Raw genomic sequence first — 103,185 nt, 5'->3', positions numbered from 1 at the left:
TCTAACATAAACTGCTATTGAAGGATAAGATATATCAAAACCCTTATCAACAATCATCTTATGAATCTGAACAACGCTTAAAGCTTGTTTATGATTACCCAAGAAGAATACTTTCTTTTCTCACTTTCTAAAATCTGATCAAGATACTCATCTACTTCTTTTGTATATTTGATCTTCTTTCTATTAGAAGAATCGTAGGAAGGCGCCTTGGCAATTTCTTCTTGAACTAATGATCTATCTAAATCAGGATTATCTAAATTCTTAACATCCTCCTGGTACTTATTCCAATATTTAGCTACAGTATTCCTATTAATCTTAAGTATTTTAGATACTTCTCTATTTGAATATCCTTGATTTTTAAGCCTTATTATTGCATGCTTGTCCATTAATTTAATCACCTCACATACCTCCATATGTTTACTTTACATATGGAGGATAAACTAAAACAAGTGGACCATTTTTCGATCAGAATTAATCGATTTTTGGACCACTTTTAGTTTATCATTTACAATTTATTACCTCTTTGATATTTGTGAATGAGATTAGTTGATAAAATTCGTCTTTGGTTAATTCTTTGCTTTCGGTAAAAATACTTTCAAATACTCCTCCTTTTTTATAAAGCCGTCTATCTCTCTTTTTTCGTGCTTCCTCTTTCTGCTGACTGATGAGCTTCTTTCTTTTATTTTGTAACTGCTTGATTTCTTCTTTTGCCATTAAAATTTTTCTTCTATGTCTTTCATTTTCTTTGTCCTTTCTTCTTGATTTTGAGCAATAAAAAAACAGTAAACCGACTTGATTTACTGCTTCGTGAATTGCTATCTTGTATCTTTTATTTGGTTATTTGAGTTTGGTAAGGATACAGTAAATAGTACAATTTAAAATCGAATATCTGGTACAATAAATAATAAGAAATCATAGGGGGATTTTAAATTGGCTAAACACTACGAAGAAGACTTCAAGAAACAGATGGTAGAAATCGTTAACCAAGGTAACTACACATATAAAAAATTGGGAGAAGAATACGACATAGCACCATCAACAATAAGAGATTGGGTTAATAGATACAACAGCTCAAATTCCTTCAACATTGATGATAATAGAACAGAAGAAGAAAAGGAATTAATCAAACTAAGAAAAAAAGTAAAACAGCTTGAAATGGAAAATGATATTTTAAAGCAAGCTGCACTACTACTAGGCAAAAAGTAAAGCTCATAATCTCAAACAGGGATAAATACAGTATTAGTGCAATGTGTAAGTTTTTAGGTATACCAAGAAGTTTAATATACTATCATCTAAACAAAAAAGAATCAAAAGACAACCTAAAAACCGAAGAGCTTTTAGAAGAAAAAATCATAGAAATATTCAGAAAAAGTAAAAATTCATACGGATCAAGAAAAATCAAAGTAGAGTTAGAAAAACAAAATATCACAGTATCAAGAAGAAAAATATGTAGAATAATGAAAAAACATGCCTTAGTATCAAGCTATACAGTAAAACAATACAAGGTAGAAAAAACCACATGTAACAACAAAAAGATTAATAACAAGATAGATAGACAATTTTACAATAGGCCATCTTTACAAGCATGTGTAAGTGACTTAACTTACGTAAGAGTAGGAAATAGTTGGAACTACATCTGTGCAATAATCGATTTACACAATCGAGAAATAATAGGATATGCAGCAGGAAAAAATAAGAGCGCAGATTTAGTAAAAGAAGCAATATATTCAATCAAGTACCCATTAAATAAAATAAAAATATTTCACACAGATAGAGGACGAGAATTTGACAACAAAAGCATAGATGAAATTCTAGACATATTTGGCATAGAAAGATCCTTAAGTGGAAAGGGAAGTCCATATGATAATGCAGTAGCTGAAGCATTTAATAAGGTGATGAAAACAGAATTTGTTTATCAGAAAGAATTTAAAAACTTAAAACAACTAAAATTAGAACTATCAGAATATGTTTATCGGTACAACAACCTAAGAATCCATGGATCCTTAGGTTACTTGTCACCAGTTAAATATAGAAACCAAATCTTAGCTAGTAACTAGTTAAAATTATAATGGTGCGTTCGATTTTAGATTGTACAAATAGGTGTTGACAATCCAGTTTAATAAACTGGGATTCATAAATTACTATCTAACCATGTTTTTAATTCATCAAAACTGTAATCTCCTTTTAACGCTATTCCATCTTTAATAATTGAATTCTTACATTCCTTTTTGTAATCTTCAATCATTCTCCCAAAACCACCTCCGCCATGCGTGCAAAACGGAATAATTGTCTTTCCACTTAAATCAACCGTTCTTAAAAACGATAGCACGGGTGGGGCAAAAGTTTTAAGCCAATTAGGAGAACCAATAAAAACCACCTCTGCATTTTCAATAGTTTCCGCCCCTTGAATAAGAGGTGGGCAATATCCTTTTTCAATTTCTTCTCTCACTTCTTTTACAGCTGTATTATATGAGAATGAATAAGGCTTTTGTGGCTTCAGCTCTCTCAAATCTCCATCAGTAATCAACGCAATATCTTCTGCTAATCTTCTTGTTATTCCTGAATATGAATAATATACAACCAAAGGACTCATTATAATTACCTCCTTAATTCAACCTAATTACTATTATATCATTTTTATTATATGATAAGTAGCCTGATATTATCTATCCTGTTCACTCCCCCTAAAATATACATAGTGTCTACACACCCTGCAATAATCTACACTTGAAATGTTCCCACAAGGTATTTTTCAAATAGAAAAATGGCTTTTAAGATTTCTTCTAAAATCCTAAAAGCCACCTGTTTCAACAGTTTTATAGCCTATTATCTTAATTTCTTGACATCAATGCCACACTCTCCACATGGCTTGAGTGGTCTGTATGGATAAAATTTGAGATTTTTCAAAAGCCTCGTATGTGGGAATATATCTATGATATAAATTCCTTCTCTCATTGCATAATATACTATTAATAAGCAAAGAAAAATAGCCCTATATCACCTTTACTTTATAATGGAAAATCTGCCCTTATCTACAAGTCGATTATCTTAAAAAATCTTCTAATAACAACTTCAGTTTTTTCAATATATTATTCTTACGCCATTGTATAGCTTGATAACTCACTTTCTTTATTCTTGTAATACTCGAAAGAATTTCATCCTGAAAGTACAAACGCTCAATGATGCCCCTTTCTTCTGCATTGAGTCTTGAAATTGTATTTCTGACTGCTTCAATCATCATCTGTGTTTCAACAATCTTTTCTACATCAACACTTTCATCAACAATATTATCTACAAAATGTCCGTCATGATCCAATGATGAAAAAAGAGCAAGTGGTTTTTTCTTTCCACCTGCTCCAAATACTTTTCGTGTTCTCTTTCTCGCCAGTAGACTTTATAAATATCTTCACTGACTTTGACCTTTTGTCCGTTGATATAAAGGTAATATTTTTTTGGCATATATGCTTCCTCCATTTCTTTTTGTCTGCGTTTTAAAACAAAAAAAGGAGGACTCCTGCACCTTGACATAAGAAGTCCTATAAAACGAAAGAAACTTGTTCTTCCTTTAATTATATTTAATTGTTTAGACGAGCATATGGAAAGACAAACAGCTATAAAGCTTATAGGAAAAAGGACTATTTTTATTGTGGTTTATTCTTTCAAATAAATATATAGACTTTTCCATTTCTATCCCTCCATTTTATAGCTAACTATTTTCCATAAATTAAGTCCTTCTAATGTTTCAAATTCTAAACACCTAATAAGAAATTTTACGCTTGAACTTTTTCTTTCCCCATTTTATTCAGTTCCGCAATCATCATGAAAACGCCAACAACAATCATAATGAAATCAACAAGTGGCTGTGTAAACCAAACAGCTTTTACTCCAAATATCATTGGCAATAAAATCATGGCAGGAACAAACAAAAACAGTTGTCTAAGCATTACGATTATCCCAGCTTTCTTTCCGTTTCCGATTGATTGGAAGAAAGTAACAGTCATAACCATTACTCCATACAAAATAAATACGGAATAGAACAATCTAAAGTTTCCAACACCCTGTGCAATGATGTTTGCTTCTACACCGAATAAAGATAGTATTTGACTTGAAAGCAATAAAGACGGAATCCAAAAGATTGCTGCAAGAACTAAACCGCCAATAGAAAAGACCTTCATAGCCTGTCTTACTCTGTCATACTGCTTTGCTCCAAAGTTTGTTCCAACAACAGGTTGTAAGCCTTGACTCATTCCCCAAAGAGGAATAAATGAAAAGGCATATACACGAAGTGATGCCGCCATCAAAATTCCATTGGTATCTCCGCCATACTTAAATGCCATTTTATAGAGCATAGTCTGTTGAATCATAAACAAAAGCTGCATCATCATAGCGGATGAACCGACAGAAAACATTTCTTTTTTAATTTCCGCATCAGACTTTATCTTATGGATTTTAACAACTTTACTCTTTTTCAAGAAATAATGTAGTGTTGCCACTGCCTGAACAAATTGTGCTGTGATGGTTGCAAGGGCAGCACCTTCAATCGCATATTCACCCATAACTGTCATTAAAATCGGATCAAGAATGATATTCAGTAATGCTCCAAGTCCCATAATCGTCATAGCTTTTTTCATCAGTCCTTCGCCACGCATAACCATGTTTGCGGACTGTGTGAAGTTTACAAATAGAGAACCTATAAAAATTACTCTAAGGTATCTAATACCATAGGCTTTGATTTCACCCGTTGCACCGACCATATCTAAAAAATGCGGAGCAAGAAGTATTCCTCCAACTGTAATAATTACAGAGAAGAAAATCACCCAATAGATTAGGTTACCCATAATTTTATCTACAGTTTTTTGATCCCCTTTACCGATTGCTCTTGAAAGTACAGATGCAGAACCTACACCAAGTAAAGTTGAAACACCGCTGTTGAAAAAGGTAAGTGGCATTGCGACACCACAGGCAGTCATTGCTGTCTGTCCTATAATTTTCCCAGCAAATATTCCGTCCATTAACGGATACAGACCGATAACAATCATTCCGATAACTGCCGGAATAGATAACTGAAAGAGTAAATCTATCGGTCTTTTTGTTAATAATTGTTCTTTCATATCTTGTTTCATTGCCTTCTCCTCTCTTAGACCAATTTTTATATAATTTTTAGTCCTTTATTTTTTTCTTGGAGCTCTACCATATTTTTATAAATCCCATTTAAAGCAATTAGCTCATTATGGGTTCCTTGTTCTGCAATATTCCCTTCCTTGATTACAATAATACTATCGGCATCTCTAATAGTATTTAATCTATGGGCGATAACTAATAATGTTTTATTCTTTACCAATTCACTGATTGCTTCCTGTATATAGCTTTCATTGTCCACATCAACACTTGCTGTTGCCTCGTCAAGAATTACAATAGGAGCATCTTTTAATATGCAGCGAGCAATAGAAATTCTTTGTTTTTCACCACCGGATAGAGTTGCTCCGCCTTCTCCAATCATTGTGTCAAATCCATCAGGAAGTGCCATAATAAAATCATAGCATCTTGCTTTTTTTGCAGCTTCTATAACTTCTTCTTTCGTCGCATTTTCTTTCCCCATGGCAATATTGTTAAAAATCGTATCTTGAAACAAATACACTCTCTGGAAAACCATACTAATTTCCGACATCAATTCAGATAGCGAAACATCCTTTATATTCACCCCTCTAATCAAAATTTCACCGGAGTCTACATCCCAAAATCTTGCCAAAAGATTTGCTACTGTAGATTTTCCTCCTCCGGACTGTCCAACTAAAGCTGTCATTGTATTCTTTTTCATTTCAAAATTCATATCATGCAAAACCTCTTTTTCTCCATAAGAAAATTTCACATGATTAAAACTAATTTCCGGCTCACCAAACTTAGCCTTTAAGAGATGTTTTTTACCTGTATCCTGTAGTTCTGTTTCATTTAATACTTCTTCAATACGATCTAAAGCAGCATTCATAACTGTTAGCCTGCTTGCTTCTCCATAAAGAGTTTTTAATGGACTGAATAAGTCAAATACAAATAGTATCAGTCCTAACACATAAGGAAGTTTCAACATTCCTTGTAAATGAAGATACAAAGCAAGTGCCAAAATAAAAGTAATTCCGATACCATAAATAATGTTCAATCCGCTTGTCCAAGGTGTCATCTTCTTTTCAAACTTTATAGAAGTGTCTCTTGATGAAGCAAAGCTATCTGTAAGAGCCTTTGAATTGTCTCCTAAAAGGTTATAGCTTTTGATTACACTAATTCCTTCTGCAAATGACAAAACTGCATCTGTTAGCTTCTCTCCTTGCTCTTGCCTGATAACAGCTTCAGATAAAGACATTTTATTCATTCTGCTTGCAAGTAATGTTGCTATTAGAGTTACACACACAGACACAAGACCTATTCTATAATCTAAAACAAACATGAATATAGTAAGCACAACGGTTGAAAGCACATAACTCATCATATTAGCTATGGTACTCATGGATACTTCCTCAATGAATGACATATCTGAACTTAAAACAGAATTGATTTTTCCTAAATTTCCTGATGTGAAATATCCCATAGGAAGTTTTCTAAGGTGATTTCCAAGCTCCATCCTTTTATCTGCAAAAATCAGAAAGCCAGCAGCACTTTGCAATTTATCGCTTAAAAAATGAACCAATGCCTGTACCAACACTACCAAACCAAGTCCTATTCCTACATACAAGAATGTTTTAGGTGATATTGTCTTTTCATAAAATCCTATCAATACAGTAAATGCAATAAAAATAGGCATTTTACTTAAAACAGATTCAATAAAGGCAAAAACAAATGCCCCTTTAATTCTATTTTTATACTTTCCTGACAAGTTTAAAATTCTTGATATTAGTTTAAACATTCATTTCACCTTCCTTTCTGCTGATTTTCCAATCTTTACTAAATAGTGTCGCATCCCATAATTTACGGTAGTCTGCTGATGATTCTAACAAGTCATTATGTTTTCCATTTGCAACTAAACGACCATGATTCATTACCAATATTTGGTCTGCATCTACAATTGCCGGAAGTTTATGAGCAATTACAATCAATGTTTTTCCTTTTACAAGTTCACGAATAGCTGCTTCCATTTTTTCTTCATTTTCCGGATCTGCGTAGGCTGTTGCCTCATCAAGTACAACAATCGGAGCATTTTTCAAAATAGCTCTCGCTAATGATATTCTTTGCCTTTCTCCACCTGATAACATCTTTCCTGCCTCGCCAGCCAAAGAGTAAATACCATTTGGGAGCTTATCTAAAAATTCCATACACTGAGCTTTCTTTGCAGCTTCTATCACTTCTTCATCGGTAGCTGACAAATTTCCGATACGAATATTTTCTAAGAGTGAAGTATTAAATAAATATTGGTCTTGAGACACATAAGAAATCTCTTTATTCAGTGCCTTAAGACTCATATCCTGTAAATTTTGTCCTCCAATGCTAATACTTCCCTCTAAAACATCATAGTAATGAATTAAGAGTTTCGCTAAGGTGCTTTTACCTGAGCCTGATTCTCCAACAATGGCTGTCTTTTCTCCAACTTTTGCTGTAAAGCTCACATTATGAATCACATTTTTAATGTATGTTTCAGGTTGTCCATTCTCTCCCATCTTGCTTAGTTGATAACCAAATGTAACATTGTCATAGGAAATAGTATGATCTATACCTTTAAACTTGTTTTCACCTTGTTTTAATGGTTCTATATTTAAAGCATCTTCCAATGCAGATATTTTATAATTAAGCTGTGGCATCGTTGGTAAAAATCCCAAAGCCTTTAAGAGTGGTAAGCCAATACTCAAAGATAGGCATAATACCAATATCAAATCAGAAAGACTAACATAGCCCATGTAAGCAAAGTAACCTCCAAGCGGCAATGTTAATATAATCGTGCATGGAAGTAAGGCACTGTATAATGCCATCCATGGCCATGCAGTCTTATACCAAGCGAGTGCATAATCTCTATAATCTCCAACATCTTTAGAAAATCTTTTATATGATTCCGTTTGCTTGTTAAACACTTTTACTACTTCCATACCATTCACATATTCAATAATGGTATTATTCATTTTTCCACTCGCCATATAATATGGTCCCATTTTTTTCATTCCTGCGGAATACATAATCATCATAGCGACAATGCTTAGTGGAATGGATGCCAAAGACATAAGTGCCAGTCTCCAATCAACGAAAAACATTGCAATATATACCATTACAGGCACAATTAAATTGGCAATTCCTTCAGGCAATGAGTGTGCCAAAAGAACTTCCAAACTACCAATATCATCTACAAACATCTTTTTAATAGCACCTGTTCCCTTTTCTTCAATAGCTCCTAAGGGAAGATTCTCCATCTTTTTTTGTAGAGATGTTCTAAGTCCAAATAATGTGTTATATGCTGCCTTATGGGACATATTAAGACCCAAACCACCTAATAATGCTTGCAAAACCAAACATATCAAAATACCGGCAAGCAAAATAACTAACCTTGTGAATTCCAAATTTTGTCCTAAAATCAAGGGATTTATAATCTGATAAGCAAATAGAAATGGCACAACTCCCATAATGACACTTAATAGCATAATAAAACTCGCTAAATGTATTGTTTTTTTATGCGAACCAGCATACTCAAAAACCTTATTTAACATCATTCTCCTCCTTCAATAAATTTCCTTTTTTATCCATAAAATCCATGATTAACGCTTCATTTCCCTTTACAGATATTTTTTTATAACCATTATCACCGAGCATTAAGACGGAATGACAGGTTTTAAATAACAGTTCTAAATCATGAGTAATTATTATAATTGGAATCTCCTTTGCTTTTTCTGTAATTAAATCGGACATAATTTTCATACTTTTATAATCAAGTCCCGATGTTGGTTCATCCAAAATTATCAGCTTACGACCGGATAAAAATGAAGTAATAATTGCCAGTCGTTGTTTTTGTCCACCGGATAGTTTCTGCGGATGATTGGTTTTTTTATGCCACAGGTTTGTATCTTTCAGATATTCTCGTATCTTTTCTAAATCATTTTCCGAGTTTTTATCTTTACAAAATATCAACTCATTTTCTACTGTGTCTAAAAAAATCTGAGCATCTACATCTTGTAACACGCAATATGAATTTCTAAGTCTTTCTCTTTGTTTCTGTCCATAGCTGACATCCAAATATTTTTCAGATAAACCACATAATGCTTTTGCCAAAGTACTTTTCCCAATACCATTAGAACCAATCACTCCCATTATTTCGCTTTCTCCAAGCTCAAAAGTTAATTCTTCTATCAAAGTTCTTTTGCCTTGATGAATGCAGGCTTTATTTACTTTGATACAGCTTTTAGCCACAATAGGTTCTTTTTCTGATATCAATTCTCTTTCATTAAGTGTCCTTAACTCAAGTTCCTTACATTTATCATTACTAAGACTACCATTCGGAAAAACATCACATATTGTACCGTCTTTTATATAAATCAATCTGCTAAAAATCTCTTTTAAATAATAGAGCCTATGTTCCGCTATAATTATTGTCTTTCCCATCGTCTTCAATCTGATAAGTATTTCACTGAAATGTTTTATACTATCGTAATCAAGGCTACTTGAAGGTTCATCGAAAAAGATAATGTCTGTATCATAAATAAGTGTTCCTGCTATCGCCACCTTTTGCCTTTCTCCCCCTGATAATTCAAAAATGGATTTTTTGCTAATATGATTTATTCCTAACAAGTCCATTGCTTTTTCAACTTTTTCTTTTAGGGTGTCCCTGTCTAATCCCAAATTTTCACCTACTAAAGCAATTTCATCTTCAACTACATCACAAAAAAATTGATCCTTAGGATTTTGAAATACATTGCCAATATATTTAGCTAACTCTCCCTTTTTATAAGTAGTTATATCCTTCCCTAAAATCTTAATTTCGCCGTCCAAATCACCGTCATAAAATGACGGAATAAGCCCGTTTAGCAGTCTTAAAAGTGTCGTTTTTCCGCATCCTGAAAGACCTGTTAAGACTATAATTTCGCCTTTCTTTACAGACATTTTTAAATCTTTCAAAATCAAATCTTCTCCATAATGAAAGGATTTGATTTCTGCCTCTAAAATATTTTCCATAAACTCGCCCCCAACAAAATCATTCCTCCGATCATCATTGCTATATCAATAAATGTAAATCTCACCTCATGAAAACTTGTTTTTTGTCCATCATATTCAATACCTTTTGATATGATTGAACAAGTTAAGGTATCGCTTATATCTATGCACTTATACATAAGAGGAACAAAATATAATTCAAATGTTTTAATTGGTTTGAAAATACTTGCTTTAAATCCTCTAATTTTCATGCCATTGTTTATTTCCTTCATCCTAATAGAGATTTCCGGAATAAAACGAAAGAATACTGTAATTCCTATCCCTATTCCACCATCAATTCCAATTTTTCTAAATGCAGCCATTAGATGCGAAGAACTATATGAGGACAGAACTTTTCCCAAAATGAAAAGTGGAGCAAATTTCAACACTATAAGTAGCATTGTATATATAGAACCAACCAAAACATTTCCTAAGTGTGGTTTCAGCAAATAAATAAGCCCCCATACTATAAGCAATGAACATATCGTTCTAAATGCCTTTCTTATAGAAAATAAGAATAATAGTCCTAAGACAAAAATAAGGGAAAATAAATATTGTGATTGCTCTCCAACAGTTAGAATAACTGAAAATAGTAAAATCAACCCAACTATAGTAAGCGGGTTGATTTTATCTGATAGTTGGTATTCGTTTATATTATTTTTTTCACCTTTACAAAACACTTTTTTTCTTCCTGTTGCTAAAGAATTTGTTGTAAATATATGTTCCAAAATTAGCACCAATAATTGATGCAACGATTGCGATCACTACGCAAATTGCAATGTTTTTAGGGGTGTAAAAATTATAAAGAAATGTTGCATAGTCTGTTGTAAACATCTTAGGGAATTGTTTTGTAAGACCTTCTACACCAAATACGAATGTGAAATACATCGCATGAAGCGAATATATAAACATACCAGCACCAAAACCAAGACCTACTTTCATAGTTTTGTCTGAGTAATTTTCCTTTTTACCAATCACAAGCTCTGCTAATATTCCTGCAATTGCACAAACTACTATTACAGGCCACATTCCCATAAGAGCATAGAACACGCCGAGTAATAAGAAATATAAGAATGCTGTTCCTCTTTGTGCGACTTGTTTACACATTATTACAAAAACTGGCGCGGCAATTATTGTTGGAAGTGCCGATGATAAATACAAACTCGGAATCATTCCAAACGATCCTGTCAAAAGTCCCAATCCCATTGTTAATACAAAACCAATAACAGAAAATACTGCTATTTTTACAATACTTTTTAAATTCATTTTTCTCCTCCTTGAATACATATAATATTTTTTATCTGCTTATAAAACAGCATGTTGCCAATTTATATAAAATTAAATCTTTAATATAACTAAGTTATATTTGATGCAAAAATTTTTCCATTTTACAAACCTCGTATTTTGCCCCATCCTTCATTAAAGAATTTTGAAATTAGTTTGGCATTTAATTCTACTTCTTCTCTGCTTTTAGAATGAACAGCAACTTCAGATAAAGCATAATAATATGCATGGTTAATTAAGTGAATTCCCATATCGGTTATTACACTACCGACACCATCTTCACCATAAATCATGCTTAATATTTTGATGTGATTTTTATCTTCTATTTCCACGAGTTCATCTAAAAAATTACTGTATTTTGTTCCATAAGAACCAAACACTAATAACTCAAATGCATCTTTATTTTCAAAAAAATACAAGACCATCTTAACAGCACCATGTGCTTTAGAGTCTAAAATTTTATAAATGGTTTCTTTCCCAAGTGGAACTTCCTTTTTATATGTCTCAAAACTCTCATCCTCATACATAGCATAGTATTTTCGTATTTGGCTTACAATCGGCTCAACTAACTCAGAAAAAAGTGCTTCCTTATCCTCAAAATGACCATAAAACGCCCCAGTAGTAACACCTGCTTCTTTGCAAATAGCTCTTAAATTTGCCTTTTCAAATCCTTGTTCTTTGAAAATTTTCTTACCGCTATTAAGAATCCTATTATGAGTTACTTCATAATCTCCGTTTGCCACGATTTGCCCTCCTTTCTTCAAATATAACTTAGTTATATTGTAGCACATGTTATATTTGAAAGTCAAGATATTTATACACATACATTGACTTCAACTCCTGACTTGAGCACTATCTTTAGTTCCTCATCATATACAACTACCTTATCTACAAGTTTCCTTACCAAGTCTTCATCGTAGCTTTCTATTTCCAATTCCTGATTATCTAAAAACTCTTCTAATTCCTTTAGCCTGCTTTGTTCATTCTTCTCTTCCGCTAAATCTAGAAGTATCTTTTCTTTTTCATTCCTTAATTCTTCCACTCTGCCTGCAAGGTCTGTGTAGTCTTTCTTGGCATTGGCAACTTTTAAAAGTTCTTCTTGCACTTTCAACATTTCTTTGTCTATTTCTTCTATTCCACTACTTCCATCACCTGTGATGGCTTTTTCTATATTCTCTTTTATTATTTCTTTTAATTCATTGCTTTCAGATATAAGTTTATTGATGGCTTCTACGACTGCTTCTTGTAGGTCTTCTTCCTTAATAGTTCTAGCATGGCAGGCATCTGGCCCATGGGTTACTCTTGTACAACATCTCCAAACTGTATATTTTTTCCCTCTGTTGTTCCATGCTATTCTCCTGTAAATATCTCCGCATTTAGAGCAATAGACAATACTTGAAAGGGCGTATTTGCTGGAATAAATTCTTCTTTTCCCTTTGCCACTTACCATATTAGCTCGTCTGTACATTTCTTCTCCAACTCGCATGAAGATTTCTTTAGGTATAATGGCTTCGTGGTTATTTTCTACATAATATTGAGGTGCTATTCCATCATTTTTTACTCTTTTCTTATTTAGAAAATCCACTGTATAAGTCTTTTGTAAGAGAGCATCCCCCATATATTTCTCATTAGTTAATATTTGATTGAGGTTTGACACATGCCATTTCTTATTTCCTGCTCCATTTACTATCTTATCTTTTTCAAGCCCTTCTTTTATATCTCTTAGGCTTGCTCCTTCTAAATATTCTCTGTAGATCCTTTTTATAATTTTTGCCTCTTCAGGAACGATGACAAGTTTTCCGTCTTCGTCTTTTGTATAGCCTAAGAACCTATTATGGTTTACTTGGACTTGCCCTTGTTGAAATCTATATTGAAAGCCTAACTTTACATTTTGTGATAAAGACTGACTTTCCTGTTGAGCAAGAGATGCCATAATGGTAAGGAGAACTTCTCCCTTGGCATCCATGGTGTTGATGTTTTCTTTTTCAAAATAGACTGGGATGTTGTTTTCTTTTAGTTTACGAATATACTTTAAGCAGTCTAGTGTATTTCTGGCAAACCTCGATATGGACTTTGTAATGATATAGTCGATATTTCCTTCCATGGCTTCTTCAATCATTTTGTTAAAGCCAGCTCTTTTCTTTGTGTAAGTTCCACTGATTCCTTCATCAGAAAAAACTCCCGCAAATTCCCAATCTGGATTTCTCTTTATATAATTTGTGTAATGGTCTACTTGCGTGTCATAAGAAGTTGCTTGCTCATCACTATCTGTTGATACCCTCGCATAGGCTGCCACTCTCAGTTTCTTCTTTTCTGATTCCTTGATGGAATTTCCTTTTTTCTTTTTCGCTGGTATGACTATGACCTTGCTATTCATCATCTATCACCTCGATTAAATTGTACTGGTGGCTTGCTCGTTCAAAGGGTTCTAGTGGTAAAACTCCTTCTTCTTTATATCTAAACTTACAAGGAACTTTAATAATCTCTTCTTCCTTTTCCCAAACTCGTCCCATTGCCTCTGCCCTTTCTTTTAGCATTCGACCTGCCTTTTCAAAGCTTTCTCTATCCATTATCTTGGGATAGATGTCATTGCCGAAATATTTTTCATTGGTTAATATTCTTTTGACACTGGAGCTGTTTTTCTTCAAGCCTGCAAGGTCTGCCGACTTTATAAGTGCATTGCCAGCAAGATAGTTTTTAAAGATTTTTCTTATATTCTCTGCTTCTTTTTCTTCAACTTCTAAACTTCCGTCTCTTATAGTGTAGCCATAACATAGTCTAGACATCTTCTTTCACTTCCTCTCTTAGTACAAGTCCACACTTTAAATTAAAATCAAGGGTCTCTCTATTGACAACTTGAATGTGGTCAATGATTTCTTCAAACAAGTCACCTTCAAAGTGATCTAACATTTTGCTTTTATCTAAGATTCCTATTAGCTTTTCAAGTTCTCTTATTTCTTCATCATTTCCAAGGATGGCTTTTTTACTTCTTTCCTTTTCTTTGAGTAGATAACTTTCTTCACTTGAAATTGCACTGCTTTCTTTTGTATAAATACTTGCATCTAAAACGCCTGAAGTTATTAGTTTGTTTAGAACTTCTTTTCTTTCCTTTATTTTTTGTAAGCTTTCTTCTATTTTATTTATCTTCTCGACTTCTTCCTTGCTATCCACTCTATTTAAGGATTCTAAGAGTGGTGTAAGGATACTATCTTTTCCAAAGATAAGCTTGTTTATTAAAGTTACAAAGGCTAGTTTTATGTCCTTGTCTTTAATAAACTTCATGGAACACTTATGAATATCTCTTAGGTGCTCACTACAAGTCCAGGCTATATATTTATCTTTGCCATTATAGTGATGCCTTCTTTTAAAACTTGAACCACACTCGCCACACTTTATTTTTCCCGATAGGCTATATCTATTTTGGTATTTTTTTGTGTTTTCTCCATTTCCCTTTGCTATAGCTCTAAGCCTTATTAATTCTTGTACTTTCTCAAAGTCCTCTCTACTTATTATGGCTTCATGGTTATCTATTATCTTATACTGGTCTTCTTCTCCCTTATTCTTGTGTCTATTATAATTTTCATCTGTATAAGTCTTTTGGTAGATGACATCGCCTATATATTTTTCATTTTTTAAGATTCCGTTTATAGTCGAACCATGCCAGCTTGCTCCTTTTTGTCCTTTAATCTTTCTTTTATTTAAGTCATCTGCTATTTTGTGAGTTCCCTTACCTGAGAGATACTGTTCAAATATTTCTTTTATTATTTTTCCTTCTTCTTCATTCACTACCATCTTTCCGTCTATGTTCTCATAGCCATAGGGTGGGCTTGATATAATAAACGTTCCGCTTTGAAATCTTTTCTTTATGGACCATTTGTTATTTTCTGAAATAGACCTGGATTCACTTTCTGCAAGGGATGAAAGTATGGATAACATCAACTCGCTTTCCATTGTCCTGGTATCGATGTTTTCTTTTTCAAAATAGATTCCAATGTTTATGTCAAGGAGTCTTCTTACGATTTCCAAACAATCTGTCGTGTTTCTTGCAAGCCTTGAGATTGATTTGGTTAGGATAAAATCTATCTTCCCATTCTCACAATCTTTTAGCATTTTTAAAAGACCGTCTCTACATTCTTTCTTTGTTCCAGTAATTCCTTCATCAAAGTATAGACCTGCAAAAGTATATGACTTGTTCTCTGCTATCATCTTTTCATAGTGTGCTTTTTGCGTTTTAAGACTTACTAGCTGAGCATCCTCATCTGTCGATACTCTTGCATAGGCAGCGACTCTTAATATTGATTCCTCTTTTTGATTTGCTTCTATTTTGGTTATCTTTTTCATCGTCTCACCTCTCTTTCTCTTAGTGCTATATTCCCGTACAAGTGAGTATTTATCAAGTCTTATAGCAATAATTCTGAAAGAATAGGTCTAAATCTTTTAATGTTTTCTCTCCTAATTTTTCTATATTCTTCAAGGCTAATTTCATCTAAAAGAAAGAGGTCTTGGATGAATTTATCCGATAGATAAAAGTTAAGCTCTGCTTTTAAATCTCTTTCTGTGTATTCAGTTTTTAAAATTTCTTTTCTACCTTTAAACTTTTCTACTCTCATACTCCACCTCCTATATCACAGGCAAAGAAATTAAGGCTATTTTTAACCTTAGTTTTCTTTCCTCTATATTTCTTAGGACAAATTAATTGTTTATGAGTAATATTACAGCTCTTAATATATGCCATATGAAATACTAAAATCGGACGGCAAAATAAAAAAAGGCTTAATGGATTTCTAATTTAAAAATCCATTAAGCCATAATCATTTTATTAAATTAGCTGATTTACTCTTCTCTGAACTGCTTTATAATCATACCCAGCGTTAGTTAACCTTCTTTTTCTTTCTTCTCCATTTCCCCACTTTCCACTTATAACTTCTTTTGCTAACTCTTCGATTGTCTTTCCAACTGGATAAATTATCTTGCCATTTGCATCGAATACTTTTAACCCAAATCTATCGGCACATTTTTTAGCATTTTCTATATTTCTAAATGCACCTTTTTGGCTTTTAGCATCACTCCATGATTTTCTAACTCTATATAGTTCGCCTGCTTTTTTACTAACAGTCTTATCGCTTCTTAGTCTTTTATTGACCTCACTTGCTATATATGAAAACTTGCTGCCAAGGTATGGTCCTGGACAGTTAGTACTTTTATACCATTCGTGTTTTTGAAGGACACCATCTTTGCCTCCAGTATAGGTACAAGGATAGATTCCATTTCTCCTACAGATGTCTGTTACTAAATCAATTAGTCTATTTAAAACATAATCAGAAACTAACCACTGAGGACCTCTCGTAGAGTTCCCTACTTCAATTGTGACTGCTCTATTGTCACACCAGGAAGATGAGGTTGTCCAGGCTCTGTTAGATTCATCTACTCCTAAAACAATGACTCCATCGGATCCTAAGTTGTAGTTAGCCGAGGCTTTTCTTGACCTTGGCACAAATACTCCAGCAAGATTTCTACCATTTATAACTCCAGCAGCGTGGTGGATTGCTATTTTAGTTATCTTTTGATTTCTTCTTCCACTATGGTTTGGGGAGAGAATTGTTGCTTGTACTAATGGGCTATTACTCATTTATTTTTCCTCCTTGAATTGTTCTAATACTCTTTTTAATTTTTCTGGTACTGGCAAGCCTAGTGCTACAGAATTTTCTAGTATAGAAAGCCCCTCATTTGCTATATAAAAAAAGATGATGGCTGTTCTTATCATGGTTCCATCACCTTTAATTAAATTTACATCGCATAGGTTTGCGATACCTACAACTATAAAAATCATAATCTTTTTAGCTATCCCTTTAAATCCTATGGATGAGGATAGCTTTCTTTCGACCCCTGCTCTTAAAACTCCCGTCAAATAGTCGGCAATTACAAAAGCAAGAAGTGTGTAAATAAAAGCATCTACACTTCCAAGATAAAATCCCAACCATCCTCCGATAGCTGTAAAACATACTTTTAGTATTTCAAAGAATTTATTCATTTTACTCCTCCTCTGTTAAAGTATATGTTATTTTCATTGTCTTATCTGCCGTTTTTAATATTGGACTAGATAAGTTATTAATTGTTCCAAGATAGGGAGTGTGAAGAAATAATAGTTTATAGAATCTTTCCTCATAACCTCCAAAACCTATTGCAAATGGACCAATTGTCTGTGTCTCCATCATTAAGTTACCTATTCCACTACCATTATATGAATCAACATTATTTACAATTACTTGGTCTTTCTTATCAATTACAAATTCATAACCTAATATATAGTCTCCCCACTTGTAAAGATAATTATATTCTCCTCCATATTTCGAAGAGCTAACCTCTTTACCTAAAGAAATAACTGTTATATCTACTGGATTATTTATATTAACCTTATAAACTTTATTTGTTCTATAAGGACTTATCGAATACAGATATCCATCTTTAACACAACTATATTTATACCTATGGCAATAACTTCTATCTTTTTCATTATAACTTCCTAAACTTCCAAGCCTTATTCCATTAAGTGACCAAGTATCTGTACTAGTAGAATAGTCATTCTTATTTATTTTTACTCTTATTAAATTGTCTCTATTGGTCCCAAATCCATACCAATATCCATCCTCTCCATCATAAAAACAACATTCATACCAGGTGCCTATCTTGCTGAAAAATTCTGATACATCAATAGTAATCCTTTCTTCAGCTTTGTAGCCTTTAGTATAAATAGGATCATTTAAGCCTATGCTTGTTAATGGCTCTTTTAGTTTTACCAATTCAATTGATTTGTCATTTAATGGCCATATTGATACTATTGTGTTTGACTTGAAGTCTATCTCAATACAGCCATTATAACAATCTGAAACCTCACGCTTTTTATATAAGGATGTGCTATTTAATAATAAAAATGGGTCTTTTCCATGTGTATCTCCATAAAAGTATTTACCACCTCTGTAGTGAGTAAGTGCTATTGATGATATTCTTCCATTAGCTTGAGAAGTTGAAAAGTCCCATACAAATTTATATCCGTTTTCAAGTGGAATTGTTTCTGTTAAATTAGCAGAACCTCTTCTAGGAGCATCTGTCTGATTCACGTCATTTGATGCATAGCCAATTATCTGATTATCAGATGGTGCAAATATCTTTTCTGGATTTTCTTCGAGTTTGTCTTCAAAAAGAAGAACTCCCCCATAGCATTTATTAGCTATAGGAAATATCTCCTTCCAAAATTCAACTTTCTTACTATCATCTATCGGGTACATAAGTCCCATAGGATTCAGTCTTAATAAATCTGGAACTGCATTAGTTATTAAGTTTTCATCTTCATATATCTCCTTCCTATTTGTCCTCACATTAGTTAGTTCAATGACTGATTTACCCTTAAGCATTTCCTTCCTCCTTATCTTTAAATTCTGTAGTAATTTCTTCCTTGTATTTTCCAAGTATCAATCCTTGATATTTAAATCTTCCTACCTTTTCATTAATTACTAGTGGTCTTGGGACTTGTCTTTCTACTTTGTATTCAGCTTTAAGTTTCCTAAGCAAGAATGAATGACTAAGTTCTATCTTATTCCAAGATTCATCAATCTTAATCTTTCCATCCCATGATGCTGTAGAACCAAGCGACTGACCAGAGATGGCTGCTAGAGCATTGTCTTTACCTATAATAGCCTTACCTGATTCAAGCCTAATTAATACCGAGAAATTGTTCATAGTCTTTTCCTGTAGTTTAGTTAGTGGATAGAAAAGATTTAGAATGTGGTCACCACTTAGGTAGGTTTCTTTTGGAATGTGATGTTCTATTTTCGTATCATTAAAAACATACGTAATAACTAACCTTGTTGGTATTTCTATATTTTCAATGAAGTCTAATTCTTCTACTTCCTCTTTTTCTTCATACTTTGGAGGATCATAGGATTTTCCATCATTATTTAAAATCTCTACTTGTTTCTTGAACTTTCTTGATATCTTTCTAGTTTTTTGTTCGGTATCACAAATTATATTTAACAAGATAGATGCATTAAAAATTGCCTCCGTTTCTTTATTGGAGGCAAATTCTATACGAATTATTGGTGTATCTGTGGTAGAAAGATTAAAGGCAGAATAATTTGAGTAGGAATGAACAACTAATTTTTCAGATTCAATCTGATTTAACAGTCCTGCTATATTCTTATCATTCTTGCTTTTAGCCCTAGATAAGTATGGGTTCTTCCCTACACCAAGAATTCTATGTTTTCCATTTATCTTGTATTCAATGTCAGTGATAAGCCCTTCAATCTTTTCTTCTGCGTAGGAGATAGCTATCCTATCTCCAACATCAAGACTTGGGTCTCCTATGGTTACCATATCAAAAGGTGTGTGGTGAATCTTACAAATTTCAGTAAGAAGTACCTCACACATTCTTTTTCTTTTTTCTGGAAGTCCTAATTGCATAAGTGGATTTATTCCAAGATTCATAGTTAGGCCATCGTCATTTTCTAAAGAATAGTATTCAGCTATTTTAGTCTTTGCATTTGTTGAGTTGATAGCTGTATATCTTGTCTTGAAATCTGATATTGATGAAGAAAATCTTTCTCTTGTTTTAATTTCAGTGGATATACTTTCTGCATACTTTTTTAAAACCAATTTACCATCACGAGAGACCTGTGCAAAAGCACCAAGAGTTGATGATATATAGTGAATAAAATCTCTGTAGGTTTCTATATCATGGTCTTGATAAATTGCCAAAACTTCTTCACCATTAACAAAAGCTTTCACCTCATCTTCTGTCATACCTAGTTCTACCTTGCACTTCTCACATGATAATGTAAGTAATTCAAAAGCTGTACCAAAGGTATCTGTTACTGGGAAATTCTTATCAAATCTAAGCATATAGTCATAGCCTTTTAGTTCTAAAATTTTCTTAGACCTATTTGCTTCAGTGACATCAAAAATTCCCATTGGTATGGTTTCTATCTTTTTATTCTCTAATTCTTGATGATAAAAAAGTTCTAGCTTTGAATCTTCTAGAGAATACCTATCTATATCTGAAAAAAGACTGATTCCAAACTCTCCAGCATAAACTGTACCTATTTCAAGTTCAGAAGATCCAGAGCATGAACGATGAATGTATCCAGACCCTTTAAGAATATCTTTATTGGTAAATGAAATGATTGTTTCATCTTTTAAGATGATATTTCCCGTCCAGTAAAATTTACGAGAATTCTTTTTTATGACTGTTTTATATTCATTGCTTGTTGGATACATTAGTACTCCTCCAATGAAAAAGATACTTCCCACAATCCTTTATAAGAAGTATCTTTTATTAGTTTGACTTGAAACTTATCTATATACATTTGTGTCTCTTTTAGTTCCAATGTTTCTGTATCTAAGAATTTAACTTTAAGATTAGACTTGTTAGCAAAATTGCTTAAGGTCTTCACAAGTTTAGGACTACAAGAAAAACTTACAGAAATACTTGTTACTTTGTTTCTAACAATATCCCTTTGAATAGTACCCGCCTCTGTTTCTCCTCCAGTATCTGCTTCTATATCTCTAAACTCCAAATCATAAGAATTTGGTAGTGGTAGGTCTACTCCTTCAATAATTAAATATGTTTGATATTTCATCACCTACCTCCACTCCTTAAATTCTTACGCATAGATGCATTGACAATAACTTCATCTAGGAGTGTTCCTCCAAGATAGACTGGTATGACTATATCTCCTGCATTTTCTGATTTTAAATTAATATTTGCAAGTGCATCAGATATTTGCCTTCCTATATCAATTCCATTTACAGCGGATTCTTTATCATATCCACCCATACTAACAGTTGATATATTTGGATTCAAAACCATATCGCTTGCTACATTCTTCATAGAAGATTGAACTAATCTCCTACTCTTTTCAATTCCTTTTGATAAGCCTTCCATAAAGTCTGGCATCCATGATTCGTAGTCGGTAAGTGGACCAACATCTGGTACTGAAAAGTGTAAGTAAGACCTAATGGTTGATGCAACATTAGATACAGCAGATATTACATTACCTATTGAATTTGAAATTCCCCTTGCAATTCCATTAATCATATCGGCTCCCCATGTGTAGGCTTGTGATGCTAGATTTCTAATAAAGTTCACTGCGTTACTAAATCCATTTCTTATACTAGATAAAATATTGGACATACTAGAAGAAATAGCTGACCTCATAGAATTAAAGGCAGACGTTACTGCTGATTTTGCAGAATTCACTGTTGATGAAATAGTAGATTTGATACTATTCCAAATATTAGAAACTAATGACCTGATTCCATTTAGAACTCCAGATATGAACGACTTGATGGAGTTCCAAACATTCATCACTATAGATTTAATAGTATTTAAAACTGTTTGAATAACTGTTTTTATATTATTCCAAGATGTGGATATAAATGTTCCTATGGCAGTGATTACTGTAGTCAAGAACGTTTTTATCCCATTCCAAATAGTCTTAGCCTTTACTTTAATAGAATCAAGAACAGTTGAAATTAAAGTCTTTATACCTTCCCAAGTAGTCCTGATAAACTCTGCAACTTCTGTAAATACTTCTGTGGTCTTAGTTGATATATCTGTCCATATATTAGTAAAAGTAGTTTGAATCCCATTCCATAAGCTTGTAAAGAAATCTCCTAAACTTTGCCATAGACTCTTGGCTCCCTCAATAAAGGTATTCCAAGATTCAGTTAGAAAAGTTGTTATAGATGTCCAGATAGTATTCCATCCTTCAGCAAGTCCATTCCATAGATTGGCAAAAAAGTCCTTGATACCTTTCCATGTAGTTTTAACTCCTTCAATAAATCCAGTCCAGAATTCTGATAAGAATGTAGTAATCTCTGTCCAAGATTTTGTCCAGGATTCTGATATTCCTTGCCAAAGATTTACGAAGAATTCTTTTATACCATTCCAAATAGCAACTGTTGATTCCTTAATAGTTTCCCATATGGAGATGACCCCTTCTCTAAACCAATCACATTTCTTCCATAAAAGAACAAGACCAGCTACTACTGCTCCAATAGCTATAGGAACTATACCAATGGCTGATACTACTGCAGTGATTGCTGGTATAAGTGTACCTGTAAAGATTCCAACTATCTTAGTTATTCCTCCTACTATTAGAGGTCCTTTGGTCATAATAGTTCCTATTGACCAGACAAGCTTTCCTATAATCATAAGAACTGGACCAAGAGCAGCTATAAAAACACCTATTCCTGCAATGACACCTTTTACTGGACCTGGAAGTGCATTAAGTCCATTTACCAGTTTTGTTATTATATCAACTACTTTCCTAACAGTTGGCATTAGGAGTTCTCCAAAGGATATGGCTAATTCTTCTAAGGCAGATTGTAGGATCTTTAATTGACCACCTAAGTTATCCTGCATAGTAGTTGCCATTTTTTCTGCTGTTCCATCTGCGTTATAGATGGCATCACTTAGACTGTTATAATCTTTCTCACTGGCATTTATTATTGCCAACATTCCAGACATAGCATTTTTACCAAATATCATTGATGCTGCCTGTGCCTGTTGAGTTCCATCTAAATTAGCAAAGGATTCTCTAAATATTCTTAGAGTTTCATCAAGAGAAAGCCCCTGTACGTCCTCAATAGATAGGCCTAACATGGACATTCCATTAATAACTTCTTTAGTTGGTGATGCAAGTCTAGTTAGTCCAGCCCTTAAAGCTGTACCTGCTTGTGAACCCTTTATTCCTGAGTTTGCCATTAGACCTATAGCAACTGCAGTATCTTCAACTGAATATCCAAGGGCACCAGCAATAGGTGCAGCATATTTAAAGGTCTCACCCATTAACGAAACATTGGTGTTTGCATTAGATGATGCAGCAGCAAGAACATCAGCGAAGTGAGAAGAATCTTCTGCTTTTAGACCAAAGGCTGTAAGTGCATCTGTGACAATATCTGAAGTAGTAGCTAAGTCCTCACCACTGGCTGCAGCAAGGTTCATAATTCCTTCAATACCACCAATCATGTCCTTGCTTTTCCAACCAGCCATTGCCATGTAGTTCATAGCATCAGCTGCTTCAGATGCTGAGAACTTTGTCTTTGCTCCCATTTCACGTGCTTTCTCTCTTAGTGCATCAAAGTCAGATCCAGTTGCACCAGATACTGCTTTTACCTTTGCCATACCAGAATCAAAATCTGATGCAGTCTTTACAGCTGCTGCTCCAAGCCCTGCAACTGCAAGAGATACTGGCATAATATCTTTCCCTACATTCTCAATGTTCTGACCAGTATTTTGCCATTTTTCTCCAGTAGCAGCTATATTTTGTAGAGTCTGATTAGTTGTTGCTCCCTGCTTTTCTAGATTCTTTAGGGCTTGTTCTGTTTCAATAATTTCTCGTTTAAGTGCATCATATTGTTCTTGGGAGATTTTACCTTCTGCAAGAGCCTGTTCAGCTTGTTTCTGTGCTTCTTTCAAAGAAGTTAATTTATTTTTTGTTTCTTCTAAGGTCTGACCTAATAGCTTATGCTTTTGTGAGATAAGTTCAGTATTTCCTGGGTCAAGTTTAAGAAGTTTATTAACATCACGTAATTCTGACTGAGTGTGTTTTATTTCTGTATTTACTGATTTAAGTGCGTCTTGAAGTTTGGTAGTATCTCCACCAATCTCAACAGTTATTCCTTTTATTCTATTTGCCAATATCTCACCTCCTTAATTTAAAGCATAAGAAAAGCACCTATCATTTTGATAGATGCTTTAAATACCTTTTTAGAATTTCTATTGTTTCTTTAAATCTTCTATATTTTTATTTAATCTGCTAAGTTGTCTTATTATCATCCAGTTTTGTTCTACTAATGCGGAAAGATATGTTACTTTAGCTTGTTCTTCTGCTTTTGCAAAACTCAAAGCCATACCAGCTTTAAAGAATGAATTTCCTGCTAAATCACTTGCAATTCTTTGTAAAACTACTAAATCTTTCTCATCTAGATCTTCTAGTTGATATCTTCGCATAAATGCTTGTAATTTTTCATTTTGCTTTTCTTCTGCTGTTTTCTTTTCTCCGAATAATCCCATGATTCCTCCTAATAAATATAATTGTTGAAAACATTATACTTTTAGAATCTATCGAAGTCCTCTTGGGTAGCTACTTCTTTGTATTTATAGTCGTCATTATTCTTTTCTGTAAACATATCATTAACAAGCCCTATCGTTAGTAGGGATAAATCAGAAACAGAAAGACCAAGCTCTACTGCCCTTAATAGAAACAAGGGTGTAGTCATTGGTCTTTCTGTTGGTCTTACTTTTTTTTAGGAACTTCTTCCGACTTTATGTTAAGCCCCCATAATTCAATTAGCTGTGGCAGAATTTGATAAATTGAAAAAGTCGAGAAATTATCTAACCATTCTTCTGGACTATCTGGCACAGATTTATCTCCATGTTTAGCCATTACATATGCTATATTTTCAAATAACTCAAGTGAACCTATATCAAGATTGGATTTATCTTCATCGTTTTTCTTCATGGACTTTTCTAATTCCATCAAGTCTTTGAAGATATCTCTTCCAAATTTAAGTCTATAGATTCTTGGGATAGCTGCTGATGCACGGAAAACAACATCTTTCCCATCAATTTGAATTTTCTTTGTTAATGCCATATTTATTTACCTCCAACACTTGCTCTTGAAGGTGTTACTGTAGTTTCTGTTGGCATATAAACTGATTTGTACCAACCATCATAAGTTTCCTTAGTTGTCTCATCACTTGTTCTAGCCTTTACATTTCCATTTGGAAGTGGTCTTGCTTGAATAGATAAGGTTTCTGGTTGAACTTCTCTTGATTCTTCATTGGTTTCTCCTTCAAGAGTAGGTCTTGCTGCTGAGCAGTTATACATGACATGACGGATTTTCTTTTGGTCACCATCAAACTCGAAAAGAAGTGCAAAGTTTGCAGTTTCAGAATTTGAAGACTCAATAAGAACTTTGTTTGAATCTGATTTTTCCATCAAAACATCAGTCCTAAAGGATTCTGGAATAAGAGCAATTTCTAAATCTCCATCATATCCCATATTGTTTGAAATAGTGTAGTATTCAATTCCATCTGCATAAAAGCTTTCTGGCTCTCCATTAGGATCTAATGAAATTGAAACAGCACCAGGCATTGGCACTGGTGTCTTATATTTAATAACGCCCTCTTCGGTTTTATTAAAGAGAGCGTAGTGTACGTTACAAATATTAAATTTAACTTTATTGGCCATTATTATTTACCTCCGTAATTTTTAAATTAAGTGTGAATTCATACAAAACTTCATAGAGTCTTTCTGATTCAATCCAAACTTCAGATTTCTCATAATAGATTTTTTCTCTATCAAGTATCTCTTCTATTTTTTCTTCTAATTTTAGATCTTTCTTATCGGTATAAAGTTCTAAGTCTATCTGAGTATTTTTATAGAAAACTACTCCATCTGCACCAAAGTGTTTATTCTTTGGAAATAGATAGACCATAAATGGTGGAGCTGGACTTTCTCCCTCAGCAAAGTGCGAGTATGCAAAAGGAAGTCCAATCTCGTTAATTATTTTCATTAACTTCTTCATTCTCTTAATTTCCTCATTATATTTTCTTCCAATTCTCTGATTCCTTTCTCCTCAGCTGGTCCAATGTGTGGCTTAGCAGACACTCTTCCACCCTGTCTAAGAACATGACCTTTTTCAAGTAAATGAGCCAATTGATATCTATTTTTTGAGTGAACTACAAGTTCTATTGAGTTAGAAGTTTCTTTCATAGTTTTTACTGACCAAGATTTAGAATATTTCTTTGTTTCTCCTACAGGAGCATTTTCTTGTATATCTTTTCTTATATTCCTACCAGCTTTTTTGACTTCATTTTTGACTTCGTCTGTTGCCATATCAGAATATTCTTCTAAGCCCTTCATAATTTCACTGGCGAGGTTTTCAATTTTTACATTCATCTACTCACCTTCCTACATCTAAACTTTATAAATCTATTTTTATAGTTCATAAAGTCAATTGAGATGATATTGTAATTTTCAGCTTCAAATAGAATTCTGAAATCTGAAGTATTAATATTCTTTAACCTATTTTGAAATCTTACTGTAAAAGAAATATCTGACCTGTCTACTTCCATACCAAGAAAAACTTCTTCACCTTTGCCTTGAAAAGATATATATGAATTAGTTGTTAGATAATCAGACCATATTGATTTATGATTACCTATCTCATCAACTTCAACATCTTTATTTTGGAAGGTAATCCTTCTATTAAAATCAACTATTTTCATAGTTGTCTCCATTATCTTCAGGGAGTTCTGGTAGAATATAATAAACTAGATAACGACTTTTATTCCATCCACAAAAATTTCCATTAAGGATAAAAAATAACATATAATCGTCGTAACCCTCGTTGCTTTCATACCTTGTTTTTAATAACTTTTTATAGTTAGGTGATTTAGTAATCCTTTTTTCCTTTGTAAATAAGTTTATTTCATCGGTTGTTTTCATATCACCATTTACATAGGATATATATAAAGTATCTTCATCAGTTCTAACTTCTGTAGCTTCATCATATTCCCATTCGTAAGCTATGCTCACATTCTTATTAGATTCAACTAATAACGATATTCCCTCATATGTGTACCTTTCACCCGAATAATTTCTACTATAAGATAAAAATTTTCCTTTTGCCCATTTTGATAAGTCAACATTTAGCCTTGGACTTTGAGGAACACCATTCTTTAATTCAAAATAATATATTTTATTATCTAAAGTATGGATTCTTAAACCACTAAGATTAGCATGTATTATTCTGTCAAATTTATAGTTACTTAAATCAAGTGAAAAAATATTACCATTTGCACTCAATCCCGATACGGTGTTATTAATTTGGACATAGGTTGTATCAAAGTAGCTAAAAAAATCATCATATTTATTAACCCTAAGATATTTTTTATTCTTCAAATTATGAAACTCTGCTTCAGACTTATCATATGCTGATACAATTAAGGTATCATTAACAGTTTCTAGATTTATTTTTTTATTTGATGGGATTTTTGTATCGATAACCCACAGTTCCTCTAATATCATGGATATCCCATAAATCGAAATAAACCCATTATTATCTGCACTTACTATTCCAAAACAATCTTCATTACTATAACTACATAAATTTAAATATCTACGCTTATTAGAACTTAAAGCTTCGTTAAGGTGGATAAGTAAGGATAATTTTCCTTCTTTTATAATAAAATATGCATCACCAGCATCTTCGATACCTAAAGCGTCATCTATATTTTCCATGATTTGAAAAGGATCCGTATCGTATTGGTAGTTATATTCTATTTTTAATTCTCCTTCTATAAATTTATGCCCAGGCTCCCATCCAGTTTTTATTTCTCCAATTTTATTTGCTAAGTCTGTAAAGCTATCATCTTTATTAGCTTTTCCTTTCTTGTCGACAATAGCCTTAGCAATTAAATCTTTACCATTATCGACATCGTAAAAAAGCTCATCATATTTTTTATTTAGAATTTTACCTTGTCTAGCAGACAGGGCTTTTTCTCCGTTTTCACTTTCAAGGTTATCTATAACTTCACAGTCTTTTCCATCTTCTCCTTTTGGACCAGGTGGGCCTTCTTTGCCTTGAGTGCCGTCATCACCCTTGTCTCCCTTTGGTCCTTTTATATCCTCTAGATTCTTTTCAATAGCTTTTTTTATTGCCTCATCAGCTATATTTTTAGCATTTTCAATGGCAACTATCGCACTTTCTGAATCTGTATATGACTCATAACCTTTTGTTATTCTTATATAAGTTCCTTGGTCTGATGGGAAAATATGACCTTCTATTTTGATTTCTATTTTATATGTTCCAATTGCAAGTGGCTCATCAATCCTAAAAGAAATCTTATCTTCATTTACCTTTGTCTTACATTTCCATTCTAGTTTCTTTTCTTTGCTATAAAGATGAATACTAGCATCTTTATCATTTAAAAAACTAATAGGGTCACCTTTTGAGTCACATAGCTGAAAACTCAGTTCTGAAGATATATCTCCTTGCTTTATATTAATTCCACCCTTTGTTTGAATTAAATTTAAAGTATTTAAACTATTGGCCATAAGTCCTCCTTAAAAACCTGGTTTTCTATCACCAAATAATAAAGCCCTTAGAGTTAAGTTTAGTTCAGAATAATCTGCCTCTTCTCTGTGTTCATAAAGATAAGCAGTCACATATAAGACAGCTATCTTTCCATTTGGATTTTTAGAAAGGTCTTCTTCACTATTAACTCTAGCTACATCCATAGAATGTTTGATTGATGATTGGATGAGAGATTCAATCATCTCATCCTCATCATCAAAATCCACCCTTAAATAGGACTTTGCCTCCTCAAGAGTAATCATAATTTACTCCTTAGGCAGTAGCACCGATTTTTAATAGTTTAACTGCTTCTCTTAAAACTAAGATGCCATCTACTCTTTCTTTTCCTAAGAACCCAACCATGCCATTACCAGCAAATAGTTCCTTTAAGTCTTGGAAAGACCTATTTCCTCTATCTCCAATCTTGTAATATGAAAAATCGCCAAAGGCTACTGCAAGTTTTCCTTTTTCAGCTTTTGGAGCAAAGGCAGATGTATAAGCAGGATATCCTAAAAGTCTATCTGGTTCTCCATCTTTAAGTGATGGTTGCCAAATATATGCACCATTAACATCCTTAAGTTTTCTAATTTGAGCAACTGTTGCGTCATTTAAAATGAAGGCTGCTTTCTTTCTATATGGTCTATCTAGCGAGTAAACTAAATCAATTAATTCATCAGCAGTAATTGTTTGAGCCTTTGTTGTTCCTCCAAGTTCTCCACCCTTTTTAGAGTCAAAAATTCCTGTAGGCTTATTTACTCCATCACCATTTAAGAAGGCATCTTCTTCAGCATTTGCTAACGCTCTAGTAAATTCTTCAGTAATGTATTTTTCTAAATTAAAGGCTGCATCATAGAGAAGTTCTTCAGTAACTTTAATTCCAACATGAAGTTTGTGTGCATCAAGAGATACTTGATCGAATGTGCCATCTCCAAAGGTTAGTTGACCACCTTCTTCTACCCATAGAGCAGCAGGCTTTGTAGCTGCAATATTAATTTTATGAAGTCCAGAAGTTTGAACTTTTGTAGCTAATTTTCTTACAATGTTTTCTTCTTCAAGACCATTTACAATATCTGTTTCCATTTCTTCAGGAACTAAATATCCACCACTTTCATCTGTACCTACTTTTAATTCATTGGAAATATCTCTAAAGTTAGTTCTTAATGCCTTCATCATAGATTTCTTATAGACATTTCTAGCTCTCATTGGTTTTTCTTCTTCATTAAAAGTAGCAGGTTCATTTGTTAATGCTTGAGTAGTAGGTTTTTCTAAAGTTTTATCCATTTCTTCTTCCCTCTTCTTTCTTTCAATTTCACGAGTATAATTCTCGATAGTTCTTTCCATCTCTTCATATGTCTTAAAGTCTTCATCAGACATTAGACCCTTTTCATCTTTCTTAGATTCAGCAAATGCCTTTGCCTCATCCCAAGCTTTAGTTCTCTTTTCCATTAGTTCTTTTAAGTTCATATAATTACCTCCAAGTATTTTTAATTTTGTTTAATCTTTCTTCTACCTCATTCATTGAGTGAGTCTTTACTTCTTTATTTATCTTTGTTAAAAGTGAGTTTGTAACTGCTCGTCTTGAAAAGATCATGTTTGTAGCTTTTTCATCTTTTCTTTTGTCAGTGAGAGTTCCATCACAAAAACCCATCTCGATGGCCTTATTCTTATCAAACCAAGTCTCTCCATCCATTAGATTAGAAATCTCTTCTCGGGATAAACCAGTTTTAATCTCATAGGCATTGATGATTGATTCCTTGACTTCCTTAAGCATATCGATAGCTTTTTGCATTTCTTTTGAGTCGCCAATTGCTACAGTTAAAGGATTATGAATCATCATTAGTGATGTAGGACTCATCAAAACTTCAGTTCCTGCCATAGCAATAACTGATGCTGCTGATGCTGCAAGTCCATCAATCTTAATTGTCACATTTCCCTTGTGTTCTAAAAGCATGGTGTAAATTCTTGATGCTGCGATACAATCTCCACCAGGGGAGTTGATCCACACAGTTATATCTCCACTTTTGTTTTTTAATTCTTCAAAAAAGAGCCTTGGAGTTATTTCATCATCAAACCAAGACTCTTCTGCAATAACTCCATCTATATAGAGTTCATTTGAATCCTTTTTCCAATTCCAAAATATTCTATTGTTCTTCATTAGGACTTATCACTTCTCCTTTCTGCTGATAAAAACTACCTGCCTTATCAAGTGGTAGCATATTTCCATTTACAAGGTATAAGTCACCACCTTCTTCAGCCGATATCCTATCTAGATTTTCTAATTCTCTTATGTCATTTGCACTCATCCAGCCATTTTGTCTTCCTACAGCATATCCATTCATCCTTGATTCATAGTCTCCCCTCAGAAGTCCATCAAGATTGAATTTAATAAAGTATGATTCTTTTTCTTTATTTGTTAGTAGTGCTCTTTCCAAAGATTGTTCCCAACGAACGATCCAAGGATCAAGGGTGTATTTAACAAATTCAAGTGACTGCTGTTCTATATTTGAAAATGACGACTTCTCCAAGTCACCAATCATATGAGGTGGTATTCTGAATATTCTTGCTATCTCATTTAACTGAAACTTTCTAGTTTCCAAAAACTGGGCCTCACTTGGCGCTATGGCTATGGGTTGGTATTTCATCCCTTCTTCAAGTACAGCCACTTTGTTGGCGTTTTTAGGGCCTTGAAAGGCAGCATTCCATGACGCTCTAACTCTTTCTGGATCTTTAATAATACCTGGATGCTCTAAAACCCCACCTGGCTGTGCGCCATTTTGGAAAAAGCTAGCACCATAATCTTCACAAGCCATAGCCATACCAATTGCATTCTTTGCCATTGTAATTGGCGAGTATCCAATAAGGCCATCAAAACCAAGTCCAGGTATGTGAAGGACATCTTCTTTTAAAAGATAAACTTCTTCTGATTTATGATTGTATTTATAGAAGATTTCTCCTTCTTCACTTCGCATAACAGTCATCTTGTTTGGCATTAAGGGATAAAGTCCAATGATCTCATTTCTTCCATTTCGAATTATCTGAGCATAGGCATTTCCCCATAAAAGAAGATGAGTCATCAGTGTTTCTCTAAATACAAAGGAAGTCATTTCAGTATTTGGTTCATCGTGCAAAAGAAAATATATGGCGTGGTCTTTTGCTTTTTCCTTTGAGTTCGAATCTCCTCTTTTATATAGATGAAGAGGAAGTCCTGCTAAGGTTTCAGCAAGAACTCTCACACATGAATAAACTGCCGTCATTTGCATGGCAGTAAATTCGTTGACATTCCTTCCTGCTGTTGTTCTCCCAAATAAAAAAGACGATGAAGATATCCTCTCCCCGTCTTTAGGTTTGTCTCTCGACTTGAATATTAAGTTTAAAATGTTTATATTACCACCTCCTAAAATTTTAATCATTTGTGATATAATGTTAATATATTTACTGGAAGGACAAACTATGAACATATATATCGACGAATCAGGAACAATTAATAATCAACTTAAAAATGAATACTTCATTATCACGTTAATTATTCCAGATAATTCTAATGCTTTAAAAAGATCCTATAAACGTTTTGTAGCATCTAATCTTGAAGAGCTTAAAAGAATAGACAATAGGCAAAAAATGTTTTTAAATGGAACATTTCATGAGTTAAAAGGTTCTGCTTTTGATAGACCCATGAAACAAAAATTTATAAACTTCTTTGCCAGAAAAAGCAACTTCAGTCTTTTCTATTTAAAAGTTGACAATTCAAGACTCAAAGATACTTTTTGTTCAAATACATCTAGAGTTTTCAATTACCTATTAAAAATATCACTGGACTACTTCATAAGAAATAATTACATACCAAGTGAGAATCATCTTTTACAACTTGATGAAAGAAATGAAAGAACCGAATCGAGATTCTTTCTTGAGGACTATTTAAACACTGAACTTTGCATAACTGGGATTAATCAAGGAAATTTTGCGGTTTCATATTTTGACTCTGCCAATAACTCAAATATTCAAATCGCTGATGTTTTCTCAAATATCTTGTATTCTCATCTTAAAACAGGTAATTACGCAGATGAGTTTAAAACTTTAAGAGACAATGGTATCTTAAAATATATTTTTGAATTTCCCCTATAAAACTTGACTTTTTTCTATTTTTAAAGTATCATGATTATACCAACAGTAAGTCTTATTCAAGTGCCATTATCTAGGTAAGCGATATGTGTTATCGTCACTCATAAGCAATTGGTATACATATTCTAGCCACCTATATGGTGGCTTTTTTCGTGCATTTTTACTTAACTCTAAATCTCGCCACTTTTCTAAATTTGGCTATGATAAATCAAAAATAGAGAGATTAAAAAATAATCAATCCCCTATCATCATAAACCGACTCACTAGTATCATTGCCACACCTTATAGCCCTATCAAGAGCCATGATTGTAGCAATAACCCCATCTATCTTTTCTGTAGATTTTTCTTTATCTGCCTTAATGTTTCCAGCGGGATCTGTTCGAATAAAGATATTATCCATCATCCACCTTAGAACTGGATGACCTCCATGGGCTATTTTTCTTTCGAGAGTTAGTTTCATTAATTCTTTTGTTGGTGGAGACATGTCTTTAAATCCTTGACCAAAAGGAACAACTGTGAAACCCATTCCTTCTAAGTTTTGTACCATCTGAACTGCTCCCCATCTGTCAAAGGCAATTTCTCGGATGTTATATATATCACCTAAATCTTCTATAAATTTTTCAATAAAACCATAATGAACTACATTGCCTTCTGTTGTCTGAATATAGCCTTGTTTTTTCCATAGGTCATAGTTCACATGGTCTCTTTTTACTCTTAGGTCGAGGTTATCTTCTGGCAACCAAAAGTAGGGTAATATTTGATATTTATCATCCTCATCTAATGGAGGAAAGACTAAAACAAAGGCCGTAATATCTGTTGTTGATGATAGGTCAAGTCCACCATAACAAACTCTACCTTTTAGTTCTTCTTCATTAACAGCAAAGTTACATAAGTCCCATTTTTCCATAGGCATCCACCTAATTGCTTGTTTGACCCACTGATTTAATCTTAACTGTCTGAAGGCATTTTCTTCAGTTGGGTTTTGCTTAGCCGATTCACAGGCTTGTCTTACTTTTTCTATTGGAACTGTAATTCCTAAGGATGGGTTAGCCTTATGCCATACTTTTTCATCTGTCCAATCATCTTCTCTATCTGCTCCATAAATCACGGGATAAAAAGTTGGATCAGTTTTTCTTCCTTCAAGTATGTCGACTGCCTTTTGGTGAGTTTCGTAGCAGATTGATTTCGTATCTGTTCCTGCAGTTGTAATAAGAAAATATAGGGGTTGAGTTCTTGCATCTCCTGAACCTTTTGTCATAACATCAAAAAGTTTTCTGTTAGGTTGGGTATGAAGTTCGTCAAAGACCACACCATGAATATTAAATCCGTGTTTAGAATAAGCCTCTGCAGATAAAACTTGATAGAAAGAATTGGTCGGCTTATATATCATTCTCTTTTGAGATGCTAGTATCTTTACTCTTTTAGATAAGGCTGGGCTCATCCTTACCATATCAGCTGCAACATCGAAGACGATAGTTGCTTGTTGCCTATCTGCAGCACATCCATAAACTTCTGCTCTTTCCTCTCCATCACCGCAAGTAAGAAGGAGTGCTACAGCAGCTGCAAGTTCTGACTTTCCCATTTTCTTTGGTATTTCAATATAGGCTGTATTAAATTGTCGATACCCTGTATCTTTCACAATTCCAAACAAGTCTCTAATGATTTCTTCTTGCCAGTCAATAAGCTTGAAATCTTTACCTGCCCATCTACCTTTTGTGTGTTTTAGGCATTCTATAAAGGTGACAGCATAGTCTGCTTTGTTTTTATCATAGTGAGATGTAGGTAGCATAAATTTTGTTGGTTTATATTTCATTTGACCTCCTTCATCTAAAAATAGGCATAAAAAATAGCCACTTGCTAGTGACTTCTACTACGACAAATAGAGCCTAAACTCTATTTGGAATTTTATTTTATCTTTGTCTTGCTATGTTTAATTCTTTGTATGCTTTCTTAAGTTCTCTTTCTAGTGTTTCTGATTCTGCAAAAAGTTGAAATTCTTCATCTGTTAAATTTCCTTTTGATACCTCCCAAAGTTCTTCATGAACTTGGTCTGCACATTTCTTTGCTGTTCCCGCTATGTCTAAAAGATTAATGGCTGCTCCAGTCTTGCCTTCTTTTGATTTTTTTATTGAGCTTTCTGCGTATCTTTTGCAAGCTGTAACTTCTGTTTCTAATCTTTCTAAAAGGTCTTTTTTCATGGTAATGTTCTCCTTCTCTTTTGTTGTACACATATTCCCGTACAAGAAGAGATAAGTCAAGCAATTATCTTGCTTAACTCTCTATTTTTTCTCTTAGTTTCTCTTGAAAAGGAGGGCTGGTTCATACTCTTTTTCCTCTTTTCTTTCTTTGAAATTCCAATTAGTCCTTCCTGTATCTATTTCAATTAAGTCTATAGGAAAGTAACCTTTTCTTTTAAAGCTTTTTAGTCCTTTCATGAGTCCTGTTGACTGATCGGAAATGGTAAATTCTTGTATCCCGAATCTTTCAAGATTCTCTATCATATCTTCGTGATTATCTTCAAATCCAATGTCTTCAAAGTTTAGGATGTCTCGACCTATCCTTTGGGATTCTCTATATGCCCAATAAAATCTGTAACTTATTTTATTTTCTTCGAATTCTTCTTTTTCTTTTATATTTTCTAGCAGTTCAATTTTTTTCATTTTTCGTTCCTCCTCTTTTGTTGTACACATATTCCCGTACAATAGAGGAATAGTCAAGCAATGTATGGTTATTTAATTAGATTTTTCAATTATATCCTCCCTAAAAATTACATTTAACATCGAACCATTATCCCATTTTACTAGGATTGATCCAATGGCATCCACCCCATAAACTGTGCCTAAAGTTCCAACTGGTGGAGCCTGTCCATCTTCCATTTGGATTAGTTTTACTCTTGTACCTACTGGATACGTCTCTTTTAATTTTTGTATAATTTCCCTTGAAATCATCTAATCACCTCACATACATATATCACTCAAATACTGATTTATATCAAGTCAGATTAATAGCATCTTCATACTTATATTTTTTTTCATCTCTTAAAAGGCTTATATCTTTATCACTACCAACTAAATTTAAATATCTTTTTACTGCTACATCAACAAATTTAGGCTCTATTTCTATTCCATAGCAGATTCGATTAAGCTCCTCACAGGCAATTAATGCAGATGCACTTCCTAAAAATCCATCAAGGACTAAGCCATTTGTTTGAGTTGATTGCTTTATTAAATAAGCAATAAGTGGTACTGGTTTTGATGATGGATGACCACATCCTTCTTTTTCAGAATCTTTAATTCCATCAAATTCAAAGACTGCTGTTTGCTTTTGATCTCCATACCAGTTATGTTTTCCATCTTTTCTCCAACCAAATATAATAGGCTCCATATTAAATTTCCAATCTGTTCTCATGAAAGGAGCTCTTGGTTTTTTCCAAATAAGCCCTGCACCAACTTTAAAGCCTGCATCTTCAAAAGCATCATAGAAAACTCTAGCTTTCATCGTTGCATAGAATTCATAAATTGATGCATCCTTAGCCATTGCGTCTTTAAAGTTTGTAAAGACCTTCATTAAAAATTCATAGGCCTCTTTATCATTTAAGTTGTCATTTTTAATCGTTCCCGATTTATTTTTTAATTCAACAAAATATGGTGCATCGGTACATACTAAATTGACCTTTGTATCATTTAGCAGCTTTTCAAAAGTATCCCACTGAGTAGAATCACCACAAATAACTTTATGTCTACCTAGAGTCCAAATATCTCCTTCCTTGGAAAAAATAGGCTTTTTAAGTTCTTCTTCAACATCAAAGTCATCTTCTTCAGCCTCTACACCAAGGTCAAAGAGCGAAGATAATTCTTCAGTTGAAAATCCTGTAAGCTCTACATTAAATCCATAATCTTCTAGGGATTCAATTTCAACTCTCAATAGTTCTTCATCCCAGCCAGCATCTAAACTTAACTTATTATCAGCAAGAACATAAGCTTTTCTTTGTGCCTCTGTGAGATGATTTTCTAAAATACATGGAACTTTCTTTAGTCCTAGTTTCTTAGCCGCTAGAAGTCTGCAATGTCCTGCTGTAATAACATTCTCTTCTGAAATTAAGATAGGATTTAAAAATCCAAATTCTTTTATAGATGCAGCTACCTTATTAATTTGTTCGTCAGTATGCGTTCTAGCATTATTAATATATGGGATGAGTTCATCTATATTTTTTAATTCATATTGTAATAGTCCTTCTTTCATTAGATGAACCCCCATTTAGCAAATTCCTCAAAACCACCGATAGAGTTAATGTAGTTTCTAGCAATTTCTACAATTTCTGAATATGGTCTACCATCAACAGTTTCATCTCCGATTGCACAGGATAATTCAATCTCTCTATTTTCCTCTTGTTCCTTTAGGTGGGCATAAATATTAACTGATACATCAGCCTTGGATAGGTCTTTACCATGAAGACCTCCGCCAGTTACTGCTCGCCCCATATCAGAACCGAGTTTTCTATTAGCCGCTCCAGTATCAACATTAAACCCTCCAGTCCAATCCCCTAATGGGTTTACGATTGCTCTTGGATAAATTGATTTTAAAATTTCTCTAGATACATTTGACTGACAGATGATGAGTTTATCTCCATCAAGAATGTATTTCCCATCGTAGGGATAATTAGAATAGATTTCACGAGCAATTAAAGATAGTTTCTTTTCTTCGTCTGAAGTAGGTACTCCCTTAAAGATTCCATTATCCCCACATCTAATCTTTTCTTTTTGATTGTTCGATAAGTGAATGTCTTGCTCTACAATTTTTACATCGGCTTTTACTTCTCCTGCTATTCTATTAATAGCTGATTTGATTTCTTCAACATCTAACTTGCAGTCCGTTTCAATAATCACATGACAATCACCATGACCAAGCAAAACTTCGACTGCTATTTTAGGATTTTCCTTTTCTTTATATGCTAAATCTACAATTGCACCTGCAATACAATCTGCTTGTTTGTCAGGATGCTTTGGATTTACTTTTTCAAACAAATTTATTACCTCCTTTGCCTTAGTAGTTTTTCCATCATATCTTCCCCATAGTCTTCATAAACTTCAGTACAGTTTTCTTTCACTATGTCATAAATTTCATACCATAAAAGATTTGCTGTCTTTTGAAATTGTGAAGACATCTGTACAAAGGGAGATGCAATAACTCCTCCCGTAGTAGGATGCTTTCCTAAAAGTCCAAATTGACTTATTGCCTCTTCACATTGAATGTATCTTGCAAAAGCCTGGGAGTAGGATTCTAATAATCTTGGATTTACTAAGTTTTCACAGTTTCTCTGTTTTAACCAACTCCAAGTCTCTTTATATATTTCATCTGCACCTAGTGGTATTCCATTCTTTTGTTTTGCAGATAGATAGTCACTTGGTGTAGGCATATCGGTTCCATCAAGAACTGCCCCATCTGGTAAGTCAACAGCATCTATTTCTTCTGGCGTGAATGTTGGAATATCATTCATTAAAATTTCTACTTTTTTACCTTTTTCTATTTTTTCAGCAGCAGGCTGTGGTTTGCCTCCTGCTTTTACTCTTCTTCCACCTCTATATGTTCCGTCTTTAGCGATAGTATCACCTCCTAATTCATCATCTTCTTTAATAGGGTCTTTGAACCCGTTTTTTTGTGCGTGAGAGGGCGGCACCGTTGGTAGAAAATTCAGTAGTAGAGATTAAGACTCCCCCTCTCTCAAAACTATTCTCGTCCGAATCTATCTCCGCGCTCAGCATGAATCTTTGAGTGACAAGATTTACAAAGACTCATAAGATTGTCTTCGTCATTAGTTCCACCACGAGAAAGAGGAAGTATGTGATGTACTTCCTCTACCTTTGTCATTCTATTTTCTTTTAAACACATCTCACAAAGTGGATGCTCTGCTACATATCTTTTTCTTATAAGTCTCCATGCTTTTCCATAACGCTTATGAGTTCTAGGATCTCTTTTATATTTTTCATAGTTTCTGTTGTATTCTTTCTCATGTTTCTTGCAGAATCGTCCGTCAACTAATTCAGGACAACCTGGATGTGAACATGGTCTCTTTGGTTTACTTGGCACTTTATCACTCCATAAAGAAAGCCCTGAAGATTTAATCTCCAAGGCTCGTTTTATTATTCTTTTGCTATTCTAACTATACTACAACTACTTACTCTCATTCTATCAACTTTACTCTCCACTTGACTTTTTTCTCAGAAGAAAATATAATTTAGTTAGAAAGTATGAATTTCTAACTAAGGAGGTTTTGTTATGTTGGTTGAACTAAAAGCTAAATCACAAGTTACTATACCAAAAGACATAGTAAACTCTATGGAATTAAATCAAGGCGATCAATTTGAAGTCATAGAAGATAACGGAAAAATTGTACTCGTTCCAGTTGCAATCTATCCAGAACACGTCATAAAAAATTTAAAAGCTGAAGTAAAAGAAATTAAAGAATCTATAAAAAATGGGACTCAACCTGTTTTTGATTCTATCGACTCTCTATTCGAAGAGTTAGACAAGTAATGTCCTATAAAATTGCTTATTCGAAAGCCTTTAAAAAACATTACAAAAAACTATCTGATACTGAAAAGAAACAAACGAAAAAGAAACTTAAATTTTTCGTAGAAAATCCTACCCATCCATCTTTAAGAACTAAGAAAATACAAGGTACAGATGGAATATGGGAGTCTTCTGTTAACATGGATATTCGCATTATTTGGTTCTATGAAAATAATGAATTGATATTTCTTTTAGATATTGGACACCACGATATCCTGGACAAGTTTTAAATTTAATACTATAATAAAAACACGAATTGAAAACGAAGTTTTGCGGGTGATGCATTTATGCGTCACCCGATTTTTTATACTTCTATATTTTTTAAAGCCTTACTATGCAATCTAAAAATATGCTGAATTGAGTAATTCATTTCAACTGCTATCTTCTCCCAAGATTCAAAACAAAGATATCTTTTTTCTAAAACGACTTGAAGTTCTTTATCTTCAATCTTTTTTATTGTTCTTACGATTTCTTTCTTTAAATCCACCAACTTATCTATATCCTTATTGATTTCTTCTTGGAGATCTACAATCTTTACGATAGTATCTTCAAGTTTTGATGATCCTCGATTAGGACTCTTAGGCATATCTGATAAGGTGGATGTAGCTTTTGTTGCTAGAGCGTTGAGTGATTCAACTTGCTCCAGCTTTGAGTTTATTCTCTTGTCTAAATAAAAAGCTTGTTTTAAATATTCTTTTGCATTCATTTCTTACCTCCATACGTTTTTGAGGTAAGTTATCCATATAACTTCTTCTCTTGCATTAATCTTAGCAAATTTTGATAGTGACAATCTATGACATCAACTCTCTAGATTTGCTTTCACTGCATCAATAAGTGCAGCTTGTGTTTTATTCTTATTTTCTAATGCTTTCATTACATCTTCATCTATAGTTCCTTTAGCTAAGATATGATGAATTACAACTGTTTCTTTCTGACCCTGCCTATATAGTCTGGCATTGGTTTGTTCATAAAGTTCTAAGGACCATGTAAGGGAAAACCAAATAAGTGTCGAACCTCCAGCTTGTAGGTTAAGTCCATGACCAGCAGATGCTGGATGGATAATGGCAACTGGAATCTTACCTTGATTCCATTCTTTAAAGTCCTCACTTGTCTTAAGTTCTCTTACATCAAACCTATCTTTTATTCTTTTCAAATCTGACTTATACCAATAAGCTATTAATACTGGTTTACCATTTGCGCCTTCTATTAAATCTTCCAAGGCATCAAGCTTTCTATCATGAATATGAATCATATTTTTATCTTCATCATAAACAGAACCCGATGCCATTTGAAGTAACTTATTAGAAAGAGCTGCAGCATTGACTGCATCTATATCTTTATCCTTAATACTAACGACCAAGTCTTTTTTTAAGGTCTCGTAGATATCTCTTTCTTTATCTGATAGATTTACAAAGACTTCATTGTTTATCTTCTCTGGCATTTTTAGGTAATCTTCAGCTTTCATAGAAACTGTGATATCTGATATCTTTTCATAGATTGCATCTTCAGCAAAAGGAAGTGGCTTATAGGAATAAATGATTGGTCCGTTTCTCTTATCTGGTTTGAAGTATATTTCCCTATACTGACCAATAAATCTACCAAGTCTCTCTCCCATATCAAGGAGCCTAAACTCAGCCCACAAATCCATTAGTCCATTAGATGATGGAGTTCCAGTAAGACCAACTATTCTTTTTACCTTTGGTCTAACTTTCATCAAGGCTTTAAACCTCTTTGACCTATGAGACTTAAAAGATGATAATTCGTCAATTACGATCATGTCGTAGTTAAATGGTATTTCGCTCTTATTTATTAGCCAGTCTACATTTTCCCTATTGATTAAATAGATATCTGCTTGTTTATTTAATGCTTTTATTCTTTCTTTTTCACTTCCTACGACCACTGAATATTTTAAGAAATCAAGGTGAGACCACTTTTCTATCTCTTCTTTCCAAGTATCCCTAGCAACTCTTAATGGTGCTACAATTAAAACTTTAGAAATTTCAAAAGAATCAAAGAGTAAGTCTTTTATAGCTGTTAGACTTATAACCGTCTTACCGAGTCCCATGTCCAGTAGAAGTGCTGATTCTTCATTTTCTTTTATAAATTCAGTAGCATAGTTTTGGTATTTATGTGGAGTGTATTCCAATTAGTTACCTCCGATTCTATTTATTATTCCATCAATGTTTTCTTTTGAGTCAAGAACATAAACCTTAAAACCTAAGTTTTTAAATTGTCTTATTCTCTTTTTCTGAATTGGTCTTGGTTCTCCTCCAGGTCTTTTTGTTTCCACAAATCCAATCTTTCCTTTAGGTAGAAGTATTATCCTGTCTGGTATTCCCGTCATTGATGGAGATGTAAACTTAAGACATAGACCCTTATTCTCTTTTACTCTTTTAACAAGGGCAGATTCAATATCTTTCTCTCGCAATTTTCATACTCCTTCCATGCTTTTTCAAAAGCCATCATACAATCATAACAAGCACCCTGGCTTTTTAAATAATTTTTAATCAGTCTTTTCCAGCCCTTAAATTTCCCTGTTTTATTTTTAGGAAAGTCTCTATCTTCCTTCATATCTCTTGCTAAATCTCCTCTTGGAGACTTTTCATTTAAGTGATTTTTCATCATGTAGTTATAGAAATTCATAAATCCTCCATTTTTCTAAAGTGTTGTATAGTGTAGCTATATATAAACCTTTTACACGAGAGAATAAAAATAATATATAAAAGAAAGTAGGCTATGACTATTCACACCATACAAAATGCGTATATTAAGCCATTTCAGTGTTAAGTCAAGTGTAAATAGTCATGTCTTTTTGTAGTTTAGTGTATGCACTTTTCATTAATTAAGAAAAACTTTTTTCTATGCAATCATCTTTATTTAGCCTATAAATGCTACACTAAGATGCATTTATAAAAAGTCGTCTTCCGACTCCATTAAATCATTGATGGTTATACCACCCCATTCAATTCCCCTATTTGTCCTTTTCTTTTCATAACCTTCTGCTATAAGGGCTCGTGAAAAATCTCTATTGTTTCTAATATATTCTCCATTTGAACCAGCCCACTCACGATAAACTTGATATAACCTTGCACTCATTTCTTTATAATTTGTTCCTTTTATGCATTTATCTGAAATAAAATGGTTTATCCAGTCATTTTCTTCTTTATATGAACTTTTAGCATCATCTACGACATTACATTTTGGATATTTAAAGCCTGCATCTATATATTCTTTTGCTCCTTCAATCATCCACTGTAGAATTGCTCCTCCTGCTTTTTCTATAAGCTTATCTATATAGTCTGTCTTAGGATTTTTAATGGCAATAGAAAATGGAGCCACCACAATTCTTCTCCAGGTTCCTCGATCATTAGAGCCCACCTTTGGTAGATGGTTTGTATAGAGAATAGTAGAATGTGTTGGCGTAAATGAAAAGGGTGCATAGTATTTTCTTTCTGCTGAAATATCATCAACACTTGCTATCTGCTTTAACATAGAACTTGACAGTCTTTGACCCTCTTCTGTTTCAGAGGCTAGAATAAATCTCTTACCACATAACTCTGCAAGATCAACCTTCACATTCTTTGCTCTTGTTGTTAAAGACTCAGCTGGGATTTTACCTGCATAGTCTCCAAGAACGTGAGCCTCTGAATTAAAAACAGTAGACTTTCCATTTCCTCCATCTCCGTAAGCTATAAGGAGTGCTTCTTCATAAACATGACCTATTAATGTAGACCCTGCATGGAACTTTAAGAAATTAATAAACTCATCATCTCCACCAGTTACATCCCTTAAAGTATCTATCCACATATCCATATTATCCTTACTTGGAGCTAGGGCAGTAATCTTCGTGCAATAGTAAGACGGGTCATGCTCTTTTATTTCACTTGTTTTTAAATCAATAACTCCAACAGGTGTATTTAAAATAAAAGCATCTGCATCAAGTTTTTCATTTTTAACTTCTAACAAAGACTTGGCTAGTTTTAATATTCCAGATACTTTTCCGTGGTCGTTCATCTTTTTAGCAAAATTAAGATAGGCTTTTGCAGTATTTACTTTTAACTTTGCTTGTACTTTTTCTTCCTTATTTCCCATCATTTCTGCATCTGCTAATTCTTGATAGGTCTCTTTAAATTCAATGCTTGCGTTTTCTAAAACTTTTTTGGCAGTCTCCATATAAAGACTCATTACTTTTAGCTCAGAATCTTCCCACTTCTTGCCCGTCCAATAAAGCCAGCCTTGAGATATGGTGTAGATAGCTTTACCTTTGTTGTGCTTAGTAAAGATTTCAGCCATTGCTATATCTGTAAGTTTCTCAGGCTTATATTCCTCATACCTTTCATTGTATTCTTCAGGTGGTACATAATCTTCACTCGCCGCCACCTTTTTATAAAACTTACAAGCTGACTTCCATATTTGTTCTAACTCCTCATCTTCTAGTGGTGGAGAACAAAGGCTGGCTTTTTTATCGAATAGTTCTCTTGCCTCATCTGTATTTCCATATCGAATTAAAATCCTACCAGCAAAATGGTTCATAGTTGAATTTCTAGAGCCTTGCTGAATCAAGTCTTGAGAATTATCAAAATCCTCAAAGTCATCTTTTAGAATATCAGTTATATATTTCCTTCCCCTAACTATTTCAACGGCAGGATTCTTAACTCCAAAGAAAAATCTCGCTCCATCTAAGGCATTTCCATCAAAGAAAGTATAAGCCTCCGCCAAGCTTTCTTTTATTCCTACATATTCAGCTAAATTTGTGATCTTAGGAATTGGAAAATATATGTGCATTCTTGGTCTTGCAGCTTTTCCATTTTTTTCTTTTCTATGGTTTCTGCTGTAAACTATGGCAAATTTAACTCCATCAAATATTCTCTTTAAATCATTAGCTGAAATCCAATCATCTGGATTTTCTGAATGGTCGTTGTCTATATCCATGGGAACACATTCTGACTCTATAAAATTATCGTTGGACCTGTAGGAATTTTTATACTTAGCCATTACATGGTCAAAACTTGCTGCTTCCTCAAATGACCTAACATCTACTGCATCCATCTCATTTAGATAAACACAATTTGACTCCACTCCTATTAAATTCGAGGTGTATATTTTCAATTAGGATACCTCCTTTATATAGCGAATCTTCATTTTTCTCTTCTCAGCAATCTTTATTTCTTCAGCCATTCCAGGACTTATCTTGTCACCAAAGACCCATACTTCTTCACATTTTCCAAGAAGGACATAATTAAAATGCATGGCAAGTCTTCTCTCACTTTCATCACTCATAAACTGAGGAAATAAAAGATGTGGTGCGATGGGAATATTTCCTTCATCTAAAGCATAGCGAGAATACTTCTGTGCCTTGATTACATTATTTTCTACATCTCCAGAAAATGGACTGCAGATATATACCAGGGGATAGTATCTCTTCTCTGCATTTTTAATTGCTTGATAAGGAGTGGGGTCCTTGCACCCACTCCCGTTGTATAGTTCCTTATTCATAAATACCACTCATTGTTTCACTACAAGTATTACAGCAAACTTGGGTAGAAACTAAATCTCCCTCTTCCAATACTTCAACTAAATCGACTCGAACTTCTTTTCCACACTTTGGACAGGTGCAAAATACATTCTCATCATTTATTTCAATGCTTACTTCCATGGCATCATTTATTTTTTCTTTAACATAAAACATGAATAACCCTCCATTAGTCTTTTTTATAAAATTCACTTTCAAATCCATCTGCATCTAAGATAAGTCCAGGTGCCCAGCTAGGAACTATGGACATGATTTCATTTATTTCTTCTATGCTAGATGAATCACTTTCTATAACAACTTCGTCATGAATATGCATGACGATATTAAATCCTTTTTCCTCAAGTCTCATCAAAGCCTCAGCTAAAATATCTCTTGCGATGGCTTGAACTATATTCTCTACAAATTTTCCACCATAGGATTCAATCTTGTCCCATTTATTTCCTACTACGATTCCCTCATAGACTACTGATTCTCCACCAAATCGATTCGTTCCTATTTTTGCCTTTGGATAAACTAATCTTCTTTTTGAAGGAAGTTCTATGAAAAGGATGCCTTTCTCATAGCTAATAACTAAATTCTTATATTTTTCTTTAATTCTAGTCTTTACAACTCTTTTTACGACTGCATCTATGTCCCACCAAAGACTCACTATATTTGGATTAGCCTCTCGCCAGGAATCAACTATTGATTGAAGTTCATCTTCAGATAGCCCCATTTCTATAGCACCCATAGCCTTAAGCGCTCCCACAGAGCCACCATAACCACAAGCAAGCGTTGCTACCTTACCTTTTTGTCTTAAGTCTCCATTTACTCCATGTTTTACAACAGGCACACCAAACATCTGACTTGCTGTAGAGCAGTAGATATCTTCTCCATTTTTAAAGGCATTAAGCACCCAGTCTTCTCCCGCAAGCCAAGCTAGAACTCTTGCTTCAATTGCTGAAAAATCGGAAACTATAAATCGGCATCCCTCTTTTGGAATAAAGGCTGTTCTTATCAGTTGGGATAACACATCGGATGGTGAGTCATAAAGCATTTCTAAGCTTTCGTATTCTTTATTTCTTACAAGACTTCTTGCAAGGTCTAAATCTTGTAGGTTATTTCTCCTCAAATTTTGTACCTGGATAAGACGTCCTGAATTTCCTGTAACCCATACTCTTCCATTTCTCCTCACTAAAAAGAAACCTGTTGGAGTCATAGCACAGTAGACCATTCCCGTATAGTCTATTTTCTTTGCTTTTCTTTGTATTTGATGTGCGTTTTTAGGTCTTAACCAAATGTCTAATATATATGCATCTTGCCAATTGTTATGAACTTGCGATCTTTTCTTTATACTCATTTGACATGCTCTACCACTTAGATGAGCAAAGGCCTGTATTATATCTGCATTTTTCCTATTTACTGTAGAATACTGAATGCTGTTTTTAGCACTTTGATATCCGTCCCAATGAACAAGTTCATCAAAGAACACGTCTGCACTTTCATCAAATAGCCATGTGTCAAATGTTTTGTTTTCAAACATTCTAAGCCACAAAGGTAGGTGTCTAGAGTAGATAGTAAAAACATATCTTTTCTTTGACTTATCCATGTATTCTTTCAAATTAAAGCAAATTTCTGCTTTTCTCAAAAGACTTTTACATCTTTCAACTTTTCTAAGTTTTGAAAAAGAAAGTTTTATATTTCCTTCTGCAGTATAATGTCCATCCGCTTGAATCATAATAAGAACTCTAAGCTGAATATGATCTAAATTTGACTGAACTTGTCTATATCCAGTAAATGGAATAGCTGGATGTGCATAATTTAGCATCTCGGATATTTCTCCAACTCTCCACTCACTCTTATAATGATTTTTAAAATACATCTTGTGTTCAGTTGTGCTTATTTGAGATATTCTTTTATCTTCATAGAAAACCATTTGTCCACTGAATGGAAACTTAACCATTTCAGACTTTTGAAAAGATATTTTTTCTCCTATGGTATTCCAACAAGCAATGTTCCCTCCATTCCATTTATCAAGTCTAACCCAGCCTTTATCAGTTAAAACTTCGTGATCTCCAGTTAAACAATATCTTCCTGTACGATTTGCCCCATAAAATTGAAGGAGCCCTCTCACACGTTTGTCTTTTCCCTTTACATTTTTCATAGCATCATATTTCCTAACTGAAGACTTAGATAATTCTTGTCTAAGTTCCAATACTTCTTTTATATCTCCCTCAGTATTTTTAAGAGCAGACTCTACATCTTTTTTAGCTAAGGAATCTATCTCTAAGCCTTTTTTATTTAGCCATTCTTTAAGCTGTAAGGGAGAATTTGGATTCTCAAGACCAGTTAGTTCTATGGCTCTGTCCATATTTTCTTCTCGTAATATCTCATCAAATTTAATAGCTGAATCAACTAAAACTTCATCAATTAAGATTCCTCTATCGTTGATGTTTTGGTCTATCCAGTAGTTTTCCCATTCTGAATGAGGCATTGGAAAGGCTGATAGCTTTTTCTTAATTGCCATTTCGGTTTCCACATCTCTTTGGTTATATTCCTTAAAGGTAGACCACTTTTCTAAATCGTGATGGGGTAGATTTCTTGTCCTCATACCATTGGTTTTAGTTGGTTTACATGGAATAGAAAAATATCTTATAAGAGCCTTGCCTTCATTCATCTTTTGCTTATCTAGTTTTAAAACTTCTCCTACTTTTTCAAGGGATAGAGGTAACCCTATATAGGCTGACCAAATCATGGTGCAATACCAACCTTGAGGTTTTAGTCTCTTACCTAAAAACCTAGATAGACACACCCTTTCAAAGTTCGCATTAAAGGCCCACTTCTCTATACTCTTATCACTAAGTGCTGATAATATTTCTTCAGGAATAACCTCTCCACTTGCCAAATCTACTACCTTAACTTCTCCATCATCAATAGAATAGGCAAAGAGGAGGATTTCAAAATCCTCACTCTCGGCATATTTGTATACACCACTTTTGCCTAAGTCAACTGAAGAATAGGTCTCAAGATCTATGGACAATCTCTTCATAGCTATCACTAAGCTTTGTTAATTCTGCTAAATTATTTTTTCTATCTTCTTTTATTTGTTTTTCTATTTTTCTGATATCTCTATCTAGTTCTTTTAACTGAGCTTGTAAAAATCCAAGCTTATACCATAAAAAGGACCAAATAGCTAAAACTATTGCTGTAATTAAATAGTCCATTTCTACCTCCTATGCTAAGAAATCTTCATCATCATCGTCCATAGCATCGAAGTCATCTGCTGCATTAGACCTATTTCCTAGAGGTTGTCCATCTCTTAGTTTTTGAATATTCCCTAGCCCAACCGCTACGCCCTTATTGCCATTTACATTGTAGGCATAGAAGTTAAGAGATACCCTTGCATAAACTCCTGAGTAGACTTCACTTCTATCAAGAATAGGTTCTACGTTTCTATCCACAATTTGAGGTGCTGTCATAGAGTTGGCATTTAAGAAGTATGCATCGGCATAAGCCTCATCATCTTTTTCTGTGTCACCATCTCTTAATGGAAGTTTGATGGCTTTCTTATTTGGCTTCTTTCCATTAAATTTAGAAAGTCCTTCATCAATAGCAGCATCTACTGCCTTTTCAATCTTCTCAATTGTCTTTTGGTCGCTCTTTGGGATAATGACAGATACTGAATACCTTTCTTTACCACCATTGATTGACTTTGGTTCCCAACCATTAAAATATGATAATCTAACTTCTCCAGTAATTACTTTTGTTTTATTTTGCATAATTTTCCTCCTGAATTATATTTAATTTTGCAAATCTACCATGATACTTTTTTGCCGCTTCGTTGTACGCCATTGCAGCGTCTACTTCTTTATCAAAACTGCCTAAATAAATATGCTTTTCATTTATTCTGATGCACGCTTGCCAACATCTATCTCTAATATGAAAAGTAACTCCCTTATATCTAGAGTGAGATTTCATGTTAAACTTTTTTCTATTAAAAGAATTTTCTTGTCTAGTTGCTAGCCTCAAATTAGATCGTCTATTATCTAATCTATTCAGATTTATATGATCTACTTCCATATTCTCTGGAGCATTTAGAATTTGCCTATGCATTCTAATATGGCGAGATTTATTCTCTGGATTGTGTCTACAGGCATATAACTGACCTGGATGACCGCTGGCAAACCACTTATATTTTGATAGTTCTTTGTAATCTTCATCGTCAACTAATGCATAAAATCCTTTTGTAAGTGGTATTTTTTTCATTCCTTAACCACTCCAAATTCTTCTTTCACATTTTCAATTACTACTTCATCTCTTTTATCATTAATGTTCACTAAGATAAGTTTGCCTTTTGGTTTTTCTAATAAGTCGTTGATATTTTCATCAAAGACTTTCTTACCTAGTAACTTAGTCATAGCTGTGATGCCAAGTAACTTTTCTTCAAAGGGATTGAATCCCAGTTCTTTTACTTTTTTTACAACTTCATCTTCATCTCGGTATTTTCTATTAGACCTACCTTCAACAAGTTTTAGGTCCTTCCACCTATGACCCTTCATTGCTCTTTCTAAAGCGTAAGCCTTGATGTCTTTGACCCATTGTTCCATTTCATCTAGTTTTGGTAGAATCTCTTCAATTTCATCATCAGATAGTTCTGGTGGTAGAATAAATTCTTCTTGTGCTAGTTTTAGATTTTCTTCTGCTCTTTTCCTGCATTTATTCTTTGCTTTGCAGAAGATGCACCATTCTCCACAAGAAAATTCTCCCTCGCCTTTATAGGCTTTCTCAGCAATTTCTCGTATGGTTTCTCCCCACTCATAAAGTTCTATCTTCTTGATTTCACAAGTTGATATATTGCATCTTCTTGGTTGATAGATATGAAGAATTACTTCCTCAATATCATAAATTCCATCAAAGAGACTTAATGCGCCAAGTCCGTATAACATGAGTTGTGAATTATCTTTAGCATCTACTAAAACTCCCTGACCATACTTTAGATCTATTACATGAAGTTCTTTTCCGCCAACAACTACACAGTCAGCTGTACCAAAGGACTCTTTAACATAGTCTGATAGGTTAAGTCTTTCTTCCACAAAGACGGCTGGGCTTTCATAACTACTTATTACTTCTATTACATATGAGGCATATCCTTCAGTTAACTCATCCATTTCTTCATCATAAAAATCTAAATCCTCTGTTGGATCTTTTACATCTAAGCCTAATAACTTTTTTAGTTTATATTCTGCTAAGGCATGAGCTGAGGTACCTTCAAGTGCATAAGGACTAACTTCATCTTCATATTTTTGAGATAGCTTTACGCTTGGTGGACAGTGAATCCATCTATTAGAAGATGATGCTGATAAAATAGCATGAGCGCCCATTACAACTTCTCCACATCTGCTACCAAGTCCTTATAGTTACTTGGATCAATCTCAGATAACTTTTTAGCTCCATACTTTTCTAAGAGTTCTCTTATCTTAGCTGTATGGCCTAATCTTGATTTGTCGGCTAGTATCTTTCTAACATCTTCAATCTCATAGGTCTTTTCTTCTTGTTTTGCCTTCTCTTCTTTAGGCAGTTCCTCATCACTTTCTAGTGCTGTTAGAAGGACACCTATACTAGATGCAAGATTCTCTGCATCTTCTTTGATTTCCATTAGTAGCTTTATTCTTGACATCTTTTTCTCCTTTCTCTGGTTGCATTAATTCCTTAGCTATCTTCTTGGCAACAATTGAGATGGCTATTAAACTTTCTGCCATCTGTTCGTTTTTTACTAAGTCCACTTTGTTCCTCCTTTCATACTCCTTGGGACATTCTTTAAATTTTTGAGTAAGATTTCTCCTCTCATACTCCTTAGGACATTTGCCTTCATTTTGAGTAAGTTGTATCTCCTCATACTTCTTAGGACATCCTGTTTGTATTTGAGTAAGACTTCTTCCCTCATATTCCTTAGGACATCTAGTAAGTTTTTGAGTAATTATTTTTTCCAAGGTCTCAATTTCTCTTGAATCTTTGGTAAATGCTTATTTTTGATGTTATTAACTGTTTTTTGGGATATTCCTACTACTTCTGCGACTTCTCTTTCTTTCATTTCGTAGAGAAAAAGTAGTTTTAGAACTTTTTTATCTCTTTCAGAAAATTCACTAATGACTTCTAAGAATGCTTCTTCTAGAAGTTTGTACGTTACTATATCCTCAGTATTTTTAACGCTAGTTACTTCAAAGTCGTATTCCTCTTCAGCAACATCAAGGGATAAGGGAAGACCATATTCTTTTGTTTCGACAAAGCCTGTTTCTAAACTTCCTGCTTGGACATAGTTTCCATTTTTCTCAGCCACTGTTTTAATTCTGTCTTTATCTTGTAGTTCTTCTAAATTCTTGTAGGCTCTTTGGATTCTCTTTTTTTCTCTCCAGATTGGTTTCATATATTCTTTGTAGACTTCTTCACTAACTTCGATTTCTTTGCCATTTATTTCTAAATATCTTTTCTTTGCCATCTTTTGCCTCCTTGCAAAATATCTAGATCCGCAAGAAGGCCATCCGTAAAAACAAAAAAGACGGCAATAGAAAACCATGGTTTGGTTTTCCGACTGCCGTCTAGCGTTCTTGCGGATATCTCTTTTACTTATTTAAAATTTTAATTTCGCCTTTAACTACATAGGCTATGGTTGTACTTTTACCTCGCCTGATAGTTAGCTTTTTCTTGTCTTCGCTAATATCACAGACTCTTTTTCCTTCTTTGTTTCTTATTTCTATAGGATCACCTCCTTAATATAAAAATAGCCAGATGAGTTTCCTTTTGAATACTCATCCGGCTATTTGATAGTTACATTTACTTCTTTGCTCGGTATGGTTTTTTCTTATTTTTGTTTGATATTTCCAGTGTTGAGATTTTCCCACAGTGTGGACATTTTGCTGCTATCTCTATTTTCTCTAAGGGAATTCTTGATACATCAAAAAATCTCTTTTTACAGACTGGACATGCCATTTGTTCCATAATACCTCCTTGTCTTTCCTTGTTAGCTTCTTTGCTAATTTCTTTCTTAAAAAAATATAGCTAAGCTATATTTTAAAAACTAAATTCGTTATATAGTTCTTTTGTTAATTCAAAGTCATTAGGTGCATAGCCTAATACTTTTAATCGAACTAATGCTGCTGTTTTTGATACTTGGAATTGCTCTGATACTTTCATGATGAAATCAAATAGATAAGTCTCATCCTTAATATGCTTATCATAACCTAGATAGTATAAATACTTTATAATCGCTTTTTTATTCATCAAAAGACAAGAAGCAAATGTATTCGCCTGCCATTCTATTGTATCCATAAATCCCCAGCGTTTATTTTTCTTCTTATTAACATCGCCAGTTCTACAAGCTAGTGATGCAGGCTTTTCTTCTTCATTAAAAAAAGATAGTTGGTTTGGATCTCTATAGAATACACACGGATGAATTACACCATGTCCACATTCATGAGCTAGGGTAAATCTTCTAAATCCTTTATCTCTTGGATTATCTAATTGCTTATCTATTAGAATAGTATTAGCTCTATCTGTAAGATATTCTAGTTCCCATTGTCCAGTTTCAATATTTGGCATTAGGCTTTTCATTGTTCGTATTACTTGGTCATCATTAAAGACCATCATCCCTGCATAGCATCCGTTATGAGATAAGTAGGCATACTCAACATTAAACCCTAAATCAAATTCTGCAAGCCCCTCAATATCTACTGCTTCAAAATTTTCAATTGCAGAAGGACAATATTTATTGAGAATTTGCTCGGTCAGTGATTCAATTTGATCTAAAGTGATAAATGGAGCACCTGTACTTGATTTGTTGAAGTTATATTGATACATGCCTACCTCTCTTTTTCAATTTCTTCAATGAATTTTATCCACTCTTCTTCTTTGACATCTAAGTCTCTAGCCTTTCTCAAAGCTACGCTTAAGCCTTTAGTCTTTAAAATATACTCTGGCAAATCAGGTGCCACCGTATTTCTTTGCTTTCCAGCTAAATCCATCATAATGGATGATTCTTCTTCATCCAAGTTTAATATTTTAGCAATTTGGTTCAACCTATCTAAGTCAAAAGAATCTCTTTTTCCTTTCTCTACATCGCTTAGATACGGTGAGGAAATATTAAGCCTGTCCGCCATATCCTTTAAGGTGATTCTTAAATCCTTTCTCTTCTGAGAAATAAAATCCCCAAAAGTCAGTTCGTGATTGTTCATGATTACCTCCTATTACATTATTAGCTAATCTGCTAACTTGTTTATATTTTACAGCTTATTAATTGATGTGTCAAGTCCTAATATCTATTCTGTTCACTCTCCCTATAAATATCTATCCTGTCTACACACCCCTACGATTTTTACTATTAATATGTTCCCGCAAGGTATTTTTCAAATAAAAAAATGGCTTTTAAGATTTCTTTTAAAATCCTAAAAGCCATTGGTTTCAACAGTTTTATAGCTTGTTATTCTATTTTCTTGACATCAATACTACACTCTCCACGTGCATTGTCTGAGGAAACATATCCACTGCTTTTATTTTCTTTAGTTCATATCCCCTATCCATAAACCTCTTTATATCGCGAGCTAATGTTTGAGGGTTACAAGATATGCAGACTATTTTTTCTATTCCTGCATTTCCAATAGTTTTAATCACCTCTTTATCAAGGCCTGCCCTTGGTGGGTCTACTGTTACTGCATCTATCCTATTTTCTTTGATGAATTTGCTGTCGATAAACTTTGCGTTTTTTGCTATGAATTTATAGTCTTTTAATCCATTTCTTTTTGCATTTTCTTTGGCATCTTTGATAGCATTTTTGTTGATTTCAATGCCTACTATGTGATCATCGTTGATTGACATGGAACTTGTTGCGGATCCACAGTAGAGGTCTAGGAGTTTTTGATTTTCTCCTAAGAATTCTCTAGCAACACCATAGAGATTTTCTATTTGGTATTGGTTTACTTGGTAGAAGTCATCAGCGCTAATTTTAAATGTTTTGTCTTTTATTTTAAAGTCTAGTTTGCCATCACTATTTATCACATTTATATTTCTTCTATCTATAAGATTTATATAGAATTTTGAGTTAAACCAATTCTTTCTTACGTAGTTTTGGCAATCTTTTGTAAAATGCCCGTAAAGATTTAATAAGATGTCTTTATTGTTTGTACGAATGGAGATTTCTCTAATTGCTCCGTCGAATTTCTCATTAATTTCTCTGCTTATTTCTTCTATTTGAGGTAAATTTTGACATATATAGTCACTTGCTATGAGGCAATTATCAATTTTAACTTTTTCATCTGAGTATTTTTTAAGATAATTTAGACCACCATCTTTGTCTACTTGAAGGCGAATCTTATTTCTATATCTAAATTCCGGGCTTTCTATGATTTCTATATCTTGGATTTCTAGGCCTGTTGATTTTTTGATTGCATTTTTTATTAAGTTCTTTTTTAATTCTATTTGCGCATCATAATTGATATCCATTATAGAACAACCTCCACATTCATAAAAATATGGACATGGAGGTTTTCTTTCAAATTTGCTTTTTATATTTGTTTTGATTTTCTTTGCTTCTAAGAAGTTTCTCTTTTCAGCTATGATTTCGGCATCAAGAGTTTCGCCATAGACTGCGTTTTCTACAAATACTGTTTTGCCAATAGTTTTCGCTACTCCTCTGCCGTCTTGGATGATATCAATTATCTTTAAATCTTTTAAGATCATTAGATAACTTTCGTTTCTCCTTTGTAAATTACTCCGCCGATTGGATCGACTGTGATTATATCGCCATCATTTACTAAGTTTCTGATGTTAAATGCACCTACTACAGCAGGGATTCCAAAGTGTACTGCTGCTATAGCTGTGTGGCTTGTTAGTCCGCCTTCTTCTGTTACTATAGCTTTTGCTTTTTCGATGTATTCTGTGATATCAGAGTCTGTAAATTTGGCTACTAGGATATCTCCTTCTTCAAATTTCTCTTCTAGTTCTTTTTTGGTTGATGCAAGGCATACTTTTCCTGCAACAGATTTGGTTCCTATACCTGTACCGCTTGTGATAATATCGCCTATGATGTGAACTTTGATTAGGTTTGAGTTACCAGAAATACCTAGTGGGATACCAGCTGTTACTACTGTCAAGTCTCCCTCATTAACATAATTCTCGTTAATAGCTCCAAATATTGCTCTTTCGATAAGTTCATCTGTTTCTTTGGCTTCTTGGATTACTATTGGATATACTCCCCAAACAACTGATAGTTGTCTTGCAACTTTTTCTGTTGTTGTTGCTGCAACGATATTTGTTCTTGGTTTAAATTTGGAAATAACCCTTGATGTATTACCACTTGATGTACAAGAAATGATAGCTGATGCATCAAGTTCCTTGGCAATTTCACAAGTATTTCTTGCTATAGAGTTTGTAACGTTGTTGAAGCTTGATATGTCAGTTTCGTATACGTTCTTGTTAAAGTCATCTGATAGTTCTGTTGTTATACAGATGTTTCTCATGGTACGAACTGCTTCAACTGGATACTTACCACCAGCTGTCTCGCCAGAAAGCATTACACAGTCTGTTCCGTCTATGATAGCATTTGCTACGTCAGTTGTTTCCGCACGTGTTGGTCTTGGGTTTCTAATCATAGAGTCAAGCATTTGTGTTGCTGTTATAACTGGTTTGGATGCAAGGTTTGCCTTTCTGATCATCTCTTTTTGGACAATTGGTATAAGTTCTGTACGAATTTCTATACCCAAATCACCACGGGCAACCATGATACCATCAGATGCTTCGATGATTTCATCGAGGTTATCTACACCTTCTTGAGATTCTATTTTTGAAATGATTTTGATGTTTTCTCCGCCATGATCTTCTAGAACTCTTCTGATGTCATATACGTCTTCTTTTTTGCGGACAAAGGATGCAGCTATGAAGTCAATATCATTTTCTATACCAAATTTGATGTCATCTATATCCTTTGGTGTTATTGCTGGAAGATTTGTTTGACGTCCTGGTAAGTTTACACCCTTGTGGTTGGATAAAACACCGTTATTTAGTGCTTTACAAACTACGTCTGTGCCATCTTTGATCTCAACAACTTCTAGTTGTACTAGACCATCGTCTATAAATATTTCACTTCCTACTTCAACATCTTCTGGCAAACCAGCATAAGATACAGATACTATATCTTGGTTACCAATCACATCCCTAGTTGTTAGTGTGAATGTATCTCCCGGCTTTAGGAAAATTTCGTCAACGTCAAAGTTACCAGTTCTAATTTCTGGTCCCTTAGTATCTAGCATTATAGCTATAGGTGAATTGAGTTTACGTCTAATTTTTCTTATAGTTTTAATTTTTTCTAAGTGTTCTTCATGTGTACCATGGGAAAAGTTTAGCCTTGCAACATTCATCCCACTTTTTACAAGTTCTTCAAGGATTTCTGGTGCCTCAGATGATGGGCCTATGGTACAAACAATTTTTGTCTTTTTTAAGTGTTCTGGCATTTGATTCATATTATGATTCCTTCCTATCTTGAAAGATTATTTGCTAATGAGTAAAGTTTCTCGTTAAATTGTGACTTAGAATTTATTGCTTCATCAATGCTAACTTCAATAAGTTTTCCATTAGCATATCCAATAGCAAGGCCTGTCTTCTCTTCTTGTAAAAGTTCTACTGCACGAGCTCCCATTGTTGAGCCAAGAAGTCTATCAACTGTTGATGGTGAGCCGCCCCTTTGTACGTGACCTAAGACTGTAACCTTTGTTTCAATTCCTGTCTTTTCTTCTAGTTCATTTGCTACAGAGTATGGGTCACCAACTCCCTCTGCTAGAGTTATAAGATGGTGAAGTTTTCCTCTTTTTTTGCCGTGTTCCATCTTTTCAATGATATCATCTATTGAAAATTCGTGTTCAGGTACGATAATTGATTCTGCGCCACCTGCAAGACCAGAAAATAGTGCCAAGTCTCCACAGTTTCTACCCATTACTTCTATTACAACAGCCCTACCGTGAGAGCTTGATGTGTCACGGAGTTTTCCTACAGCATCGGATACAGTTTCCATAGCTGTGAAAAATCCAATTGTAAAATCAGTATAGCCCATATCGTTGTCTATAGTTCCTGGGATTCCCACTGTTTTGATACCAAGATCTGAAAGAGCCTTAGCTCCTTGGAAAGATCCGTCACCACCGATTACAATAAGACCTTCTATACCATAATCTGTTAGGATTTGGGCACCTCTTTCTTGGCCCTTCTTACCTTTGAATTCTAGGCTTCTTGCAGTACCAAGTATGGTACCACCCTTATGTATGATATCTGCAACAGATGAAACATTCATCTCATAGATATCACCTTTCATCAAGCCATCGTATCCATTTCTGATACCCTTTATTCTCATTCCACTGTTTAATGCTGTACGAACTGCAGCTCTAATAGCAGAGTTCATACCTGGCGCATCGCCACCACTTGTTAAAATTCCTATAGTTTTCATAATTCTCCTTAATTCAACTTAACATTTTCTTTTCCAAGAAAATTATACAGTTTTTCCATTAAATTATCATTAATATTAATCCAAAGTTTCTGGTCAAGTTTGACTGATTTATTCTTATCCGCAAAATATATCGCAACAGGAGTGTCTCCCGGAGCTTCTTGTAATATGCTCTTCAAATTATTATACCTGTTATATTCAGTTTTCAGGTATAAAACTTTAAGATTCAAACTTTCTATGTCGATAAATTCTGATGTCAGTAATTTCACGTCATTTTCATCTACTTGTAATTTACCCTTTACAAGGACTACATTATCTTCTTCAATCAAATTTCTATATTTTCTGTAAGGCTCTGGGAAGATTACCATCTCAATTGTCCCATACATATCTTCTAAGCTTGCAAAGGACATAAGAGTTCTCGATTTGGTCATTATCTCAGATTTGCCAGTGATAATTCCAGCCATAGTCACGTATTTGTTGTCCAATCTCTGGATTTCTAAATCTGTCAGTTCTTCTTTGAATGAAGTTCTAAAATTTACTATCTTTGATAGTCTATCGCTAGCATCGCTTAAGGGATGGTCAGATATATAAAAACCTAGCACATCTTTTTCCAAAGAAAGTTTAACCTTTTTTAGATACTCGTTGATTTCTGGCATATTGATATCGTCTGTTGACTTTGTAGCTGAATCATCAGCAAAGTCCAGTAGGTTCATTTGCCCCTTGACATTTATCTTTTGACCCTCGTGGACATTGGTCATAGCTGACTCATAGACAGCCATAAGCCTACTTCTCATATATCCCATAGAATCAAATGCACCAGCCTTGATAAGTGACTCAAGCCCTTTTTTGTTAAGAGCTCTTGAATCGTAGGCCTCAACTCTTTCTAGGAAATCTTTGAAATTCAAAAATTTCCCTCCCTCATTGCGGCTGCCTACAATTGCATTTATAAAGTTTATTCCTAGATTTTTGATGGCAGATAGGCCAAATATTATTTTGCCATCTTTTGCATGGAAATTTTCGTAGGAAATGTTGACATCTGGGGCTATCAGATCAATTCCCATTGATTTTGTTTCGCTTATATAGGTGTAAAGTTTAGATGTATTGTCCATGACAGATGATATGAGATTGGCCATATATTCTTCTGGGAAATAGTGTTTCAAATATGCTGTTTGTATAGCAACCAATGAATAAGCGGCTGAGTGAGATTTGTTAAAGGCGTACTTGGCAAAAGATATCATTTCATCATAAATTATATTTGCATTTTTCTCGCTTACGCCGTTTCTCATACAGCCTGGTACTAAGACATTGCCATCTTCATCGACCTTGCCGTGGACAAATACTTCTCTATTGGCTTCCATTACATCCATCTTTTTCTTACTCATGGCACGTCTTAAATTGTCAGCTTCTCCTAGAGAAAAACCCCCAAGCTGTTGAACTATTTGCATTACCTGCTCTTGGTAAACTATGATTCCATAAGTCACTCCAAGTATTGGCTTTAATTTCTCATCAATGTATGTTATGTCTTCAGGATTGTTTTTGTTGTGGATGTATGTCGGTATCTCATCCATTGGCCCTGGTCTAAAAAGAGAGTTTGCTGCTATAAGGTCATCAAAAACTGTCGGCTTTAAATTTTTCAAGAAATTTCTCATGCCTGCAGACTCAAATTGGAATAAACCTATGGTTTTAGCCTTATTGAACTGTTTTATGACATTTGGATCATTTTCATCAATCTTTTCTATGTCAATTTCTATGCCACGGTTTTTTTTGACATCCTTTATGGTATCTTTGATAACTGTGAGGTTTCTTAGTCCCAAAAAGTCCATCTTTAGTAGACCCAACTCTTCTATTTCAGTCATATTGTATTGGGTGACTACGAGATCATTTGATAAGGCCAAAGGTACTATGTCTGTCAAGATTTCCTTGCTCATTACAACACCCGCCGCATGTATTGAAGTGTGACGAGGAAGAGCTTCTAGTTTTCTTGCAGTATCTATTAGTCTCTTGCTTTCTGCATCGTTTTTATAAGCTTCTCTGAACTTATCCGATTCCTCAAGGGCCCTGTCTAGGGTCATATTAATTACCTGTGGAACTAATTTCGCTATCCTATCTACTTTGCCATAAGAAATATCAAGGACTCTTCCCACATCTCTTATAGCATTTCTAGCCTGCATCCTACCAAAAGTTACAATTTGAGATACGTGGTCTCTGCCATAAAGTTCGTTTACATATTCTACTACTTCGTCACGTCTGACATAGTCGAAGTCTATGTCTATATCTGGCATGGATACCCTTTCAGGATTTAGAAAACGCTCAAAGATTAAATGGTATTTAATTGGATCTATTTGGGTGATGTCTAAGGCATAGGAGACAATGGAGCCTGCTGCCGATCCACGGCCTGGTCCTACTGCTATGTCGTGGTCTTTGGCATATTTTACAAAGTCCCATACTATTAAAAAGTAATCTATATAGCCCATGTTGTTGATTACGGTAATCTCTTTTTGGGCACGTGATCTAATTTCTTCTGTCACATTTTCATACTTTTTTGCCAAGCCTTGGTCAACCAAATCTGTCAAATACTCAAGGTTTGTAGTGTTCTCTGGTAATTTACTAAAGTATGGAAGGTGAGGATTGTGAAATCCTATCTCTAGATTGCACATATCTGCAATCTTTTGGGTATTTGATATTGCCCTATCATAGTCTTTAAAAATCGCCTGCATCTGGTCATAGCTTTTTAGGTAAAATTCATCGGCAGGCATTTTCATCCTATCTTCATCTTTAATCAAAGAACCGGTTTGTACGCACAAGAGTACGTCCTGGTAGTAGGCATCTTCCTTGTTTATGTAATGTACATCGTTAGTGGCTACAAGTTCTATGTCCAAGTCCTTGTGGATTTTGTTTAAAACTTCATTAACCTGCCTTTGCTCTCTTAGGCCATGGTTTTGCAGCTCCAAGTAATAATTATCTTTGCCAAATAAGTCCTTGTATTTTTCGGCTGTTTCATAGGCTTTTTTGATATCATTTTCTAAAATTCTCTGATTTACTTCACCATTTAGGCAGGCACTTAGGGCGATGAGCCCATCCTTGTGATTTTTTATAAAGTCAAAGTCAATCCTTGGCTTGTAATAAAATCCATTTACATAGGCTTCGGATACTATTTTTAGTAAATTCTTATAGCCCTCTTTGTTTTTGGCAAGCAAAATCAGATGGTAGTAGCGCTTGTTGCTAGGATCTTTTTTGAGATAATCATCCTCTGATATATAGACTTCACAACCTATAATTGGCTTGATATTTCTTGCTTTGGCTGCTTTATAAAACTCTATAACCCCATACATCTGCCCGTGGTCTGTTATGGCAATAGAATCCATATTCAATTCTTGGCACCTATCAAGTAGTTGATTTATCCTAGAAAATCCATCTAATAGTGAATATTCTGTATGCACATGTAGGTGAGTAAATTTATTTTCCATACTTAATCCTTAATTAAAAAAGACTTGTTTTCACAAATCTTCAGCCATCTTAATAAATTTCTGTAACCTATAATTAACCTTGGACTTGCTCATAGGCGGATCTAACATTTGTCCCAATTCTTCTATAGAAGTATAGGGGTTTACTAGTCTAAGCTCTGCCAACTCTTTCATCTCAGCTGACAAATCATCAATCATACCAGCGTTAAATATTGCCTTTATGGCATCTACTTGCTTTAGTGATGCATTCACAGTTCTATCAATGTTGGCCTTATCAAAATTAGTTTGCCTATTGATATCATTTCTAATCGACTTCATGGCTCTCACATCTTCAAGCTCAAACAAGGACTTATTGGCACCAATTATAGCCAAAAAGTCTGAAATCTTATCTGAATCTTTAAGATAGACTACTTTGATTTCTCCCTTGTCATTTATTTTGGGATTTAGGTCAAAGATATCCATAGATTCTTTTGTTAGTATTGATTCTTCTATAGAATTTGTTGAAATCTCAAGATTATAGCCTCGTTGAGGGTCGTTTATGGATCCTTTTAGTACAAAGGCGATTTTAAGATATGATTTTATATCATCCAGAGAAATATCTTCCAAATAAGAATCCTTGTTTATAAAAAACATATTAGAAGCATCCATGAGTTCTTCTGAAATAGGTTCATCTTCAACAATTACTGAAAACAACCTATCCTTATCCATATCTTTTATCTCAAAGATTGGAGAATAATCATATACTTGTTTGATTAGATTGTAAATATATCTGGCTATGGTATTTGAATAAGTCTTAAAAATCACCTGATAGCTTGCCTTTGATATCCTTATACTTGAAATATACTGAAAAAATGTAAGTAATTCTGCGTGGGTATCTATAGGGTCTTTTTTTAAAACTTCTTTTTTACATCTTTTTGAAAAAGACATTTTTACCACCTAGTCTAATAATTTGTTCTTAACCTTATTAATGGTATTTTCGTCTACACCTGCATAAGCTAGGTATTCTTCAAAAGAATCGTATTTACGAGCTACGTATTCATATGCTTCTCTCATATAATATGGATTGGTAATCCTAAATACTGAATATGGTTCATTTTCATCATATCTTTCTATATATCCAAGGTAGGCTGATGAAACTTCATAATCAGCTATAATGTCAGATCTACCAACATTGGCAAGGCCCATCAAAATCATGGAAATAATGCCTGTTCTATCCTTGCCCTCTTGGCAGTGAAATAGACTTATGCCATCGGTTGTTGCAAATACTTCCATAATCTCTTTAATCTTAGGATAATTATCAATAAGATTTCTATAAGTAGAACCAATAGATACTTCTTTATTGATAATTTGCTGTATTTCTTCCTTGCGGAATTCTTCAGATGGAGCTAGAGAAATATGATTGTAGTTGAAGTTTTCTTTGATCAGCTCATGTGACTTGCTATCAAAGGGAATCTCTCCTGCTCTTCTTAAGTCGATTATTGATTCTACACCGTAGTCTTTTAATGTTTTAATATCATCAATTTTTATATCATCTAGGGTTGCTGTCCTCAAAAATTTGCCCCACTTGGTGACTTTTCCATCCATGGTTGGCACACCACCAAGTTCCCTAGCATTTTTTACATCTTCTAAGGGTAGTCTTTTGTAATATTGCATTTTACCACCTATCCTTTTCTCTGTGTTTCATAATTAATATATAGTCATCATCTTTCATTTTTTCATACAAAGCTTGGGCAATATAAACTGACCTGTGCTTGCCCCCTGTGCATCCAATTGCAATAGTTAGGGTATTTTTGCCTTGATTCTTAAACTCTGGAATTAGTTTTGTTAATAACTTATAAGTATCATCCAAAAACTCATCAATTATAGGAAATTGGTCCAAATAAGCTTTAAGCTTTTCATCAGTTCCATTAAGTGGCTTAAGCTCATAAATATAAAATGGGTTTGGCAAAAATCTTACATCAAAGATAAAGTCAAAGTCCTCGCTAACACCATACTTGTAGCCAAATGATAAGAGATTTATTATCATATTGTTCTCGTTAGATGCAGAGTCTTCTATAACTTTCTTAAGTTCTTTTGCATTATAATTACTGGTATCTATGAATCTATCAGATATTTGCCTTATTTCCTTTAAAAGTTCTTTTTCCTTTTCTATACCGTCTGCTACATTGCCATAGTCACCCAGTGGATGAGGTCGGCGATGTTCATTATATCTAGTCAAAAGCACACTGTCATTACAATAAATATATATAATTTCAGTATCCTCGTTCTTCTCTTTGAGATTTAGAAAAGATTGTTTCATATCGCTGTCTAGATTGTGGGATCGGAAATCTATTACAACTGCCATTTTTTCAATAGGATTTGCTTGAGTTTCATTTAGTTCGATGAATTTCTCAATCAAATATGCTGGAGAATTGTCCATAGCATAATAACCCATATCTTCATAAGCTCTTAGGGCAGTTGTCTTTCCAGATCCACTTAAACCAGTAATTATCTTAAGTTTCATTATAAGTCTCCGATTAATTTAACCTCACGTTCTAACTTAAAACCTGTTTTTTCATAAACAATGCTAGCAACTTCTTCTATGAAGGCTAGCATATCAGCACTAGTAGCTTCTCCTGCATTGATGATAAATCCACAGTGCTTTTCGCTAACTTGGCAATCTCCTACTCTGTAACCCCTAAGTCCACATTCATCAATAAGCTTAGATGCATATGAACCCTCAGGTCTCTTAAAAGTTGAGCCTGCTGATTTCTTATCTAGTGGTTGTTTGGTTTCACGCCTATTTGTATAATCTTCATACTTTTCCATAGCTTCGTTTTTATCATCATTTTGTAATTTAAAAGTAGCGCTAGAAACTATGAGATCTTGGTCAAATATTTTTGAATGCCTGTAGGAAAAGTTCATCTGATCATTTGTAAAATTATATTCATTGCCAGCTAGGTCAAATGCTTTCACACTTATGCAAACATCTTTGATTTCCTTGCCATAAGCGCCAGCATTCATAGAAACTGCCCCACCAACTGACCCTGGTATACCAGATATTTCTTCCATACCAGTTAGGCCATGAGCAATTGAATATTTTGCCGCTTTATTTAGTGAAGTACCCGCAAGCACAGTTATTTCAGTTCCATTAAGCTTAATATCATCGTAATTATCTGCTAAGATTAAGACACATCCCCTTATACCCTTATCAGTTATAAGAAGATTTGATCCAAGTCCTATTACGGTCGTCTTTATATTGTTTTCATTGTTAAATATCAAAAGTTGTTTTAATTGTTCTTCATTCTTTACTTTAACTAGCACATCAGCTGGTCCACCGATGCCCCAAGTTGTGTAATCTTTGAGAGCTGTACCAAAGGAAATATCACCAAAGTCCTCGCCCTCGTAGATAGATTTGTAATCCATACGTCCTCCTAGATTTAATAAATTAAATCTTATTATTTACTATACCTTAATTTAAATTCTTATCTGATATAAAAAAATTTGTAATTTCACTCCTGATTTGGTAAAATAATAAAGATTAATTGTAAAAAGCTAGGAGGTGTTTATATGGCAAAAGCATGTGATATTTGTGGAAAAGGTACAAAATCAGGTAATACTATTACTTTCTCACACAAAAATGTTAACAGAACTTTTAAACCAAATGTGCATAAAATAAGAGCTATAGTAGATGGATCTCCAAAATCAATCAACGTATGTACTAAATGTTTAAAATCTGGAAAAGTACAAAAAGCATAATATAATGCTTTTTTTATTTTGAATTCAAAATAAAAAGCCACTAGGTAGGATTTTTTCCCGCCTAGTGGTATTTTTTTAACTAATTTGATCCGTCTCTATCCCAGAATCTTTGTTTACTTAAGTTTTCTATAAATTTATCGATATCCTTACCATCCTTAGTAACCATTACACCATCGCCTTTTTGCTTATCTTCACTAAGAATATCAGTAGGATCTCCTATAATCCATAATGGTTTGTAGTGTTTGAAGGTTTCATCTGCAAACTCGCCTACATTTTTCATAAAATCATGGCTTGGTTTTTCTGGAACTACTATGATTAGCCCATCTTCTAGTACTGGATGGATTGATTCATATCTATGATTTACCATCAAACCATCTTTGGTCTTATTTAAATTGCCTTGTATGATTTCTGCCTTTGCCTTACTAGCTTTTATAGCTTTTACAAGTTTTTTGAAGTCAAAGTCATCGTCATTATCAGAGTATATGCCAACTTTAAGTGTATCTGGCTTAAAGATAGTATTTTCTTGAGAAAATTCAGGCATTTTAACTGATTTTGCTTCTTTTGTAGGTTTTGTTCCTACAGGGTCGAAACCACGTTTGGCATCTGGCTTATCAGCTCCAACATTTTTTGCAATTTCTTCTGCCATTGCCTTATCAACATTGGCAAACATATCTACAACATTTTGTCTGATTTCTTCTCTTTTTACCTTTGATAGTTCAAAAGAAAATGCATCAATAATATGTTTTTGTTCAACTTTTGATAGTGAATTATAAAATGCTGTTGCTTGGGAGAAGTGATCTCTGAAGCTATCGTCACGGTCTTTGATAACTTGTCCGTCAACCTTTTCTTGGTAATGTTCATAACCACCATTTTCAACACTTTCATAATATGGTGATTGGTCGTCGATAGCAGATTTTTGATAAGAAACTGGTCCTTGATTAATCATATGTTGGTGCCAACCATCTCTTTGGTTGTTATGAACTTCTGCGATTGGTCTGTTTATTGGAATTTGAGCAAAGTTTGGTCCACCAAGTCTTAGTAGTTGGGTATCAGTATATGAGAAAAGTCTGCCTTGAAGAAGTGGATCATTTGAAAAGTCGATTCCAGGAATAATATTGCCAGGGTTAAAGGCAACTTGTTCAGTTTCCGCAAAGAAGTTATCAACATTTCTATTTAAAATTATTTCACCAATTTTTATTTTTGGTATATCTTCTTCTGGCCATACTTTTGTTGGGTCCAAGATATCAAATGGGAAATCAAATTCTTTTTCTTCTGGCAATAATTGGACACAGAAGTCCCAAACTGGATAGTTGCCCTCATCTATTGCATCGTATAAATCTTTTCTTTGGCTATCTGGATCATTTCCTGATACTTTCAAAGTCTCATCCCATACTCTAGAATGAACTCCAAGTTGTGGATTCCATTGGAAACGAACAAATGTTCCCTTGCCTTCTGCATTAACAAATCTAAAGGTATGAACAGCAAAGCCATCTATCATTCTTAAGTTTAGTGGTATTGCCCTATCACTCATAGCCCACATAGTCATATGTGCTGATTCTTGGTTGCGGCTTATAAAATCCCAAAATGTATCGTGAGCTGACTGAGCTTGTGGTACTTCAGTATCTGGTTCTGGCTTTACTGCATGAACAAAATCAGGGAACTTGATAGCATCTTGGATGAAGAAAACCGGCATATTATTTCCTGCAATATCGTAGTTTCCTTCTTCTGTATAAAATTTGAGAGCGAAGCCACGGACATCACGAGGTGTATCTGTAGAGCCCCTAAAACCTGCTACTGTAGAAATTCTAGTAAATAGTGGAGTCTCTTTGCCTTCCTCAGTAAATAGACAAGCCTTAGTATATTTACTCATATCCTTTGTACATTTGAACACCCCATGTGCACCTACACCACGGGCATGGACAATTCTTTCGGGAATTCTTTCGTGGTCAAAGTGCATAATTTTTTCTCTTAGGTGAAAGTCTTCTAATAAAGTTGGTCCACGTCTACCAGCCTTTAATGAAAATTCTTCTTCAGCCATTTTTAGGCCCTTATTTGTAGTAAAAGCCTTGCCTTTGTTATCAACTTTATTATTTTTTAAATCTTTTTGCTTAGCATTATCGGCTACTTTTTTAGCCTTATCTAATCCTGGAGGAGTTAGAGGTGCTTTCTTAAAATCATGTTTGTTCTCTTTTTTTGTCATTTTATCTCCTTCCAATATATTAACAATTTGTTTGTATATATTTACCCCTAATTAAAAAAAAGCCACTAATTATAGTGACTTTTCTCTAAATATTTGGTAGTATTTATTTATTTTTTCTCTTATATCGCTAGCAAAAACGTCTGAACCAGCTACAACAATATCACAACCTGCATCTATTACCTTGTGGACATTTGTAGTTTTTATCCCACCATCCACTTGGATTTTTACATCTAGCTTATTATCATCTATGTATTTTCTAAAAAATCTGATTTTATCAAGCGAATCTTCCATGAAGCTTTGACCTCCAAAGCCTGGTTCTACGCTCATTACAAGCAAGAGGTCAATCTTATCAAGGTAAGGAAGCATTAACTTCATATCAGTTGCCGGCTTAAAAGTAAGGCCAACTTCCATACCATTATCTTTGATTTCTTTTATGGTTTCATCAAGGTTTTTGCAAGCTTCATAGTGAATTGTTAGCCTGTCTACGCCTGCTTTCTTAAAATCTCTGATATATCTAATTGGCTCTTCAATCATAAGATGAGTATCAAAATAGTAATCAGTAATTTTTCTAAGATCTCCTATAACCTTGAATCCAAAAGAAATGTTTGGAACAAATATTCCATCCATAACGTCTACATGGAGCATTTTTAAATCTGTTCCCTTAGTTTGTCTTATGTCTTCTTCTAAGTTTGCAAAGTTACAAGATAGTATTGATGGAGCTAGTTCTACCATTTATTTTCTCGCCTTTCTTTTAATTGATTAAACAGCATTTTGTAATTATCATACCTTGTTTGTGAAATTTGACCTTTTTCTAAAGCCTCTTTCACTTGGCAATTTGGTTCGTTTATATGATTGCAATTTTTGAACTTACAGTTTGCGTTTTTCATTTCCCTAAAAGTGTATTTGAGTAGGTTCTCATCATCTATAAAGTCAAAATCAAAACTATCAAAGCCTGGCGTATCAAAGATAAAGCTATCTTCATCTATGGCAAAAATCTCTGTATGGCGAGTTGTGTTCTTTCCTCTTTTCGATTTTTGGGAAATCTCACCAATTTCTATATTTTTTTCTACAAGATTATTTAAAAATGTGCTTTTACCTACGCCTGATGCTCCTGAAACTGCAGAAGTTTTTCCTTTTAATATTGGGATTATCTCATCTATTGGAAAGTTATTATAGTTATCTATACTTATTATCCTGTAGCCAAGTGGATGGTATATATCTACTATTTGATTGATTTTTTCATCAGTTGTAAGGTCTATTTTAGATATTATTATAACTACATCGATATTTTCGTGTTCGCACATTGCCAGATACTTGTCAAGATTAAATATATTCAAAGGTGGATCATTTATAGTTACAAAGACTAACATTTGGTCTATGTTTGCAATGTTTGGCCTTTTTATTTCATTTTCTCTGTCAAGTATATGAGTAATATAGGCTGTCTTATCTTCTGCAGGTTCTATCTTTACATTGTCACCTACAAGGGGTTTTATTCCCCTTATGCGAAAATTCCCCCTTGCTTTTGACATATAGGTCTCATCTTTTGTTTTGACATAGTAGAGGTCTTTTTGTGATTTTATAATTTTCCCAATCATTGATTTACCACTGTTACCCCATATGATTGGCCATCTACAACTATTTCTAGATAAGCTCCTACGCTTGCCCTTACGTTAACTATGAGCACTCCACCATTGTTTTCTACTTCTGCATATGTTTGTGTTCCACTATAGATACTTTGGCCTCTTTGACCGTTTACTATATCGTAAACTACTACATTGTATTGGTCTTTTGGCTCTGTTATTTCAACTCTTAGTTCGACATCTTTTATATCATTTTCTTCTGGAATTTCTTCTTTTGGACCTGTTGAAATGGATATCTCTATTTGAGAATCCTTGGCAACTCTTGTACCGGCAGCTATTGACTGATTCATTACAAGTCCTTGTTGGGTATTATCGCTATTGTAGTAGTTGACATTAGCAAGAGCTAGACCAGCTTGGCTTAAAATAGCTCTGGCATCTTGTTCAGTGTGACCAAGGACATTTGGAACTTCAATAGTTTCAACTCTGCCATCTGGACCTGTACTTACTGTAACGTCTATTTCACTTCCAGTTTGAAGTTTGCTATATGATCTAGGATCTTGACTAATTATTAAGTCCTTATCTACATTGTCGCTTTTTTGTGTCATAGTACGACCTAGTCTAAGACCAGCTTCTTTTAGAACTTCTTCAGCCTGGGCAATGGTCATATTTCTAAGGTCTGGAACTTCGACTTCTCTGCCCTTACTTATGACTAAGTTGACTTGACTCCCTCTGTCAACCTTGGTATTTGGGCTTGGGTCCTGGCTCATTACCTTGCCAATTTCGTACTCATCACTTTCTTCTGTTAGTGAAATATTTGCCTTTAGCCCTCTTCTTTCAAGTTCATTTATAGCTTGAGATTGGTTGAGGTTTAATACCGTTGGTACTTCGATTTGTTTACTGCTAGTCCTGTTTCTTAAGAAATACACGGCTGCTACTAGAACTAGAGCTAGAATTAACAGTGGCCAAAGTTTTTTAGCCTTTTTATCCTTGTCGGAAGATTTTTTCTTATCAGGATTTGAAACATAAACTGCTTCTTTTTCCTTTTCCTCTTCTTCTTCGTCGTAGTTTTGCTGGTAAACTTTGCTAGTAACCCTATCTTTTGGAACGACTATTGGGATTGGAGCAGTTTCTGAAAGATCTTCCTGGTCGTAAATATAGTCTTCATCTTCCAATGCATCTATCAATTCTCTAGCATTTAAAAATCTTTCTGATGCTTCCTTTTTTAGAAGCTTCATTATTATATAATTTAAATGATCTGATAGGTCTGGATTAAGTTCTTTGGCAATAACTGGTTCATCTTGTATATGCATAAGAGCAATGCCAACAGAGTTATCAGCATCAAATGGTACTTTGCCAGTTGCCATCTCATACATAACAGCACCTAGGGAATAAAGGTCGCTCTTCTCATCAACTATATTGCCCTTAGCTTGTTCTGGTGAAATATAATGGACTGTACCAAGTATTGAACTAGTATAAGTAATTGTAGCATTTGATGAAACCCTTGCTATACCAAAATCGGTTACTTTAAGTAGACCATAATTATCAATTAGGATGTTTTGAGGTTTGATGTCCCTATGGATTATCCCAGCATTGTGGGCCATCCTAAGGGCTTTGGCTATTTGGACAGAATAATCTATTATCTCTTGGTTAGAAAGCTTACCCTTTGATAAAATCAAATCCTTAAGGGTTTGACCTTCCACATATTCCATTACTATATAATATATTCTTTGTCCCTTGTATAAGTCCTCGCCTATATCAAAGACATTTACAATATTTACATGGGATAGTTTGGCAGCAGATTGGGCTTCATTATTAAATTTTTTGAGAAATTCGCTATCTTCTGCGTATTGGTCTTTAAGAACTTTGATAGCTACAAATCGGTCCAGAAGCCTATCCTTGGCCTTGTAAACTTTGGCCATACCTCCTACGCCTATTTGCTCTATAATTTCATACCTTTCGTCTAAAACTAATTTTTCCATAACTACCCTCTTAGATTTTAACAGTAGTAACCGTCACATTGTCTCGGCCACCCTTATCAATTGCCTTATCAACCAAATTCATTGAAATGTCAAAAACATCATCATAATTTTTGATCACTTCAACAATATCCTTAGGCTCAAGCTCATTGGTAAGCCCATCTGTTACAAGCAAGATTATGTCATCTTTCTCATATGCTAGAGATTTATTATCTGGCAAAATATCAGCGCTCACACCAACTGCCCTCGTAACTGCAGCCTTATTGGCAAAGTGATTTGCTTCTTCTTCGTTAAGAGCACCACTATCTATAAGTTCATTAATTAGTGAGTGGTCTTTGGTTAGTTGGATAAGCTCATCGGCTCTGTATAAGTAAATCCTAGAATCACCAACATGGGCAATGTGTAGGATATTTTCTTTATAGTCTATACAAAGGCAGACTACAGTTGTGCCCATTTTTTCGTTTTTTTCTGTAGCTAACTTATAAACTTCATTATTGGCATAGAGTATTGCTTTTTCTTGAAAATCTACAATGCTATCAAAGTCTTCGACTTTAGAGTTTTCTATAAAATCAGTAAATGAAGTGCATGCTAAGCTGCTTGCAACCTCTCCATCGCTGTGGCCACCCATACCATCAGCAACCACAAAAAAATCGTAGTTTTCTATAGAAACATTTCCGTAGGAATCTTCATTTGTTTGTCTAACCTTTCCAATATTGGAAATCGTGCTAAATTTCATCATTACCTCGCGTAGTTATTCCTTAGCTGTCCACAGCTAGCATCTATGTCTTGACCCATAGAGTATCTAACTGTGGCATTTAGGCCGTTTCTTGTAAGTTTTTCCTTAAAATCATTTATAATCTTATTTGTTGTCTTCCCATGCTTAAATTCTTCGATTGGGTTTAATGGGATAAGATTAATATGTATATTTTTACCCTTAAGAAGTTTTTTGAGATTATCGACATCACTATCAAGGTTGTTGACACCATCTATTACAACATATTCAAAAGATACTCTTCTTTTTGTCTTATCTAGATAGTAATCAGTTGCTTTGATAAGTCCCTTTATATCATACTTCTTGGCAACGGGCATATATTTTTTTCTTTTATCATCTGTTGCATAGTGAAGACTTACAGCAAGATTTACATCAAGGCCTGAATCAGCAAGGTCATATATTTTTGGAGTTAAGCCAGATGTAGATAAGGTGATTGATCTGTGAGATAGATTTCTACCATTTTCATCTGTGATAATTTCTAAAAATTTTGTAATATTCTTATAATTATCTAATGGCTCGCCAATACCCATTATTACAATATTGTTGATATCTCCATTTAATCTCTCAAGACTGTAAACTTCTTCTATTAATTCTGAGGCGGTCATATGTCTTTCTAGACCATTTTTTGTGGAAGCACAGAAAGTACACCCCATCCTACAACCAACTTGTGATGAGATGCATATCGTTTTTCTATCCTTATAGTCCATAAAAACGGCTTCTATGATATTACCATCTTTAAGTTCAAACAAATATTTTTTAGTAGAATCGACCTTTGATTCAAAAGTTTTAAGTAAGCTCACCTTATCGATTTCAAATTCACCCAACAAACTTTCTCTCATATCCTTAGAAAGATCAGTCATCTGACTAAAATCATTGACTTTATTTACGTGAATTTGCCTAAAAACCTGTTTGGCTCTAAACTTTTGATAGCCTTTTTCTAGGAAAATATCTTCTAATTCTTTAATTGTCTTATCATTTATACTTTGTTTCATATTATATCTTCTTAAATTCACTTATAAAAAATCCGTCAGTTTCATCCTCAAAGTTTACATACTCTATATAATCTTTGCCATCTATAGGTATCAATTCAAGGTCATTCATAGCCCTTAAGTATTCAAAATTTGCCTTATTTTCAATGCTTCCTATGGTGCAAGTAGAGTATAAAATCTTTCCACCATTCTTCAGATATTTGACTGCATTTGCTAAAATATCCCTTTGAAGTTTTGCTAGGATTTTTATATCTTCGATACTTCTATTATAACGTATTTCTGCTTTTCTTCCCATAACCCCAAGGCCAGAACAAGGTGCATCAACTAGGACATAATCAAAGCTATCAACGTATTTATCTTGCAAAATAGTCGCATCAAATGATGTAAGTTCTATGTTTTTTAGTCCTAATCTATCAATATTTTCTTTGATTAGGGGAAGCTTTTGTTCTAATAGGTCGTTAGCAATAATCTCTCCATCATTTTCTATATATTCACCAATATATGAAGTCTTGGTGCCTGGTGCTGCACACAAATCTAAAATCTTTGAACCCTTTTTAGGATCTAAGACCTCTATAGTCTTCATAGAAGATTCTTGTTGGATGGTAAAAAGTCCATCTTTAAATTCACTACTTTCAGCTAATCCTGCTGGATTTAAAATCCTAAGGGCATTTTTTGAAATTTTCCCATCTTCTATTTTGTAGCCAGACTCTTCGAGTTTTTCTATTAAGTCTTCCAGATTTATTTTTAGATTATTTACCCTAATAGATATAACTTGTTCACTATTTATATATCTTAAAAAATTTTTGGTGTAAGCCATGCCATAATTTTGGTAAATATAATTTGTTAGGTCTTCTGGCAAGGAATATCTGATGGATAGGGCCTTTATGTCATCTCTTTCATAAATAGTTGCAATTTCTTTTTCATCTCTTATAAAATTTCTCAAAATCGCATTAACAAAACCCTTTGATCTCTTATCCACACTCTTTGTTAGATTAACTAATTCGTTAACTACAGCATAGTCCTTTTTTTCTAGAAAATAAATGTTATAGACTCCCATCTCTAAGATTATTAGGATTTTAGGGTTGATTTTTTTAAGCCTTATATTAGAAAGCTTCCTAATCATATAATCTAGGTAAATCTTATTTTCTAATACTCCATAGACAATTTTTGTCGCTAAAGGAAGATTATCAGCCTTTTTAGCAAATAAATTTATCTCTTCGTTTGATTTTCGATCCTGGTACAGGACTTTATAGAGAATATTTAAAGGTATTTCAAATTCATTCATCAAAGAGTGATTCCTTTTTCAAAGTCATTGCCCATCAAGAATGCTTTTGTATCCATAGCTTTTTTGCCAGGGAATTGAAGTTTGTTTATCTTTATAGCAGAATCTCCTGTTCCAATAATAATGCCTTTTTTGCTATCTGCTTCATAGACATAGCCAGAATTTGGATCATAAGAATCTAATATTTCCGCTTGCAAAACTTTTACATTTTTATCTTGGTAGGCAAAGTAAGCTGTTGGATAATCTATCAAGGCTCTGATTTGATTGTAAATCTTTAGGCTATCATCATTCCAATTGATCTTGCCCATTTCTTTGGTGATTTTTTTGGTAAATGTTGCCTTATCATGGTCTTGTTTGATTCTATTTTTATAAAGCTCATCAAAGTTTATAAGTGTATTTCTTATAGCCTTGGATCCATATTCTGACATTTTCTCTTCTAGGCTATAGTAGTCATCCTTGATATCCACATCTACTATCTCTTGCATTAATATGTCTCCGCTATCCATGCCCTTTTCAATTAGCATAGTTGTTGGTGATGTTTGTTTTTCTCCATTTAGCAAGGTAAATTGCATAGGAGCTGCCCCCCTGTATTTTGGCAGGATTGATGGGTGTAGGTTTATTATTTTGTCTTTGTACTTTTCTAATAATAAGCCACCTATCAATTGGCCAAAGGCAACTACAACTATAAAATCAATTTCTAGTTTTTCTAGTTCATTAACAAACTCTTCTGTATTTACTGAATCTGGAGTTACTACATTTATGCCATGATCTATTGCATATTTTTTGACTTCTGTAGGGGTCACTTTATTTCTAGATCTCTTCTTATCTTTCCCGCTTACTACTAGCTTTACATCAAAATTTTCATCATTATAAAGAACATCCAAAGTCTGCACAGCAAACTTTGGAGTTCCCATAAAACATATATTAAGCATTTTCAACGTCGTATTTAACCTCATCTATATACTTATCCCTAAACAAAATACCATCTAAGTGATCTATTTCGTGGGAAAGTATTACTGCTGGAAAGCCGTGAGCATCCCAGATTTTTTCATTACCATCTTCATCTAAGTATTTTACTTTAACATGCTCAGGTCTTTTTACTGTGCCGTTAAATTCTGGTATTGAAAGACATCCTTCAACTCCAATTTGCTCTCCATCTGCTTCTATTATCTCTGGATTTACGAGTTTAACTAGACCAGTTTCTTCATCACGTGGATCTACAACTATCACGCGTTTTAATATTCCAACTTGAGGAGCTGCAAGGCCTACGCCATCAGCTGCATACATGGTCTCGCCCATGTCATCAAGTAATATTTTGATTCTATCTGTAATTTGAGGGACCTTTTTAGAAGTTTTTCTAAGTATTGGGTCGCCTTCAATTCTAATATTTCTAATTGCCATAGACTCTCCTTTGCCTATATTTTACTTTTTGCCCTTGATTTTTCAATTTTCATCAAAGTCAATGGAATATATCTGACTTATACCATCATCATCAATTGTGATGCCGTGAATCTTTTCGGCCAATTGCATGGTGGTTTGCCTGTGAGTTATCATTATAAACTGAGAATTTTCTGATAATAGTTTCAAATACTCTATATATCTTTTGATATTTGTCTCATCAAGAGCTGCATCTATCTCATCTAAGATTGCAAATGGTGCTGGATTGGTCTCAAATATTGCAAACAAAAGTGCAACTGCGGTAAGGGCCTTTTCTCCACCAGATAAGAGCGATATAGATTTGAAAGACTTGGAAGGTGGTCTTGCTATAATATCAACGCCTGCAAGTAGCTCATCCTCATTGTCAAGCTTTAGCCTAGCCTCGCCCCCAATGAACAGAGTTTGGAATATCCTTTGAAATTTCTCATTTATAATCTCAAAATTCTTTTTGAATTCTTCCTTCATTTCTACTTCTAGAGATTCTATCATTTGGATAATATTGTCCTTTGACTCCTTCAAATCTTTGAGTTGCTTGTTGGTAAATTCAAATTCCTCTTTAATCTCTTGGTATTCTTTTATAGAATCAGCAGTAAAGTATCCTATATTATTGATAGATTTTTGTAAATTTACCAAATCATTTTTATTAGCAGATATAATTTCTGTCTCCTTATAGGATTCTTCGAGTTCACTTATGGTTTTTGTTATAAAAGGTTCAATCTCATCACTTAGATTTTGATAATCTTTTTTGTATCCCTCAAGGCTATAGTCAAGTTTAACTTTTTCTAGATTAATATTTGAAATCTCTTCTTCGATATTTTTCAAATCTTTGATTAGACTTTGATTTTCACTTTCTATTTCTTTTAGCTTTGCTTGTCCTTTACTTAAATTGATATTAATATCATCAATCTCAACTTTGGCCTTTTTGATGCTTTCTATATAAGAATCATTTTCTTTTTTGATATTTTCAATCAAAGATATGCTTTCCGCCTTAGATTTTGACTCGTATTTCTGGCTATAGGTCAAGTTGCTAAGCTCATCTTTAAGTTTTCCTATGGTATTTGTTAGCATATTGATATCACGGCTGTGGCTTTCAAGGGAATTTTTATCTGTTGCAAGCACTAAAGATAAATCACTTTTCTTACTTTCAAGAGCTTTAAGCTCTTCTTCCAAATCCACAATATTTAGCTTGCTAAGTTTATTTTTTAAAGCTTCAATATCAATGTCTTCTACTTTATCAAGATCATCTCCTAGTTTAACTTCTAGGTCAGTTTTTTGACTTGATAGGTTTTCAATCTTGTAATTGAGATTTGTTATATTTGACTTTACATCGCTAATTTTTTCTTGGTTTTTAGCCAAAGTTTGGTTTGATGAAGATAGCTTTGCCTTTGTTTCCTCTAAGTTCTTATAGATGGACTTTAGGTCATTATCCAATGTCATAGCCTTAGAACGAAGATTTTGGATATTTATTTTACTTTCTTCAAGTTTTTGCCTACGATTTAAAATCCCTGTGTTGGACTTTTTGTTTTTATTGGAACCGGCTGCCATAGATCCCCAGCTATTTATCACGTCCAAGTCTAGGGTTATAATCCTATAACCATTGATTTTCTTGGAAAGGCTTATAGCCTGGTCTATATCTTTTACTACAACAGTTGATCCTAGGAAATGATATATTATATCTTCCAGATTCTTGTCATAAGAAACAAGTTCATAGGCCATGGCTATGACTTCATCCTCATTGGGTTTATTTTTCCTAAAGGACTTTATGGAATCAATTGGCAAGAAAGTTATCCTGCCTAGATGATTTTTGTTGACAAAATTTATTAGATCTCTTGTCTCATCCTTAGTTCTGGTAACTATATTTTGTAGGGCACTTCCTATCAAATTGTCGATTATTTCTTCATATCCTTTGTTAATTGTAATAAGGTTTGCAAGGGTATCCTCATAAAGATGGGATAAGTGCTTGGTCTTATTCAAAAAATCACTTACTGAATAAAAATAGCCCTCATTTCTTTCAATCAAATTTTTGTTAAACTTATATTCATTGATGGCTGTCTTTAGTTCAATATTATTCTTGCCTATATCATTTTCTATAGCCTTGATAGCTATAGAATCTTTTTCAAAATCATCATTTAACTTTTCTATATCAGATTTTAGACTTAAGTTTTCGGCTAATAAGTTTTCCTTATCTTTCTTATAAACATCCAAGTCTTTTGTTATAAGCTCTATTTCACTCTCAATTTGATCTAATTTTTCTCTTTTTTCCTTATCTTCCTGACTACGTTTTTGCTCCAAGATTTCCCTTGTTTTGCTTGTGATTTCATAGTCATAAATTATCTTATCCAGCTTTTCTTTTTCTTCTCTTCTTTTTGCTAAGGTAGTGGACTTTTCATATATTAATTGATTTATGCTTGCTATTTGCTTTTCATTATCAGTAATTTTTGTTTTCAAGTCACTTATTAGGGCATTTTTTTCATATAGATTCTTATTTTCCAAATCGAGGTCAGCTTTCAAAGCTTGAGCTTTCTTGTCATTTTGGCCTAGATTTAAGCTAACCCTGTCCAAATCTTTTTGGGTATAGTCTAGTTTCTGCTTGTTCAAATCCAAATTATTTTTTGAGGACTCCACCTTTCTTTCTAGACTCCTAAGCTTCATTTGATAAGCTTCAATGTCAGAAGTCAATTCTTGATATTCTATTTCAAAAGGTTGGCTTTTTTTGTTTAGCTCTTCTAGTTTTTGAGATTTTTCCTTATAAATGCCAGAAATTTCGTCAATCTTATTATTTGTCTGATCTATTTTTTCACTTAATTTTTGAGATTTATTCTTAAAGTAAGAATAGGATTTGAAATCCAAATCACTAGTTAATTCTTGCCATTTTTGGTAATTTGCCGCTTGATTTTTAAGCTTTTCTAAGTCCTTGGACTTATATTCCCACTCGTATTCAATAACTTCCAAGTCTTCAGAAACCCTATCAAGCTTTTTTACCGCCTCATCTCTCCTGTACTTGTGCTTTGATATACCACTAGCTTCTTCGAAAATTGCACGCCTTTCTAGGTTTGATGAACTGATAATCTCATCAATCCTACCTTGACCAATGAGGGTATATCCTTCTTTACCTATACCTGTATCAAGGAAAAGTTCTCTGATATCTCTTAGTCTAACTTTTTTGCCATTAATTTTGTATTCATTTTCTCCGTCTCGGAAAATCCTTCTCGTAATTACAACTTTGTCATAGTCAATGTCTAGACTATGATCTTTATTGGAAAAAGTAAGATTAACTTCGGCAAGATTTAAGGGACTTTTCTTCTCCCCTCCCTGGTAGATAACATCATTCATCTTGCCACCACGGAGAGATTTGGCTGATTGCTCGCCCAAAACCCACCTTATGGCATCGGATATGTTTGATTTGCCAGAGCCATTTGGACCTACTATAGCAGTTATTTGATTATCAAATTTTATTGTAGTTTTGTTTGCAAAGGACTTAAATCCTTTAAGTTCAATACTTTCTAATCTAATAGTAAATCACCACCGTAGTTTTTTTCTACATAATTTCTAATAAATAAGTCCACATCAAAATCAATCTTCTTATCCTTATAAAGAATGTATTGTTCTTTGGACGACTTGAATTTGATTTTGATTTTGTACTTATCATAAAAATATTTTTTGTTTGACTTATTATTTCCCGCTATCAAAGAAATATTCCTATCATTGGTAAAGATAGTCAATTCATCTTCTATTTCTTCATCACAAATTATTTCTTCTAGGTAAGTCCTATAAATATTTGCTTCAACTAACTGCCTAAAAGCTGGATGAAAGGGTCCGGCTATGACATCTTTGCCTTCGTTAATATTTTCTGTTGGCTGTAGGCCAATCCTAATTATATCTATGCCACTATACATATATAGCATGGCTATTTCTCTTGATATTTCTACGGCCTCATCTAGGTCTAAGGGCTTATAAATTCCAGCCTCATAAAGAAAGGCAAGTTTGGTTTCTTTGATAACCAAGGTAGGATAGATTCTCACCATATCTGGTCCTATTTTTATAGATTCTATTGCCGTACTTATCATCTTTTCTTTGCTGTCCATAAAAAGGCCCGGCATTATTTGATGGCCTAGTTTTATTCCATAGGATTTTATTAATTGAGATGCATCCTTGCTTGCACTTACACTATGGCCACGTTCATTGGCATCTAGGACATCTTGGCTTAATGATTGGATGCCAAGCTCAATAATGTCTACTCCGTAGTCTTTTAATGTGTCAAGAATGAAATTATTTATATAATCAGGTCTGGTCGAAAGTCTGATTCTATCAATAATTCCCTTCTCCTTGTATTCTTTGGCTATTTTTAAGTAGCCAGTCATCACATCATAATCAAGTCCCGTAAATGATCCACCAAAAAAAGCAATTTCTTTTATATTGTCATTTGCTGGAAAATAGGATAGATTTTTCTCTATCTCAGAAATGACCTTAGATGGTTCCATCTTATCCTTATAATTAGTGATTTTTACTTGGTTGCAAAAGGCACAATCGTGCGGACAACCCAAAAAAGGTATAAATATTGGAATAATATATTCTTTCTTAGCCATTTTTTATCATCTCATAAGCATTTTTTGCAGCATCTTGTTCAGCTTTTTTCTTGTTTTTGCCCATACCTGTTGCAAGGGTTCTATTTCCTTCTTTAACAGCCATGGTAAATAGCTTGTCATGCTCTGGACCTTCTTCTTTGATGAGAGTATATTTTAAGATCTTCTTGCCGTGAGAATTGTAATACTCTTGCAGCCTGGTCTTATAATCGTTAAAAAGTGAATCATCTTCTATGATCTCAAGGGCTTCTTCTTTGAAATGTTCTACCAAGAAGTCATACAAAAATTCATAACCCGCATCAAGATAAATGGCAGCGCAAACTGCTTCAAAAGTGTCAGCTTTTACATGTTTTTTTAATTTGCCACCCTGCTTTTTTTCTCCTTTGCCAAAGTTTAAAAAGCTGGTCAAATCATATTTTTCGCTCGCCTTAGAAAAAGAATCTGTGCATACAAGTCTTGATCTGGTCTTGGTTAACCAACCTTCTGGTTTGTTGTTGTAATTTTTGAACAAAATCTCGCTTACAACCATATCTAGGACGCTATCTCCCAAAAACTCAAGTCTTTCATTGCTTTTTGCACCCTTTTTAGCTTCATTTATAAAGGATGAATGAGTAAAGGCTACATCGATCAACTTTTTATCATTGAAAGTGTAGCCAATCCTATCTTCAAATTCTTTTATTTGGGCAAGTCTAATATTGCTTAGTCCCATTAATTTTTGCTTTCTATAAGTTCAGCGATATCGCCAAGGGTTTCTATCTCATCTAGCTCATCTTCTTCAAATTCTATTTCAAATTTTTCTTCAATAAGCATGATGAAATCTAGCATATCGATTGAATCAATGTCCAAATCAGATAATTTTGTAGTCATTTCCATTTCACTAAAGTCAATGTCAAGATTTTCATTGGCTAAAGCTATTAGTTCGTCTCTAATCATTTTATTTCTCCTTCGATTTTTTCAATTGTATTTCTTTCTATATAATTCATTAATCCTAAAATAGCATTGGAAAATGCAAGTTCATTGGTATTTCCATGTGCCTTATATACATAAGACTTTACCCCAAGAAGTGGGGCTCCTCCAACTTCATCGGATGAAAATTTGTTGGTCATAGTCTTGAGGTCATTTTTTAATAAGGCTCCAGCAATTTTATTTTTTGTGGACTTATAAATTGTAGATTTTATTTGGGAACCCATAAGCTTTAATACTCCTTCTGCTGTTTTTATGGCGATATTTCCATCAAAACCATCTGCAAGAAGAATATTTACCTTGCCAGTAAATAGGTCTCTTGATTCTACATTGCCTACAAAGTTTAGTTTGCTTTCCTTTAATAGAGCATATGTTTCTTTTGTAAGCTTGTTTCCCTTATGTTCCTCTACTCCAACATTTAAAAGTCCAATACTTGGATTTGCTATTCCCATTGTATTTTCTAAGTAGATTGAACCCATTAGGGCAAATTCGTATAAGAATTCTGCCTTGCAATCCATATTTGCCCCAGTATCCATAAGTAGGCAAATATTGTCATTTATAGAAGGTATATTTGCTGCAAGGCAGGCTCTTTTGATACCTTCTATTCTACCAGCTAGGAAAAGTCCACCAGCAAGCAAGGCTCCAGTAGATCCTGCAGATACTAGGCCATGATATCCTTCTTCTTTTGATTTCTCATAAGCTAGGACTATGGATGCATCTTTTTTTCTTCTAATGGCCCTCACAGGGTCCTCATCGTTAGATATAAAGCTATCAGTAGGAATTATTTCATAATCTGTTATCCTACCGTTAATATTTTCTTTTATTTCTTTTTCATTACCTACAAAGACAGGTGTGAAGTCTTTTTGTTTTTTTGCTAGTATTGCTCCATCGACAATAACTTTGCAACCATCATCTGCTCCATAGGTGTCAATTAGTATTTTCATATATTCTCTTTTGGGTATAAAAAAAGATAGTGCAAAAACACTACCTTAATTAGCATCAATTATTGCTTCGCCTTTGTATTCTCCACAGTTTGGGCAAACTCTGTGTTGAAGTTTTGGCTCGTGGCAACTTGGACACTCAACGTAATTTGATCTATTCAAAGTATAAGCTGAGGCTCTTCTTTTGTTTTTTCTTGTTTTTGATGTTCTTCTCTTTGGTACTGCCATCCTTACACCTCCTCTTATCAGTTTTAGCAATCTTTAATATTATATATTGAGTGCCCTTTCTTGTCAAGAGAATTATTTAACTAAATTTTTAGTATCCCTTGCTATCATAAGCTCTTCATTTGTAGCTATAACCATGATTTTAACTTTTGAATCATCAGTTGAAATCACATGTTCTCCACCACGTACATTGTTCTTCTCAGGATCGATTTTGATGCCAAATTGTTCAAAACCTTTTAGGATGTCTGCTCTCATTTCTATTGAGTTTTCACCGATACCACCTGTAAATACTATAGCATCAACTTTTTCAATTTCTGCCATGTATCCTGCGATGTATCTCTTTGCTCTTGTAGCAAACATATCAAGGGCAACTTGAGCTCTTTCATTGCCTTCTTTAGCTGCATCTTCTAGGTCTCTAAAGTCTGAGCTTACTCCTGATACTCCAAGAACACCTGATTCTTTGTTTAGGATATTGTTCATGTCACTAGCAGAAACACCATCTTTTTCTTCGATGTATGTTACTACAGCTGGGTCTAGGTCACCTGATCTTGTTCCCATTACTAGACCTTCAAGTGGTGTAAGTCCCATTGTTGTATCAAAAGATTTACCATCTTTTACTGCTGTAATTGATGAACCATTTCCTAGGTGAGCTGAGATGATATTTGTTTCTTCAACTGGTTTTTCAAGTAATTCTGCTGCTCTATTTGTAATATAATTGTGGCTTGTTCCGTGGAATCCGTATTTTCTAATGCCATCTTCTTCATAGTATTTGTAGTCAATACCGTAAAGGAATGTTTTTGCTGGCATAGTTTGGTGGAAAGCTGTATCAAATACTGCTACATTTGGTACATTTGGTAGAAGTTCTTCACAAGCTTTTAGACCCATAAGGTTAGCTGGGTTATGAAGAGGCGCAAATTTTGCAGAATCTTCGATGATAGCTTTTACTTCATCATTGATTAGTGCTGATTTTGTAGCTTTTTCTCCACCGTGAACGAATCTATGTCCAACAGCATCGATTTCATCAAGGCTTGATATTACACCATTTTCGCTATCAACTAGGGCATCAAAAACGTGTCCTACAGCTTCTGTATGGTTTGCCATTGGTTCTTCGATGATGTATTTGTCACCATCTTTTTTTTGAACTAGACGGCTTCCTTCGATTCCAATTCTTTCAACAAGTCCTTGTACTAGTACATCTTCATTTTCCATGTCAAATAGTTGATATTTTAGTGAAGATGATCCACAGTTAATTACTAAAATTTTCATTTTGGCTCCTTTTATTTTTAAGTTTCTATAAGTATTATACCAAATAAGTACTTTTTACAAAGCTAATATGTATGTCTTATTTCAATTCTTAGACGATTTTTGTCAAATTCTTCATCATTTTCGTCTTTTTTATCAAAAACTTTTATATATATTTCACTATCTGCCTTAGATTCACCAACACTTACATTATTTAAAAAGATTAGATAAAGTCCATTTATTTCTTTTCTAGTTTTGTTTCCGATTCTGGAGATATAGATATAGTATTTTTTATCCTTGTAGGTATATGGTAGGCTTTTTAAGCTTTCTGTTTTGATCTCATCATCTGTTGTTTCTTCAATAATATTATTTTTCTCTTCATCATAATGTTTTAAAATAATCTCAGCTACTTGATCGCTATTTTCTTCCATAAAAGTATTCATTATAGATTCGGCCAAATATTGGGCTTGTTTTTTCTCATATAGGCCCTTGCCATAAGAAGCAGAATTTTTCTGCTGGTTGTAGATATAGGTGATGGTCAAGGAGATAATAAACAAAACTATTAGAGTATAAACTGAGATAAATGCCTTTTTCATAATCTATTTCCCAAGTAAATTTTGCTTTCATATCTAAACTTTTGGCTATTTTCATTGATGATTATATGTATAATATTACCTTCTTCATAGGTGATTTTTGCTGATTGACATTTAGATATTTTAGATGAAATTCTATTACCCCCATTTTGGCGTATAGCATCTGTGGGACTACTATAAGTCGAAATGTTAGTCATGTATGCCACAAGCTCACCACTGCCATCCGAATTTTCTTTGAGATCAAATACATAGGTGTCAAAATGTCCTGCGTTATTTGGATTTTTGACATAAGCTACAAAGTTTGTTACATCATTTGGTTCATCCAATAAATCAATTTTATAGGCACTTCTCACTATATTGTCCACATAAAGGCAGGCATAGGAATATTCCTTGTAATCAAGCTCATTTTCATAAGATTTTCCCGTTAGATTTATAGCAATAGAAAATAGTGAAGATACTACTAAGATTAGGACAGAAATTATAGCAAGACTTGCAAGAAGTTCAATTAGTGTAAAACCACGTTTTTTCATCTACCACCTCTATGACTTCAAGTTCAAAACCCTCAGACTTCGCCTTTATATAATCTAAATTCTCCCTATAACTTTGCCTATCAATATAAATATCGTAGCCATTAATATTTACCAACTTCGATCCGTATGGGCTATCCGAAAAAGATTTCTCCTCTTCAATAGCTGCTTGGAGGGCGTAGACAATCTTTGCCTGGTCCTTAAATTTCTTAGAATTCTCATTTAGTTTACTTAATGCTGGAAGTAAAAACATAGCAATAAGGGCTAAAAATCCTAGGGCAATAATAGTTTCAATTAAAGTAAATCCTAATTTTTTATTTTTTGTACCTAACATAACCCAGACCAACCCTTACTCTTAGTTCAACAAGCTTATTGTCATCAGCACCTTTAGGTACATTGATTTTTATCGTACCTGGATACGTAACTGTTCCACTTTTATTAAATCGAATTTTTTTCTCACTATCATAAGAAGAAAAGTAAATATTATCTAAATTTCTTTCTATTTCTGCGTCATTTAAATACTTGGAAGCTCCTAAAACACTATAAGAATTCTTATCAAATATTAATAAGTAATCTTCCCCTGTACTTACGGCCTTCATCTTGGCAAAATCACAGTCATTTATCAACGTTTGCAATTCTATATTTGCCTTGAAATTGTCGATTATATTAAATTTCATAATTGCAATAGCACTTATAAGAGAAATTATCGAAAGGACTGCTACTAACTCTATTAGGGTAAATCCACGTTTTTTCATATCGGATAGCCTCTAAATAAAACTATAATTAAAAGAGCCATAAAAATAAAAATACAAAAAGGTATTTCAATTTTTAAGGACCTGTACTTTAAAAATATAGATATTCCATAGATTGCCCCAATCCAGATTGATATAAGGACAAACCGTATTATCAAGTCATTTTCTAGAAATAGGAATAAGGCTAGGTAAAAATAAATATCTCCATCCCCAATCCCAGCTTTGGATATTAAATAAATCAACAAATAGCTAATAGCAAAGCCTAGAATAATATAGACAAATTTTATATCAAAGCCAATATATAGGCACCTATAAATAATCCCAATTATTGAGAGTATAGCAACTTGGAACATATAAATGTCATATGTCTTTAAATCGATTAAGGCTATAATAAGGGCAAGCATTAGACCAAAAAACAATAAAATAAATCCTAATATATTTGAAAAATCAAAAATTATCGCAAATAATAGCCCTAGGATAAGTTCAACCATAAAAGATTCTAGAGGAATTTCGCTTTTACAATACCTGCACCTGCCCCTTAAAAATATGTAAGATAATATCGGGACTAAATCTCTTGCCCTTAGCCTATGGCCACAAGAATCGCAGTGGCTTGGAGGGTAAACTATGCTTTCATTCCTGATAGTTCTTAAAACTACAAGATTTGCAAAAGAAGCAAAAATACTTCCTATTGCAAATAATAAAATATTTAAAAGCATCTTCTATTTAGTTTTATCTTCCTTAATATATCCCGGAGTGACTGTTATTGTGCCGTCCTTAGTAATTTTTACAGAATACTCTTTTTCAGTAAAATTGAGCCCATCTGGTACTTTTGGCCAATTTTGAACGTACTCTTCTTCGTCTTCATTTGGCCATTTTACACCTTTTTCACCAACCCCATCAGTCACCCTCATAGTAGCAGCTGATTCAAGCATACGTACATTAGCATTATGAGCGGTAACTGCGGCTTGATATTTTGAATGTTGGTATTTTGGTATAGCTATTGCAGCAAGTATGCCGATAATCGCAATGACTATGACAAGTTCAATTAAGGTAAAACCTTTTTTCTTTTTATTTTTCATATAAGCTCCTTTTTATATTGCATTTACTGAATCAAATATCGGTATGGCAATTGAAAAAACTACAAATCCAACTATGATGCTCATAAAAATAATCATAAGTGGTTCGGCAAGATTGGCTATTCTCTTTAGTTTATATATGTAATCGTTGGCATAATATTGGCTTGCTTTCTTTAAAGCCTCAAGCAAGTTCCCGCTATCCTCTCCTATCTTGATCATCGATTTAAAAAGTGGACTAAAATCCTTTTTATCCTCAATACTATTTGATAGGGTCAATCCATGATCCAAATCCTTTATAATTTTATCTATTTCAGCTTTTATATATGTATTTTTAAAGGACTCTTTTATAAGTCTTAGCGAGTCATTTATTTCAATATCACCAGATCTTAGTATAAATAACAAAGATGATATTTGATATTCTAGCTTTTCTCGCCTAAGGTTTTTGAAGAGGAAACCTTTATAATTAAACTTGTCTATTTTATAAGCCACATCCTCATCTTTTTTTAGTATTAGGATAGAAAATACTATAACCAAAATACCAAGCAATACTATAAAGCCATAATTATCAATAAATCCACTTGTTCCTAATAATATCATAGTGGATCTTGGCAAACTTTGGCCACTTTCTGCAAAGAGATTTTGAAATGTTGGCAAGACAAAATTTAGAATAAGCACAACTATCAAAATCGTCATAGCGAAAAGAACAATTGGATAGGTCAAGGCTTCTTTTATAGTGGACTTATTCTTATCTTCTTCTCCTATGTAAGTTGATAAATCATCCAATATATCTGAAAACTTGCCGCTTTTATCACCACTTTTTATAAAGGCTATGATCATAGGATTAAAATACTTTTCATTGTTGGTAAAGGCTTCATATATGGATAGGCCTCTATCTAAATCCCCATTCACACTTGCCAGTGCCTTGGTCAGATTCTTGTCAATTTTCTGTCTTTCGATGATTTTTAAACTAGTATCAATTGCTATTCCTGAATTTAGCAACAATGATAATTGTTTTAAAAACAAGGACATAACCCTGCTGTTAATTTTTTGAGGGATAATGTCCTTGTTTAATATATCTTTTATTAAAACATTCACTTTTTATACAGATAGTAACTCTTTGTTTTTCTTATCAGCAGCTTCTTCTAGTAATTTGATATTCTTATCTGTGATATTTTGAAGTTCTTCTTCTAGTGAAAATCTATCGTCTTCTGTTATGTCTCCAGATTTTTCTGCTTTTTTTACTTCATCCATTGCATCGCGTCTTTTGTTTCTTACAGATATTTTGGCTTCTTCAACAAACTTGTTAACTTCTTTGGTATATTCCTTACGTCTTTCTTCTGTAAGCACTGGGAAAGGAAGTCTTATAACTTCACCATCGTTTTGTGGGGTGATGCCAATATTAGCTTTCAAAATAGCATTTTCTATTGGACCAATATTTTTCCTATCCCATGGCTTTATGACTAGAAGTCTTGCTTCTGGGATTGAAACAGTTGCAGCTTGGTTGATTGGTGTTTCAGTTCCATAATATGAGAATGTAATACCATCCAAGATAGATTCGCTTGCACGTCCTGCCTTAATATTTGCTATTCTTGTCTCAAAAGATTCAACAGCTTGCTTCATTTCTTTATTAGCTGTATTTTTAATCTGATCGTAATTCATTAAAATTTCTCCTTTACAATTGTACCAATATCTTCTTCCTCAGTAAAAATCCTCACCATATTCTTAGGATCATCTATACCAAATGCTATTAGTGGCATATTGTTGTCCATAGCAAGGCTTGATGCAGTTGTATCCATAATCTTTATTTCCTGTTGGAGGATTTCTTTATAGGTTAGCCTATCATATTTGATGGCATCGTCATAAATATTTGGATCCTTGTCATAAATTGCATCAGTACCAGTTTTACCTAGAAGGATCACATCGGCATCTATCTCAAGAGCGCGTAAACTTGCAGTAGTATCAGTTGAAAAATATGGTAGACCTGTTCCAGCAGAAAAGATAACAATTCTTCCCTTTTCCAAATGTCTTATGGCACGTCTTCTTATATATGGTTCTGCAACTTCTTTCATATCAATTGCAGTCATAAGACGAGTATCAAGGCCCATCTCTTCAAGAGAACCTTGGATCCTAAGACCATTCATAACTGTTCCAAGCATTCCAATATTATCAGAACTTGCCCTATCGATAGTAGTACCAGATCTTCCTCTCCAGAAGTTGCCACCACCAACAACAATTGCAATTTCAACACCTAGCGAATGTAGTTTTTTGATAGATTGGCAAATATTTTCAATAACATTATCATCAAAGCCAAAGCCCCTATCACCTGCTAGGGCTTCACCGCTTAGTTTTAATACAACTCTTTTAAATTTTTGCAAAACACCCTCCTATTAATATAAATTATAACCTATTTTGAAAATTTTTAACAGTACTTTTTAAATTTAGAGATTTATATTTGTGTTATAATTAAAATGTCTCCTTAGGGAGGTGATTTTATGGAGATAGTATACTTTCTAATGGAAAATTTATTTTTTCCCTTGTTAGTTGCTATTATCGCTAGTATTATAATCGATAAATGCAAAAACAAGTAAAAGAAAAAGACAGTAGTAGGTAGCTACTGTCTTTTTTGATTCTATGAAGAATCGTATACTTTCTGTTACCTTGTGCTGTGGGCTTCAAGGGCTTTTTTAGATGAAAAGAGGTTGCATCTCTTATCATTATTATATTACAATCAACTTATTTTTCAATTAGTATAAACAAAATCAATAAAAAAAGTAACCATTGAAAACCAACGATTACTTTCATATTATGGTGCGGGATAAAGGACTTGAACCTTCACGAGAAATTCTCACTAGATCCTAAGTCTAGCGCGTCTGCCAATTCCGCCAATCCCGCATGGGGTGAGTAGTGAGATTCGAACTCACGGCCTCCTGGGCCACAACCAGGTGTCTTAACCAACTGGACCATACCCACCAGGTCATTACCCTATCTAGTATACACTATATAAAATATATGTCAAGTTTTTATTAAATAAATTTTACATTAGTTTTACTAGCACAAGGCCTCAATATTTAACTGCAAGATATATTATATAATCTTATTTCTTATGTGTCAAGTTTTTTATTAGATTTTTTATTTAAATGTAAATTAAACTTTTAGTAGTAAAATAAATCTAGAGGTGAGATGATGAAAAATAAGAAGACATTACTTAAAATTTTTGCAATAGTTATAGCTATAGCTATGGTTGCACCAATGATATATAATGCTTATATTTCAATAGCTAGCATATGATTATTGAAAAAATAGATTATTCTGATAAATACAATCTAATTATCCTAACAATTGCTGGTGAAGAATTTTCTGTAACTTATGATTTTTTTAATGATTTGAATTTATCTTTAGAAGATGAGGTTGATTTTGATACATATAAAGAAATTTTAAAAGAAAATCAATACAATATGGCCAAAAATTTTGCTCTAGGAAAAATTTCCTATAGTCAAAAAACTTCTTTTGAGCTTGAAAAATTACTTAAGGATAATGATTTTGATACTGATGTTATTAATAAGACTATAGAGTTTTTAAAATCATATAAGCTAATAGATGACAAAGCTTATGTCAAATCATTTATTAACGACAAGAGCCATATATCGAAGTGGTCAAGAAATAAAATTCGCTATGCCTTAAGGTCAAAAAAAATTGATGACCAGCTTACAGAAACTTATCTATCATATATATCAGACGAGGAAGAGTTCCAAAAGGCCTATGATTTTGCAATAAAAAAATCTCGTGGAAAAACGGACTATGATACTAAACAAAAAGTTTACAGGTATCTTTCTTCTAAAGGATTTGAATACGATATAATATCTAAGGCTATAGGAGAGATTTTCCCATGACTTATGGCTATGTTTATATCTTAAGATGTAAGGATGATTCTTTATATACTGGTTGGTGTATAGACCTTGAAAAGAGGCTAGCTCTTCATAATTCTGGCAAGGGTGCAAAGTACACTAGATCAAAAAGACCATGTAAACTTGTTTATTATGAGGAGATTGATAATAAGTCTGAAGCTCTAAAAAGGGAAATAGCTATCAAAAAATTAACAAAAGCAAAAAAAGAGGACTTGGTTCGAAGTTTTAACAAATCATAAACTTCAAACAAGTCCTTTTTCTTATTTTCTAAAGCTCATTTTTAACTTTTCAAAAAAGCCCAATTTTGCAATAGCTACAGAATTTCCATTAACTAAATTTTCTATAACTTCATTGAAATACTGTCCATTTTTTACAGTACCTAGAAATCTTGCACTTTTCCCATCAATAGCTTGCTTATCATTTCTTATATCATAATCCTCATCTGCTTTATTTATGAAAAATGTATCGGCAGTGATTGTACTATTAACTTGATTTTGATTGATTATCTCTACTGTTGTTTTTTCAGTTAAGAAATCTGGATATACTTCATCTAAGATTATATAATCGTATGAGACTTCAGATAGAAGTTTATTTAAATCCTCACTTGTTAAATCATATTTATCTTCCAAAAGAGGGCTAATTATAAAGTCTAGATTGTCAGTTTCATGGACTATAATCTTATCTAGACCTGCCAAAGATGAAAAATAATCAGCTAGGTCATATGTTATCATCCCATCTTTTTGAAAGAAATCTTCAATATTAGAATTGGCGTTTCTTTTGGCCTGAATTAAAAGCACCTTGCCGTTTTTTTGTAAGTATTCGGCAAGATTTACAGCAAAATCTGTTTTGCCTATTCCATTATCACCTTTTATAACGTAAACTTTCATATTCCCCCCTGATTATCATCGAGATTTTCCATATTTTGGTTGTTACCATTAATCTCGTTCGTAATATCGGTAATATTATTATCTAAATTTTCTATCAAATCGCCGCCTTGATCTGGTACATTGTCTCCAAACTGAGCAGTATCTACATTTTCTTGGCTTTCATTTTGGTTTGTTGAGTATACATTCAAATCAAAATATTTTGCTACTATATCTCTCATTATTGGTGATACATTGTAAGAGGTATCACCTTGGGTTAGGATAATGCTTATGGCTATTTCTGGGTCATCATATGGTGCAAATCCAACCATCCATGCATAGGAATCATATCCTACTCCATCAGCGTTCTTACCTTCTACTTCTGCTGTACCAGTTTTGATACCAATTTCTACTGGAAGTTCGCTTAATATTTTGTTGTTTTGTGCTACAAGCAAAGCTCCATATTTGATATCTTCTAAGTATTTTCTATCTTTTAATTCTATCCTTGTTCCCTCAGTGACATTATTAAATAAAATATCTCCTGAATCGTGGTTGGTTACCTTATCTACTAGGGTGAATTTATTTAGATATCCTCCGTTTGTGAGTGTAGCTATGGCCCTATTCATTTGAAGTGGAGTATAGGCATTCTGACCTTGGCCTATAACGATATTTAACATATCTGTTATGTCCCACTCAGCTTGGTTTAGGTAGGTATACTTGATTGTATCTGCAAGTCCTGCCCTCTCCCCTTCGAGGATAAGTTCAGGGTCGTAGCCTCTTTCATCTAGGAACTCTATAATCTTATTTCGATTCCATTCTTTTGGAGCATCTGTGAAGTTTACTATGTCTAGTACATCATTTTCAAATTCACTTCTTGATTTTTTGACTTCATCCTTTAGGTGGAGCGGAAGATTTTCATCAAGATATGTTTTTAGCATGGCCCTAGTTATTTGAATTTTCTTGTCAATTGATGGAATATTACCTGATGATTCTTTAGGTATATTTATTTCTACACCAGTCACTTGGTCTAGGCCAAGTTTTTCTGCTGCAATTCTAATATCATTTAGTTCAAGCTTGGTTCCTATGGACTTGCCGTCTCTAGGGTTCTCACCAAGAGCTAGGACATAGAAATAAAAGTTGTTAGAATCTCTTATGGCTCCGTATAAGTTTTCCTCACCTTGGGTGATTCCATATTCTGTCCAAGCAAGGTTATTAAATCGTCTATTTCCTATTTCAATATAGCCGTAGTCAGTTATTACAGCTTGAGGGTCTAGGCCATTTTCCAAGGCAGCAAGAGCTGTTACGAGTTTAAAGGTAGATCCTGGCATGACAGCACTTTGACTGGCAATATTTAGCATAGGCCTTGGTACAAGTGGACCACTATCTTCTGTTACTTGTAAGCTTTCCCAGTCTGATTGAGAAATACCTGTTGAAAATAGGTTTGGATCGTAGTCTGGCAAACTTGCCATAGCCAAAACTTCACCAGTTTTGACATTGGATACTACTACTGCGCCACTTTGAGCGTAGGCTGCTCGCCTTAGCGGTCTAAATATTCCATATTCTGATTGGTAGTCTGTTCCTTCTCTTATAGCCTTTAAAACTCCTGCTAGGGACTTTTCGGCCTGTTCTTGAAGATCAGCATCAATGGATAAGTATAGGTCATCTCCTGGTTCTGATGGTGACTGTGATATAGTTTGTTTTCTATTGCCCGCTGAATCAACAGTTACTAGACTCTTGCCATTTTTACCTTTTAGGTTGTCTTGGTAGGACTCCTCTATACCAGTTTTACCTATGATTTCATCTCTCAAATAGTCTCTTTTTTTGACATATTTGTCCATTTCTTCTTCTGTAGCAATTGGTCCCATGTAGCCCAAAATATGACTTGCTAGGTATCTATTTGGATAAGACCTTATCGGAATAGTGTTTACATCTATGCCAGAGGTTGCTTTGATATTTTCCTCAATTTTTAACACTGTTGATTCGTCGATATTATATACTAAGCTTATTGGCCTATAACCAAAGTTTCCTTGCCTGTTGACTTGGTTATCAATAGTAAGAATACCAACAGCTTCAAGGTCTGTGAAATTTTCCAAGCCATTGATTTTTTTAAGATAGTTTAATATTTCCTTAGGATCTTTCTCTTTGTTTAAAACTTCGACAACTTTTTTTCTTGGATTGACCTTATCTTTTGCTGCATAGTAAGTGTAGAAATTGTCTTTTTCTATGTTAAAAGTGTAGTCCCAATCTTTTGGGTCATCTTCACTTACATCTATGTTTGGATAAATATTATTCTTTGTATTGGCATTTTGGGCCATATATTTTATATCTTCTGAAAGTATAAGTGGTTTTAGTAGGCCGTGTTCATCTGCTAGCCTTGCTAGTTCATCTACTGGAGAGCCAGCTTGGGCATTTCTAAATTTAACATTTACCTTATAAAGATTTCTGTCATCTTCTGTCTCAGTGATTACTTCAGTATCAAAGTTTGCATAAACTCCCTTATTTTCCAACTCTTGGATAAGGATATCTGCAGGTATCACATAAGCCCCATCGTCTTTGACAATAGCTTGGGTCAAAACGTCTTTTATTGTAGAAGATTTTACTATCTCATAAAAATCATCACAAGGAGAACTTTCAAGAGTTATTTCAGGATAGGCTTTGGATAGTTTTGCCTTTTTCTCTATTAACTCCTCATCAGATTTTATAGCATAATCTTTAAGAGTAAGGCTTCCAAGTAGGCCTCTATCATTTAATATATTATAGGCAAGAATCCTAGCATTTGAATTTTCAAGTATAGATAGCAAAACAGACTTATCGTCGTCAACAGCTCGTACTATTACATCTATAGGGTTTTCATCTATAGAATAACCAGAAGAATTTAATTTTTCTTCTGAATTTTCTTTAAAAGTAACTTCTAAGTTTCCATCCTTTTGGCTGACATGGGCTGGTATATCTATACCGCGTTTTTTAAGAGCCAAGAGGGCTGTTTTTATTGTTTCATATTCTATATTTTCATCTTTAATAGTTGATGTTAGAAAATCATAGATTAGATCATTATCAATAAGAGTTGATACAACAAGTTCATTTGGCATTTGTCCTAAGATAAAGTAGTCTTCATCTCTCTTGTAAGCAAAAGAATTTAGCTTTATTGCAAAGCCATCAGTGTAGTTTACCCCATCCTCTTCTAGGATATCTACAAGCTTTGATAGGCTATCAATCCTATCTTCATCATCAAGTTTTAATAGCTGGTCCTTATAAATTTGCACAGCAAAAGCAGGTATACTTGTTGCTAAAACTTTGCCGTTTCTATCATAGATGTTTCCACGGCTAGCAATCTCGTCTACCTCTTTTACTTTTCTATTATCTGATAAGTCCCTGTAATAATCTCCTTGGCTGATCATAACTGTGTATAGTCTTGCTACAATAGCTACGAGAGCGAGTACTACTAGGACTTGGATAAGTATTAATCGTCTTTCTTTTTGTTTTCTCACTTAAAGACCACCCCTACATCCTATATGTTGGTACATACATAACTTTTTTGACTAGATTTATATAAATCAAATAAATTAATGAATTTAGTAAGGCTTCAACAAGTAATGGGATTGGTAAATATGTAGCCAAGGTAGTTTTGCTAGTAAAGATATAGTAGATCAAATTTATCAAAAAGAAATTAAATATACTAGCAAAAAATGTTGATATAGTTCCACTTGGCTTATCTTTACTAATCACATCACTTGCAACAAAAGATCCTATCAAAAAATATGATAAGGCCCTGACCCCTATGAAGCTTGTAAATAAAAAGTCTTCAACAAGGCCAATAATCAAAGCCCCAAAACCACCGACCTTATAACCTAATATTTGAGAAATTGCGACAATGGCTGGGATAATGATGTTGATATTTGCTCCAAATATATTTATCTTAGAAAAAATAGTGGTTTGTAGGATAAATGATATAAGTAAAATTAAAAATGTTTTAAATTTATTCATTCATTCCTCCATCTTCTTTATCTTCTTTATTCGCTTGGTCAGATTGATATTCACTGTTGCCACTTAATACCAATACCCTATAGAGGTGGTTGAAGTCGACTGGTGAATCTATAGTTATATTTTTTCTAAGGGAATCTTGGCTCATTGAAACATTTGAAATAGTACCAATGTATATACCATATGGGTAGACTCCACCTAGGCCAGAGGTCAAAAGTACATCTGAGTTTTTGGCTCCACTATCTACATCTAGCATATAGCCTTGGATAGTTTTTGATGTGAACTTATCTATAACCCCATAGTCATTACTTCTAGCGTTGATAAATGAAACATCATTTGCCTCATTATTTATAGTTACTACTCTTGCTGTATTGTCAAAGACTTCTGTAACCTTGCCAACTAGTCCTGTATAATAGTCACTTTCCCCTATAGCTTGAAGGATAATATCATTTTTTTTGACTCCATCTTTTTTGCCTTTATCGATGGTAAAATTGGATGTCATAGAGTTTAAATCAGTGTTTACAACACTTGCCTTCAAGTATTGGTTGGAAGATGAGCTTATGGCATCTCTTTCCTCTTTTAGGAATTCTTCCTTATTTATAATGGTATTTAGCCTAGCATTTTCTATTTCTAGAGCCTTATTTTCTGCTTCTAATTTTTCAACTTGACTTCTAGTTTCTCTTGATCCAACAGTTCTTTCAACTTGGCCCATAATCTCTGATGATATGGAATAAGTCACTTTCTCTATTGGCTTAAAAATCGTATTTGCCAAGTTTGATCCTGCACCAGAAATTGTATCTGTTTGGGAAGAAATTATTATTAGCAAAACTAAAATACCTATAGTTATTAAAAAAGATTTGTTAGTTTTCTTTACTCTTTTGTAAACCATTTTTACCTACTTACGATATTTTAAAAATCTATCAGGTTCTTCTAGAATTTTTCCTGCCCCAAGTATTGCATCAAGACCAGGATCTTCTGATATGTATGAAGAAATCTTAAGCTTAGATTCTATATATTCTCTGATTCCCTTAAGATTTGCAAATCCACCTGACAAATAGAATCCATCTCTTCTAATGTCTCCTGTTAGCTCTGGAGGAGTCTTTTCTAAAACTTCATAGATCATATTCATAACTTCATCAGCATAAGTAATCACAGCTTCAACTAGGTCGCGACTTTTTACTTCTACTGTCTTTGGGCTTGCTGAAATCATATCCCTACCATCAACATCCATTGACAAGTCTCCATCTTTGACTCTAAGACTTAGGATATTATTTTTGATATTTTCAGCAGTATTTTTCCCAATATCTAGTTTCTTATTTTTCTTAAACAAATCAATAATGGCCTCATCTATATAGTCTCCTCCCTTTTTAAGAGAAGCATTAGTAACTATGCCATTTAAGGAAAGTACGGATACTTCTGTAGTACCAGCTCCCATGCTAACCATAAGTATAGCCCTAGGGTCATCAGGTGATAGGCCCATGCCGAAGGCTTGAGCTAGGGTTTGTGGGGCTAAGATTATTTCCCTACTACCAGCATGCAAGGCTGCATCTTCTATTGCCCTAGTCTCTATATCTGTAATCCCATCTGGTATTGAAATAACAACCTTTGGTTGGATAAGGCTCATACCAGGATTTATTTTAGTAAAAAAATAATTTAACATTGCTTCAGTCAAGTTAAAATCAGTTATAACACCATTAACTATTGGTTTTACAACGTGGATGTTAGATGGAGTTTTGCCAAGCATTTCCTTGGCTTCGTTTCCTACAGCCAAAACTTTGGTAGAGTTCTCATCTAATACCATCAAGGAAGGTTCAGTTAGAACTAATCCTTCATTTTTTTTGTATACTGAAACAGTGCTTGTTCCTAAATCAATTGCAAAGTCATTTGCAATCATCCTAAATTTCATTTATTATTTGCTCCTATATGTCATTCTCTTTTTTAAAACTATAATAATCATTTTCTCCTATTATTATATGGTCAAGAACATTAATATCTAATAAATTGCCAGCATCTACAAGTCTTCTGGTAATATTATAATCCTCTGCTGAAGGTTTTGGATTTCCACTTGGATGGTTGTGGACAAAAATTATAGATTTTGCAGATTTTTTGATAGCTGGTCTAAAGGCTTCTCTTGGGTGTACAAGGGATGCATCCAAAGTTCCCTTTGTTACTAGTTCTTTAGATATTATAACATTTTTTGTATCAAGAAGGATAGCATAAAAGAACTCATTTTTCTTGTCAGCTAGCTCTTCTTTTAGAAAATTGTAGATATCTTCGCTTTTTTCTATCTTTGTTATAGATCTCTGGTTGACTCTCTTGGCTATTCTCTTGCCAAATTTTAAGGATGCGACAATTTTGCTGGCCTTGGCAGCTTTGATTCCATTTATCTTAGTAAGTTCATTAACTTCAATGTCATATAACTCCTGGTAGGAAAAATTCGCTAGTATTTCTCTTGATAGTTCAATGGCATTTTTTTCTTTGGTGCCAGTAGATAATATTATGGCCAAAAGTTCTTCATCGCTTAGTGAATCTGAACCCTCTTTGATTAACTTTTCTCTTGGCCTATCTGATAAATCAAAATCTTTAATCGTCTTTCTCATTATTAATATCTCCAAGATTTAATTTCTTCATATGACTAGTCACGTAATTTACGCTAAGTCCAACAAAAAAGCTTGTGAAAACTCCCATTATTACAAGGGCTGGGAAATATATTATCATCTTTACATTGCCCATAAAGACCATAGCAACAAGTATTTGACCGAGATTGTGGAAAAACGCACCAATCTCGCTTATACCTATAAAACTTGTGATTTTTGATAGGTATTTTAGGGCGATTGCCATGGCTACGGCTGACAATATTGCTCCTGCTATAGAATAGAAAAATGCAGAAACCGATCCTGTTATTAGCATCAATAGAAAAGACTTTAAAACCCCTACCAGTAAAGCTGATTTGAAACCATACATATAAAGGGTGATTAGAATAATCATATTTGAAAAGCCTAACTTTGCCCCTGGTATTGGAACTGGCAATGGAATCATATGCTCAAGTAAAGATATGGCAAGAGCCATAGCTGTAAGCAAGGCTATATTTGTTACATTTCTTATATCTTTCATCGGTTCACCCTATCTATACTATCATCTTCTTTTGACTTATCTATTACTTCTACATAGACTCTATTTGGCAAGCATATGATTGTTTCACCATCAACATTAATCTGTCTCATATGAACGCAAATTTGATCCCTACAATTTGCTTCTTTCATATAAGCCTTGCCATCTTTGATGACAACCTTGTTATACTTACCATCGCCATCTAGCACTATCTCTTTATCAACATCAAGTGGGTACTCTCCCACAAGTTTTGAATTGTGTTCTATCCTTATATATTGACCTTCTTCTTTGCTATTAAAGCTTTGAAAATAAATGGCCAACAAAAAACTTAATATCAATAATCCTAGGGATATAAATATATCTCCTTTTTTAAATTTCATATAAATACCTCATTATATGAGTTTACATTTTATATAATTTAATGTCAATTTTAAGGCCAAATCTAGGGAAAAAAATAAACCGGATAACCGGCTTATTTTTGCTAATTAATTAAAAACTTCAATACATTTGTTTGGACATTTTTCTGCTGCTGCTTTTAATAATTCTACGTCCAATTCTGGATTGATATTTTCTACTGATAAGTTTTTCTTCATTTCAAAACCTTCAGGATAAGTTTTGGCGCAAAGTGTACAAGCAATACATGCTTTGTCACATTTTTTCCTAGCATCCTTACCTTTTTCTTGGTTTGAACATAAAACTACAGCTTTTTGATCGTATGGTACAAGTGTTATGATGTCTTTTGGACAAGCTTTGACACACTTACCACATGCTACACATTTGTCACGATCTACTTTGGCAACTCCATTATGTACGTGGATTGCATCAAATGGACATACATTTTCGCAAGTTCCACAGCCAAGGCAGCCAAAGTTACATTCTTTTTTACCACCAAATAAAGCTATTTGAGCTCTACAATCGGTAAGTCCAGAATATTCAAACATATCTTTAGCACTGTCGCAGTCACCATTACATTTTACAACGGCAACTTGTCTGTTGTCGCTTCCTGTAGCTTCTACTCCCATTGCACTTGCTACCAAGCTTGTTGTGGAAGGTCCACCTATTACGCATGCATTTACTGGTGCTTCACCTTTTGCTATTGCTGCTGCACATCCATCGCATCCTGGATAACCACAGGCACCACAGTTTGCACCTGGCAAGGCATTTCTTACGGCTTCTTCTGTAACTGATGTTTCTACTTTAAATTTTGTACTTATTATACCAAGAGCAATAGCAAATAAAAATCCTAAGGCCCCTAGAACTACAACTGGTAATAATATCTCATTCATAAATGACTCCTATAATCCTGCAAAGCCCATAAATGCTATTGACATAAGTCCTAGAGTAATAAGACTCATTGGCGCACCCTTAAAGGCTTCTGGAGTATCATTTTCTGCAATTCTTTCTCTTATGTATGATAGGATCATCATAGCTAGCATAAATCCTAATGATGCTGCTAGGGCATAAACAATAGTTTGAAGCAAATCATATTGGTTTGTAATTGTTTTGATTGCTACACCTAGTACTACACAGTTAGTTGTAATTAGTGGTAAGAATACCCCCAAAGCTCCATATAAGCTAGGCATATTTTTCTTCATTACAGCCTCTACTGATTGTACTAAAGATGCTATAACTAAGATAAATACTACGGTTTGTAGATACTCAATATTTAGTGGTTCTAGTAAGTAATATTGGATAAACCAAGTTACTATAGAAGCTAGAGTTATTACAAATATTACAGCAAAACTCATACCACGAGCTGTTTCAACTTTACTGGTTACCCCTAAAGTTGGGCAAATTCCTAAGAATTGTCCTAATACATAGTTTGATACAAATATTGCACCAATTATTATTGATATTAATTCTGACATATACACTCCTATTTAGCTAATTTACGTTCTTTTTTGTTAGTATAAGCTGAATAAGCTGCAAATAACAAACCAAGTACTATAAATGATGATGCTGGTTGTTGTAAGAATCCAATTGTGTACTCTGCTGGAATAATAGTTTTTCCTAATACTGTTCCTGCTCCTAATAATTCTCTAAAAAACGCTAGCACAGATATTGCTAATGTATATCCCAATCCTTGACCTAATCCATCAACAATAGATGCTACAGGACCATTTTTTGAAGCAAATCCTTCTGCACGAGCAAGGATTACACAGTTTACTACAATTAGCGGAATAAATATACCTAAAGATTTATATAAAGAAGGTACATACGCTCTAAGTACTAACTCAACTATAGTTACAAAGCCTGCAATAATTACGATAAATGATGGGATTCTTATTTCATCTTTTATAAAGTTTCTAAGTAAAGATACTACTAGGTTACTCATCACTAATACAAATATAACTGATAATCCCATACCAAAAGCATTTTGCAAAGTTGATGAAACCCCTAGTACAGAACACATCCCAACTAATTGGACAAATACTGGATTGTTTTTAAATATACCATCGGAAAATACCTTACCTAGGTTTACTTTCTGTTTTCTTTTACTATCTACCTTTGTATTTTCGTCTACAAGAGGTCTGTCTATTTGTTGTTCCATAATAACTCCTACTCTAGACTAGCTAGTACTTCTCTAGCATCGTTAATTCCTTTTACAATAGTTGTAGTAGAAATAGTAGCTCCAGAAATACCTACGATTTCATTTTCACCACCAGCTTCTGAATAGCCAACTTCATTATCCATATTTACTCCAACCATTCCCTCTTTAAAGAAATCTTGTTCCATTTCAGCACCAAATCCTGGTGACTCTGAGTGAACTAATGGAGCAAATCCTGTTATATTATGATCTGGATCGACACCGATTAGGTATTCAATGTCCCCTCCATAACCACCAGGAGAATTGATTTGGAATACATATCCTTCCCCATCAGCTGTAATGGCTTTATAAACATTTTCTACTGTTTCTGCTTTATCTACTTCTAATTCTTCATATGAATCTGCAGGATACACTACAGATAGAGATTTTTTTAATTCTTGTGCTTGATTTTCTGCAACTACTGGAGCTGTCAGACTATTTGTAAATGCAAGAGCTAGTGCTACTACTGCTGTTATAACAAATAATCTTAAACCTAATTTAAAATTATTCATTTGCTACTCCTTTTTGTTTGCTATAATCCACACCAAATACCTTTGGCATAGTGTATTTTTCAATTATTGGTACTACAAGGTTTGCAAGTAAGATTGAATAGCTTACCCCTTCTGGATATCCGCCAAAGGCTCTAATAACAGCTGTGATAAGTCCTGCTAGTACTGCATATACTACTTGTCCTTTCGGAGTTACAGGACTTGTTGTGTAGTCAGTTAACATGAAAAATCCACCAAGTAATAGACCACCTGATAAAATATCTTTTAAGATATTGTCAAAGCCTGTGAATAGTCCAGATAATATGGTAGCAGTTGCTATGTAAATAAGTGGCATTTTGAAGCTTACTACTCTTCTGATTAATAGGTAAATAAAACCTATAATTAGTGCAAGTGCTGATACCTCACCAAGTGACCCTGGTATATTTCCTAAAAATAAGTCCATAAGAGAATATGCATTAGGATCAGAAAGTGGTGTTGCAGCAGATACTGATGCAATGTCACTAACGTGCTTTAGAGTTGCTACCCTTGCTGGTGGTACGAAGTTACTCATATTGCTTGACCATGAAGCTAGCAAAAATGCTCTAGCTGCTAGAGCTGGGTTTACAATATTTTGTCCAAGCCCACCAAAGGCCATTTTAACAACAACAATTGCAAAGATTGCGCCGATTACTATTTGCCAAACTGGTAGGGTAAATGGCACGTTGTAGGCAAGTAAGATGCCGGTTACAACTGCTGATAAGTCATGTATTGTATTTTCTTTCTTTCTTGCTTTGTTAAATAATGTTTCTGTTGCCACACAAGTTAAAACTGATGCTAGAACTAAAACTAAGGACCTATATCCAAAGTAATAAAATGCTGCAATTCCCGCTGGAATAAGGGCAATTATTACATCTAGCATTTCTTTTCTAACATTTCGATTACTTCTCACGTGTGGAGAAGATGTTACTAATAGTTTTTTTGTATCTTCCATATATCTCCTCCTATCTACCTGCTTGTCTTATTTGTCTCTTACCAAATCTAATTGCTTCCACAAGAGGTCTTTTTGATGGGCAAATATAAGAACATGATCCACATTCTATACAGTCCATAATTCTTAACTCTTCTGCCTTGTCAAATTTCTCTTTTAGTGAATATTTGTGGATATATAGAGGTAATAGGTTAACTGGACATACTTCTACACATCTAGCGCATCTGATACATGGTTCAGTAACTGGTGGGATCGCTTCCTCTGTTGTTTGAACTAGTATACAGTTAGTTGCTTTTTCTATTGGAAGGTCAGTTTTTGGTTGGGCAATACCCATCATTGGTCCACCGTTTATAAGTTTACCAATTTCTCCCTTAGTTCCACCTGCCGCTTCTAGGGCAAATTCAAAAGGTGTACCAATTTTAACAAGCATATTTGTAGGATTAGCTACATTGTGTCCTGTAACTGTCATAATTCTTTCGATTAGAGGCTTATCATAATAAATAGCTTCATAAACTGCATTTACAGTTGATACGTTTGAAACTATTACTCCAGCATCCATTGGAAGACCACCTGATGGCACTACTCTATTTAGTGTTGCATCAATTAATCTTTTTTCATCACCTTGAGGGTATTTTGTAGCAAGTTTTACTACTTTTAGTCCTGGCATATTAGTTGCATTGTTTGCATAATCCTTAAGATAAGCTACTATAACTTCATAAGCCTTTGCCTTATTATCTTCAATTGCTATGATTCCCTCTTTTGCTCCAGCTGCAGTAACTAAGAGCTCTAGACCTTTTACAATTGCTTCTGGTCTATTTTTTAATATGTAATCATCACAGGTAACATATGGTTCACATTCTGCACCATTTACTATAACTGTGTCTACAGCTTTTGCTGGTGTATATTTGATATGTGTTGGGAAGGCTGCTCCACCCATACCAACTATTCCAGCTTCTTTGATTTTTGCTACAATCTCTTCTTTTTGTAAGCTAACGTTATCATTTAGTATGTACTCTTTTGCTTGATCATATCCCTCAGTATCAATCACTACTGCTTGTGAGTTTTTACCTGAGGCAGTTTGGATATCGATAATATCGCTTACAACACCTGCTACTGATGAGTGGATATTTGCTGAGAAATTACCAACAGCCTGGCCGATTAAATCGCCTATTGCCACTTCATCTTTTTTGTTAACCAAACATTTGCTTGGGGCACCTATGTGTTGAGTCAATGGAATAACCACAGTTTTTGGCACTTCCAATTTTAATAAATCACTATTTTCAGATAGCTCTTTATACTCGTCTATATGTACACCCTTTTTAAATGTTAAAACATCTTGGGCCATAAAAATCTCCTTTTTATTTTCTTTCATTAACTATTATAAATTAGTTTTAACTATTGAGCAACCAATTAGGCAATATCATCTATAATATTGCCCAAAAAAACCATAAAATTATTATATGCTAGTTGCCCCAAATCTGATAAGTCAAAGTTTGTTGGCAGTCCATCTTTGTAAAAAGTCTTGTAAACTTCATAATTTGCCATAACTTTTATCACATATTGTCTAGTTTCATCGAAAGGTATCTTTGAGATATCTGGATTTTCTTTATCAAGAATTCCTTGATCTATCCATTTGTCGACATTTCCTACCCCACCATTGTAG

General features: G+C 33.9%; 112 protein-coding genes, 2 tRNA genes and 2 pseudogenes (1 of these 116 cut by a window edge). 7 read left to right on the top strand and 109 right to left on the bottom strand.

What is annotated here, in order from left to right:
* Positions 1-77 precede the first annotated feature (77 nt).
* Both BN38_RS03465 and BN38_RS03460 read right to left on the bottom strand, forming a co-directional pair.
* Positions 78-386, bottom strand: a complete 309-nt coding sequence (locus BN38_RS03465; protein WP_044565608.1) for a terminase gpP N-terminus-related DNA-binding protein — start codon at positions 384-386, stop codon at positions 78-80.
* Between the two features lie 118 nt (positions 387-504).
* A pseudogene (locus BN38_RS03460) lies at positions 505-714 on the bottom strand (DUF3847 domain-containing protein); the annotation flags it as partial.
* A gap of 252 nt (positions 715-966) precedes the next feature.
* Here BN38_RS03460 and BN38_RS03450 point away from each other — a divergent pair.
* Positions 967-2,057 (top strand): IS3 family transposase gene (locus BN38_RS03450; protein WP_230197745.1). Its coding sequence is split into 2 segments (ribosomal slippage): positions 967-1,204 and positions 1,204-2,057, totalling 1,092 coding nucleotides; the frame shifts between segments, so codons are not numbered across the junction.
* A gap of 74 nt (positions 2,058-2,131) precedes the next feature.
* Here BN38_RS03450 and BN38_RS03445 read toward each other — a convergent pair.
* The 31 genes and pseudogenes from BN38_RS03445 to BN38_RS03295 all read right to left on the bottom strand — a co-directional run bounded on the left by BN38_RS03445 (position 2,132) and on the right by BN38_RS03295 (position 31,990).
* Positions 2,132-2,593, bottom strand: coding sequence for a flavodoxin (locus BN38_RS03445; RefSeq protein ID WP_044565604.1), 462 nt, complete (start codon positions 2,591-2,593; stop codon positions 2,132-2,134).
* A gap of 450 nt (positions 2,594-3,043) precedes the next feature.
* Positions 3,044-3,459: pseudogene (locus tag BN38_RS03440) on the bottom strand (sigma-70 family RNA polymerase sigma factor).
* 311 nt (positions 3,460-3,770) lie between these two features.
* Complete coding sequence (locus BN38_RS03435) at positions 3,771-5,123, bottom strand: MATE family efflux transporter (RefSeq protein ID WP_002834842.1); 1,353 nt, start codon at positions 5,121-5,123, stop codon at positions 3,771-3,773.
* 26 nt (positions 5,124-5,149) lie between these two features.
* On the bottom strand, positions 5,150-6,895 hold the full coding sequence (locus BN38_RS03430; RefSeq protein WP_034439153.1) for an ABC transporter ATP-binding protein: 1,746 nt from the start codon (positions 6,893-6,895) through the stop codon (positions 5,150-5,152).
* Positions 6,888-8,678, bottom strand: coding sequence for an ABC transporter ATP-binding protein (locus BN38_RS03425; RefSeq protein ID WP_019125105.1), 1,791 nt, complete (start codon positions 8,676-8,678; stop codon positions 6,888-6,890). The genes BN38_RS03430 and BN38_RS03425 overlap by 8 nt, the downstream gene beginning before the upstream one ends.
* Complete coding sequence (locus tag BN38_RS03420) at positions 8,668-10,137, bottom strand: ABC transporter ATP-binding protein (RefSeq protein WP_044565602.1); 1,470 nt, start codon at positions 10,135-10,137, stop codon at positions 8,668-8,670. The genes BN38_RS03425 and BN38_RS03420 overlap by 11 nt, the downstream gene beginning before the upstream one ends.
* Positions 10,122-10,892, bottom strand: a complete 771-nt coding sequence (locus tag BN38_RS03415; RefSeq protein WP_425484720.1) for an energy-coupling factor transporter transmembrane component T family protein — start codon at positions 10,890-10,892, stop codon at positions 10,122-10,124. Before BN38_RS03415 ends, BN38_RS03420 begins: the two co-directional genes overlap by 16 nt.
* Positions 10,825-11,421, bottom strand: coding sequence for an MptD family putative ECF transporter S component (locus BN38_RS03410; protein ID WP_019125108.1), 597 nt, complete (start codon positions 11,419-11,421; stop codon positions 10,825-10,827). Before BN38_RS03410 ends, BN38_RS03415 begins: the two co-directional genes overlap by 68 nt.
* A 122-nt stretch (positions 11,422-11,543) precedes the next feature.
* Entirely contained in the window at positions 11,544-12,182 is a 639-nt protein-coding gene (locus BN38_RS03405; protein ID WP_004835143.1) for a TetR/AcrR family transcriptional regulator, read from the bottom strand.
* Between the two features lie 71 nt (positions 12,183-12,253).
* Positions 12,254-13,816, bottom strand: coding sequence for a recombinase family protein (locus BN38_RS03400; RefSeq protein WP_044565598.1), 1,563 nt, complete (start codon positions 13,814-13,816; stop codon positions 12,254-12,256).
* Entirely contained in the window at positions 13,809-14,225 is a 417-nt protein-coding gene (locus tag BN38_RS03395) for a recombinase family protein (RefSeq protein WP_044565597.1), read from the bottom strand. The genes BN38_RS03400 and BN38_RS03395 overlap by 8 nt, the downstream gene beginning before the upstream one ends.
* Positions 14,218-15,780 (bottom strand): recombinase family protein, encoded by a 1,563-nt coding sequence (locus BN38_RS03390; RefSeq protein ID WP_044565595.1) that lies wholly within the window; start codon positions 15,778-15,780, stop codon positions 14,218-14,220. Before BN38_RS03390 ends, BN38_RS03395 begins: the two co-directional genes overlap by 8 nt.
* A gap of 59 nt (positions 15,781-15,839) precedes the next feature.
* Positions 15,840-16,049 carry an SHOCT domain-containing protein gene (locus BN38_RS03385; protein ID WP_019192382.1) on the bottom strand — a complete coding sequence of 70 codons (210 nt, stop codon included), beginning with the start codon at positions 16,047-16,049 and terminating at the stop codon, positions 15,840-15,842.
* Positions 16,050-16,258: 209 nt separating this feature from the next.
* Positions 16,259-17,068 carry an N-acetylmuramoyl-L-alanine amidase gene (locus BN38_RS03380; RefSeq protein ID WP_044565592.1) on the bottom strand — a complete coding sequence of 270 codons (810 nt, stop codon included), beginning with the start codon at positions 17,066-17,068 and terminating at the stop codon, positions 16,259-16,261.
* On the bottom strand, positions 17,069-17,470 hold the full coding sequence (locus BN38_RS03375; protein ID WP_034439180.1) for a phage holin family protein: 402 nt from the start codon (positions 17,468-17,470) through the stop codon (positions 17,069-17,071). It abuts the gene before it with no gap.
* A 1-nt stretch (position 17,471) separates the two neighbouring features.
* Complete coding sequence (locus BN38_RS03370) at positions 17,472-18,851, bottom strand: hypothetical protein (RefSeq protein ID WP_044565587.1); 1,380 nt, start codon at positions 18,849-18,851, stop codon at positions 17,472-17,474.
* Positions 18,844-20,709 carry a hypothetical protein gene (locus BN38_RS03365; protein WP_044565585.1) on the bottom strand — a complete coding sequence of 622 codons (1,866 nt, stop codon included), beginning with the start codon at positions 20,707-20,709 and terminating at the stop codon, positions 18,844-18,846. Before BN38_RS03365 ends, BN38_RS03370 begins: the two co-directional genes overlap by 8 nt.
* Positions 20,709-21,071, bottom strand: coding sequence for a hypothetical protein (locus tag BN38_RS03360; RefSeq protein WP_044565583.1), 363 nt, complete (start codon positions 21,069-21,071; stop codon positions 20,709-20,711). The genes BN38_RS03365 and BN38_RS03360 overlap by 1 nt, the downstream gene beginning before the upstream one ends.
* Positions 21,071-24,136, bottom strand: a complete 3,066-nt coding sequence (locus BN38_RS03355) for a phage tail tape measure protein (RefSeq protein WP_044565582.1) — start codon at positions 24,134-24,136, stop codon at positions 21,071-21,073. The genes BN38_RS03360 and BN38_RS03355 overlap by 1 nt, the downstream gene beginning before the upstream one ends.
* Positions 24,137-24,214: 78 nt before the next feature.
* Positions 24,215-24,511 carry a hypothetical protein gene (locus tag BN38_RS03350; protein ID WP_044565580.1) on the bottom strand — a complete coding sequence of 99 codons (297 nt, stop codon included), beginning with the start codon at positions 24,509-24,511 and terminating at the stop codon, positions 24,215-24,217.
* A gap of 41 nt (positions 24,512-24,552) precedes the next feature.
* Positions 24,553-24,717, bottom strand: a complete 165-nt coding sequence (locus BN38_RS11155) for a hypothetical protein (protein ID WP_176714517.1) — start codon at positions 24,715-24,717, stop codon at positions 24,553-24,555.
* A 17-nt stretch (positions 24,718-24,734) separates the two neighbouring features.
* Complete coding sequence (locus BN38_RS03345; protein WP_044565579.1) at positions 24,735-25,091, bottom strand: hypothetical protein; 357 nt, start codon at positions 25,089-25,091, stop codon at positions 24,735-24,737.
* A 2-nt stretch (positions 25,092-25,093) separates the two neighbouring features.
* On the bottom strand, positions 25,094-25,690 hold the full coding sequence (locus BN38_RS03340) for a major tail protein (protein ID WP_044565577.1): 597 nt from the start codon (positions 25,688-25,690) through the stop codon (positions 25,094-25,096).
* The gene (locus tag BN38_RS03335; protein WP_044565576.1) at positions 25,680-26,027 is read right to left on the bottom strand and encodes a hypothetical protein; all 348 of its coding nucleotides are present in this window, start codon (positions 26,025-26,027) and stop codon (positions 25,680-25,682) included. The genes BN38_RS03340 and BN38_RS03335 overlap by 11 nt, the downstream gene beginning before the upstream one ends.
* On the bottom strand, positions 26,024-26,401 hold the full coding sequence (locus BN38_RS03330; RefSeq protein WP_044565574.1) for an HK97 gp10 family phage protein: 378 nt from the start codon (positions 26,399-26,401) through the stop codon (positions 26,024-26,026). Before BN38_RS03330 ends, BN38_RS03335 begins: the two co-directional genes overlap by 4 nt.
* Complete coding sequence (locus BN38_RS03325; RefSeq protein ID WP_044565572.1) at positions 26,398-26,730, bottom strand: phage head closure protein; 333 nt, start codon at positions 26,728-26,730, stop codon at positions 26,398-26,400. Before BN38_RS03325 ends, BN38_RS03330 begins: the two co-directional genes overlap by 4 nt.
* Entirely contained in the window at positions 26,717-28,561 is a 1,845-nt protein-coding gene (locus BN38_RS10730) for a collagen-like triple helix repeat-containing protein (RefSeq protein WP_049944436.1), read from the bottom strand. The genes BN38_RS03325 and BN38_RS10730 overlap by 14 nt, the downstream gene beginning before the upstream one ends.
* A 9-nt stretch (positions 28,562-28,570) precedes the next feature.
* Positions 28,571-28,843, bottom strand: a complete 273-nt coding sequence (locus BN38_RS03310) for a head-tail connector protein (protein ID WP_044565571.1) — start codon at positions 28,841-28,843, stop codon at positions 28,571-28,573.
* Positions 28,844-28,853: 10 nt separating this feature from the next.
* On the bottom strand, positions 28,854-30,044 hold the full coding sequence (locus BN38_RS03305; RefSeq protein WP_044565569.1) for a phage major capsid protein: 1,191 nt from the start codon (positions 30,042-30,044) through the stop codon (positions 28,854-28,856).
* A gap of 4 nt (positions 30,045-30,048) precedes the next feature.
* A complete protein-coding gene (locus BN38_RS03300) occupies positions 30,049-30,735 on the bottom strand; it encodes a head maturation protease, ClpP-related (protein WP_044565567.1) in 687 nt (228 codons plus the stop codon).
* Complete coding sequence (locus BN38_RS03295; protein WP_044566351.1) at positions 30,722-31,990, bottom strand: phage portal protein; 1,269 nt, start codon at positions 31,988-31,990, stop codon at positions 30,722-30,724. The genes BN38_RS03300 and BN38_RS03295 overlap by 14 nt, the downstream gene beginning before the upstream one ends.
* Before the next feature lie 40 nt (positions 31,991-32,030).
* On the opposite strand from BN38_RS03295, the gene BN38_RS03290 reads away from it, so the two are divergent.
* The gene (locus BN38_RS03290) at positions 32,031-32,702 is read left to right on the top strand and encodes a DUF3800 domain-containing protein (RefSeq protein WP_044565564.1); all 672 of its coding nucleotides are present in this window, start codon (positions 32,031-32,033) and stop codon (positions 32,700-32,702) included.
* Positions 32,703-32,922: 220 nt separating this feature from the next.
* Here BN38_RS03290 and BN38_RS03285 read toward each other — a convergent pair whose 3' ends face one another.
* The 8 genes from BN38_RS03285 to BN38_RS03250 all read right to left on the bottom strand — a co-directional run bounded on the left by BN38_RS03285 (position 32,923) and on the right by BN38_RS03250 (position 38,786).
* Positions 32,923-34,512: a terminase large subunit gene (locus tag BN38_RS03285; RefSeq protein WP_044565562.1), complete on the bottom strand. Its 1,590-nt coding sequence runs from the start codon at positions 34,510-34,512 to the stop codon at positions 32,923-32,925.
* 97 nt (positions 34,513-34,609) lie between these two features.
* Positions 34,610-34,897: a hypothetical protein gene (locus BN38_RS03280; RefSeq protein WP_044565560.1), complete on the bottom strand. Its 288-nt coding sequence runs from the start codon at positions 34,895-34,897 to the stop codon at positions 34,610-34,612.
* Between the two features lie 93 nt (positions 34,898-34,990).
* Entirely contained in the window at positions 34,991-35,359 is a 369-nt protein-coding gene (locus tag BN38_RS03275) for a DUF7698 family protein (RefSeq protein WP_044565559.1), read from the bottom strand.
* A gap of 72 nt (positions 35,360-35,431) precedes the next feature.
* The gene (locus BN38_RS03270) at positions 35,432-35,647 is read right to left on the bottom strand and encodes a DUF4314 domain-containing protein (protein WP_044565558.1); all 216 of its coding nucleotides are present in this window, start codon (positions 35,645-35,647) and stop codon (positions 35,432-35,434) included.
* 43 nt (positions 35,648-35,690) lie between these two features.
* On the bottom strand, positions 35,691-36,941 hold the full coding sequence (locus tag BN38_RS03265) for a site-specific DNA-methyltransferase (protein WP_044565557.1): 1,251 nt from the start codon (positions 36,939-36,941) through the stop codon (positions 35,691-35,693).
* Positions 36,941-37,723, bottom strand: a complete 783-nt coding sequence (locus BN38_RS03260) for an S-adenosylmethionine synthetase N-terminal domain-containing protein (protein ID WP_044565555.1) — start codon at positions 37,721-37,723, stop codon at positions 36,941-36,943. The genes BN38_RS03265 and BN38_RS03260 overlap by 1 nt, the downstream gene beginning before the upstream one ends.
* Positions 37,724-37,728: 5 nt before the next feature.
* Positions 37,729-38,376, bottom strand: a complete 648-nt coding sequence (locus BN38_RS03255) for a P27 family phage terminase small subunit (RefSeq protein ID WP_044565554.1) — start codon at positions 38,374-38,376, stop codon at positions 37,729-37,731.
* Positions 38,377-38,426: 50 nt separating this feature from the next.
* A complete protein-coding gene (locus tag BN38_RS03250) occupies positions 38,427-38,786 on the bottom strand; it encodes an HNH endonuclease (RefSeq protein WP_044565553.1) in 360 nt (119 codons plus the stop codon).
* Between the two features lie 189 nt (positions 38,787-38,975).
* On the opposite strand from BN38_RS03250, the gene BN38_RS03245 reads away from it, so the two are divergent.
* Together BN38_RS03245 and BN38_RS03240 are read left to right on the top strand one after the other, a co-directional pair.
* Positions 38,976-39,233 carry an AbrB/MazE/SpoVT family DNA-binding domain-containing protein gene (locus BN38_RS03245; RefSeq protein ID WP_002834889.1) on the top strand — a complete coding sequence of 86 codons (258 nt, stop codon included), beginning with the start codon at positions 38,976-38,978 and terminating at the stop codon, positions 39,231-39,233.
* Positions 39,233-39,499, top strand: coding sequence for a type II toxin-antitoxin system RelE/ParE family toxin (locus BN38_RS03240; protein ID WP_044565552.1), 267 nt, complete (start codon positions 39,233-39,235; stop codon positions 39,497-39,499). Before BN38_RS03245 ends, BN38_RS03240 begins: the two co-directional genes overlap by 1 nt.
* 74 nt (positions 39,500-39,573) lie before the next feature.
* On the opposite strand, the gene BN38_RS03235 is transcribed toward BN38_RS03240, so the two are convergent.
* The 26 genes from BN38_RS03235 to murB form a co-directional block, all read right to left on the bottom strand.
* The gene (locus BN38_RS03235) at positions 39,574-39,975 is read right to left on the bottom strand and encodes a DUF1492 domain-containing protein (RefSeq protein ID WP_044565551.1); all 402 of its coding nucleotides are present in this window, start codon (positions 39,973-39,975) and stop codon (positions 39,574-39,576) included.
* A gap of 93 nt (positions 39,976-40,068) precedes the next feature.
* Entirely contained in the window at positions 40,069-41,415 is a 1,347-nt protein-coding gene (locus tag BN38_RS03230; protein WP_044565550.1) for a DEAD/DEAH box helicase, read from the bottom strand.
* A complete protein-coding gene (locus BN38_RS03225; protein WP_044565549.1) occupies positions 41,416-41,697 on the bottom strand; it encodes a VRR-NUC domain-containing protein in 282 nt (93 codons plus the stop codon).
* On the bottom strand, positions 41,655-41,912 hold the full coding sequence (locus tag BN38_RS03220) for a sterile alpha motif-like domain-containing protein (RefSeq protein ID WP_019131836.1): 258 nt from the start codon (positions 41,910-41,912) through the stop codon (positions 41,655-41,657). The genes BN38_RS03225 and BN38_RS03220 overlap by 43 nt, the downstream gene beginning before the upstream one ends.
* 264 nt (positions 41,913-42,176) lie before the next feature.
* On the bottom strand, positions 42,177-44,378 hold the full coding sequence (locus BN38_RS03215) for a phage/plasmid primase, P4 family (protein ID WP_044565548.1): 2,202 nt from the start codon (positions 44,376-44,378) through the stop codon (positions 42,177-42,179).
* Positions 44,379-44,765, bottom strand: coding sequence for a DUF7768 domain-containing protein (locus tag BN38_RS03210; protein ID WP_044565547.1), 387 nt, complete (start codon positions 44,763-44,765; stop codon positions 44,379-44,381). It abuts the gene before it with no gap.
* A complete protein-coding gene (locus tag BN38_RS03205; protein WP_044565546.1) occupies positions 44,758-44,958 on the bottom strand; it encodes a hypothetical protein in 201 nt (66 codons plus the stop codon). Before BN38_RS03205 ends, BN38_RS03210 begins: the two co-directional genes overlap by 8 nt.
* 13 nt (positions 44,959-44,971) lie before the next feature.
* Positions 44,972-47,830, bottom strand: a complete 2,859-nt coding sequence (locus tag BN38_RS03200) for a DNA polymerase (RefSeq protein ID WP_044565545.1) — start codon at positions 47,828-47,830, stop codon at positions 44,972-44,974.
* Complete coding sequence (locus BN38_RS03195; RefSeq protein WP_002834902.1) at positions 47,805-48,005, bottom strand: hypothetical protein; 201 nt, start codon at positions 48,003-48,005, stop codon at positions 47,805-47,807. Before BN38_RS03195 ends, BN38_RS03200 begins: the two co-directional genes overlap by 26 nt.
* 9 nt (positions 48,006-48,014) lie before the next feature.
* Entirely contained in the window at positions 48,015-48,560 is a 546-nt protein-coding gene (locus tag BN38_RS03190) for a DUF2815 family protein (protein ID WP_044565544.1), read from the bottom strand.
* Positions 48,550-49,047 (bottom strand): HNH endonuclease, encoded by a 498-nt coding sequence (locus tag BN38_RS03185; RefSeq protein ID WP_049944435.1) that lies wholly within the window; start codon positions 49,045-49,047, stop codon positions 48,550-48,552. The genes BN38_RS03190 and BN38_RS03185 overlap by 11 nt, the downstream gene beginning before the upstream one ends.
* Positions 49,044-50,162, bottom strand: coding sequence for a DUF2800 domain-containing protein (locus BN38_RS03180; RefSeq protein WP_044565543.1), 1,119 nt, complete (start codon positions 50,160-50,162; stop codon positions 49,044-49,046). The genes BN38_RS03185 and BN38_RS03180 overlap by 4 nt, the downstream gene beginning before the upstream one ends.
* On the bottom strand, positions 50,162-50,458 hold the full coding sequence (locus BN38_RS03175) for a hypothetical protein (protein ID WP_026074035.1): 297 nt from the start codon (positions 50,456-50,458) through the stop codon (positions 50,162-50,164). Before BN38_RS03175 ends, BN38_RS03180 begins: the two co-directional genes overlap by 1 nt.
* Positions 50,400-50,771, bottom strand: coding sequence for a hypothetical protein (locus BN38_RS03170; protein WP_044565540.1), 372 nt, complete (start codon positions 50,769-50,771; stop codon positions 50,400-50,402). The genes BN38_RS03175 and BN38_RS03170 overlap by 59 nt, the downstream gene beginning before the upstream one ends.
* On the bottom strand, positions 50,759-51,277 hold the full coding sequence (locus BN38_RS03165; RefSeq protein ID WP_044565539.1) for a sigma-70 family RNA polymerase sigma factor: 519 nt from the start codon (positions 51,275-51,277) through the stop codon (positions 50,759-50,761). Before BN38_RS03165 ends, BN38_RS03170 begins: the two co-directional genes overlap by 13 nt.
* A gap of 335 nt (positions 51,278-51,612) precedes the next feature.
* Positions 51,613-51,777 (bottom strand): hypothetical protein, encoded by a 165-nt coding sequence (locus BN38_RS11150; RefSeq protein ID WP_002834910.1) that lies wholly within the window; start codon positions 51,775-51,777, stop codon positions 51,613-51,615.
* Between the two features lie 72 nt (positions 51,778-51,849).
* Positions 51,850-52,635, bottom strand: a complete 786-nt coding sequence (locus BN38_RS03160; RefSeq protein WP_044565537.1) for an ImmA/IrrE family metallo-endopeptidase — start codon at positions 52,633-52,635, stop codon at positions 51,850-51,852.
* Positions 52,636-52,637: 2 nt separating this feature from the next.
* On the bottom strand, positions 52,638-53,009 hold the full coding sequence (locus tag BN38_RS03155) for a helix-turn-helix domain-containing protein (RefSeq protein ID WP_002834913.1): 372 nt from the start codon (positions 53,007-53,009) through the stop codon (positions 52,638-52,640).
* Positions 53,010-53,259: 250 nt separating this feature from the next.
* Entirely contained in the window at positions 53,260-54,510 is a 1,251-nt protein-coding gene (rlmD, locus tag BN38_RS03150) for a 23S rRNA (uracil(1939)-C(5))-methyltransferase RlmD (RefSeq protein ID WP_044565535.1), read from the bottom strand.
* Positions 54,510-56,288: a pyruvate kinase gene (gene pyk, locus BN38_RS03145; RefSeq protein WP_407636489.1), complete on the bottom strand. Its 1,779-nt coding sequence runs from the start codon at positions 56,286-56,288 to the stop codon at positions 54,510-54,512. Before pyk ends, rlmD begins: the two co-directional genes overlap by 1 nt.
* 14 nt (positions 56,289-56,302) lie before the next feature.
* Positions 56,303-57,262, bottom strand: a complete 960-nt coding sequence (pfkA, locus tag BN38_RS03140; protein WP_044565534.1) for a 6-phosphofructokinase — start codon at positions 57,260-57,262, stop codon at positions 56,303-56,305.
* Between the two features lie 8 nt (positions 57,263-57,270).
* Positions 57,271-60,726 (bottom strand): DNA polymerase III subunit alpha, encoded by a 3,456-nt coding sequence (locus BN38_RS03135; protein WP_044565533.1) that lies wholly within the window; start codon positions 60,724-60,726, stop codon positions 57,271-57,273.
* Between the two features lie 30 nt (positions 60,727-60,756).
* A complete protein-coding gene (whiA, locus tag BN38_RS03130) occupies positions 60,757-61,650 on the bottom strand; it encodes a DNA-binding protein WhiA (RefSeq protein ID WP_044565532.1) in 894 nt (297 codons plus the stop codon).
* Between the two features lie 9 nt (positions 61,651-61,659).
* On the bottom strand, positions 61,660-62,376 hold the full coding sequence (locus BN38_RS03125; protein WP_044565531.1) for a tyrosine-protein phosphatase: 717 nt from the start codon (positions 62,374-62,376) through the stop codon (positions 61,660-61,662).
* Between the two features lies 1 nt (position 62,377).
* The gene (rapZ, locus tag BN38_RS03120) at positions 62,378-63,226 is read right to left on the bottom strand and encodes an RNase adapter RapZ (protein ID WP_044565530.1); all 849 of its coding nucleotides are present in this window, start codon (positions 63,224-63,226) and stop codon (positions 62,378-62,380) included.
* Positions 63,226-64,128, bottom strand: coding sequence for a UDP-N-acetylmuramate dehydrogenase (gene murB, locus BN38_RS03115; RefSeq protein ID WP_044565529.1), 903 nt, complete (start codon positions 64,126-64,128; stop codon positions 63,226-63,228). Before murB ends, rapZ begins: the two co-directional genes overlap by 1 nt.
* A 144-nt stretch (positions 64,129-64,272) precedes the next feature.
* Here murB and rpmB point away from each other — a divergent pair, with 144 nt between their 5' ends.
* Entirely contained in the window at positions 64,273-64,461 is a 189-nt protein-coding gene (gene rpmB / locus BN38_RS03110; protein WP_044565528.1) for a 50S ribosomal protein L28, read from the top strand.
* 79 nt (positions 64,462-64,540) lie between these two features.
* Here rpmB and BN38_RS03105 read toward each other — a convergent pair whose 3' ends face one another.
* From BN38_RS03105 to BN38_RS02975, 27 genes are all read right to left on the bottom strand, one after another.
* Complete coding sequence (locus tag BN38_RS03105) at positions 64,541-66,661, bottom strand: catalase (protein ID WP_044565527.1); 2,121 nt, start codon at positions 66,659-66,661, stop codon at positions 64,541-64,543.
* A 69-nt stretch (positions 66,662-66,730) separates the two neighbouring features.
* A complete protein-coding gene (rpe, locus tag BN38_RS03100) occupies positions 66,731-67,393 on the bottom strand; it encodes a ribulose-phosphate 3-epimerase (RefSeq protein ID WP_044565526.1) in 663 nt (220 codons plus the stop codon).
* Positions 67,387-68,256 carry a ribosome small subunit-dependent GTPase A gene (gene rsgA / locus BN38_RS03095; protein WP_044565525.1) on the bottom strand — a complete coding sequence of 290 codons (870 nt, stop codon included), beginning with the start codon at positions 68,254-68,256 and terminating at the stop codon, positions 67,387-67,389. Before rsgA ends, rpe begins: the two co-directional genes overlap by 7 nt.
* Positions 68,253-70,220 (bottom strand): Stk1 family PASTA domain-containing Ser/Thr kinase, encoded by a 1,968-nt coding sequence (gene pknB, locus BN38_RS03090; RefSeq protein ID WP_044565524.1) that lies wholly within the window; start codon positions 70,218-70,220, stop codon positions 68,253-68,255. Before pknB ends, rsgA begins: the two co-directional genes overlap by 4 nt.
* Positions 70,221-70,230: 10 nt before the next feature.
* Positions 70,231-70,953, bottom strand: a complete 723-nt coding sequence (locus tag BN38_RS03085; RefSeq protein WP_044565523.1) for a Stp1/IreP family PP2C-type Ser/Thr phosphatase — start codon at positions 70,951-70,953, stop codon at positions 70,231-70,233.
* A gap of 2 nt (positions 70,954-70,955) precedes the next feature.
* Positions 70,956-71,981: a 23S rRNA (adenine(2503)-C(2))-methyltransferase RlmN gene (rlmN, locus tag BN38_RS03080; protein ID WP_044565522.1), complete on the bottom strand. Its 1,026-nt coding sequence runs from the start codon at positions 71,979-71,981 to the stop codon at positions 70,956-70,958.
* A 1-nt stretch (position 71,982) separates the two neighbouring features.
* Positions 71,983-73,263 (bottom strand): 16S rRNA (cytosine(967)-C(5))-methyltransferase RsmB, encoded by a 1,281-nt coding sequence (gene rsmB / locus BN38_RS03075; RefSeq protein WP_044565521.1) that lies wholly within the window; start codon positions 73,261-73,263, stop codon positions 71,983-71,985.
* Complete coding sequence (gene fmt, locus BN38_RS03070; RefSeq protein ID WP_044565519.1) at positions 73,263-74,192, bottom strand: methionyl-tRNA formyltransferase; 930 nt, start codon at positions 74,190-74,192, stop codon at positions 73,263-73,265. The genes rsmB and fmt overlap by 1 nt, the downstream gene beginning before the upstream one ends.
* Positions 74,185-74,661: a peptide deformylase gene (gene def / locus BN38_RS03065; protein ID WP_044565518.1), complete on the bottom strand. Its 477-nt coding sequence runs from the start codon at positions 74,659-74,661 to the stop codon at positions 74,185-74,187. The genes fmt and def overlap by 8 nt, the downstream gene beginning before the upstream one ends.
* A gap of 42 nt (positions 74,662-74,703) precedes the next feature.
* Entirely contained in the window at positions 74,704-78,153 is a 3,450-nt protein-coding gene (gene smc / locus BN38_RS03060; protein ID WP_230197743.1) for a chromosome segregation protein SMC, read from the bottom strand.
* 47 nt (positions 78,154-78,200) lie between these two features.
* Positions 78,201-79,283, bottom strand: a complete 1,083-nt coding sequence (locus BN38_RS03055; RefSeq protein ID WP_044565515.1) for an elongator complex protein 3 — start codon at positions 79,281-79,283, stop codon at positions 78,201-78,203.
* On the bottom strand, positions 79,276-79,989 hold the full coding sequence (gene rnc / locus BN38_RS03050; protein WP_044565513.1) for a ribonuclease III: 714 nt from the start codon (positions 79,987-79,989) through the stop codon (positions 79,276-79,278). Before rnc ends, BN38_RS03055 begins: the two co-directional genes overlap by 8 nt.
* Positions 79,989-80,213 carry a phosphopantetheine-binding protein gene (locus BN38_RS03045; protein WP_044565512.1) on the bottom strand — a complete coding sequence of 75 codons (225 nt, stop codon included), beginning with the start codon at positions 80,211-80,213 and terminating at the stop codon, positions 79,989-79,991. The genes rnc and BN38_RS03045 overlap by 1 nt, the downstream gene beginning before the upstream one ends.
* Complete coding sequence (gene plsX, locus BN38_RS03040) at positions 80,210-81,187, bottom strand: phosphate acyltransferase PlsX (protein ID WP_044565510.1); 978 nt, start codon at positions 81,185-81,187, stop codon at positions 80,210-80,212. The genes BN38_RS03045 and plsX overlap by 4 nt, the downstream gene beginning before the upstream one ends.
* Before the next feature lie 45 nt (positions 81,188-81,232).
* Entirely contained in the window at positions 81,233-81,412 is a 180-nt protein-coding gene (rpmF, locus tag BN38_RS03035) for a 50S ribosomal protein L32 (RefSeq protein WP_044565509.1), read from the bottom strand.
* 72 nt (positions 81,413-81,484) lie between these two features.
* A complete protein-coding gene (locus BN38_RS03030) occupies positions 81,485-82,675 on the bottom strand; it encodes an acetate/propionate family kinase (protein WP_044565508.1) in 1,191 nt (396 codons plus the stop codon).
* Between the two features lie 62 nt (positions 82,676-82,737).
* On the bottom strand, positions 82,738-83,247 hold the full coding sequence (locus BN38_RS03025) for a hypothetical protein (protein ID WP_044565506.1): 510 nt from the start codon (positions 83,245-83,247) through the stop codon (positions 82,738-82,740).
* Positions 83,244-83,774 carry a prepilin-type N-terminal cleavage/methylation domain-containing protein gene (locus tag BN38_RS03020; RefSeq protein WP_044565504.1) on the bottom strand — a complete coding sequence of 177 codons (531 nt, stop codon included), beginning with the start codon at positions 83,772-83,774 and terminating at the stop codon, positions 83,244-83,246. The genes BN38_RS03025 and BN38_RS03020 overlap by 4 nt, the downstream gene beginning before the upstream one ends.
* Positions 83,746-84,105, bottom strand: a complete 360-nt coding sequence (locus tag BN38_RS03015) for a type II secretion system protein (protein WP_044565503.1) — start codon at positions 84,103-84,105, stop codon at positions 83,746-83,748. Before BN38_RS03015 ends, BN38_RS03020 begins: the two co-directional genes overlap by 29 nt.
* Complete coding sequence (locus BN38_RS10725) at positions 84,086-84,526, bottom strand: prepilin-type N-terminal cleavage/methylation domain-containing protein (RefSeq protein ID WP_049944434.1); 441 nt, start codon at positions 84,524-84,526, stop codon at positions 84,086-84,088. The genes BN38_RS03015 and BN38_RS10725 overlap by 20 nt, the downstream gene beginning before the upstream one ends.
* Positions 84,523-85,239, bottom strand: a complete 717-nt coding sequence (locus BN38_RS03005; protein ID WP_044565502.1) for a prepilin peptidase — start codon at positions 85,237-85,239, stop codon at positions 84,523-84,525. Before BN38_RS03005 ends, BN38_RS10725 begins: the two co-directional genes overlap by 4 nt.
* A gap of 3 nt (positions 85,240-85,242) precedes the next feature.
* Positions 85,243-85,602 carry a prepilin-type N-terminal cleavage/methylation domain-containing protein gene (locus tag BN38_RS11520; protein WP_044565501.1) on the bottom strand — a complete coding sequence of 120 codons (360 nt, stop codon included), beginning with the start codon at positions 85,600-85,602 and terminating at the stop codon, positions 85,243-85,245.
* Positions 85,603-85,614: 12 nt separating this feature from the next.
* Positions 85,615-86,628: a type II secretion system F family protein gene (locus tag BN38_RS02995; RefSeq protein ID WP_084593737.1), complete on the bottom strand. Its 1,014-nt coding sequence runs from the start codon at positions 86,626-86,628 to the stop codon at positions 85,615-85,617.
* Between the two features lie 69 nt (positions 86,629-86,697).
* Entirely contained in the window at positions 86,698-87,258 is a 561-nt protein-coding gene (gene frr / locus BN38_RS02990; protein WP_044565499.1) for a ribosome recycling factor, read from the bottom strand.
* Positions 87,258-87,974: a UMP kinase gene (pyrH, locus tag BN38_RS02985; RefSeq protein WP_044565498.1), complete on the bottom strand. Its 717-nt coding sequence runs from the start codon at positions 87,972-87,974 to the stop codon at positions 87,258-87,260. Before pyrH ends, frr begins: the two co-directional genes overlap by 1 nt.
* A 431-nt stretch (positions 87,975-88,405) precedes the next feature.
* Positions 88,406-88,491 (bottom strand) — tRNA-Leu (locus BN38_RS02980).
* 1 nt (position 88,492) lies between these two features.
* A tRNA-His gene (locus BN38_RS02975) sits at positions 88,493-88,569 on the bottom strand.
* 314 nt (positions 88,570-88,883) lie between these two features.
* On the opposite strand from BN38_RS02975, the gene BN38_RS02970 reads away from it, so the two are divergent.
* Positions 88,884-89,489, top strand: a complete 606-nt coding sequence (locus tag BN38_RS02970) for a regulatory protein RecX (RefSeq protein ID WP_044565497.1) — start codon at positions 88,884-88,886, stop codon at positions 89,487-89,489.
* Positions 89,486-89,743, top strand: a complete 258-nt coding sequence (locus tag BN38_RS02965; protein WP_044565496.1) for a GIY-YIG nuclease family protein — start codon at positions 89,486-89,488, stop codon at positions 89,741-89,743. Before BN38_RS02970 ends, BN38_RS02965 begins: the two co-directional genes overlap by 4 nt.
* Positions 89,744-89,764: 21 nt before the next feature.
* Here the strand turns inward: BN38_RS02965 and BN38_RS02960 are convergent, their stop codons facing one another.
* From BN38_RS02960 to BN38_RS02890, 15 genes are all read right to left on the bottom strand, one after another.
* Positions 89,765-90,391: a P-loop NTPase family protein gene (locus BN38_RS02960; protein ID WP_044565494.1), complete on the bottom strand. Its 627-nt coding sequence runs from the start codon at positions 90,389-90,391 to the stop codon at positions 89,765-89,767.
* Positions 90,388-93,855, bottom strand: a complete 3,468-nt coding sequence (locus BN38_RS02955; RefSeq protein ID WP_044565493.1) for a penicillin-binding transpeptidase domain-containing protein — start codon at positions 93,853-93,855, stop codon at positions 90,388-90,390. The genes BN38_RS02960 and BN38_RS02955 overlap by 4 nt, the downstream gene beginning before the upstream one ends.
* Positions 93,856-93,868: 13 nt before the next feature.
* Complete coding sequence (locus BN38_RS02950; RefSeq protein WP_044565492.1) at positions 93,869-94,351, bottom strand: rod shape-determining protein MreD; 483 nt, start codon at positions 94,349-94,351, stop codon at positions 93,869-93,871.
* A complete protein-coding gene (gene mreC / locus BN38_RS02945; protein ID WP_044565491.1) occupies positions 94,344-95,237 on the bottom strand; it encodes a rod shape-determining protein MreC in 894 nt (297 codons plus the stop codon). The genes BN38_RS02950 and mreC overlap by 8 nt, the downstream gene beginning before the upstream one ends.
* A gap of 6 nt (positions 95,238-95,243) precedes the next feature.
* Positions 95,244-96,254 carry a rod shape-determining protein gene (gene mreB / locus BN38_RS02940; protein WP_044565490.1) on the bottom strand — a complete coding sequence of 337 codons (1,011 nt, stop codon included), beginning with the start codon at positions 96,252-96,254 and terminating at the stop codon, positions 95,244-95,246.
* Positions 96,255-96,267: 13 nt separating this feature from the next.
* Positions 96,268-96,948 (bottom strand): RadC family protein, encoded by a 681-nt coding sequence (gene radC, locus BN38_RS02935; RefSeq protein WP_044565488.1) that lies wholly within the window; start codon positions 96,946-96,948, stop codon positions 96,268-96,270.
* Positions 96,932-97,462, bottom strand: a complete 531-nt coding sequence (locus BN38_RS02930; protein WP_044565487.1) for a Gx transporter family protein — start codon at positions 97,460-97,462, stop codon at positions 96,932-96,934. Before BN38_RS02930 ends, radC begins: the two co-directional genes overlap by 17 nt.
* Positions 97,459-97,839: a NusG domain II-containing protein gene (locus BN38_RS02925; RefSeq protein WP_044565486.1), complete on the bottom strand. Its 381-nt coding sequence runs from the start codon at positions 97,837-97,839 to the stop codon at positions 97,459-97,461. The genes BN38_RS02930 and BN38_RS02925 overlap by 4 nt, the downstream gene beginning before the upstream one ends.
* 105 nt (positions 97,840-97,944) lie before the next feature.
* Entirely contained in the window at positions 97,945-98,745 is an 801-nt protein-coding gene (locus BN38_RS02920; RefSeq protein WP_044565485.1) for an RnfABCDGE type electron transport complex subunit B, read from the bottom strand.
* Between the two features lie 9 nt (positions 98,746-98,754).
* Positions 98,755-99,327, bottom strand: a complete 573-nt coding sequence (locus BN38_RS02915) for an electron transport complex protein RnfA (RefSeq protein WP_044565483.1) — start codon at positions 99,325-99,327, stop codon at positions 98,755-98,757.
* An 8-nt stretch (positions 99,328-99,335) separates the two neighbouring features.
* Positions 99,336-100,010 carry an electron transport complex subunit RsxE gene (rsxE, locus tag BN38_RS02910; protein WP_044565482.1) on the bottom strand — a complete coding sequence of 225 codons (675 nt, stop codon included), beginning with the start codon at positions 100,008-100,010 and terminating at the stop codon, positions 99,336-99,338.
* Between the two features lie 8 nt (positions 100,011-100,018).
* A complete protein-coding gene (locus BN38_RS02905; protein WP_044565481.1) occupies positions 100,019-100,558 on the bottom strand; it encodes an FMN-binding protein in 540 nt (179 codons plus the stop codon).
* A complete protein-coding gene (locus tag BN38_RS02900; RefSeq protein WP_044565479.1) occupies positions 100,551-101,525 on the bottom strand; it encodes an RnfABCDGE type electron transport complex subunit D in 975 nt (324 codons plus the stop codon). Before BN38_RS02900 ends, BN38_RS02905 begins: the two co-directional genes overlap by 8 nt.
* 10 nt (positions 101,526-101,535) lie before the next feature.
* A complete protein-coding gene (rsxC, locus tag BN38_RS02895) occupies positions 101,536-102,867 on the bottom strand; it encodes an electron transport complex subunit RsxC (protein ID WP_044565478.1) in 1,332 nt (443 codons plus the stop codon).
* A gap of 65 nt (positions 102,868-102,932) precedes the next feature.
* Positions 102,933-103,185, bottom strand: the final stretch of a protein-coding gene (locus BN38_RS02890) for a lytic transglycosylase domain-containing protein (RefSeq protein ID WP_044565477.1). Its footprint extends 404 nt past the window's final position; 253 of the gene's 657 nt are visible here — the last part of the coding sequence; its start codon lies off the right edge, out of view — the gene reads right to left on this strand; its stop codon occupies positions 102,933-102,935.

It is taken from the genome of Anaerococcus provencensis (assembly GCF_000312365.2).
Classification (GTDB): Bacteria; Bacillota; Clostridia; order Tissierellales; family Peptoniphilaceae; genus Anaerococcus; species Anaerococcus provencensis.
Note: the sequence above shows the minus strand (reverse complement) of the source record. Positions and strands in the feature narration are given on the sequence as shown.

What these genes read in the sequence shown, in the direction of transcription:
- BN38_RS02915 (WP_044565483.1), bottom strand. Translation starts at nt 99,327, where the DNA reads ATGTCAGAATTAATATCAATAATAATTGGTGCAATATTTGTATCAAAC.
- BN38_RS03155 (WP_002834913.1), bottom strand. Translation starts at nt 53,009, where the DNA reads ATGAACAATCACGAACTGACTTTTGGGGATTTTATTTCTCAGAAGAGA.
- BN38_RS03435 (WP_002834842.1), bottom strand. Translation starts at nt 5,123, where the DNA reads ATGAAACAAGATATGAAAGAACAATTATTAACAAAAAGACCGATAGAT.
- BN38_RS03045 (WP_044565512.1), bottom strand. Translation starts at nt 80,213, where the DNA reads ATGATTAGAGACGAACTAATAGCTTTAGCCAATGAAAATCTTGACATT.
- BN38_RS03400 (WP_044565598.1), bottom strand. Translation starts at nt 13,816, where the DNA reads ATGAATAGCAAGGTCATAGTCATACCAGCGAAAAAGAAAAAAGGAAAT.
- BN38_RS11150 (WP_002834910.1), bottom strand. Translation starts at nt 51,777, where the DNA reads ATGGAACAAATGGCATGTCCAGTCTGTAAAAAGAGATTTTTTGATGTA.
- BN38_RS02950 (WP_044565492.1), bottom strand. Translation starts at nt 94,351, where the DNA reads ATGAATAAATTTAAAACATTTTTAATTTTACTTATATCATTTATCCTA.
- BN38_RS03190 (WP_044565544.1), bottom strand. Translation starts at nt 48,560, where the DNA reads ATGCAAAATAAAACAAAAGTAATTACTGGAGAAGTTAGATTATCATAT.
- BN38_RS03350 (WP_044565580.1), bottom strand. Translation starts at nt 24,511, where the DNA reads ATGGGATTATTCGGAGAAAAGAAAACAGCAGAAGAAAAGCAAAATGAA.
- rsmB (WP_044565521.1), bottom strand. Translation starts at nt 73,263, where the DNA reads ATGAATGAATTTGAAATACCTTTAAATATTCTCTATAAAGTCCTGTAC.
- rpmF (WP_044565509.1), bottom strand. Translation starts at nt 81,412, where the DNA reads ATGGCAGTACCAAAGAGAAGAACATCAAAAACAAGAAAAAACAAAAGA.
- BN38_RS03165 (WP_044565539.1), bottom strand. Translation starts at nt 51,277, where the DNA reads ATGGCAAAGAAAAGATATTTAGAAATAAATGGCAAAGAAATCGAAGTT.
- BN38_RS03430 (WP_034439153.1), bottom strand. Translation starts at nt 6,895, where the DNA reads ATGTTTAAACTAATATCAAGAATTTTAAACTTGTCAGGAAAGTATAAA.
- BN38_RS03175 (WP_026074035.1), bottom strand. Translation starts at nt 50,458, where the DNA reads ATGTCAAGAATAAAGCTACTAATGGAAATCAAAGAAGATGCAGAGAAT.
- mreB (WP_044565490.1), bottom strand. Translation starts at nt 96,254, where the DNA reads ATGAAATTTAGGATGATTGCAAATGACTTTGCAATTGATTTAGGAACA.
- BN38_RS03360 (WP_044565583.1), bottom strand. Translation starts at nt 21,071, where the DNA reads ATGAAATATCAAACATATTTAATTATTGAAGGAGTAGACCTACCACTA.
- BN38_RS03135 (WP_044565533.1), bottom strand. Translation starts at nt 60,726, where the DNA reads ATGGAAAATAAATTTACTCACCTACATGTGCATACAGAATATTCACTA.
- BN38_RS03270 (WP_044565558.1), bottom strand. Translation starts at nt 35,647, where the DNA reads ATGATTTCAAGGGAAATTATACAAAAATTAAAAGAGACGTATCCAGTA.
- BN38_RS11155 (WP_176714517.1), bottom strand. Translation starts at nt 24,717, where the DNA reads ATGACTACACCCTTGTTTCTATTAAGGGCAGTAGAGCTTGGTCTTTCT.
- rsgA (WP_044565525.1), bottom strand. Translation starts at nt 68,256, where the DNA reads ATGATTGGGAAAATTATAAAATCACAAAAAGACCTCTACTATGTCAAA.
- rlmN (WP_044565522.1), bottom strand. Translation starts at nt 71,981, where the DNA reads ATGAAACAAAGTATAAATGATAAGACAATTAAAGAATTAGAAGATATT.
- BN38_RS03280 (WP_044565560.1), bottom strand. Translation starts at nt 34,897, where the DNA reads ATGAAAAAAGACCTTTTAGAAAGATTAGAAACAGAAGTTACAGCTTGC.
- BN38_RS03105 (WP_044565527.1), bottom strand. Translation starts at nt 66,661, where the DNA reads ATGACAAAAAAAGAGAACAAACATGATTTTAAGAAAGCACCTCTAACT.
- BN38_RS02900 (WP_044565479.1), bottom strand. Translation starts at nt 101,525, where the DNA reads ATGGAAGATACAAAAAAACTATTAGTAACATCTTCTCCACACGTGAGA.
- BN38_RS03125 (WP_044565531.1), bottom strand. Translation starts at nt 62,376, where the DNA reads ATGCAATATTACAAAAGACTACCCTTAGAAGATGTAAAAAATGCTAGG.
- BN38_RS03295 (WP_044566351.1), bottom strand. Translation starts at nt 31,990, where the DNA reads ATGATTAAAATTTTAGGAGGTGGTAATATAAACATTTTAAACTTAATA.
- BN38_RS02925 (WP_044565486.1), bottom strand. Translation starts at nt 97,839, where the DNA reads ATGAAATTTAAAAAAGGAGATATATTTATATCCCTAGGATTATTGATA.
- BN38_RS03465 (WP_044565608.1), bottom strand. Translation starts at nt 386, where the DNA reads ATGGACAAGCATGCAATAATAAGGCTTAAAAATCAAGGATATTCAAAT.
- rpmB (WP_044565528.1), top strand. Translation starts at nt 64,273, where the DNA reads ATGGCAAAAGCATGTGATATTTGTGGAAAAGGTACAAAATCAGGTAAT.
- BN38_RS03180 (WP_044565543.1), bottom strand. Translation starts at nt 50,162, where the DNA reads ATGGGCGCTCATGCTATTTTATCAGCATCATCTTCTAATAGATGGATT.
- rapZ (WP_044565530.1), bottom strand. Translation starts at nt 63,226, where the DNA reads ATGAAACTTAAGATAATTACTGGTTTAAGTGGATCTGGAAAGACAACT.
- BN38_RS03285 (WP_044565562.1), bottom strand. Translation starts at nt 34,512, where the DNA reads ATGAAATATAAACCAACAAAATTTATGCTACCTACATCTCACTATGAT.
- BN38_RS03015 (WP_044565503.1), bottom strand. Translation starts at nt 84,105, where the DNA reads ATGTTAGGTACAAAAAATAAAAAATTAGGATTTACTTTAATTGAAACT.
- BN38_RS03385 (WP_019192382.1), bottom strand. Translation starts at nt 16,049, where the DNA reads ATGAGAGTAGAAAAGTTTAAAGGTAGAAAAGAAATTTTAAAAACTGAA.
- radC (WP_044565488.1), bottom strand. Translation starts at nt 96,948, where the DNA reads ATGAGAAAGACGATTAAAGATTTTGATTTATCAGATAGGCCAAGAGAA.
- pknB (WP_044565524.1), bottom strand. Translation starts at nt 70,220, where the DNA reads ATGGAAAAATTAGTTTTAGACGAAAGGTATGAAATTATAGAGCAAATA.
- murB (WP_044565529.1), bottom strand. Translation starts at nt 64,128, where the DNA reads ATGGATTACAAATCTATCTACGAGGGCGAGGACTTTGGTGATATTTCC.
- BN38_RS03370 (WP_044565587.1), bottom strand. Translation starts at nt 18,851, where the DNA reads ATGCTTAAGGGTAAATCAGTCATTGAACTAACTAATGTGAGGACAAAT.
- BN38_RS03275 (WP_044565559.1), bottom strand. Translation starts at nt 35,359, where the DNA reads ATGAAAAAAATTGAACTGCTAGAAAATATAAAAGAAAAAGAAGAATTC.
- BN38_RS03030 (WP_044565508.1), bottom strand. Translation starts at nt 82,675, where the DNA reads ATGAAAATTTTAGTAATTAACTGTGGATCATCTTCACTAAAATATCAA.
- BN38_RS02960 (WP_044565494.1), bottom strand. Translation starts at nt 90,391, where the DNA reads ATGAAAGTTTACGTTATAAAAGGTGATAATGGAATAGGCAAAACAGAT.
- plsX (WP_044565510.1), bottom strand. Translation starts at nt 81,187, where the DNA reads ATGAAAATACTAATTGACACCTATGGAGCAGATGATGGTTGCAAAGTT.
- BN38_RS03205 (WP_044565546.1), bottom strand. Translation starts at nt 44,958, where the DNA reads ATGTTTTATGTTAAAGAAAAAATAAATGATGCCATGGAAGTAAGCATT.
- BN38_RS03210 (WP_044565547.1), bottom strand. Translation starts at nt 44,765, where the DNA reads ATGAATAAGGAACTATACAACGGGAGTGGGTGCAAGGACCCCACTCCT.
- whiA (WP_044565532.1), bottom strand. Translation starts at nt 61,650, where the DNA reads ATGTCTTTTTCAAAAAGATGTAAAAAAGAAGTTTTAAAAAAAGACCCT.
- BN38_RS03365 (WP_044565585.1), bottom strand. Translation starts at nt 20,709, where the DNA reads ATGTATCCAACAAGCAATGAATATAAAACAGTCATAAAAAAGAATTCT.
- pyk (WP_407636489.1), bottom strand. Translation starts at nt 56,288, where the DNA reads ATGAATCAAATGCCAGAACACTTAAAAAAGACAAAAATTGTTTGTACC.
- BN38_RS03160 (WP_044565537.1), bottom strand. Translation starts at nt 52,635, where the DNA reads ATGTATCAATATAACTTCAACAAATCAAGTACAGGTGCTCCATTTATC.
- BN38_RS03335 (WP_044565576.1), bottom strand. Translation starts at nt 26,027, where the DNA reads ATGAAGAAGTTAATGAAAATAATTAACGAGATTGGACTTCCTTTTGCA.
- BN38_RS03375 (WP_034439180.1), bottom strand. Translation starts at nt 17,470, where the DNA reads ATGAATAAATTCTTTGAAATACTAAAAGTATGTTTTACAGCTATCGGA.
- BN38_RS03185 (WP_049944435.1), bottom strand. Translation starts at nt 49,047, where the DNA reads ATGAAAAAAATACCACTTACAAAAGGATTTTATGCATTAGTTGACGAT.
- BN38_RS03055 (WP_044565515.1), bottom strand. Translation starts at nt 79,283, where the DNA reads ATGGCTAAGAAAGAATATATTATTCCAATATTTATACCTTTTTTGGGT.
- BN38_RS03395 (WP_044565597.1), bottom strand. Translation starts at nt 14,225, where the DNA reads ATGTCTAGACTATGTTATGGCTACACTATAAGAGACGGAAGTTTAGAA.
- BN38_RS03220 (WP_019131836.1), bottom strand. Translation starts at nt 41,912, where the DNA reads ATGAATTTCTATAACTACATGATGAAAAATCACTTAAATGAAAAGTCT.
- BN38_RS03330 (WP_044565574.1), bottom strand. Translation starts at nt 26,401, where the DNA reads ATGAATGTAAAAATTGAAAACCTCGCCAGTGAAATTATGAAGGGCTTA.
- rsxE (WP_044565482.1), bottom strand. Translation starts at nt 100,010, where the DNA reads ATGGAACAACAAATAGACAGACCTCTTGTAGACGAAAATACAAAGGTA.
- BN38_RS02965 (WP_044565496.1), top strand. Translation starts at nt 89,486, where the DNA reads ATGACTTATGGCTATGTTTATATCTTAAGATGTAAGGATGATTCTTTA.
- BN38_RS03245 (WP_002834889.1), top strand. Translation starts at nt 38,976, where the DNA reads ATGTTGGTTGAACTAAAAGCTAAATCACAAGTTACTATACCAAAAGAC.
- BN38_RS03265 (WP_044565557.1), bottom strand. Translation starts at nt 36,941, where the DNA reads ATGAAAGAAGGACTATTACAATATGAATTAAAAAATATAGATGAACTC.
- BN38_RS11520 (WP_044565501.1), bottom strand. Translation starts at nt 85,602, where the DNA reads ATGAAAAATAAAAAGAAAAAAGGTTTTACCTTAATTGAACTTGTCATA.
- BN38_RS03290 (WP_044565564.1), top strand. Translation starts at nt 32,031, where the DNA reads ATGAACATATATATCGACGAATCAGGAACAATTAATAATCAACTTAAA.
- BN38_RS03025 (WP_044565506.1), bottom strand. Translation starts at nt 83,247, where the DNA reads ATGAAAAAGGCATTTATCTCAGTTTATACTCTAATAGTTTTGTTTATT.
- rpe (WP_044565526.1), bottom strand. Translation starts at nt 67,393, where the DNA reads ATGGTAGAACTAGCTCCATCAATACTATCTTGTAACTTTGCAAACTTA.
- BN38_RS02930 (WP_044565487.1), bottom strand. Translation starts at nt 97,462, where the DNA reads ATGAAAGATATAAGAAATGTAACAAATATAGCCTTGCTTACAGCTATG.
- BN38_RS02995 (WP_084593737.1), bottom strand. Translation starts at nt 86,628, where the DNA reads ATGTCCTTGTTTTTAAAACAATTATCATTGTTGCTAAATTCAGGAATA.
- BN38_RS03425 (WP_019125105.1), bottom strand. Translation starts at nt 8,678, where the DNA reads ATGTTAAATAAGGTTTTTGAGTATGCTGGTTCGCATAAAAAAACAATA.
- BN38_RS02970 (WP_044565497.1), top strand. Translation starts at nt 88,884, where the DNA reads ATGATTATTGAAAAAATAGATTATTCTGATAAATACAATCTAATTATC.
- BN38_RS03085 (WP_044565523.1), bottom strand. Translation starts at nt 70,953, where the DNA reads ATGAAATTTAGCACGATTTCCAATATTGGAAAGGTTAGACAAACAAAT.
- BN38_RS03300 (WP_044565567.1), bottom strand. Translation starts at nt 30,735, where the DNA reads ATGAAGAACAATAGAATATTTTGGAATTGGAAAAAGGATTCAAATGAA.
- BN38_RS03005 (WP_044565502.1), bottom strand. Translation starts at nt 85,239, where the DNA reads ATGCTTTTAAATATTTTATTATTTGCAATAGGAAGTATTTTTGCTTCT.
- BN38_RS03420 (WP_044565602.1), bottom strand. Translation starts at nt 10,137, where the DNA reads ATGGAAAATATTTTAGAGGCAGAAATCAAATCCTTTCATTATGGAGAA.
- fmt (WP_044565519.1), bottom strand. Translation starts at nt 74,192, where the DNA reads ATGCTTAATATATGTTTTATGGGAACTCCAAAGTTTGCTGTGCAGACT.
- BN38_RS03305 (WP_044565569.1), bottom strand. Translation starts at nt 30,044, where the DNA reads ATGAACTTAAAAGAACTAATGGAAAAGAGAACTAAAGCTTGGGATGAG.
- BN38_RS03200 (WP_044565545.1), bottom strand. Translation starts at nt 47,830, where the DNA reads ATGAAGAGATTGTCCATAGATCTTGAGACCTATTCTTCAGTTGACTTA.
- BN38_RS03410 (WP_019125108.1), bottom strand. Translation starts at nt 11,421, where the DNA reads ATGAATTTAAAAAGTATTGTAAAAATAGCAGTATTTTCTGTTATTGGT.
- BN38_RS02905 (WP_044565481.1), bottom strand. Translation starts at nt 100,558, where the DNA reads ATGAATAATTTTAAATTAGGTTTAAGATTATTTGTTATAACAGCAGTA.
- rnc (WP_044565513.1), bottom strand. Translation starts at nt 79,989, where the DNA reads ATGGGACTAAGCAATATTAGACTTGCCCAAATAAAAGAATTTGAAGAT.
- BN38_RS10730 (WP_049944436.1), bottom strand. Translation starts at nt 28,561, where the DNA reads ATGGCCAATAGTTTAAATACTTTAAATTTAATTCAAACAAAGGGTGGA.
- BN38_RS03445 (WP_044565604.1), bottom strand. Translation starts at nt 2,593, where the DNA reads ATGAGTCCTTTGGTTGTATATTATTCATATTCAGGAATAACAAGAAGA.
- mreC (WP_044565491.1), bottom strand. Translation starts at nt 95,237, where the DNA reads ATGGTTTACAAAAGAGTAAAGAAAACTAACAAATCTTTTTTAATAACT.
- BN38_RS03310 (WP_044565571.1), bottom strand. Translation starts at nt 28,843, where the DNA reads ATGATTACTCTTGAGGAGGCAAAGTCCTATTTAAGGGTGGATTTTGAT.
- BN38_RS02920 (WP_044565485.1), bottom strand. Translation starts at nt 98,745, where the DNA reads ATGAATGAGATATTATTACCAGTTGTAGTTCTAGGGGCCTTAGGATTT.
- BN38_RS03020 (WP_044565504.1), bottom strand. Translation starts at nt 83,774, where the DNA reads ATGAAAAAACGTGGTTTTACACTAATTGAACTTCTTGCAAGTCTTGCT.
- BN38_RS03345 (WP_044565579.1), bottom strand. Translation starts at nt 25,091, where the DNA reads ATGGCATTAACAAAGAAAATTCAAATTGATGGGAAAGATGTTGTTTTC.
- BN38_RS10725 (WP_049944434.1), bottom strand. Translation starts at nt 84,526, where the DNA reads ATGAAAAAACGTGGATTTACCCTAATAGAGTTAGTAGCAGTCCTTTCG.
- rlmD (WP_044565535.1), bottom strand. Translation starts at nt 54,510, where the DNA reads ATGATCTTAAAAGATTTAAAGATAATTGATATCATCCAAGACGGCAGA.
- rsxC (WP_044565478.1), bottom strand. Translation starts at nt 102,867, where the DNA reads ATGGCCCAAGATGTTTTAACATTTAAAAAGGGTGTACATATAGACGAG.
- BN38_RS03340 (WP_044565577.1), bottom strand. Translation starts at nt 25,690, where the DNA reads ATGGCCAATAAAGTTAAATTTAATATTTGTAACGTACACTACGCTCTC.
- pfkA (WP_044565534.1), bottom strand. Translation starts at nt 57,262, where the DNA reads ATGAAAACTATAGGAATTTTAACAAGTGGTGGCGATGCGCCAGGTATG.
- BN38_RS03325 (WP_044565572.1), bottom strand. Translation starts at nt 26,730, where the DNA reads ATGAAAATAGTTGATTTTAATAGAAGGATTACCTTCCAAAATAAAGAT.
- BN38_RS03380 (WP_044565592.1), bottom strand. Translation starts at nt 17,068, where the DNA reads ATGAGTAATAGCCCATTAGTACAAGCAACAATTCTCTCCCCAAACCAT.
- BN38_RS03195 (WP_002834902.1), bottom strand. Translation starts at nt 48,005, where the DNA reads ATGGACTATTTAATTACAGCAATAGTTTTAGCTATTTGGTCCTTTTTA.
- BN38_RS03235 (WP_044565551.1), bottom strand. Translation starts at nt 39,975, where the DNA reads ATGAATGCAAAAGAATATTTAAAACAAGCTTTTTATTTAGACAAGAGA.
- BN38_RS03240 (WP_044565552.1), top strand. Translation starts at nt 39,233, where the DNA reads ATGTCCTATAAAATTGCTTATTCGAAAGCCTTTAAAAAACATTACAAA.
- def (WP_044565518.1), bottom strand. Translation starts at nt 74,661, where the DNA reads ATGGCAATTAGAAATATTAGAATTGAAGGCGACCCAATACTTAGAAAA.
- BN38_RS03390 (WP_044565595.1), bottom strand. Translation starts at nt 15,780, where the DNA reads ATGAAAAAGATAACCAAAATAGAAGCAAATCAAAAAGAGGAATCAATA.
- frr (WP_044565499.1), bottom strand. Translation starts at nt 87,258, where the DNA reads ATGAATTACGATCAGATTAAAAATACAGCTAATAAAGAAATGAAGCAA.